The following is a 115,343-nucleotide window of genomic DNA, read 5'->3' as shown; positions in this document are numbered from 1 at the left end:
ATCGGCAAGGCGACGACGGAGATCCACGACAAACTGGAAGGGGAAGACGGCGAGACGGAGGCCCAGGCCGAGGTGACCTTCACGAGCGTCATCGCCCAAATCTTTCTGCTCGACCTCGTCTTCTCCCTCGACTCCGTGATCACGGCGGTGGGGATGGCCGAGCACGTCGAGGTTATGATCACCGCCGTGACCATTGCCATCTTCATTATGATGGCCTCGGCGGAGACGATCTCGTCCTTCATCCAGGCGCACCCCACTCTGAAGATGTTGGCGCTGAGCTTCCTGCTGCTGATCGGGGTCACGCTCGTGGCGGAGGGGCTGGGGCAGCACATTCCGAAGGGCTACATCTACTCGGCGATGGCCTTCTCGGTGCTGGTGGAGGTGCTCAACCTGAGCGCCGTCCGGGAGGGTGATGAGAAAGAAAAGGTGGACGAGCCCGTCCGCCTCCACCGGCCCCGGCTGCGGCGGGCGGTGGAGCGTGCGGTGGAGAGAGAGGGCTCCTCGTAGGGGGGCGGAGAGGCTACGGCGTCACGACCCAGTCGCCGTGGGCGTCGAGCCGGCTCCGGACGCGGTCGGGCCGCTCCTGGCCGGGCGTTCCGTCGGTCTCGTACGCGTCGAGAACGGCACCGGGATCGACAGGGCCCGGCTCCGCATCCGCGGCCTGCTGGTAGGCAGAGCGGAAGGGCACGCCCTCGGCAACCCGCTCCAGCGCCCGCTGGGTAGCGAGAATGTCAGGGGCACACGCGGCCCGCGTCCGTTCGGGATTGAACGTGACGCCCCGCACCACTTCGGCGAGCGCGGTGAGGACGTCGGATGTCATCTCCACGCTGCGCAGGACCGCCGCTTTCGTGAGCTGGAGGTCACGGTGGTAGCCGCCCGGCAGGTTCGACGGGCCGGTGGCGAGGGATTGCATCTGGGCGGCGAGGCGGTGGTGGTAGGCCCGCGCCAGCTCCAGCACGTCCGGGTTCTGCTTCTGCGGCATGATGCTGCTGCCGGTGCAGTGCTCCGGCGGCAGGTCCACGAAGTCGAACTCGGCGGTGGCGAAGAGGACGAGGTCGGACGCCAGGCGGTTGCAGGTGGCACCGACCTGCGTGCAGGCGTGGCCCACGGCGAGTGCGTGCTTGCCCCGGCTCAGCTGCACGGCCGTGGCGTGGGTCTGCACGGCGCGGAAGCCGAGGCGGTCGGCCACGGCCTCGCGCGGCAGGTCGATCACGGGCACGCCGTAGCCCGCGGCGCTGCCGAGGGGGGACACGTTAATCCGGCGGCGGGCATGGCGGAGGGCATCGAGGTCGCCCGCCAGCGTCTCCGCGTACCCCAGGGTCCAGAGGGCGGCGGTGGACGGCATGGCCCGCTGCAGGTGGGTGTAGCCCGGCATGAGAACGTCCGGGTGTCGGGTCGCGAGCTCGCACAGCGCGTCGGCGAGGGCGGCGGCCCGGCCCCCGATCGCGGCGAGGGCGTCGCGGAGGTAGAGCCGGAGCGCCGCGAGCACCTGGTCGTTGCGGGAGCGCCCCGTGTGCAGCTTTTCGCCGGCCGCCCCGGCGCGCTCGGTCACGAACCGCTCGATCACGGTGTGGCAGTCCTCGTCCTCGGGCGTCACGGTCACGTCGCCCGCCTCAAACGCGTCGAGCAGGGCGTCTAGGGCGTCGCCGATCCGCGTCCACTCCGTTTCCGAAAGCACGTCGATCTGGCGGAGGCCCCAGGCGTGGGCGCGGCTCGCCCGCACGTCGTAGGGCAGCAGCAGGCGGTCCCATTCGTAGTCGTCCCCGACCGTGAAGCGGTGGGCCCAGTCGTCGGTCGCGGGCGTGGCGTCTTTTTGCCAGAGAGGGGCAGTCATTTGGGGTGTGGGGGTGTGAGAGTGGAGAGGGTGGGGGACTGTGTTTCCGGGGGCCTCCCGTTCGGCCCTACGCGGCCCGCGAAAAGTAGGCCCGGATTAGGTCCCGATAGACGGTGACGGCCCGTTTCACCTCGTTCACGTCGATCCGCTCTTCGGCGGTGTGGGAGCGGTTGCTGGGGCCCGGTCCCATCTTGACGGTGGGCACATCGTGGAGGAAGACCCAATCCGAGGAGGTCGGGGAGCCGAAGGGCTCGGCGTCGGGGCAGGCGGCCCGGGCGGCCCGGACGATCCGCGCGTCCTCGGGTGTGGCGCAGGGCACGAGGCGGTCGCTGTAGACCTCCACGTCCGCGTCTACCGCTTCGGATACCAGCCCCGCAATCTCGTCGTGCGTGTAGGCGGGCGTGGTGCGGAGGTCAACGGTGAAGACGCAGTGCTCGGGCACCACGTTGTGCGCCTCGCCGCCCTCGATGGTGGTGACGGTTGCGGTCGGCGCACCGAGGTGCGGGTCCGCCCGGTCGAGGGAAAGATCCTCGAGCTGTCGAATCGCCGTCATCGCCGCGGGGATCGCATTGTCGCCGAGGTGCGACCGTCCGGCGTGTGCGGCCGTCCCCCGGGCGTGGATCTTCAGGATGAGAAGGCCCTTCTGGGCGACGCAGGGGCGGAGCGTGGTGGGCTCCCCGACAACGGCGGCGGACAGGGACGGAAGGTTGGGACGCAGGTCCTGCAGCCCGTTCTTCGTGCCCCCGGACTCCTCGTGGGTCGTGAGGCCGACCAGGAGCCGGCCATTGGTCGGGGCCCAGCCGTCCGCCGCCAGGGAGAGCAGCGCCGTCGTCATCGCGGCGCCGCTGGCCTTCGCGTCCACGGCGCCCCGGCCGTAGAGGACGCCGTCTGTCTCGACCGGCTCGAACGGGTCGTACGGATGGTCGTCGGAGGGCGGCACGACGTCGAGGTGCGAGTTGAGGAGCAGCGTGTCGTCGCCCTCGCCGATCCCAAACGCCACGTTGTCCTCGTGCCGGAGCACATCGACCCCGGCGCGGCGGACGTGCTGCTCTACGAAGCCGGCGATCGCCGCCTCCTCGCCCGTGAGGGAGGGGATGCGAACGAGGGCCTTGAGGAAGTCGACGGCGGCTGTGTTCGTCGAAGGGAGTGCCATTGCATCCGGGAAGTCGGTTGATGTATCACGTCGTTGCCCGATTCTCGCCTCTCGAAACGTGAAACGCATGTCGTGGGGAGCAGAGACACCGGGCACGATTCACGCATCACAATTCACGCATCACAATTCACGCATCACGCCTCCAGTACGACCTCCGTGGCCTGCGACCGAGCCAGGAGGTCGCCCGGGCCGCAGATATACACTGCGCCAACGGAACCGTCGAGGGCGTCGAGCGCCGTTTCGACCTTGACGCGCATGCCGCCTGCGATCCACCCCTCCGCGATTCCCTGCCGGGCGGTGCCCGGGGGACAGGTGGCCAGGCGAGACGCGGGATTCTCGGCGTCCCGGCGCACGGCCCCCGCCTCGGTGACGTAGAGCAACGGGTCGGCCGCGAGGGCCTCGGCCAGCGCACGGGCAACCGTGTCGGCGTTCACGTTGTAGACCTGCCCCTCGTCGTCAATGCCGAGGGGGGCCACGACGGGCACCAGCGACCGGGCCATCAATCCCTCCAGAAGGGAGGGGTCGACGTGCTCGATGTCGCCGACCCATCCGAAGTCGACGGTCCGCCCGTCGACGTCCCACGCCGGGCGTTTGGACACCTGGACCAGGGTGGCGTCGGCCCCCGACACCCCTACCGCGGTGAGGTCGTGCTGCTGGGCCTCCGACACGAGGGTCGTGTTGAGCGAGCCCCGAATGGCCCACTGCGCGATCTTGAGGTCGAGGTCGGTCGTGATGCGACGGCCCTGGACCCGCTCCGGCGTGTGGCCGAGCCGGTCCGCGAGGGCCGTCATCTGCGTGCCGCCGCCGTGGACGAGCACCACCGGGGCGTCCTCGTGCAGCGCCTGGACACTGGGCCAGAGGTCGGCCAGTGCGTTCGGCTCGTCGAGGAGCGATCCGCTGATCTTGATTACCGTCGGCGCTTTCGTCTTACTGGTCATCAGGATTGATACTGCTTCGCGTCGTTTAAGTAGCAAGAAGAGAGCACGGAAGCGTGGGGGCGCGGGGGATTGGGGTCTTTTCCAAGAGTGTAGAGGAGTACGCCCATGCTCCCGCGCTCTCATTCCCCCGCGCTCAGAGGCTCCACACGTACTGGAGAAGCGCCTTCTGCGCGTGGAGGCGGTATTCGGCCTGATCGAGGTGGGCGGCGTGCGGCCCATCGAGCACCGCGTCGTCCACCACCACGTTGCGGCGGACGGGGAGGCAGTGCAGGAACGCGCCGTTTCGGGTGCGTGCCATCAGGTCCGCGGTGATGCGCCAGTCGGAACGGGCCGCCCGGGCCTCGGACTCGGCCTTCGGGTTCTCGTACACGAGCGGGCCGCCCCACGACTTGGCGTAGACCACGTCGGCCCCCTCCGCCGCGGCCGCCTGGTCGCTCGTCGCCGAGACCGATCCGCCCTGCGTCTCGGCCAGCGCCTCCGCCTCGGCCATCACCCCCGGGTCGAGGGCATGCGTGTCGGGGCGGGCCACGGTCACGTCCATCCCGCAGCGGGCCGCCGTGCGGAGCGCCGTGTTCGGCACGGCCATCGGCAGGGGCTTCGGGTGCGGCGCCCACGAGAGGACGAAGGTTTTGTCCGCAAGGGCGTCCCCGTACCGCTCGGTGAGCAGGGCCGCGTCGGCGAGGCCCTGACACGGATGCGCCCAGGCGGACTCCAGGTTGATGACCGGCACCGTCGCGTGCTCGGCGACAGTGCGGATGAGCGTGTCCTGTGCGTCGGCGCCGTAATCGGTGCCGGACGCGAAGACGCGGACGCCCAGGGCGTCGTGGTAGCGCGACAGCACGCCGATTGCCTCCCGCACGTGCTCGGCCGCCTCGCCGTCCATCACGGCGCCCAGCTCCCATTCGAGGGCCCAGCTCCCGTTGCCCGGCACCAGGGTCGTGTGGCGGGCCCCCAGGTGCGCGGCGGCGCCCTCCATCGAGGTGCGGGTGCGGAGCGAGGGGTTCATGAAGACGAGCCCGAGGGACGAGCCCGAAGCGGCCCCGGCGTGCAGGGTGCCGTCGTGTCGATGCTGCACGGCGGTGTGACGGAGCGCGTCCCAGGTGGCGTCCGAAACCGCGTCGACGCGGAGGATGTGCTGCAGGTCGTCCGTGCTGGAGGAGGACGAGGTTGTGGGGGACGGAGACGTTGGCATTGTTGTGGAGGAGATCAATCGCAGGGAGAAAGGGGAAATCGGCGGGTTTCCACGCGTCGGAGTCGTCACGTCAGTGTGCTCTGGCAGGGGCCGAGGTGGCGTCGAGGGCGGCGTGGAGCGCCTCCGCGAAGGCGGTCACGTCGTCGTCCGAGACGACGAGCGGGGGCATCAGGCGCATCACGTAGGGGTCCGACGAGCCGCCGACGAGCACATTCTGGTCGCGAAGCGCATCGATCACGGGCTCGGCCGGCCGGTTCAGCTTGAGCCCCATCAGGCAGCCGCGCCCGCGCACTTCCTCGACGACCGGCCCCACGGCCTCGGCCACCTGTGTGTGGATGTCGGTCGCCCGGCCCATCAGGTCGTCCTCCACCAGCGTCCGGAGGGTGGCCTCCACGGCCGCCATCGCGAGCATCCCCCCGCCGAACGTGGAGCCCTGGTCGCCGGGGTCCACGGCTGCGGCCACGGCGTCGTCCACGAGCACGGCACTCACCGGCACCCCGGCCCCGAGGCTCTTGGCGAGGGCAATGAGATCCGGCGTGGCGCCGAGGGGGGCGCTCATGGAAAACGTGCCGGTCCGCCCCACGCCCGTCTGCACCTCGTCGAAAATCAGAAGCGTGCCGGTCGCGTCGCAGAGGGCACGGAGGCCCTGCACGTAGTCGGCGGGCATCGCCCGCATGCCGGCGATGCTCTGGATCGGCTCCAGGAGGACGGCCGCAATCTCCTCAGAGGACAGCACCGCCTCCGCGGCGTCGAGGTCGCCCACCGGGACCCAGGTCGTCTCCGGAAGCACGTCCGTGTAGGGGGCGCGGTACGTCTCGTCGTGCGTGGTGGCGAGGCTGCCGAGGGTGCGTCCGTGCCAGCCCTGCTCCATCGCCACGACGCCGGACCGTCCCGTGTACGTCCGGGCCAGCTTCAGGGCCGTCTCGTTGGCCTCCGAGCCGGAGTTGGCGAAGAAGACGTTGCCGAGGCCGTCGGGGGCCAGGTCCGCCAGCCGCCGGGCGGCCCGGGCGCGGACCGGGCTGTGCGCGACGTTCGAGTAGAAGATGAGCTGCTCGGCCTGGGCCTGCACGGCCGCCACGACGTTCGGGTGGCAGTGGCCGAGCAGCGACACGCAGTGCCCCCCGTAGAAGTCGAGGTACCGGGTGCCCTCGGCGTCCCACACGTAGGGCCCCTCCCCCCGCACGAGCGCCATCGGCATCTTGTCGTACGTCGGGATCTCGAGTTGCTGCTCGATGTCGATAGTCTCGGCGGTGGTCATTTGGCGTGCTAGTTACGGGTGGAAGAGATATGAGACCGCGGACCGCCGTCGGCCGTCCGCGGTCGTTCTGTCAAGTGGAGACTGACACGGGCGAAGTAAGCAGTCCCGCCGTCTCCGGCAGTCCCAGCATGCGATTGAGGTTCTGGACGGCCTGGCTCGCGGCGCCCTTCAGCAGGTTGTCGAGGGCAAAGCCGACGACGAGGGTCGAGCCGTCCGTTTTCCACCCGAGGTCGCAGAACGGGGTGCCCACTGCGGGCTGGAGCGAAGGCAGTCTGTCTGACGAGCAGCGGACGCACGGCGCGCCGGCGTACGCCTCTTCGTACCACGAAGATACCGTGTTCGGATCGGTCGCCTTCGGCCACTCGATCTGCGCCGTGCCCCAGATGCCGCGCGTCCACGGGCCGGAAGCGGGCACGAAATCGAGCGACACGTGGGTGCCGAGCGTCTGCCGGATTTCGGGGCGGTGCTGGTGGCCCAGCACCTTGTAGGGCCGCACGTTGCCGTCGCGGTCGGGGAAGTGGGTGGCCGACGAGGGCGTGGCGCCCGACCCGGACGCGCCGGTGAGCGCCGTGACGTGGGCGGTGAAGGGGACGTCCTGCTGCGCGAGCGGCGCCAGCGTCAGTGTGATGCCGGTGGCGTAGCAGCCGGGCGTGGCCACGAGCGACGCCCCCCCGATCTCGTCGCTCCACTCCGGCAGGCCGTACACGGCGTCGGCCAGCAGGCCGGGGGCCGGGTGCGCTGTGTCGAACCACTCGGGGTAGACCGCCGGGTCCCGGAACCGAAAGTCGGCGCTCAGGTCGATGATGGGACCGTCGAAGCCGTCTTCCAGGATGCCGGGCACCACCTGCATGCTCCGGCCGTGCTCCGCCGCCACGAGAAGGGCGTCGAGCGAACCGAAGGCAATCTCGTCCGGAGCGGTGAACGTATGATCGACCTGCCCGCGGAGGGACGGATGCGCTGCGCCGACGGGCTGATCGGCGAACGTCCGGCTGGTTACCGTGTGGAGGGCGGCGGCGGGGTGCGCGGCGAGCAGGCGAATCAGTGCGCCGCCCACGTAGCCGGCCCCGTGGAGAACTCCGATGTGGGAAACCGCTGTTGGGGACGCCGAAAACGAGTGCGCAGGTTGTGGCATGGGATGCAGTAAAATTGAGGAGGGGGGAGGCGTGAAATGTGAGGCGTGGAACGTGAGGCGTGGAACGTGAGGCGAGAGCTCAGCTGCCAGTGCATCACTCTTCACGCACCACTCTTCACGCACCACTCTTCACGCACCACGAATCGCGCGTCATTCCGCCGCGACTGCGAGTTGTTCGTCGGACGACGGCGGTGCTGCGGGGGCCGTCGCTTCGATTTCCTCCGGAAAAGCCGACGCCGGGAGCGCGTCCACGACCTCGTCCACGAGCGCGGTGCCCTGCCGGAGGGCGTTGAGAGCGGTGACGCCGAGCCGCTGTGTGATGTAGCGGCGCCCCACGTCGTTGTCGGTGACGGGGCCGGTGAGTGCGGTGATGTCGGCGTGGTACCGCTCGCGGAAGGTGCGCTCGGCGGCCCACGCCCCGGCCAGGTCGGTGGCCGCCACCACGTGCGCCTCGATGAAGGACTGCAGTTCCATGTCCGTCAAGAGGTCGTCGACGCCGTAGTAGCCGACGAATCCGTCGCCCATCTCCGCCACGATCACGTCCAGGTCCTCCGTCTCATTGAGGTGATGGATCACGCCCTTCGCGATGGGGGTGATCGCGTCCTCCACGGTGCAGGCAATCCCCGCGTCGGTGAAGGTGGAGACGGCCGTGGCCCCGTGCGCCTGCATCCGGCGCACGTCGCGCATGAGCGACGCCCCCGTCAGCTTGGCGGCGCCCACCCGAAGCCCGCGCGCCGACAGCCCCTCCACGATCCGGCAGGCGGCTTCGGTCTTGCCCGTCTCCATGGCCGTGCCGCTGACCGTGACGAGCGGGACCGACGTCGCCAGGCGGTGCCGCATCTCCAGGGCGTCCTCCTGGATCCGGGCGTGCGTCCACTGGTCGTTCCGCTTGACCATCACGGCGCCGAGCACCTCCACCGGCAGGGCCGGCCCAAGGTTGGGGTGGGCTGCGGTGCACTCGCCGATGAGCCCGCCCAGGTTGAGCACGTGCAGCGTATCGCCGGGGGCAATGTGGCGGGGGACCCGTCCGCTATACCCTTTGAGCGCCTGCCGCCCGCCGAGCGTCCCCACGAGCACGTCGCCCTCCCGGATGTGGCGGAAGGCGCCGTCGCTGCACTCGACCTCGTCGTACTGGTCCTTCTCGTCGAGCGCGCGCACCACGACCACGTAGCCGTGCTGGGCCACGACATAAGGGGAGAGCGTGATCGGCGACTCGATGTCGCAGTGTGCGGTGCTAGAGGCAATCTTGTCGACGGGACCCGTCTGGAAGGCGTCGTCGGTCATGGGCGTGGGGGATGGGAGTGGAGAGGGCGGGGGCAGAGGGGACGGGAGATGTGCTATCCCGTGGTCGATTCGGCGATCATCGGCTCGGAGCCCGGGGGATCCGTGTCGGCGCGGGCCTTTTTGGCGAGGAGGGAGGGAATGGCAGCGAGCGTGGTGTAGCCCTCCGCGTCCCGACCGTCCCACAGCGCATTTTCCTCGCCGTAGGTGGCCGTACCGGCGTCGAACAGGGAGTGGGGGCTGTCGACGCCCTGCACCGTGGCGCGGCCCTTGAAGAGCTTCACCGTGACGGTGCCGGCGACGACGTCCTGACTGTGGTCGAGGAACGCCTCCACGTCCCGCATCACCGGATCGAAATACTGTCCCTCGTGAAGCAGGCGGCCGTACACGTCGCCGAGGGTGTGCTTCTGCACCTGCTGCTGCTCCGAGAGCACGACCTTTTCGAGCTCGCGGTGGGTCGTAATCAGGATCTGGGCCGCGGGCGCCTCGACCCCAATCCGCCCCTTGATGCCGAGGATGGTGTCCCCCACGTGGACATCCCGCCCCACGCCATGCCGTCCGCCGACCTCGTTGAGCGTCTCGACGACCTCGACCCCCGAGAGGGACGCGTCGTCGACGGCCACGGGGAGCCCGTTCGCAAACGTGATCGTGAGGGTGCGCGGCGCGTCCGGCGCGTCGGCGGGGGCCGTCGTGTCCGGGTAGGCGTCCGTCGGCAGCGAAGCCTTCGCCGTGAGCGTCTCCTTGCCGCCGATCGTGGTGCCCCAGAGGCCCCGGTTGATGGAGTAGTCGGTCGTGTCGTCCGGCACCGAAAAGCCGCGCGCCTCGAGGTAGGCCGTCGAGGCATCCCGGCTTAGGCCGAGCTCGCGAATCGGGGCAATCACGTCGAGGTCGTCGCCCACCAGCTGCAGGGCCACGTCGAACCGCACCTGGTCGTTGCCGGCCCCGGTGGAGCCGTGGGCGACCGTAGAGGCCCCGACCGCCTGTGCCACCTCCGCCACGGCCCGCGCCTGCACGATGCGCTCCGGCCCCACGCACAGCGGGTAGACGCCGCCCTTCAGGACATTCCCCTTGATCAGGTAGCTCAGGTGATCCTCGTAGAGCGGCGCCCGCCCGTCGATGAGGTGGTGCCGGTCCGCACCGAGGTGCCGGGCTCGGGCCTCGATCGCCGTGCGGTCGTCGTCGGTGAGGCCGCCGGTGTCGACCGTGACGGTGTGAACCGGGGCGTCGTGGGTCGCTTGCAGGTACGGAACGCAGAAGGAGGTGTCGAGGCCTCCACTGAAGGCGAGAACGATGGCCATGGGAAGACAAAAATCGGGGGGAAACACAAAAAAGGCGCTGGCTCGTGAGAACCAGCGCCTTTGCAGAGAAGGCGGCGATGCCGCGTCAAATGGGGGGCTAAGCCTTACTCATCTGACGCCTGGGACGCCGGTCGAGCCGTAGAAGCGATGTGCAGTCGTCGCACACGTCGGGCTCGACGTCGGGTCGTCGGCGCAATGAGGGTCGGCTGGCGTGTCATAATGGTTTTCACGATAGCGGGCGCCTCCGGAACGATCAAGTCGATTGGCGGCGGATTCGGTGATGAACGTGTGAAGGGAAGCGCTTCCGGGCCTCCGGGAAGGGGGCTTGGTCCCTGGAGGAGCCGTTGTCCCTCCCCGCATGTGCCGGCATGAGAGGGTCTATCCCCGCGGGTGCGGGGTCACCCCTAGTATAGTTTGTCAGGAGCCGGGCGCTACGGGCCCGTCGCTCCGTATATCGCCCCGAAAGAGCGACAGTCTGTTGCAGGGCAAGTCATGGTGCATCAACTCGAGGACACATCCTTCCAATTGCAACCCGTCCAGCTGGGCCGTGTGCCTCCCTGAACACAGCGGGTTGAGCTGAACTGATCGCGGCTTCCCCTCGTTGCAGCACGTCCTGTTCCGAACTGTGCCTACAGGACACCGCTCCCATGACTGAACTCGCTTCTCCCGCGGCGACCGACGTTCAGCCGCGTCGGTTCACGTCCGACGAAGTGCAGGCTATGCTCCACGCCGGCATTCTGCACGAGGACGACCCGCTCGAACTCATCGATGGTCAGCTCGTCGTGATGTCTCCGATCAACGATCCGCACATCGTCTGTGTCAATCACCTGAACCGCCTCTTTGTGGAGCGGACCACCCCGGACGTAGTGGTGAGCGTGCAGAATCCCGTTCGGATCGACGAGCACAACGAGCCGGAGCCGGACGTCGTGCTGTCCACGGCGCTCGACGGCGCGCCGCGTCCCGACAACGTGCTGTTGCTGGTCGAGGTGTCCGATACCACACTGACATACGATCGCGACGTGAAGCGACCCCTCTATGCCCGTGCCGGCATTCCGGAAGTGTGGATTGTGGACCTGGACGCCCGGCAGATTGAAGTGCATCGGGAGCCGGATGACGACGTGTACCGCACTCGGCATCTCGCGGGCCTGGACGACACGGTGACCCCGGAGCGCCCGACATCGGTCGGCGACATTCCGGTACGCGACATTCTCGGCGATCTGCCGGAGCCTGAGAGCGACGAAAGTGAGGCGTGACGGGAGGCTATGGCTGTTTCGTCTCCGAGCGCTTCCGGATCGACAAGCAGTAGATCGTCCCTGTCGATCGTCGGAGCCTCCCCCCGGCTGCTCCAGTAGCTCCTCCACGTCATGCGATTCTGTGAGGCCGCGGTGCGTCCGGGTCTATCCCCGCGTGTGCGGAGAAATGCAATCATCAGCGTCGGTCGAGCCGTCCAGTGGCGTGTTTGCGGCGCCGGAGACTGGGTCAGGGCCGCCTCGCCCGGAGCGACCCCGTCACCCGTATCGTCCGCGAAGTCGGGAGGGCGGGGGCCTGCTCGGTCATTTCGAGGGTGAACGTCCCGCCCACGGCCCCACGCCCGGCCCGGGTGATCGAAACGTGGCCCTCCGTGGCCTCGAAGCGCGCATCGGGCAGCGACAGGAACGCGACGAGCCCCGGCAGGCTGTCGGTTCGAGGCGCATTGAGCAGGGCGGCCCGCACCACGTCGTAGCGGCCCGTTGCCGCATCGGGGGCCCCGCCCGTGCCGCGCGGCGTGAACGCCATCGAAAGGCCGGGCCCGTCGCGGGTGCCCAGCTCAAGTCCGACACGGGCGTCGCGTGCCGACCGGAGGACAGCGGGGCCCGCGAGCGTGTCGGTGACGGCCCCCTGGATCTGGAGGCGGTACCGCCCCGCAGCCACACCGAGATCGGAGGCGTCCCCGCAGCCGGACAGCAGGAGGACGAGGCAAAGACCGGCGAGGGAGAGCGGCAGGGCGAGGCAGCGAGGCATGGGGCGGTACAGGCAGCGGAATGGGGCTGGGGCGAAGAGCGACGCCTCCGCCCCAGCGTCGACCCCCCTGCAAACGGACGACTACGGCTGGGGTCCCACCGTCTGGGGGCGTTCCGTGACCTGCTCGCCCTCCGCTTCCCCCTCCATGGGCCCGTCGTCGGAGAGGGGCACCGCGTCGAGGATGAGGCGCGCGCTGCGGTTGTACGTGAAGTAGTTGTAGGCCCAGTTGACGAGGGCGCTGAGGCGGTTGCGGAAGCCCACCAGCTTGGCAATGTGGATGACGACCCAGAGGAACCAGGCCATGAAGCCCCGAAACGCGATGCCCCCGGCAAACTCGGCCACCGCCGCGTTCCGGCCGATCGTGGCCATCTGGCCGAGGTCCCAGTACTCGAACCGCTCCGTGGTGGCGTCGCGGAGGCGGCGCTGAATCTGGTCCGCGGCGTGCCGGCCGCTCTGGATGGCCACCTGCGCGAGCTGGGGCTCGTATCCGTCCTCGCCCTCGATGGCAGCCATGTCACCCACGACGTACACGTCCGGGTGCTCGGGGACCGTCAGGTCCGGGCTCACGACGACCCGATCGGCCCGGTCCTGCTCGGCGTCGAGCAGGTTGGCCACCGGGCTCGCCTTCACGCCGGCCGCCCAGACCAGCGTCTGCGTCGGGAGGACCCGCCCGTCGGCGAGGTGGACCCGGTCGGGGGCGACGCGCTCGACGGCCGTGTTGGTCTGGACGTCCACGCCGCGCGCCTCAAGAACCTGTCGGGTGTAGGCCCGCTGCGGCGCCTTGTAGGGGGGCAGAAGGTCGTCTTCCATCTCCAGAAGAAGGCAGCGGGCCTCCTCGCGCGTATCAAATTGGGCAAAGTCGTCGTTGAGCGTGTCGAAGAGCTCCACGAACGCGCCCGCCATCTCGACGCCCGTTGGGCCTCCGCCCACCACGACAAAGGTAAGGGCGCCCTCTCCGGCGGCCGCCCGCTGCCGGTCGTACCGCTCGAACTGCCGCAGCACGCGGTTGCGCAGGTTGACGGCGTCGGGCACGTTCTTGAGGGGGTAGGCGTGCTCCTCCACGCCGGGAATCCCGAAGTCGGTCGAGACGGCACCCGCCGCCAGGATGAGGTGGTCGTAGGAGAGCGACTGACTGCCGTGCAGGTGCACCTGCTGGCGGGCAGGGTCGATGTCGACCACGGTGCCGAGGCGAAAGTTCACCGTCTCGTTGCCCTGAAAGATGTTGCGCACATTGTGCGCGATGTCGTCCGGCTCCAGCCCCGCCATGGCCACCTCGTAGAGCAGCGGCTGAAACTTGTGGTAGTTGTTGCGGTCGACGAGCGTGACGCGGACCGGGGCGTCGCGCAGCGTTTTGGCGGCCTCCAGGCCCGCAAACCCGGCCCCGACGATGACGACGTGGGGGCGGTCGGACGTGGACGACGGTGTGTCAAACGGCATGGGGAGGGGAGGAGGCGTGGAATGAGGTGCTTGCGCGTAACAACGCTGAACAAATTAGACGCCACGCGGTCGTCGCCTTTCCGTAATATCGCCGCCCAGCGTAAGTTTCTCAGCATCGTCACACCCGGCAGGGGGCAGAAACGGCCGGCCGGCGTGCCGCCGCAGGGACGAGGGGCGATCCTTCCATATGAGGGATTGATTCTTCCATACACCGCGTCTCCCCAAGAAGGGGACAGAACGGGGCGTTTCCTTCGTCTCACCCCCCTCGGTCCCATGGGGCAGGGGCGTCACGTCACGGAGCGCGGAAGGAGAGCGTCCGGGTGTAACAAAATTGTTGGGAACTCCCAGGGCCCACGGAGGCGGCCGTGGACCTCCCCCGTCTCTTCGCTTATACTGTATGCAGTCAAGTTTTTCTACGAAGCCGTCCTGTTTCCACCATGCACAACCCGGTTACCCTTCGCTCGCCGCGCATCTACGGGAGCGTGCTGGCCCTGACGCTACTGGCCGTCGCGGTGGGGGCGTGGGGCAGCGTCTCCCTTGGGCCCTGGGCGCTGGGGGTCCTGTTCGTGGCCGTCGTGCTGACGGGGATGCCGCACGGGGCCATCGATCACCTCGTGGCGGCCCGGCTGTGGGGCCTCGACCCGACGTGGGCCGACCAGGCGAAGTTCTACGGCGGCTACCTCGTCCTGATGGCGCTCTACGGGGCGCTCTGGATTGTGGCCCCGGCCTGGAGCCTCGGTCTCTTTCTGGTCATGACCATGTATCACTTCGGGCAGGCCGACTTGGCCTACTGGCGGCTCCCGCCCCTGTCCGCCCGTCTCCTCTACCTGTCGCGCGGCCTCTTTCTCCTCGGCCTGCCCATCGTGGCCTTTCCGGAGGTCGTCGCGCCCATCTTCGAGGCGATGGGGGGCGTTCAACTGCTCGAGTGGCCGGGGGTGACGACGGCGCCGGGCGCCCTGTTCGCGGGCCTCGTCGCGCAGCACCTGGGGGCGCTCGGAATCGGCAGGCTGGGGGCGGATCCGAGTGTAGACTGGGCCCTCGGGCGGGAGGCGACCAACGTCGCGGTGCTCGCGGCGCTGTTTGGGCTCGTCCACCCGCTCGTGGCCTTTGCGGTCTTCTTCGGGGGGTGGCACGCGCTGGGGCACATCCTGGAGCTCCTCCGCTTCTTCCGGCGGCAGGGGGACGCCATGTCGATGGCCCAGTTCTACCGGGAGGCGTTCCTGTTCACGGCGATTCCCTTCGTCGGACTGGCGGGCCTCTACGCCGCCACCCAGTCGTTCGGGCTGGAGGACCAGATGGTCGCGCTTCTCTTCATCCTGATCGCCATCATGACCCTTCCCCACATGGTGATCGTCGAGAAGATGTACCGGGAGCGGGAGAAGGGCGCCCCCCAGGCCGTCTCCTGATTCCGATCACCGACACCCGATCCCGACAAACAAAAAAGGGCGTGGCACCCGGCCACGCCCTTGGGGACGAGAGAAGAAGGAGGGGACTACATGCCTCCGTCGCTGGCCTCCGGGGGAAGCAGAACGCTATCGATGACGTGGATGACCCCGTTTGACGCTTCGAGGTCGGTCTGCACAACAGTGGCGGTGTTCTGGCCCATCAGGCGGACGGTGCCGTCGTCGACCTGCACCTGAATGGAGCGCCCTTCAAAGGTCGGGACGGCGTCCGCGCCGGTGACGTCCGACGCCATGACCGCGCCACTCACGACGTGGTATCGCAGGATGGCCTGGAGCTGCTCCTTGTTTTCGGGCTGCAGGAGGGACTCAAGCTGCCCGTCGGGCAGCGCCTCAAACGCGGCGTCGGTCGGGGCGAAGACGGTGAACGGCCCCTCGCCCTTCAGGTCCTCCACGAGGTCTGCCGCCTTCAGGGCCTGGGCCAGGGTGTTGAAGCCATCGGCCTGGACGGCCGTATCAACGACGTCCGGCTGGTCGGCGCCCGTGTCGTCCTGCTGGGCGACGGCCGGGCCGGCAAGGAGGGCGAGGCCGAGGCCGAGAAGAAAGACAAAGCGCGATGCGTAGGTGGTCATTGGCTATTTGGAGTAGTTGAAAAGACTTACGGACCAGCCTCAATCCCTAACCCGTGGGAATATTCCCTGGACCGACGGGCCGCCGTCATCCCTTACGAGTTCGTCGCACCTCGGAGACGGGCCGAATTGCGGGCGCTACCGCGCAGGCATGGGCAGGTAAAGAACGCGCGATCTGCCGGGATTCCCGAACACTGGTTTGCACGACGCGTTACACCGTCGTGATTGCTATTACTCATACCCATCGCAACAGACCGATATAGCGTCGTGGCACAAGCGAATACAGGAGACGAGGTCCAGGTCCACTACACCGGAAAACTGGAAGACGGCACGAAGTTCGACGAGTCCGAGGAGGAGCCCCTGAGCTTTACCATTGGGGAGAATCGTGTCATTCCGGGGTTTGAGGAGGCCGTAACGGGCATGGAGCCGGGCGACGAGAAGACCGTAGAGGTGGAGCCGGAACAGGCCTACGGGGAGCACCGCGAAGACATGGTCATGGAGATGGACCACGACCAGATTCCCGACGAGGTGGAGCCGGAGGTTGGTCAGCAGCTTCAGCTGCGACTGGAGAACGGCCAGACCGTCCCGGTGCTCATCACGGCCCTTGGGGAAGACTCGGTGACCATCGACGCGAATCACCCGCTGGCGGGACGCACGCTGATCTTCGACATCGAAGTGATCGACGTTGCCGAAGGCAGTGGCTCGCCCGACGGCGGAGGCGGCGGCGAAGGTGGAAACATCGTCACGCCGTAGTGCGGACGGACCGTCCGGACGCCGCGGACATCGTCCCATTTTCGGATTTTCCGTGCCCCTGCATGGTCGATCTGTGCAGGGGCATTGCTGTGGGAGGCAGCCGGACGGGCGGCGTGAGCCCGGCGCAATGTTCGTGTAACGGCAAGCAGGGTGGGGAGGGCGCAGGTGTCTTTCCCGCGCGCACGTTGCTATCTTAAGTGGACGATATGGAAAAGCCCGACACACCCTGTGCGGGGGATGCTTTGTTGCGCGGCGCCGCCGCATTGTGTGCGTTGCCACTTTGCGTTGCCTCGGGGCGGTAGGGGGCCCTGTCGCCGACCCATTGTGCTTCTCTCCTACTGAATCAACCGTTCGCTCATGTCTACTTCCGACGCTGCGGGGCCCGCCGACCGCAGCCAGCGCCAGTACAACTTTTCGGCCGGGCCGGCCACGCTTCCCGTGGAGGCGTTGCGTGAGGTGAAGGACGAACTGCCCGTGTACGACCACGTGGGGGCCTCGGTGATGGAGATTAGCCACCGATCGCCGGCGTACGACGAGATCGAAGCGTCGGCCCGGGAGCATCTTCGTGCCCTGCTCGACCTGGATGACGACTGGCACATTCTGTTTCTGCAGGGCGGGGCCCGGATGCAATTCTACCAGGTGCCGCTCAACTTTCTGCCCGAGGACGGCGTGGCCGACTACGTCGTGTCGGGGCGGTGGGGCGTGAAGGCCGTCGCCGAGGCCGAACGGGTGGGCGGCGTGAACGTCGCGGCCTCCAGCGAAGACGCGGACTTTTCGTACGTGCCGGACGTGGCGGAATGGGACCTCACCCCGGACGCGTCGTACGTCCACATCACGACCAACGAAACGGTCAATGGCAACCAGATGACCGACGACCCGGTGCTCGACGTGCCCGTCGTCACCGACGCGTCGAGCGAGTTTCTGAGCCGCCCGATGGACCTGGAGGGCTACGGGCTCATCTATGCCGGGGCCCAGAAGAACGTCGGGCCGGCGGGCGTCACCGTCGTCCTCGTGCACGACGACTTTCTGCAGCGTCGCACGCAGCCGCTCCCGACGATGCTCGACTACGGCACCCACGCGGAGCGTCGCTACAACACGCCGCCGGTCTTTGCCATCTACATGGTGGAAAAGGTCTGCCGTTGGCTCCGCAACCAGGGGGGCATCGACGCCATCCACGCCATCAACCGGCGGAAGGCGCGCATGCTCTACGACGCGATCGACGCGACCGACTTCTACCGGGGCACCGTCGACCCGGAGGACCGGTCCACCATGAACGCCACGTTTCGGCTCCATGACTCGGACCTGGAGCCGGTCTTCCTCCAGAAGGCCGAGCAGGAGGGGCTGCTCGGCCTGTCCGGGCACCGCTCCGTGGGCGGGGTGCGCGCGTCCATGTACAACGCCATGCCCGAGGCGGGCGTCCGGCGGCTCGTGCAGTTCATGGAAGAGTTCGAACGGACGCACGGGTAGGGCCGGAACGTTCGGGGCGGGAGAAACAGGACGAGCCCCAGGGACTTGGGGAGAGAACGGTACGAGACGGTCTTTGAATCAACGACCACGGCGCAATGGCTCTCACGATTGGCGTCCCACGCGAAACCGAACCGGGCGAGACCCGCGTCGCCCTGGTCCCCGACGTGGCCGATCGCCTGTTGGCGACGGTGGACGATCTAGACATCCGCGTCGAGGAGGGCGCCGGGCAGGGAGCGTACCACACCGATGCCGACTACGACGCGGCGGGGTGTTTGGTCGTGGGGCGGGACGCGACGTTCGACGCCGACATCATCGCGAAGGTGGCCCCCCCGTCCGACGACGAGGTGGACCGGCTCGGCGAGGGGCAGGTCCTCGTCGGGTTTCTCAGCCCGCTCGAACGCCCGGAGACCGCACAGGCGCTGGCGGACCGGGGCGTGACGGCGCTGGCGATGGAGCTCGTGCCGCGCATCTCGCGGGCGCAGAAGCTCGACGCGCTCTCCGCGATGAGCTCGATCGGGGGGTACCGGGCGGCGATCGGGGCGGCCGAGCGACTGCCCGCGTTCTTCCCGCTGCTCACCACCGCCGCCGGCACGGTGCGCCCGGCCCGGGTGCTCGTGCTTGGGGCCGGCGTGGCGGGCCTGCAGGCGATCGCCACCGCCAAGCGCCTGGGGGCGAAGGTGTTCGGGTACGACATCCGCGAGCCGACCCGGGAGGAGGTCGAAAGCCTCGGCGCGTCCTTCGTGGAGCTGGAGGTGGACATCGAGGCCGACCAGGACGAGAGCGGGTACGCGGAGCAGGTGGAGAAGGAGAAGCAGGAGCGACAGCCCGAGCTCCTGCAGCCCCACCTCGCCGAGGCCGACGTGGTGATCTCCACGGCCCTCATTCCCGGCCAGCCTGCCCCCCTGCTCATCAACGAGGAGGCCGTGGCGGCCATGGATCCCGGGTCGGTGATCGTCGATCTCGCCGCGCCAAACGGGGGGAACTGTGCCCTCACGGAGACCGGAGAAGAGATCGTAGCGCACAACGTCCAGATCTTAGGGCCCACCAACCTGCCCGCCGAAATGCCGGTCCACGCGAGTGAGCTCTACGCCAAGACCGTGGCGGCGATGATTGAGGAGGGGCTGGAGGCGGACGCGTTCGCGCCGGACTTCGACGACGAGATCTTTGCGGAGTCGTGCCTCACGCGCGACGGAACGGTGCAGAACGACCGCGTCCGGGGGCTCCTGGGGACGGCGGAAGAGGCGAAGGCGTGACTCGTGATCCGTGACACGTGGAGAGTGACCCGTGAAGGCGGACGCGTGATGCCTGAGGGCGCCCGCCATGGCGGTCACGCACCACGACTCCCGCACCCCGCGGTGTTCGGACGCACGGCCGGGTCGTATCAAAGCTCTTTCTTCGAGGTCTACACTCCTCCCATCCGATAGACCGCCATGCTCAACAACCTGATTATTTTCGTCCTCGCAGCGTTCCTCGGCACGGAGGTGCTAACCAAGGTGCCGCAAACCCTGCACACCCCGCTCATGTCGGGCGCCAACGCCATCAGCGGCATCACGGTCGTGGGGGCGCTCGTGGCGGCGGGCATGACGACCGGGCCGTGGTCGACCTGGATCGGCTTTGGGGCGCTCGTGGTGGCCACCATCAACGTCGTCGGCGGCTTCCTGGTGACCGACCGCATGCTGAAGATGTTTGGCAAGAAGGAGGCAGCCCCCGCGTCGGTCGGGGCCGGACAGACGAACGGCTCAGCAGACTGAGTGTGTATTGCGTAGTGCGTATTGCGTAGTGCGTATTGCATAGTGCGTAGTTGTACGCTGGAAGCCAAGTGACGAAATACGCAACACGAAATACGAGGGAAAAGTCACCTCTCCCGATAGACTCTCCTCCGTACGGTTTTGCCTATGAAAACTGCGATCATCGACCTCGCGTACCTGCTCTCGGCGGTGCTCTTCGTGTTCGGGCTCAAGCGCATGCAGTCGCCCGTCACCGCCCGCACCGGCAACGCGCTGGCCTCCCTGGGCATGCTCGTCGCCGTCGTCGCGACCCTTTTCCTGCAGGACATTCTGTCGTGGCCCCTGATTCTGGGCGGGCTCGCGCTGGGCGGGCTGATCGGCGTGGCGCTGGCGCGGACGGTCGAAATGACGGCCATGCCGGAGCTGGTGGCTGTGTTCAACGGGTTTGGGGGGCTCGCCTCCGCGCTCGTATCGGGGGCGGAGCTGGCCCAGTATGCGAGCGGGGACGTGTACGGGTTCGGGGCCGTCACGGCGGTGACCATCGCGCTCTCGATCCTCATTGGGACCGTCACCTTTTCGGGAAGCATCATCGCCAACGGCAAGCTGAGCGGCTGGATTACGGGCAGCCCCATCTCCTTTCCCGGCCTGCGGGTGCTGACGGGCCTTCTGCTCGTGGGGGCGGGCGTGGCGTTCGGCGTGATGGTGGCGTACGCGGAGGCCTTTCCCACGCTCGCCCGCCCGATGATCCTCGCGGCCCTCGGCCTCGGGGCGACGGCCCTCTTGCTCGGCGTCCTGCTGGTCATCCCCATCGGGGGGGCCGACATGCCGGTGGTCGTGTCGCTCCTGAACTCGTATTCCGGCCTCGCGGCCGCCGCGGCCGGATTCGTGCTCGACAACACGGCCCTCATCGTGAGCGGGACGCTCGTTGGGGCGGCGGGCATGATCCTGACCGTCCTCATGTGCGAGGCGATGAACCGGTCCCTGGCGAACGTCATGCTCGGCGGCTTCGGCGGGGGCGACGGGCCCGCGGCGGGGCTCGACGTGCCGGAGGGCAAGACGGTAAACGAAACGTCGCCGGACGACACGGCCATCCTCGCCCGCTACGCCGACAGGGTGGTCATCGCGCCGGGCTACGGGCTGGCCGTGGCGCAGGCCCAGCACGAGGTGCGCGAGCTGGCCGACCGGCTGGAGGCGCAGGGCATCGAGGTGAGCTACGCGATTCACCCGGTGGCGGGGCGCATGCCGGGGCACATGAACGTGCTTCTCGCCGAGGCCGACGTCTCCTACGAGAAGCTCTACGAACTGGAGGACATCAACCCCGAGTTCTCGACGACGGACCTCGCCATCGTCGTGGGGGCGAACGACGTCGTCAACCCTGCGGCCCGGGACGACGAAGGCAGCCCGATCTACGGCATGCCGATCCTGAACGTCGACGACGCGGACACGGTCGTCATGATCAAGCGCAGCCTCAGCCCCGGCTACTCCGGCGTGCCCAACGAGCTGTTCTACGCGGAAAACACGAAGATGCTCTTCAGCGACGCGAAGGAGGCGGTCGCCGAAATCACCGACGCGGTGAAGGAGATGGAGGAGGCCTAAGCGTTGAACATTCAACGTGTAACGTTCCATCGGCCCCTCTCACGCTGGGTCCTGGGGGCGCCTCTCTTCCAGGAGGGGCCGGAGGTCGGTCCAGATCTCGTTTGCGATGAGGCGGTGGCCGGCCGCGGTGGGATGGATGCCGTCGTCCTGCATTAGGGAATCGGACCCCGCGATGTCATTGAGGAGGAACGGAATCAGCGTGACGCGGTCGTACGCCTCGGCGACCGCCGGGTAGACCTGGCGGAACTGCCGGGCGTACTCCGGCCCGAGGTTCGGGGGCACCTGCATCCCCGTCAGGAGGACGCGGGCCTCCGGGTACGTGCTCAGGGTCGTGTCGATAATGCCGCGCAGGTTCTTGCGGGTGACGCCCGGGTCGATGCCCCGCAGGCCGTCGTTCCCCCCCAGCTCCAGCACGAGCACGTCCACCGGCCTCTGCAACACCCACCCGATGCGCTGCAGGCCCCCGGCCGTGGTCTCCCCGCTCACCCCCGCGTTTTGAACCTGTACGTCCCACCCGAGGGAGTCGACCTTCTGCTGGAGACGGGCGGGAAACGCCTCCCGGGACGACACGCCGGACCCGGCGGCGATGCTGTTGCCGAGGACCAGCACGCGCGCCTCCGCGTCGGTCGTGTCCGCCGCGCCCGACGCCGGCGGGGACTGGGTCGTGTCGGCCGACGAGGCGGCGGGCGCCGAAGTGGAACGATCTTGCCCGCAGCCCACCAGGCCCAGAACCCCTACGAGCAGAAACAGGTATAGACGGATGGTCGACATACACGCGGCGGGGCAGCGTCGGAAAGAGCGGGGAATCGCTTCGGCTCGCCGAACCGAAACCGACGCAGCAGGGTTTCCGGGGCATCGTCGTCCGACACTGCACCCTCTCTCATTTCGCAACGATTCTTCTTCGCGCCCATGAGCGAGACCTCCGTTCTCCAGGTCGAGTCCCTGACGAAGACGTTTCCCAGCGGGGGGCGCACCCTGACGGTGATTGACGACGTGAGCTTTTCGGTGAACGAGGGCGACACCTGCTCCATCGTCGGCCCGTCGGGCAGTGGCAAGACGACCCTGCTGGGGCTGTGCGCCGGCCTCGACCAGCCGACGAGCGGGCGCGTGGAGCTTTGTGGCGTCGACCTCACGCCCCTCGACGAAGACGAGCGTGCCGAGGTGCGCAACCGAAACGTCGGGTTCGTCTTCCAGACCTTCCGCCTGCTCCCGACGCTGACGGCCCTGGAGAACGTGATGGTGCCGGCCGAGCTGCGGGGCGATGCCGACCCGCGCACCCGGGCCGCCGATTTGCTCGACGAGGTGGGGCTGGGCGACCGGCTCGACCACTACCCCACGCAGCTCTCGGGGGGCGAGCGCCAGCGGGTGGCCATGGCGCGGGCCTTCATCAACCGCCCCCGCGTGCTCTTCGCCGACGAGCCGACCGGCAACCTCGACGCCGAGACGGCCGGTCGGATCGAGGATCTTCTCTTCGAGCTGAACGAGACCGCCGGCACGACGCTCGTCCTGGTGTCGCACGACCAGGAGCTGGCCGCCCGCACGGAACGCATCCTCCACCTCCGTGGCGGGCAGGTCGTCGACGACGAACAGGTGTCGGAACCGGCCGGCGTCGCCTAGCGGGCTGTCTGCCGGCCGGGCGCCGGTCTCCGACGCCCGGAAACGGACACGCAGGGCGCCTGGGGCACCGGGGGCAATGCGGACGCCCCGTCTCGTTTTCCGCGGGGAACAGAGGGCTCGACGGAAAGAACCGGTCTCTGGATGCCCCACAAGGGGCGGCCCCCCAAGTCCGTAGGGAAGCCGCCCCTGCTGACTGTGTGTGGCAATGGGGCAACGGGGCCCTTGGAAGAGAATCCCTCAGAGGGCCGGAGAGGGGCATCAGTTGAGCCCCAGCTGCGCCGACGCGTCCTTCACCAGTGCCTCGGCGGCTTCCGGCGATTCGGCCTCGGAGTAGACGCGCAGCACCGGCTCGGTGCCGGACGGGCGGATGAGCAGCCAGCCGTGGTCCGTGACGTGCTTGAAGCCGTCGAGCGTCCGCACCTCCTCAACGGCGTGGCCGTTCACCGACTCCAGGCCACCCTGGTTGTCGAGCCGGTCCAGCACGTCCGCCTTCTGGTCCTCGCGGATGTGGATGTCGTCGCGGTAGTTGTAGTGCGGCCCGAACTCCTCCAGTAGCTCGTCCACGAGGGCGGAGAGCGTCATGCCGCGCTCTACCATCATTTCCACGATCAGGAGGCCGATGTAGACGCCGTCGCGCTCCGGGATGTGCCCGGCCGCCGCGATGCCGCCCGACTCCTCGCCGCCCACCAGCACGTTGCCCTCGGCCATCTTCGGGGCGATGTGCTTGAACCCGATCGGAGTCGTCTCCACGTCCAGCCCGTAGCGGGCGCCCATCTTGTCGAGCAGGTGGGTGGTGGAAAAGGTCTTCACGATGGAGCCGGTGAGGCCGCGCTCCTCGTAGAGGTACTTCACGAGCAGGGCGAGGATGCGGTGGGAACTCACGAAGGTGCCGTCCTCGTCGACCATCCCGATGCGGTCGCCGTCGCCGTCGTTGGCGAGGCCAACCGCGGCGTCGCTTTGGGCAACGGTGTCGGACAGCTCGCCCAGCCGGTCCGCGATCGGCTCCGGGGCCACGCCGTGAAAGCCGGGGTTGAGGTCGTGGCGGAGGGACACCACGCCGTCCCCAAGGAGCGCCTCCACGAGCCCCTGCGCCGCGCCGAACATGGCGTCGTGAGCAATCGTGAGGTCGGCGTTCTGGATCGCCGAGATGTTGAGCGCGTCCCGGAGGGCGTCGAGGTACCCGCCCCGGACGCCGTCGGTCTGAACCGCGCCGTCGGCGGCGAGGGTGCCGAACGGGGCAAGGGAGGTGCCGTCCAGATTGTGGTCCGGCACGGCCCCCTCGACGGACGCGATCATGTCCGGGGGCGCGGGGCCGCCGAAGTGTGCCTTGATCTTGTAGCCGTTGTACGAGGGGGGGTTGTGGCTGGCCGTAATCACCACGCCGGCGTCGTGCCCGGCCGCCTGGGTGGCCCAGCTGACCGCCGGGGTGGGCACGATCGAGTCGGCCAGGGTGACCGACACGCCCGCATCCGCGAGCACCCGGGCGGCCCGTTCGGCGAACTCCGCCCCGAGGAACCGGGTGTCGTGGCCGAGGACGATCGACGGCGTGTCGCCGTAGTCGTCGTGCAGCCAGTTCGCGGTGGCCTGGGCCACGCGTTCGAGGTTGGCGAAGGTATAGTCGTCGGCGATGACGGCCCGCCAGCCGTCGGTCCCAAATTCGATCGGCGTGTTGGCCATGTTGGAAGAGCGGTCGGTGGAAGGAAGGGCGATTGGCAACACCTCCGGTGCGAAGGCAACACCTCAAAGAAAAGAAGCCGTCGGGGGAAAAGCCACCCCCCGCGTTCGCCCCTGAGGCGGGGGTGAGACGCAGAGGCGAACGGACGAACAGACGTCGAAGGAAAAGCAAATTCCAGGAGAACGAGCCGGAAGCGTCTGCGTTGGGGTCGGCAGTATGGACTCGACATCCTGTTCTGCAACCGCCCAATCCCCTCCATGCACGTCCGTTCGTCCGCCGCAGTGTCCCTGTTGGTTCTCCTGATTGTGCTGCTCGGGGGCGGGCGGGCCGAGGCGCAGGCCGTACGGGTGGAGGCCGGGGGCGGGTGGGCGATCCCGTCCACGGAGGTTGACGTGTCCGTTGAAGGGCGGGACCGCCCCGCAGAAATCAATCCCGGATCGGGGCCGAGCGGGTACGTCGCGGTGGGCCTGATGCGGAGGCTCACGGACAATCTGTCGTTGGGGGTGCGGGTCCGTGCCCAGCAGTTGCAACTGCGCGTGGGAAGCGATGATGTTTCCCCTTCGATCGACCGTTGCGTGAACTCGTGCCCGGGGGGACGCCTGCGGGCTCTGTCGTTGGAGGGGCAACTGCACCTCACGTCGGTCGGGCGCATCGCCCCATACTTCCTGGTCGGCCTCGGCGTGGCGCAGACCACCATCGACGGCACCCGCATCGACGCGGGGGGCACCGCATTTCAGCTCTCGGAGACCGACGTGACGGACGCGGGGGGGAACGTGGGCTTTGGGGCGGCCCTGCGGCTCGTGAGGGGCCTTTCGCTCACGGCGGAGACGCGCGTGACCGGCAGCCTGCCGGGCGCGAAGGCCAATGCCGTCACGACGTTTCCGTTTACGCTGGGGCTTGCCTATCACTTTGGGGGAATGTAGGTCTTGGTTGCTGCTCTGTCAGAGAACTGGACTCCATGCAGTGCCGGGGGCGAATACACATTTACGCTTGTTTCTTTCCTTGTCTATCTTTCTGGTGCCCGTGAAGTCACTCACATGAATGAGAATCGTCGGGGCTGAATATGGGCTGCCGACCGACGAACAGTTCTTTCATGGGCGCCAGACCGACTCATGGAATAGTAGCCAACCATTGAACAAAGGGTGGGGGCGCTTCTGCTAGATTTTCAGATTGAATCACCGCTTCAATGTACCGAGTCTGTTTGACTGCCTTTGTGCTCTTGGGGATCGCTCTTTTCGGGACGGTCCCGGCTGCCGGACAGGACGATCCCGAAAACCCTCGTGCTGTGGGCATGCTCGATACAGAAGGAATATCTACTTCTGTCATGCGGGCGGCCCGGAGGGGGATCACTGGACCAGACGGGACTGGTAAGAATGGGCCCCTGGTGAAGATCGGGTCGGAGTTGGCTTTGCTGTACGAGCAGCAGCAAGCCGCCGGAGCAGCCGGAGTGCGGTCGATTCGAGAACAATCCGTGCAGCCGATCGCGAAAAGGCAAGAGGACGTGGGGCAGATTCGGAGCCGAGTGCAATCGCCCATTTCTCCGGACGGTGAGTCCGTGTCCGTTAACGCCATTGCCGTAGGCGAAACGGACCGGCTGTATGCTGAGCTTCGTCGACTGGGGTTGGAGAACGGGGCATCGGCAGGAGATGTGGTATCGGGAAAACTTCCGATTGGGGCGCTCGGAGACGCGGCGCAGTTGGACGCCCTTCAGGGCATGCTCCCAGCTCACGTGCGGACGCACACTGGAAGCGTCGGCTCGGAGGCAGACACGTCCCATGCTACCGTAGCGGTACGAGAAACGAGAAACCTCGACGGAAGCGGGCAGAAGATCTGCGCCCTGTCCGACAGCTACGATGCCCGCGGGCAGGCGAGCCGAGACATCCAGTCAGGAGATCTCCCGGGACCGGGCAACCCAGAGGGAAATACGTCTCCGGTCGACGTGGTGCAAGAAGGAGGGGCGGATGGAAGTGACGAGGGGCGGGCAATGCTGCAACTGATCCACGACATCGCGCCTGGGGCGGAGCTGGGCTTCCATACGGCCTTCGGAGGAATTGGAATCTTCGCCCAAGGGATCCGGGACCTGGCCGATGCCGGTTGCACCGTGATCGTTGATGACGTAGGGTACAACCTCGAGCCGTTTTACCAGGACGGTCCCGTCTCAAATGCGGTTGACGACGTAGTGCAGAATGAGGGTATTCCCTACTTCTCCTCCGCCGGGAACGATGGGCAGAACTCCTATGAGGCACCGTTCCGAGATTCCGGGGAGCCGGGCGTCATCAACAGTTCGTCCGATGCCCACGACTTCGACCCTTCGAGTGGGACGGACACCCGCCAGGAGATTACCCTTGAGGCGGGTGGCAACTTTCGCATCTTTTCCTTTCAGTGGACCGACCCTTCATCTATCGTCGATGGATCGGACGGGGCCGATACGGACATTGACGTGGCGCTGGTCGACGAGACCGGCACCATCGTTGCGGAGTCGATTGGCAATAACATCGAGACTGGTGTTCCACTCGAGAGCATTGACTACACCAACGAGACGGGCAGTGCCCAGACGCTCGACTTGGTGATTGAGAAAGCTGGCGGGCCCGACCCGGAGGAAGTCAAGTACGTGTACAGTGGCAGCGGCTATGCCATTCAGGAGTACGACACGCTTGGCCCGACGGTGTACGGTCACCCGATGGCGGAAGGGGCCATGGCAGTCGCCGCCGCCCCCTTCTTCTTCACGTCCGCTTACGACTCGGACGCCGATCCAGCGATTCTGGAGTCGTTCTCCTCGAAGGGCGGCATTCCGCTGCTCTTCAACCAAGACGGGAGCCGCCGGGCCACCCCGAAGGTTCGGCAAAAGCCAGACGTGACGGGCACCGATGGAATCGACAACACGTTCTTCGGGAGCGACATCTCGGACACGGCCCTTGGAGGAGTCGACCCGGATCCACATCCGAATTTCTTTGGCACCTCGGCGGCGGCGCCGAACGTAGCGGCCATCGGGGCACTGATTCGGCAGGCGCGTCCCGGCCTGGCCCCGGCCGGCGTGTACGACCGCCTGGAGTCGACCGCGGCGGACGTGACAGAGCGCGCTGACCGCACCAACACGCTTCAGCAGATCGGATCGGGGCGTGACCCGTGGAGCGGAGCGGGCTTTGTGCAGGGACCAGACGCAGTACCGGATCCTGTACTGACAGGGCTGCAGGCGACCGCTGAGAATTCAAGGAGTGGAGCGGTGACGCTTTCCTGGGAGGTGGATCCCGATGTCAGCATCCAGAACTACAAAGTGCAGCGGCGTTACTTCAATGGGCAGTTTGAAGCGGTGAAATCGGTCGATGCTCCTCCGGTGCGGCTTGAGGGACTCGGTCTTGGTGCTTTTTCCTTCCGGGTGCGATGGACGCGTGCCGACGGCACGCAAGGCACTTCGGTTATCGCAACCGACACGCTCAACGTGCAGGAGCTCAGTGCCACAGAAGGCATGAAAGACGAATCGGGACGTCGTCCGGTTGAGCTTTCGTGGAGCACGCCGCAGGGAACGAAAGGCTTCACATACCGGATAGAGCGGCAGAAGGGTCGGCAAGGACCCTTTGAATCTGTGGGGACAACAGATCGGACCAGCTTTCGGGCCGAGCGGCAAGTCCCTGGCAAATACAACTACCGCGTGGTGTCGATCGACGAACAGGGCAACAGCCTCACGAGCCAAGCTGAGTCCAAGCAGATTGAGTTGGAGGAGTCGGCCTTTGCTCTGGGTCCGTATCCGAATCCCGTTCGGAGCACCGCAACGCTCGACGTGACGGCACAGACTGGTCAGTCTGTGACGATAGAAGTCTACGACGCTCTCGGAAGACGTTTGTACCAAGATCGTCGAGACCTAGAGGCCCTCACGCCTGCTACTTTGACCGTGGACGCAAGCCGCTGGAGCAGTGGCACGTACTTCCTTCGCGTGAGCGGGAACGAGTTCACGAAGACCCGCAAGATGGTTGTCGTGAGGTAATAGACGTAGGAAGTAGGGGCGCGCATCAGACTTCCGGTGGGGAGCCAGATCATGTGCCACTTGTGTCTTCGACGGCGTCGCTGGCCGCGTCGTCGTCCATCTCCCCGTTCGCGGCGGCCGCGGCGTCGGCGTCGGGGGCCTCGTCGTCGGCCGTCCCGTCGTCGGCCTCCGGCTCGTCGGTGTCGGCCACGCGGGTGACGTCGGCAATCGCGTCCCCGTCCTTTAGGTCGATGACCTGCACGCCCTGCGTGTTGCGGCCCATCGTGCTGATCTCCCCGACCCGGGTGCGGATCATGATGCCGCCCTCGGTGATGACCATCAGGTCCTCGTCGCCGAGCACGCCCTTGATGGAGACGAGGGCGCCTGTGCGGTCGGTGCGGTTGAGGGTGATGAGGCCCTTGCCGCCCCGGCCCTGCACCCGGTAGTCGGAGAGGGCCGTGCGCTTGCCGTAGCCGTGCTCCGCGATTGCGAGCACGTCGAGGTCATCGTGCATCGCCGGGGGCACCGAGATCATGCCCACCAGCTCCTGGTCGCCGGGCAGCTCCATGCCCCGCACGCCCCGCGTGTTGCGGCCCATCGGGCGCGCGTCGCCCTCGTCGAAGTGGACGGCCCGGCCGCCGGAGGAGGCCACCACGACCGTGTTGTCGCCGCCGGTGAGGGACGCCTCGATGAGCTGGTCGCCCTCGTCGATCTTGATGCCGATGATGCCGTTGGAACGCGGGCGGCTGTACGCTTCGAGCGCGGTCTTTTTGACCTGGCCCTGCCGCGTGGCCGCGAGGACGTAGTGGCTGTTGAGGAAGGCCTCGTCCTCAAAGTTCTCCTTGCTTACGCTGATGACGGCCCGCACGCGGTCATCCGGGTCGATGTCGATGAGCTGCCGGATCGACCGGCCCTTCGCCGTCCGGCCGCCCTCCGGAATTTCGAAGGGGCGGAGCCAGAAGCACTGGCCCTTGTCGGTAAAGAGGAGCAGCACGTCGTGGGAGTGGCACACGTAGAGGTGCTCGATGAAGTCGTCCTCCCGCTTGCCCGTGCCCCGCATGCCGACGCCGCCCCGGCCCTGTGTGCGGTACGTATCGATGGGGGTGCGCTTCGTGAGGCCCTGGTTTGTGATCGTGACGACGACGTGTTGGCGCTCGATCAGGTCCTCGATGATGATGTCGTCGCCGCCGGTGTAGTCGATCTCGGTGCGGCGCTCATCGTCGAACCGCTCCTTGACCGTTAGCAGCTCCTCCTTGATGAGCGCCATCCGGCGGTCGCGGCTGTTCAGGATGCGCTGGTACTCTCGAATTTGCTCGATGATGTCCTCGTACTCGCCGATAATCTTCTCGCGCTCCAGCCCCGTCAGGCGGCTCAGGCGCAGGCGCAGGATGGCGTTGGCCTGGGCCTCGGTCAGCCAGTCGCCCTCGTCCGGCTGCTGCACGAGCTCCTCGTACTCGTCGCCCAGGAGGGCCTGGACGGTGTCCTGCTCCTCGTCGGCCTCCCCCGGCGGGGTGAGAGGCACGTTGATCGTACGGAGGTCGTCGTCCGACAGGGCGTCCGGATAGCGGCCCGCGCGGAGGTTCTGGCGGGCCGTCCCGGTGTCGGGGGAGTGGCGGATGATGGCGATGACGGCGTCGAGGTGATCGAGCGCCAGGGTGAGCCCCTCCAGGATGTGGGCGCGGTCCTGGGCCTGCGCCAGGTCGTACTCCGTGCGGCGGACGACGATCTCGTGCCGGTGGTCCACGTAGTGCCGGATCGCGTCCTTTAGGGTGACCACCTGGGGGCGCCCGCCCACCAGCGCCACCATGTTGACGCCGAACGTGTCCTGCAGGCGCGAGTGCTTGTAGACCTGATTTTTGACGATCTCGGCGTTGGCCCCCTGCTTTAGCTCAATCACGATGCGGAGGCCGTCTCGGTCGCTCTCGTCGCGCAGGTCGGCGATGCCCTCGATGCGCTCCTGGCGCACGCGGTCGGCGATCCGCTCCACCTCGCGGCTCTTGTTCACCTGGTACGGCAGCTCGGTCACCACGAGCGCGTCGCGCCCGCTGCGCACCTCCTCCTCGTGCATCTTGGCGCGCATGACGACCCGGCCCCGGCCCGTGTGGTAGGCCTCGTAGACCCCCGCGTAGCCGTAGATGATGCCGCCGGTCGGAAAATCCGGCGCCGGGAGGTGGTCCATCAGGTTGTCGATCTCGATGTCCGGATCGTCGATGTAGGCGACCGTCGCGTCGATCGTCTCACCCAGGTTGTGGGGCGGGATTTTCGTGGCCATCCCCACGGCGATGCCGTCGGCCCCGTTCACGAGCATGTTGGGGAACGCGGCGGGGAGCACCGTCGGCTCCTCCATCGTCCCGTCGAAGTTTTCCTGCGTGTCGACCGTCTCCTTGCCGATGTCGGTCAGCATCTGCTCGGCGATCCGCGTCATGCGGGCCTCCGTGTACCGCATCGCCGCCGCCGAGTCGCCGTCGACGGAGCCGAAGTTGCCCTGCCCGTCGGCCAGCGGGTACCGCATCGAGAAGTGCTGGGCCATGCGCACGAGCGTGTCGTAGACCGACGAGTCGCCGTGCGGGTGGTACTTTCCGAGCACCTCCCCCACGATGCGGGCGCTCTTCTTGTAGTTGGCGCCCTGGGTGAGGCCGAGCTCGTGCATGCCGTACAGGACGCGGCGGTGCACCGGCTTGAGGCCGTCGCGCACGTCCGGAAGCGCGCGGCTCACGATCACCGACATCGAGTAGTCGATGTAGGAGGACTTCATCTCCTCCTCGATGTTAATCGGGATCACGCGGCTGTCGTCGGCTTCCATGGTGTGGGTGGACGGCTGGTACGAAGGCGGTAACGAAAAAGCGGCCTGGGCCGACGGCCCAGACAACAGAGCTTCAACTTGTAAAACATACGCAATCAGGGGCAGAAGTGCCACCAAAATGCCCGTCAGAACCCACTTCCACCGGCTTTTGACAAGGCGGGCGGGGCCGTTGACGGACGGGGACTGAGATCGTACCTTGGGGCAAATCGCACTTCCTCACGACGCCCCGTTTCCGCATGACGCCTCATCTGCTCCTCCGCGGCGGCACGCTGCTCCGGCCCGAGCCGAAAACGACCCAGGACGCCGACCTGCTCATCCGGGACGGCACGATTGCCACGATCGGAACCGACCTGGACGTGGGGGACGACGTGCCGGCGTACGACGCGTCGGGCCTGTTCATCTCGCCGGGGTGGATGGACATGCACGTCCACCTGCGGGAGCCCGGCTACGAGCACAAAGAAACCGTCGCGACCGGCAGCCGCGCGGCCCTCGCGGGCGGGTTCACGGACGTGGCCTGCATGCCCAATACCGATCCGCCCCTCCACACGCGCGACGTGGTCGAGTTTGTGCGGGAGCGGGCCGAGGACACGCCGGTGGGCGTCCACCCCATCGCGTGCGTCTCCAAAGAGCGGGCCGGTGACGAGATTGCCGAGATGGCCGACCTGGAGGCCGGCGGGGCCGTCGCCTTCAGCGACGACGGGGCGCCGGTGCCGACGGCAGGGCTGATGCGGCGGGCCCTGGAGTACAGCAGCATGCTCGACCGCCCCATCATCAACCACATGGAGGAGGAGACGCTCAATCCGAGCGGACAGATGCACGAGGGCGAGGTGTCGGCGCGGCTCGGGCTCGACGGCATTCCGGCGGCGTCCGAGGACGTGATGATTGCCCGCGACATTGAACTGGCGGCCCGCACCGGGGGCGCCCTCCACGTGGCGCACATCTCCACCGCCCGGGGCGTGGAGCTCGTGCGGCGGGCCAAGGCCCACGGCGTGCCCGTCACGGCGGAGGTGTGCACCCACCACCTGACGCTCACGGACGCGGCGGTGGAGGCGTCCCAGTTCGACACGAATACAAAAATGCACCCGCCCCTCCGCTCGCCGGCCGACGTGGCGGCCCTGAAGGAGGGCCTGGCCGACGGCACCATCGACGCGATCTGTACCGACCACGCCCCCCACGCGTCCTACGAAAAGCAGGTCGAGTTCGCCCATGCCCCCTTCGGCATCCTCGGCCTCGAAACCGCCTGGGGGCTCATCGGGCGCGAGCTGATCGAGCCGGGCGTGCTCTCTGTGGAAGAGGCGGTGCGGACGCTGACCGTCGCCCCGCGCCGCATCCTGCACCTCGACGAACCGGGTCTCACAGAGGGCACGCCGGCGCGGCTGACGGTCTTCGACGCGTCGACCGAGTGGACCTTCACAAAAGACGACATCCGGTCGAAGAGCGAAAACACCCCGTTCACGGACGCCGAGATGGTGGGGCGGCCCCGGGCGGTCTACAGCGACGGGCAGTTCGTGGAGTGCGGGGCGGCGTAGCGGCCCGCTCGCGCCGAGCAGGAGCGGGACGCCGCCTCCGGGGGATCGTCCGGGCGCTCGTCTCCGTACCGGATGCCTCCCTCCGCATCGTTCTGTTTCTCGTCCGTCCCCGGCCCCACTGTGTCCTCCGAGCCCCTACAGGTTGGCATCGTCCTCGGCGGGGTGGCCCCCGAGCACGAGGTGTCGGTCATCACGGCGCTGCAGGCCGCCGCGGCGCTCGACCGCGACCGGTACACGCCCGTGCCCATCTACGTCGCGAAGGACGGCACGTGGTACACGGGGGACGCCCTGCTGGAGGTGGAGGCGTACCGCGACCTGGACGCCCTCCGCGAGGACGCGCTGCCCGTGGCCCTCGCGCCGACGCCGTACGGGCACCTCGAGCTGCTCGAAGACCGCGCGCCGGGCATCCTGAAGCGCCTCCAGCGCCCCGCACTGCGGCGCCGGATCGACGTCATGCTGCTGGGATTGCACGGCGGCCCCGGCGAGAACGGGGGCGTGCAGGGCCTCTGCGAGACGTTCAACGTGCCCTACACCAGCGCCGGCGTGTTCGGCTCCGCCCTCGGCATGGACAAGGTCATGTCGAAGCGGGTGTGCCGGCAGGCCGGGATTCCCGTGGTCGACTTCGTGGCCCTCCGCGAGGGGGAATGGGCCGGCCGGGAGGCGGCGGCCCTGGACGAGTGCGAGGCCACCCTCGACTACCCGCTCGTCGTGAAGCCGGCCCGCTGCGGGTCGTCCATCGGCATCGCGCAGGTGAACACCCGGGCGGAACTCGACGCGGCCATCGAGGACGCGCTTCGGTACGACGACAAGGTGGTCGTGGAGAAGGCGGTGGAGGCGCTGCGCGAGATCAACTGCTCGGTGCTGGGCGACGGCCACGAGGCCACGCCCAGCGTGCTGGAGGAGCCGGTGCCGTCGGACGACGACGCGGTGCTCACCTTTCAGGACAAGTACATGCGGGAGGACGGAGAGGCGGCGAAGGCGGAGGGCGGCACCAAAAGTGCCGAGTCGAGCCCGGAAGGCATGGCCGCCCAGGACCGCATCGTGCCGGCGAACCTCTCCGACGAGCGCACCGAAACGATTCAGGACCTGGCCGTCCGCATCTTCCACCAGTTCGAGTGCGCCGGGGTCGTCCGCATCGACTTCATGATCGACGAGTCGACCGGGCGGGTCTATTTCAACGAAATAAACACCATCCCGGGCTCGTTCTCGTTCTACCTGTGGGAGCCGTCCGGCGTGTCGTTCGACGCGCTGGTGGACCGGCTGGTGACCATCGCCCGCCGCCGCCACCGCGACCGGAACGGACGGGTCCAGACCTACGACGTGAACCTGCTCGCCGAGAAGAACCTGCAGGGCGTCAAGGCGGACGAGGCGCCCTAGAACCTCCATCAACATTGGTCGCGACGATGGGAAGCCCCCTGCCTCGTCGCCCCGAACATCAACGAGAGTCAAGGGCACGCGCTGACTTGGGGGCCCATCCGACCGAGTGGCGAGCCCCACTTACTTGCCCTTCGCCAACATGACCCGTATGCCGTTTGGTAGCGTATTGCCGGTCCGGATGGCCGTCGCCGTGCTCGCGGCCCTGCTCCTAACGGGGGCAGACCGCGCCCGCGGCCAGCCCCATTCGGCCCCGGCGGCCGCCGAGACCACCGCCGTGGCGCAGACCTCCTCCGTGCTCACCGACGAGTTTGTCCGGACGACGGGCACCGAGGGGCTCGATCGGCTCTACGGCATGCAGTTCGAGGCGGCGAAGGCCCGCTTCGAAAAAATCGATGCGCGCTACCCCGATCATCCCATCGGGCCGTTCCTGCAGGGGCTCAACCTGTGGTGGACCATCATGCTCGACCTGACGGACACCTCCCACGACGAGGCGTTCGCCGAACAGATGAACACCGTGATCGACCGGTGCGACGCGCTGCTGGCGGAGGACCCGGACCATTTCGACGCGGCCCTCTTCAAGGCGGCGGCCCACGGCTTTCTGTCCCGTCTCCACTCCAACCGGTATCACTGGTGGAAGACCCTCCGGAACGCCCAGAAGGCCATTAGCTACGTCCAGACGGTCGAGGAGGTGGCGCCGGAGCGGGGCGACTACGTCTTCGGCTCGGGCATGTACGACTACTACGCGGCCATCCTGCCGGAGGAATATTCGCTGTCGAAGGCCCTCATGTGGATGCTGCCCGACGGCAACAAGGAGCGGGGGCTCACGCTGCTTCGCGAGACGGCCACGAATGGGCACTACGTGCAGACGGAGGCGATCTACTTCCTCGCGAAGGTCCACTACCTGTACGAGGATGATTTCCGAGAGACCCGGAAGTGGACCGAGCGGCTCCGCGAGCGGCATCCGAACAACCCCTTCTTCCACACCTTCGAGGGGCGGGTCTACGCCCGGTGGGGACGCTGGGGAGAGGCGCGCCGCATCTTCGAGGCGGTCGTAGAGCGCGCAGAGGCCGGGCAGGCGGGCTACAACACCCACATGGAGGAAATCGCACAGCTGTACCTGGCCCGCGACCGGCTCTACCGGGACGCCTACCGGGAGGCCCTGCAGCACCTGGCGGAGCTGGAGCAACTGACCGCCCGGGAGACCATCGAGGACACGCGCTACCGGGTGCTCGGCTATCTGTACCAGGGCATGGTGTACGACGCCCTCGGCCGCCGCGAGATGGCCGTCAACCGCTACCGGACGGTGCTCAACATGGAAGACGCGTCCGGGGCCCACGAGCGCGCGGAGCGGTACCTCGAGGAGGCCTACTCGGGCTGAGCGCAGGCCCACAGGCGGGAGGCGAATGTCCCATCCGTGTAAGGATGCGTGGGGCGCGTCCGTGAAGAACAAACAAACAGCAGGATCCCGGCGTATCTCTCGTGTAGTATTTTTCTCAGACCCCCCACTCCGCCATGCGTTTTCGGTATACCGACTGGGACCCCGTCCGCCACGGCAGTCAGCAGCCGCTCTTTGAGGAGCTCCTCGACCTCTTCCAGGAACTGCTCGAACACACGGCGGGGGACGCGGAGGAGGCCCTCGACTGGATGGAACAGCTCGACGACAAGTACGGCCTGACTGAGGGCTCGGACAAGGACCTCGACGACTTCATCGAGGAGCTAAAGAAGCGCGGCTACCTCGAAGACGGCGAGGACGGCGAGACGGTCGAGATTACGGCCCGCACCGAGCGCTCGCTCCGGCAGTCGGCCCTGGAGGAAATCTTCAACGACCTCAAGAAGGGCGGCATGGGCGGCCACCGCACCTCCTATACCGGACAGGGCGACGAGCGGCTGCCCGAGACAAAGGACTGGCAGTTCGGGGACGACCTGTCGAATCTCGACGTGACCGGCACCCTCTCCAACTCGTTCAAGCGCTCCGGCGTGGGGGACGACTGGAACCTCGCGGAGGACGACTTTCAGGTCCACAAGACGGACCACCACGCCTCCATGGCGACGGTGCTCATGATCGACCTCTCCCACTCGATGGTGCTCTACGGGGAGGATCGAATCACGCCGGCCCGGCGGGTGGCGCTGGCCCTCTCGGAGCTGATCATGACCCAGTACCCGAAGGACTCCCTCGACATCGTGGCCTTCGGCAACGACGCCTGGGAGGTGGACGTGGAGGAGCTGCCGTACCTCGACGTGGGCCCGTATTACACGAACACGCGGGCCGGGCTGCGGCGGGCGCGCGACATTCTGCACCGCCGCAACAACCGCAACAAGCAGATCTTCATGATCACCGACGGCAAGCCCAGCTGCCACATCGAGGACGGGGAGATGTACCGCAACGCCTACGGGCTGGACCGCAAGGTCGTCAACAAGGTGCTCGACGAGGCCACGGTCTGTCGGCGCGAGGACATCACGATCACGACCTTCATGATCGCCCGCGATCCGGGCCTGCGCGACTTCGTCCGCGAGCTGACGGAGGCCAACCAGGGCCGCGCCTACTACTCGGAACTCGACGACCTCGGCTCCTTCCTGTTCGAAGACTACGTCCGAAACCGGCGAAAGCACATGGGTTGAACGGTTTCGCGTTGAACGTTGGAACGTTCGCACGTGGGCCGTGATTGCGGTAGTCGCTCCTCCCCGAGAGCGTTCAGCGTTCCAACGTCCAACGTTCCAATGAAGATGAGCATTCCGTTTCGCCCGAAGCAGAGCCTCGGCCAAAATTTTCTGCACGACCCCAACATGGCCGAAAAGATCGTGGGGACGCTGACGGCCCCGCCGGAGGCCCACGTCGTGGAGGTGGGGGCCGGCACCGGCGTGCTTACCGAACGGCTGGCCGAGCGGCACGACCGGCTCACGGCCCTGGAGATTGACGAGCGGGCCGTGGAGGTCCTCCGCGAGCGCGTCCCCGAGGCGGACGTGCGGGAGACGGACGTGCGGGAGACGGACTGGGCCGCCCTCGCCGACGAGAAGGGCGGGCCGCTCCGCGTCATCAGCAACACGCCGTACTACCTCACGAGCCCGATCCTCTTCGCCCTGCTGGGGCAGCGAGACTGCCTCGCCGAGGCGGTGCTCACGATGCAGAAAGAGGTGGCCGAGCGGATCGTCGCGGAGCCGAGCACCAAGGCGTACGGCATTCTCAGTGTCCTGCTGCAGCTCTTCGCCGAGCCGACCCTCTGCTTTACGGTGCCGCCGCAGGTCTTCTCCCCCCAGCCCGACGTCACGAGCGCGGTGGTCCGTATTCGATTCGGCCCCGACACGGAGCCCGAGGATCTTCACTTCGACGACGCGCGCCGCTACGTGCGGGCGGCCTTCAACCAGCGCCGCAAGATGCTCCGCAACAGCCTGAGCGCCTGGACGAAGGAGCAGGACGTCGGCTTCCCGAACGACTGGGGCCGGAAGCGGGCCGAGGCGCTCACGCCCGACGAGTTCGCGACGCTCGCTCGTCACCTGGACGCCCACGCCGACCCGGTCCCCGACGCCTAACGCACACCTCTGGGGTCGACCCGTTTGCGGAACGGACCGGATTTGAATCCTGCCCAGTCGCCGTCGCGCCATGCCCGCCTCCGACCCGTCTCCCTCGTCGTCCTCGCGATCGCCGGCCGCCTCCGACGGGCCGCCGTACAGCGGCCTGCTGGAGGTCGACGAGTCGGTCGTGGACGACATCGCCACCCTGCTGACGGAGCAGCAGCGCGGGATGGTGCTCAACCTGGTCGCCGACCTCTATCCGGCCGACGTGGCCCTGCTGCTTCGCCGCCTGCCGGACGCGGAGGCCGGCCGCCTCTTTCGGTGGCTCCCGCCGGAGATGGGCGCCGACGTGCTCGCGGAGATGGAGGATGCAGTGCGGGCGGCGCTGCTGGACGACCTGCGGCCGGACACCCTCATCGACCTGATCGACGCGCTCGACACCGACGACGCGGCGGACGTGCTCGCCGACCTGCCGGACCGGGTGGCCCTGGAGGTGCTGCCCGACCTGGAGGACGCGGCGGACCTGACCGAGCTGCTGGAGTACGGCGAGGAGACGGCCGGCGGCATCATGGCCCGCGAGTACGTGGCCCTTGCTCCGGACCAGACCCTGCAGGAGGCCACCGAGGCGGTCCGGCGCAGCGCCGCCGACGTGGACGATGTGTATACGGCCTACGTCGTGGACGAGGCGGGGACGCTCCTCGGCACCCTCTCGCTCAAGCAACTGCTGCTCTCTGCGGGGGCGGTGAAGGTCCGCGACGTCATGGACGCCGACTTTATCTCGGTTGCGCCCCGGGTGGACCAGGAGGAGGTGGGCCGCGTCGTGCAGCGGTACGACCTCGTGTCCGTGCCGGTGGTCAACGACACGGGCCGGATGATGGGCCGCATCACCATTGACGACGTGGTGGACGTCATCCGCGACGAGGCGGAGGAGGACATGCAGCTCATGAGCGGCCTCACCGGGGAGGAGGAGACCGTCGACTCGGCGGTCCAGGTGAGCCGGGGGCGCCTGCCGTGGCTGATCGTGGGGCTCGTGGGGTCGGGGCTGTCCGGCACCGTCATCGGGGCCTTCGAAGCCACGCTTCAACAGGCCGTGGTCCTCGCCACGTTCATTCCCGTCGTGACGGCCATGGGGGGGAACGCCGCGGTCCAGAGCGCGGCCATCGCCGTGCAGGGCCTCGGGGCGGGGGAGCTCTGGCTGTCCGACGCCTTCAAGCGCATCGGGAAGGAGATGCTCGTGGCCCTGCTCAACGGCATCGTCGTGGCGGGGCTGCTCTGCGGAACGGTGGCCCTGCTCGGCATGGGGGACGTGACGATGCTCGTGGCGACCCTCAGCCTGACGATGCTGTCCGTGAGCCTGGTGGCGACCACCAACGGCGCGCTGATTCCCTTTCTGCTGACGTGGCTGGGGGTGGACCCGGCCAGCGCGATGGGGCCGTTCGTCACGACCCTCAACGACATCATGGGGCTGGCCATCTACTTCCTCATCGCCACGGCGCTCTACCTGTAGGCCGCCCCGGCCGTGGCGGTTGTACGCGCCATGGCGGTCGTACGCTACGACGTGGACGACGCGTCGCGGAGGGCGGCCCCGACCGCCTCCAGGAATCGGTCGACGCGGCGCCGGTTGACGCCGAGGTCGCTGTGCCCCACCCGGCTTGCGCTGCGGACGTACAGGGCGCTGCCGCCGCCGTCCCGGGCCCGGACGGCCACGGCCACGTCGTCCTTAAAAATTAGGGCCACCCGGTACACCGCCTCCAGCCGACGGGCGGCAGACGAATCGGGCCGACGGAGCGTGACGGGGCCCAGTGATTCGAGGGCCCGCTCGGCGGCCGCGTACAGCGTGTCCGGCGAAGCCTCGTATCCGCGCGCCACACGCTCGCAATTGGGCGTGTCGGGGCAGTCGGAAAGGGGATTGTCGGGCAGCGACTGGGCCTCGGCCACGATCGGAAGCGTCAGGGCGAGCAGGACAGCGCCGAGTCTGAACGGGGGCACAGGGGAAGGGCTACTGCGGCGTAGAAGACGTAGGGGGCGTCTCTTGGGACGACCGGCTTGCCTTCTGCTTCAGGCCCTGCGCGTCGTTGTACTTCGAAGGGCATTTCACGAGGATGTTTTCGGCCACGAACGTGCCGTCCTGGTTTCGCCCCTCCACGACCACCTGCTCGGCCTCCTCAAAGTTGGCCGGCTTCGGGTTGTTGTACCGCACCTTTCGGACCGTCCCGTCCTCGTCGCGCATGTAAAAGGTGAAGACGTTCTGCATGCGGTCGTAGCTCGTGGGACGGTCCTCCGCCCACGTGCCGACCACGTGGGCCGTGGCCCCGGTGCGGGCGGCCTGCTCAAAGTTCATGTACCCGCCCACCTGGCTGCCAAAGTTGACGAACAGGAGGGTGCCGAAGCCAATCATGCCGGCCAGGCCGAGGATGGTCTTCCACTTCATGGGGACACAGGGAATGAGGGTGCAAAACTACTCGTCTTCTGAAATGGACCGGTCGATGCGCCGTTCCAGGCGCTCAATCCGACGGTCGGTCCGGAAGAGGAGCGCCACCACCCCGATCCAGATCAGCAGCACGACGGCGAGCACGACGTAAATCTTGCCGTCCTGGCCCATGATGCGGTCCAGCCCGTCCGGGGCGGCGGCGTCGGGCTGTTCCGTCCATGTGCTATCGTAGACCGCGGTCGTGTCCGGGCGCTCCTGCTCCGGCCGGAGGGCGGGCGGATCGGAGGGCCGGAGGGGATGAATCGTCATGACGCAGCGGAGACGGCGGGGTGGATCGAAGAACAGAACCGGACTGGGGCCGCGGGCGTCAGCGGCCGGCGCCCTCATCGTCGTGGGCCGCCCCGAGGGCCTTTTGCCGCAGGACCTCCTGGAGCCAGGCCAGGCGCACCCGCTGCGTGTACAGGAGCCAGCAGAGCCCCAAAAAGGCCAGGACGGAGGGGTAGAAGACCCAGCGCATGGCCGGGGCGAGGTCCGTCTGGCTGAAGGCCGGGCTGCCCTCCCCGCCGGGGTGGAGGCTCGGCATCTGACGGGGCAGGATGTAGAGCAGGAAGGGCATCGTCACGACTGCGAACAGGTTGTAGACCGCCGCGATGCGCCCTCGCGTCCGCGGGGCGTCGATGGCGTCGCGCAGGACGAAGTACCCGGCGTAGATGAGCAGGAGGACCGCCGCCATCGACTGCTTCGGGTCAAAATTCCACCAGACCCCGGTGCCTTCGTACCAGGTGAAGCGGGCCCACACCATGCCCGTTATGATGCCGAGCCCACCGAAAATGAGGCCCAGCCGGGCCGCCTCCCGGGCGCGGAGGTCGCGAATGCGGTCGCCGCTCCGAAGGTACTGGGCCGAGTGATACGCCGAGACGATCGTCGCCGCCATGAGCGTAAACCACATCGGCACGTGGAAATACAGGTTGCGCGCCGACTGTTCGAGGATGTCCAACTGCGGAATCTCGCCCAGGAAGCCGGCGGCAAGGATGCCGGTCAGCGTCACCACCACGACGCCTCGCACGACGCGGTACAGGCGACGGCCAACCGGAAACGGGGGCTGTGCGGGGGACGACATGACGCAGCGAGGGAACGTGAGTAAGGATGTCATCGCCTGATACGTCCCCCAAAGTGGGGACTTCCGGAGGCGCCTCTGAATTCGCTCAACGTTCAAAGCGGCGGGTTACTCGGCCCATACGTAGTCGAACAGCACCACGGCCGCGGAGAGGGTGGCCCCGGCAAACCCCACGAGCGTGAGGAGCTCGTCCTGCGCCGCGACCCACCGCTGGCCGAGGAGCGCCTTGCGCGTGGCCCCCACCCCCGACACCAGCACCGGCACCAGCACCGGCAGCAGAAGCACCGGCAGGAGCGGGCCGCCGCGGGAGGCGCGGGCCACGAGGGCCGACAGCAGTGTCGTCGCGCCGGTCAGGCCGAGGGCGCCGATCGCAAGCGTGCCCGCAAACAGGCTCGGCGTCCCGACGGAGACGCCGAGCAGCAGCAGGAAGACGCCGGTGGCGACGAGGGTCAGAAGTGCCACCAGGCCAAAGTTGAACAGCAGCTTGCCGGCGAACACCATGCTGGCCCGCGTGTGGAGCCGGAGCAGGAGCGCGGTGCCGCCCTCGTGCTCCGCCACGAACGACCGCCCCAGCCCAATCGAGGCCGCGAAGAGGAGGACGATCCACAAGAGCGCGGCCCGCACCCGGGCGCTCAGGGGCTGCGGCCCCACGGCGAACGCCACGAGGAGGAGGGCCGCAAGGGCGAACAGGAGAAGCGTATTCGCCGCGTACCGGCTGCGCAGCTCGGTGCGCAGGTCCTTCCGAAACACCGACCAGGCGCCGGCGAGCCAATCCATGGGACGCAAAGACGACGAGAAGTGGAACGCGACCGTGTCCCTTCGTTTCGAAGGGAGCGACCAAAATAGCGATGCGGGCACGGAAAATCGACTGCCCCTCCGCTCCCCTCCGTCTCCTGTTCGGCCCTGTTCACGGATTGCGCCGCCCGCCTCATGAGCACCACGCCTCCCCCTTCCGATTCCATTGCCGGGGCGCTTCTCGGCACCGCCGTCGGCGACGCGCTGGGCATGCCCGTCGAGGGCCTCAGCCACGCCAACGTGCGCACCTACTACAAGGGCATCAAAGAGTACCGGGACGACGACCAGCGGGGGGATCTAGGCGCCGGGCAGTGGACCGACGACACGCAGATGACGTTCGCACTTGTGCGGGCCCTCACCGACCACCCCGCGTCGCCGGACGCGTGGCCGGCCGCCGTCGCGGACGAGTACGTTGCCCTCCGGCCCGAGGCCCGGCGCTGGGGCGAGACCACCACCACCGCCGTCGACCGGCTGGCCGACGGCACGCCGCCCGCCGAGGCGGGCGTGCCCGACCGGCCGACCGACGGCGCCGCGATGCGGGCGGCCCCGCTCGGCGTGTGGTGGGCGGCCCGGGACCTTGATCGCGAGGCGGCCTTCGAGGCCATTCGTCCGGTGCTGGCCGTCACCCACCGGCATCCGGCGGCCCTGGCGGCCGGGTGGGGGCAGGCAGTGGCCGTCCACACGCTGCTGGGCTGGACGCCCGATGCGTTCGACCGCGCGGCCTTCTGGGAGCGGCTGGTCGACGCGACGGCGTGGGCGGAGGGGCGGCTCGACGGCGACGATCGCGTATCGGGCCGCCTGGAGGCCCTCGCGGACCACCTCGACGCCTTTCCACTCAACCTCGGGGACGCGTGCGACGGGGTGGGGATTCGTGCGGACGAGGCCTGGCCGTTCGCGTGTGCGATGGTTGCGCGCCGCGCCCACCTCCTGGAAAACACACTGCTCTCCGGCATCAACGTCGGGGGCGACGCCGACACCACCGGGGCGATGATGGGGGCCATGCTGGGCGCGCTGCACGGCTGGTCGGCCTTTCCCGACGAGTGGGGGGAGGGCCTGGAGGCGTTTGACCGTCTCGAAGCGGAGGCCCGGGCGCTTGCCGGTGCTCTCTCGTAAGGGTGGAGGGGGGATGTATGAAAGTGTGAAGGCGTCTTCCCTCATCTATGCTTCCAGCCTTCCATCCTTTCAGAACGCCCGCGCCTCAATTGTCGGATAGGGTTGGTCGTCGAAATGCTGGGCTTCACTCTGAACTCCTACTGCAGCCGGGACAGCACTCGGTCATACTCATCGTGATCGCCAATCCAGAACCATTCGATGTGATCCTCCTCTCGGATCCCGAGAGCGCGGTACGAGCGATTGATCCGTACTGATCACACCGGTTCGTTCGGTGAGACCTTCTTGAAGTGAAGACTGGGATGATGGGGATTGTCCAGCCACATCGAGAATTTCGATCGTGCTTGCTTCTGCACGTCGGCTGGGAGATCAGTGAACAGTGTTCGGAACTGCTCGGTCGTGGATGAGGTCACGATTCGTTGCTCCCCAGAAACTCCTCAAGCGGAACCGACTCTTCTTTCCTCGCCTCCGTTCGAGCCTTCGAGGCGATTTTCTGCCACTCTTCGTCGGTGGTCTGGGCAAAGAGCTCTTCCCATCGCTGATCGTCGTCCAGCTCCGCAAGGTACGCGGCGGCATATCGATCTTGCTGCGTCTCGGGAAGGCGTTTCAGTCGGCCAATGAGCCGCTCCATCAGTTTCGTCATGGTCTCGGTCCAGTTGTTCAAATCGACCTGTCAACTCGTCTGCCAGTGGGGCCCAAAAAGAAAGCGGAGGCTTACGCCCGTCGGCGCATGTACCCTCGGCCTAATTGGTCTTGACTGGCTACCGGACAGCTTCAGAAATAGGGCCGGATTCCGATTCGGAGAGGAATCTGATTGGTCAAACACCGCTGAAGCCACCGCCGCCCGAGCTCCACGTAGCTTCGATCTCGACGACCAGTTCTGTCGACCTTTGACCGAAAGCCCCGCTTGACCATCCATGCACCGACATGCAGGAGCCAGACGTACGTCCACGAAAGAGCCATCACCAGCCGCGAGAGCCGCTCTGGTGGATAGATCCGGCTCCGGTTCAAATGGAAGCCTCCGTCTTCCAAATCCGCAAACAACTGTTCGATCCACATCCGGCGGCTGTAAGTGCGGATCGTTGCGTAGCTGGCTTCCCGGTCGGTACAGATCAGTCACGGATCGTCCTCATCTTCGGCTTGGCAAAGGGCGAGACCCACGGGGCCGTATTCGTTGTCTTTCGTCACGATGACGTCTTGCAGGTATCGTCGTTCTCCTTCCTCCGGAACCAGATCTCGAAGCTGTTTCCAGGTCCCTTCCTTGGGAAAGCCTTTGGAGGAATCTTTGAAGGAGCGGATGTAGGTGTCTGCGTGGAGCCGCAGGCAAAAATGCCATCCCTGATCCTCTATAAAGTCCATCAGATCAGTGGAATGAAACGCCCCGTCGCCTACGACCACAACCTCTGCTTCGTCGGGAAACCGGCCCACAAGCGCTTTGAGCAGGGATATCTGCTGCTCAGCGTTCGTGACTCCTTCCCGTCGGTACGTTTCCCAGCAGATCGGAAGGGCTCTTCGGCGATAAGCAATCCCAGCCATAAGCACCTGCCGCTCTCCGGAAAGCTCCACCGTGTCGACCAGAAGTCGAATCGGGCCGCTCCCCTGCGTTTCTGCTCCCTGGGCCGCCCACTCAATCAGGCGGTCTCGAACCGGGCTGTAGAATCGCTCAGGATCAACGTTTTCGTTTCCAAGAAATCGCCGCAAGTGGCGCGTCTTGCTTTCCAGTTGGGCCGTCCCAGCAATCCGACCGGCCACCTTCGAAAGATGAACATGCTCGGCCAGATGCAATCCGGTGATCATCTGTGCCAGAGCGCGGCGCCGGGTAGCCAGCGCCTCGGGAAGCAGTTGGGAAAGCGTCGACTCCATTTTACGTTGGATGAGAAGGCTGTTGCTCATTGGCGGGCTGGAACGGGAGGTTCGGTGATTGGCTCACCACAACCTCAACGGTCTGTCCGCCGAGGGCAACGGCCTTCTTCTACTTTAGCAGGGATTCGAAAAACTGTCCGGTAGCCAGTGGTCTTGAATTGTAACGGGAGCATTCCAAGAGAGTTCGTTTGTCGAGAAGGAATTTTCCGGTCTAGACAACCTCCCACCATTACGCGCGTGCCCGATCAGCCGCCGTCACGAGGTCGGGGTCCTTCGGGACGAACGTCGGCTCCGCGTCGGTCGGCGGGGCAAACTCGCCGATGAAGTCGATCTCCGTCTCCAGGCGGTAGCCGGTCTCCTGCTCTACGGTGTCGCGGGCCAGGTCGATCAGGGCGCACACGTCCGCCGCTCGCGCGCCGTCCACGTTCACGAAAATGTTGGCGTGGCGGTGGGTGATCATCGCCCCCCCAATCCGCGCGCCCTTCAGCCCGCACTCGTCGATGAGGCGCCCGGCGCCGACCCCCTCGATTTTCTTGAAAATCGACCCCACGCTCGGCTCGGTGTCCAGGGGCGGGTGCCGCTCGGCGCGCCACTGCAGGTTGGCGTCCATGATCTCGCGCATCCGCTCCGGATCGCCCGGTTCGAGTTGGGAGGTGGTCGCCAGCACCACGTCGTCCCGGTCGTGGAGAATCGAGTAGTCGTAGTCGAAGTCGAAATAGTCGGCGCTCACCGTTTTGCGCTCCCCCTCTTCGGTGAGAATGTCGGCGGAGTGGACGACCTCGTCCCAGAACACCGTTCGGGCCCGGTCGGGGGGCGGCGAGAGAAAGTGCAGGTTCTGCCAGAGCGCCCCGCCCACGGTCGACGGAATGCCCACGTAGTGCTCCAACCCCGAGAGGCCGGCCGAGACGGCGCGTTCGATGAGGTCGGGGTACACGACGGCCCCGCTCTCGGCCCAAACGCGATTCGTGTCGCGATCGACCTGGAGGGCGCGGGCCCGGTTGTGGATGACGAGGCCCCGGTACCCGCGATCGCCGACGATCACGTTGGCCCCGGTGCCGAGCAGAAAGTAGGGGACGTCGTGCGTCCGGGCCGTCCGCGTGACTGCGGCCAGCTCGTCGGCCGAGCGCACGTCGGCGTACCAGTCGGCCGTCCCGCCGAGTTGGAAGGTGGTGAACGGGGCCAGGGGGACGTCCCGGCGCAGCCGATCGGGGCCGAGCGTCGCACGAAGCGCGTTTGCCGGCGGGGAGGAAGGGGTCACGAGGGGGTGAAGGGCGAAAACGAGAGAATATGACTTTTTTGCATTTGGGCCATAGTACGTGGGAGATCGACAATAAATCCACTCTCGGGACCCGGCATCCAAGAAATTTCCCAAACGTCCGGCCAACACTGGTTTCTTGTTGGTTTATCGACGGGGCGCCCAAGCCCCCAGCCCGGCCCTCGGGGCCGCCGATCGGAAGGACCGCGACGAGGGCGCGTACAAATCACCAGGGCCTGACGAAAGATGTCGGTGTCCGGCCCGTGCTTGTCGTGTGATACACCCGGCTGTACGATGCAGGCGCATTCCGATTCGGACGAGTCGTTTTTCGAGCGGGCCTGGGCCGTCGTCGCGCAGATTCCGGTGGGCCGCGTCACCACCTACGGCGACATCGCCGCGCACCTGGGGCGGCGGGGGGCGGCCCGGATCGTGGGCTGGGCGCTGAAGGACGCGGTGGGGGGCGACCTGCCCTGCCACCGCGTGGTGAACCGCAACGGGGTGTTGACGGGCCGGCGCCACTTCGAAACGCCCCATGTGATGGCGGAGCGGCTGCGCAGCGAAGGGGTCACGTTCGTGGCCGAAGACCAGGTGGACCTCGATGCGCACCGCTGGCGGCCGGGGGAGGCGGAGTAGGCCGGGGGCGGCCGCTCAACGCGTCGATGGGCCAAGAGCGCCGTGAAGGGCCCACTTCCCTGCATCCCTCGGGGATCCGGCACGAGAAGGGCGGGCCCAGACCGGCCACCCCTGTCGTGAAGCCGACAGGCTGAACGCTATTGTATCTATTAAATTAATAAATAGTTAATTAAAGTGACCTCCACTCCGGTTCGGAACTGGAGTCTGATGGCGGAGGGCGGGCGTGAGGCGGGGATTTGGAGGGGAAAGCCCCGCAATGGGCGTGCCGGGGCGTCCTCAGGGCTGCGGCCCGTCTCTTGACATTGTCTCCACGGCGATTAACATTGGATTATCGCTAGACAAGAACCGCTAGAAGTTCTGCCTGAAGCAGTGTTAAGTGGTGTGCACAGAGACAGCGGAACCACTCAGGCGCACCGCCGCTGCCTTTCGGCGCTTTCCGTTGAGCGGCCACCTGGAGTGCGGCAGGGCGAGACGCCCTGCGCCCCAGCTTTCTTGCTTGAGACCCTCAGATAGATTACTCACAGAGACAGTCCAAACCGATGAAGCGACTGATACCAAGCGTTGTTTTCGGACTCGCCCTTCTGCTCCTTCCGGGGCTGGCGTGGGCCCAGCAGGGAACCGTGACCGGCACGGTGACGGAGGCGGAGACCGGCAACCCGTTGCCGGGGGCTACCGTTCAAATTGTGGACGAGGGGAGTGGTGCGGCCTCCGACGCCGAGGGCCAGTACCGCATTGCCGGAGTCCCCACGGGCGAACAAACCCTCCGAGTATCATTTGTCGGATACCAAGCACAGGAGCGAACCGTCAATGTACCGGAAGGGGGCACGGTTCGGGTAAATTTCCAGCTTCAAACGGGTGAGGCCCAGCTGGAAGAGGTGACTGTCTCGGCCTATCGACCAGAAACAGATAGGGTGGCGACGGGGGCTGATGCTACAGTCAGCGGTGAAAGCATCGAGACGGCTGATTTGACGAGTGCGGAGGGGGCACTTCAGGGGCGCGCTTCTGGCGTTCGGGTAACCAGCCTCGGTGGGCAGCCGGGATCCGGATTCAGCATTCAGGTGCGAGGAGCACTCTCGGTTAACGCAGGAAGCGATCCACTCTACATCGTTGATGGCGTGCAAATCAATAAGGAAAACAACCTGGATTTGGCTAATGGAAACCCCCTTTCTACAATCAACCCGGGCAACATTGAGTCGATCCAGGTTCTCAAGGACGCGGCTGCTGCATCGATTTACGGTGCGCAGGCTGCTAACGGAGTAGTCGTCATTGAGACGAAGGAGGGAAGGTCCGGCGATACACAGATTAATTTCAGTACCAAGCTTGGAAGTGTAAGCAACATCGAGCCGTATGGGGTGATGGACTCCGAGCAGTACTTAAACTTTCGGGCTGAGGCGCTTGATAATGCCTCACGTGAAAATTTTGGACTCCCTGCCTCCGTGGCTTTCGGTAGTGATCCGCAGACTATCGTTAACGGCGCCTTCGGACCCGACAGCATTAACACCGACTGGACGGACCAGGTCTTCCGGGAAGGTTTCACTCAATCATATAACCTCTCTCTGCGTGGAGGCAGTGACGACACACAGTTTTACATCTCTGGGAACTTCACCAGAGATGAGGGGCAGGTCATTGACTCGAATTTTCGCCGGGGGGGACTCCGCCTGAATTTGAATCACCAGCCGGCGGACTTCTTGAATCTTTCCGCTAAAACGAACCTGTCGACAACCCGATATCAAGGAACGATCTCGGACGGTGCGTTCATCAACAGTCCGTTCTGGGCGGCCTACAACATTCCTCCGACATCTCCAGTCTACACCACCCCAGGGGATCCGAGCACTGCCTTAAACCTAACGCCGAACTCGACATTTAGCTACAATCCAGTAGCCCAAGAGAAATTTAATACCCGAGAGTCCTCGGCGAATACCATTACCTCGAATGTAACAGCCAACTGGGATCTCCCTGCTGAATTTGCAGCACGGACGTACGCCGGAGTTCAGTACGTCGATACGAAAGAATTTGATTACGGGGACCCACGACTTCCGCCGAACGCTGGCTTTGGAGGTGAGGGTTTTAACAGTACACAGCGAGACATCACCTTCAACGTCTCACAGACGCTTAGCTACGAAAATACATTTGCGAGTGTGAACACCATATCCGCACTGGCAGGAGCTGAGATAAAGCGGAATCGTGAGCAGTTTACTTCGGGGAGCGGCGAGGGCTTTCCCAACGAGCTTTTCCGGACGCTTGCCTCGGCGGCCAATCCGACGGATGTGTCCAGTTTCTCAACTCAGTACCGTCAGATCAGCTACTTTGGGAACGCCACATACACCTTCGATAATACTTATCAGATCGGAGGGACGCTGCGCCGAGACGCTAACTCCCGCTTTGGAGTTGATAATCAGTCTGGGATTTTTGGAACTGTGAGTGGGTTCTGGCGCATTTCCAATGAGTCTTTTCTCGAAGATACCGACGTGATCTCGAACCTGAAGCTGCGTGCCAGCTACGGAGTTACAGGAAATAGTGACATCGACAACTTCCAATCACGTCAGCAATTCAGCGGGTCAGGCGAGTACAACGGAACGCCCGGAATCCGCCCCACTGCGCTAGGAAACCCTTCGTTGACGTGGGAGGAGAAGGTTTCTACAAACGTCGGGCTTGACTACGGCTTCTTCGGGGGACGAATCACTGGTTCAGTTGATGTCTTCCGCGATGATCGGGAAGAGCTCCTTCTCTTCCGTGATCTATCGCTGGACAGTGGTTTCGGAAGCTACCTTGACAATGTTGGAGAAATCCGTGTCGAGGGGCTTGACTTCTCCGTGTCAACCATCAACCTGAACGACTGGAACGGCCTTACCTGGGAGACCAACTTCAATATCTCGTTCCAGCGCACGGAGGTTCGAAGTCTCTTGCCGGGCGACGACGAGGTTACATCTGGAGGAGACGTGTATCGCGTGGGAGAACCGGCCGCGCAGTTGCGATACACACGCTACGCAGGGGCAAACCCGGCGAATGGTCGGCCCATGTACCTGGATGCGAACGGCGATCTGACATACGTGGGGAATGATACCAATAACGAGAAGCTGATTGGGAACCTGCAGCCAGATTTCTATGGGGGGTTCGGCAACACGATCTCCTACAAGGGACTCCAGGTTTCTGCGTTCTTCCAGTACGACTACGGTCGAAAAACCCTCAACAACGACCGGTTTTTTGCGGACGTGGGCTACTTCCCGTACAACAAGGCAGAGCGTCTCGTTGAAAACCGGTGGAAAGAGCCGGGAGACGTGACGGAGAGTCCAGCAGCGTTTGGCTCCCTTCTGGCGAGTGGGTTGGACACATATGCCGATGGAACTGATCCTGGCATCTTCACCACGCGATTTGTGGAGAACGCGTCCTACATCCGTCTGAAGGAGGTGAAGGTGAGTTACACCCTGCCGAAGTCACTAACCGAGACGGTCGGATCTCTCCGAAATGTCACGGTCTTCGTGCAGGGGTCGAACCTCGCGACCTGGACCAACTACACCGGTCCGGACCCGGAGCTGGTCGGCACAGGATTGGGGAACTACCCACAGGCTCGTACACTGACTGCTGGTCTCGATCTCGGTCTCTGATCGCGACCAACTGCTCGCGGGCACTCAGGCTGGTCCCACGTCTGGATGTGGGGCCAGTCTCATCCCCCCTCCTCTATTCCCTGCGTAACAACTGGACAGCACGACGTATTATGCAACTCCTTAACTCTCACGGCCCAACGATTCGAAAATTCATGCACGATTTCTTTCTTAAACGCTTCATAGGGGTATTGTCAGTAGCGATACTGGCTTTTGGCTTGTCCGCCTGCGATCAGGCGGATCTCGACGAAGCCCAGCCGACCAACAGTATTTCTTTGCAGCAGACTATAGAGTCGAAAGCTGGGTTTGAGGGACTTGTCACCAGCATGTATGACCGTCTTCAGAGCTTCGGTCTGTACGGTCAGCAGTATATGCTCGTCCCGGATGCGCTGGCAGACAATGTGAAGCTCCGACCTGGAGCCACCTCGAATCGGTATCCCGGATTTGTATCAAACGGACGGTTTGAGCACCTTGGGGGGTACGGAGCGTACTTCTCGACGATTAATGAGGCCAACAACATCATTGAGGATATTGGAAGCCTCTCTCTTGATCGTGATCCGTCAGTCGCGCAAGACATTCGGGATCGGATCCGAGGTGAAGCCTTGTTCCTCCGTGGAATGGCGTACTTCGACCTCGCCCGCGTTTACGGCTATACACCAGGGCAGGAGGTAGGCGGCTTTTCTCTCGGGGTTCCTCTTCGAACGGAACCGACCCGCTCACCGGGCGCTGCTGACGAAAAGCCTCGTGCTCCAAACACTGCGGTTTTCTCAAGGGCTGCCGCGGACATTCGTTCTTCGGGGTATCTTCTGGAAGGAAATTCAAATGCGAAATCTCCCCCGCAGCGAGCCACTGCTGCCGCCGCGTTCGGTCTGCTCTCCCGTGTGGAATTGTATCGACAGAATTGGGAGAAGGCCGACTCAGCTGCTACTGCGGCTCTTGGTCTCACTAGCGCCGAAGTTGTGGATGCAACAAGCACTAGCTTTCAGGATGCATGGGAGGCGTCCTCCTATCCGGGGTCTGTATTTGAGCTGTCCATGACGACGGGAACCGACGGAGATGCCACGAACTCCAACCAGGCCCTTCAATCGCTCACGGATGGAGGACGCAGTGATGGCACGGGTGCTTTCGCCTATGAAGTACTGCCGTCAGACGACGTGAAGTCAATCTTCACATCGGACGATGCGCGAACCGATCTGTTTGCACCCGATAGTCTTGGAAATACATATCTTGAAAAGTACACCGGTACAATTGGGAACTTCACCGACCGGATTCCTCTCTTGAGGGTCGCAGAATTGTATTTGAACCGTGCGGAGGCCCGATATCATCAAGGCGAGCCGGATGAAGCAAGGTCGGATCTAAACTACATTCGCGTCCGACGGGGACTGAGTCCACTCACTGGAATCACAGGCCAATCATTGCTTGATTCTATCCTTGAAGAGCGCCGCCGTGAGTTTCTCTTTGAAGGAAAACGGTTCTTTACCCTCAAGCGATACGGAATGGATATCCCGAAGCCACAGAGGACCGATACTGTCCTTGAGTACAGCGGTGACCGTGAGTCATTCAAGATCCTTGCTCCGATCCCGACTGGAGAGGTGCAGTCCAACACGGCCATTGAGCAAAACCCAGGCTATTAGCTCACTGCGATATCGGTCTCGTTGGGAGAGGGCAGGACTCTCCCAGTGGGCACCGTTCGAGATTTGTCTCACCCTTTCCTCTATCAACACTAGATATTGGACTCATGAAGAAAATATACTACACGCCGCTCGCACTGACAGTCGCTTCCGTGCTCATACTGACGGGATGTTTTGAGGAGGTCTCAGGTCCTTACGATGGTCCTGATCGTGTGGGATTCAGTCAGTACCAACAGACCGGTGAGTTCGGTGCAACCGTCTCAGATGGACCGAATTCGAGCGTCTCAGTTCCTGTTCAGCTTATCGGCCTCCAGCGCGGCGAAAGCTTTTCGGTTGGTGTGAGTGTTCAGACAGATACTGCTTTTCGCGAGCGGCAGGTGCCGCAAGGAGACGGGACCGACACGACCGTTGTCGATGTTCGGGCAGACCCGACTACTGCTGAGTCCGGCGAATACACTGTTCCGAGTGAGGTTTCATTTCCGCAGGACACTAGCAATGTCACCTTTGAGGTTGAAATTGGAGATGCCCTTCCCAATTCAGACCCCGACACCACTGAGCGGGTAACACTGCGTCTGGAGCCGAATCCTGACTCTGATATTGAGGTCGCGGAGAACTTCCGATATTTCGAGGTCACTGTCACAAACTAGCAGCTCCTGCCTCACAAGATAGGCGTATTTCAAGGCAGAGATGTGACCGCAGTTGATTTAACAACTGCGGTCATATCTGCTTTTAATATGAAAACCAGTTTGATAGATAGGTGCATAAAAACAAAAATTCAAGAGTTAATGCGAACTGAAAGTTATTTGAAAATGCATTGTGCTAAATAGTATACACAATAAAAAATTAATTTTCATACCAATACTTTTAATAAAATAAGACGGGCAGGGTACTCACTACTCAGGTACTGCTGAACTTAAGTGCGAGTCGCTCGACGAGTGTTCTCCTATATCCATCTCACAGACGGCTTGGCTCTTTTCTGTCTGTCTTACGTTCTGACTGTATTCTCCCCGTTGGTTCTATCTGCACCTGATGACTCCCTAAAGAAACAGTACAGAGAGGGTATCGCTGCGTATCACAGGGGAGAATACGCGCGAGCTCAAGGCCAATTAAGAAGAACTTTCACGGCTGATCGCTCACTTACGGGAAAGCAAGGAAGCGTTGCGTATTGGTTGGCCTTGTCGTACCAGAAAACTGGTCATACAGATTCTTCGAACTGGGCTGCGAGGACGGGCACACGGGCTATTCTGAAGCACGATAACTTTGATGCCCGGTTATTCGACTTCTATCTGTCCCAGATGGTGAGTCCGCATAGCGAATCCTCACTAGAGGCGACCGAACTTTATTTCCGCCTTCTCCGCCGTGTGGGCCCGGATCTTCCATCCAAAACACAAGCAGTACTACGGGAGGTCGTAGCTCAGCTCAGGCCTCTCGTGGGCGACGAAACGCTTGGAAAGCACGTAGTGCGTGGTAGCAGCTCATCTCCTGAGGGTTGGGCTTTTCGAAAAGGTGCCGGCCTTTGGCTTTTGACCTGGTGGCGTCGACAAGACCCTGTCCCAAAAACGGAGAAGAACGAGCGTGCGGAAGAACATTTGCGTAGGGTAGACAGAGCCGTCGAAAAATTTGCTTCGCAGCGGCGGATTGCAGGATGGGATGATCGGGGAGACGTGTACGTGCGATACGGTCGGCCCGATCAGAAGTACAGCATCAAGTTCGACGACATGGGGTTTCTCTCAGAGGTGGTCCGCTCCGGAGTCCCGGTAAGTCGATCGGATTTTCCTAGAAATGTGATCTGGAAGTACCCGGCACTCAGCTCCTCTGGAAAGTACCTCTTCGTTAGAAATGAGAAACGGGATGAGTTTGAGCTCTCGACAGCCCTGGAACTTCTTCCGGCTCCCCTCCAAGGACCCTTCGGGCCAGGGAATCGGCAGCAAAACGTAGCCTACTCCTCCATGGCGGCGCTCCGGTACGTGTACAGTCAGCTTTCATTGCAGTATCATGACCGAGGAAACACGCTGTCGAAGTTAAACGGATGGTTTTCTTACCAGGCATCCCGTCGTAGAATCAGCGATCTGTCTGGTAAACAGGGGGGGCGTGAAATTGGATTTGGACCAGGGGCTCGGCGTGTGTTCGGGGGAAGCGGACCTGAAAAGGGATACCCATCCTCCGCTGCGACTGCCAGTATAAGTAATGTTAGAAATCAGGAACGCCAGTTCTCCCGTCGGCGCACCCGCGAAATGCCCCGGACACATTCGCCGGCTGGCGAGGTGGGCCAGCGTCTGCCGGTCGAATACCGCGTTGCACGGTTTTTGGGCCGGGAAGGGACCACGCGGACCGAGGTGTACTGGGGAGGCCGCACTGGGCCCTTTGCGGATGCGGACTCCTCCACCGGAGTGGAGATGACGATCGTTCGGCACGGCTCCCAGTATCGTCGGCTGGGTCAGGTTTCACGAGGGTACAGTGGAGATCAGATTATAGGTGATGGGTGGGAGGGAACGGCGCCCCAGCGTACGGTCGTGAATGGAGGGAGAGATACACATCATCTTTCTCTTCAGTGGGACTGGCGCTCCAGGGAAGAGCCCCGGAGGCCAGCAGGCCAGCGTCTGGGCATGTTTGCAGCACGGGTGGATACGCTGCAGCCCCTTCGAGCGGACGCCTCTGAGCTGGAGATGAGCGATCTCCGCCTGATGTCGGTCCCACCGTCGGTACGGGACGAGGGGGGCTCGATCCTTCAGAAGACGGTACCGTACCCGTACGACACCGTCCCCCCCCAAACGCCGCTCTTCTTATATTTTGAGATCTATCACTTGGGCCAATCGGCGCAGGGACAGACGCGCTATACTGTTACCTACGAGGCACGTCGGCAAACCCGAAAAGGATTTTTGGGACGCCTCTTCGGGGACGATACGAATACGGAAGTCACGAGCACGACTGCCGAGTATACTGGTCGGAAACGTCGAACTGAAGAGTATCTTCAGCTGGACCTGGACCTGGAGGCAGATCCAAAGCGGCCGCAGTCGACGCAGGTGACCGTCCGGGTCACCGACAACGTGACGGGCAATGAGATTGAGCGCTCCATTTCACTCACGCTGACACCTTCTGAGGGTGGCCGCTAAAGCCGAAGGTCCGGAGAAATTTGTCCCAAATACCGATGGGGAGTATCAACCCGCCGTCTTCGTTCTATGATTCCGTCTGGCGTGTCGTCGCGCAGATTCCGGTGGGCCGCGTCACCACCTACGGCGACATCGCCGCGCACCTGGGGCGGCGGGGGGCGGCCCGGATCGTGGGCTGGGCGCTGAAGGACGCGGTGGGGGGCGACCTGCCCTGCCACCGCGTGGTGAACCGCAACGGGGTGTTGACGGGCCGGCGCCACTTCGAAACGCCCCATGTGATGGCGGAGCGGCTGCGCAGCGAAGGGGTCACGTTCGTGGCCGAAGACCAGGTGGACCTCGACGCGCACCGCTGGCGGCCCGGGAAGAGGTAGGTGAGTGATGACAGTAAGCGAACCTCCAACATTAGTGCCCTTCATTGCTTTGCCGCATGGACCGGTCCGTCTGAATCATGTGCTGAATACTGAGGACACACAGCATGAGACAATCCACAGTATGAGCCAATCCGCACGGTTGTCGGCGGGAAGGTATAACCGGAGCCCCACGAGTGCACACCGGCTGTGTTGGGCCCCACGCCCCAAGAACCACTGACGCAACTGGGGGAATGCGGCACCAGAATAAAGTTTTGTGCGGTAAAGAACCCACTGTTGAGGAATGGGAAATTACTTCACGTGTCGGGCGCGCCCCGAGTGTTACGGTATGCTTTGCAAATTGGGAATCTCTTGACATTCCGGGCCGAGAGGCCCACATTGGGAAGCGTAATGTTAAGGTCACACGCTCTACAGCAAACCTTCGTCTGAAGGCGGCGGACGTTGTTGGGAGAGGCCGGCCCAGACAAGGCCGGTTCGAGAGCGTTCAGGAGAAGCCCTCCCTCTCCCTGCCGCCTCCGATCGACCTACGTGCACTCCGTTGTTCATCCATCCCCGAGCCGACTTATGTTTCGAAAGCTACTATCTGTGCTTGCAGGTCTGTTGCTGTTGCTCCCGGCAACTGTACTGGCCCAAGACACCGGTACCGTTTCGGGCACCGTCATCGATAGCACCACCTCCCAGACCCTCCCGGGCGTCAACGTGACGGTCCAGGGCCTCAACATTGGGGCCGCGACCGGGCCGAACGGACAGTTCGAAATCTCCGGCGTGCCGGCCGGGGAGCAGGTCCTCCAGGCGTCTTTCGTCGGGTACACCCGGAAGAACATCCCGGTGGAGGTGGAGGCCGGCGAAACGACGACTGTGAACGTGCGCCTGGCGCCTCAGGCAGTCGGCCTTGAGGACGTTGTGGTGACGGCCTTGGGCGTGGAGCGCGAGGAGCGCGCCGTCTCGTCGTCGGTGCAGCAGGTGTCCGGGGCGGACCTCGACGCCACGGACAACGCCAATTTCGTCAACTCCCTGCGCGGGAAGGTGTCCGGGGCGAACATCCGATCATCCAGCACGATGGGCGGGTCCTCGAACATCGTCCTGCGCGGCTACAGCTCGATCAGTGGCGACAACCAGCCGCTCATCGTGGTCGACGGCATTGTGGTCTCCAACCGCTCGCGCCAGAGCGGCGGGGGCACCGTGGAGGGAAACGGTGGGTTTGACTTCGGAAACGCCGCCTCGTCCCTCAACCCGAGCAACATCAAATCGGTCTCGGTCCTGAAGGGCCCGTCGGCCGCGGCGCTGTATGGATCCCGGGGCGCGAACGGGGTGATTCAGATTACCACCAAGGACGGATCGAATCTCGACGATGAGATCGGGGTCTCGTTTTCCTCCAGCGTCAGCATGAGCCAGGCGTACGAGTTCATGGACTACCAGAACAGGTACGGTGGCGGCGCGCCGAGCTCCACGTTCTCGACCCTGGACGGGGACTTCAAGAAGCCGGACGGGGATCAGTACGTCGTGCAGTACGCCGTGGACGAGTCCTGGGGGCCGCGCCTGGACGGGCGCCCGGTCCGGCAGTGGTACAGTTGGGACGACGTGAACGGGCTTGAAGGAGAGGCGACCCCCTGGGAGGCTCACCCGGACGCCATCGAGAACTTTATGGATACGGGGGCAGTGTTTACCAACAACGTCGCCTTGTCGCAGCAGACCGAGTCGCTGAACTACCGGTTGGGGCTCACCAGCCGCAACCAGGGCAGCGTGATGCCGAACGGCTCGATGGACCGCTACCAGGTGAACTTTAACGGGTCGGTCGACCTGAGCGACGACCTCCGGGCGACGACCTTCGCGAAGTATAGCTACCAGGACGTGAAGGCGCGGTCCGGAATGGGCTATGGGTTTGAGGAAAATCCCTTCGCTGCGTTCAACACCTTCACCCAACGACAGCTCGACTACGGGCCGGACAGTTACATGCGCGACTACCAGCGCGCGAACGGCCAGCAGCGCGGTTGGAACTACGCCGGCGTCTCGGGGGCACAGGGACCGGCGACACAGTTCCAGTACACCGACAACCCCTACGTGAACCGGTACGCGAACTTCCAGCAGGACGACGAGCAGCGCCTGCTCGGAAAGGCCGAGGTGGCCTACGACATCGTGCCGAACCTGACCGGAACGGCTACGGTCACCACCGACTTCCGGACGCACCGGTTTAGCGACCGCCGCTCCGACATCTCCACGGGAGCCCCTGGATCCTTCAGCGAGGACGTGATCGAAGAGCAGGAGACAAGCTCCTCGCTCCGGTTTGACTACTCGCGGTCGCTGACGGATCAGGTGGACCTGACCTCCTTCGTGGCCGGGAAAGTGCGGTACGAGACCTACGAGCAAAACCTGGGCTCGACTCAGAACGGTCTTGCTTCACCAAACGTGTTCACGCTCCAGAATTCTGTCGGCCGACCCGCCGTGGAGGAGACGTTCCAGGAAAGCATGGTCTACAGCACGTACGGGCTTGTGAGTCTGGGCTACCAGGACATCGTGTTCCTGGAGGGGACGCTCCGAAACGACTGGTCGTCCACGCTCCCGGCCGACAACAACTCGTACCTGTACCCGTCAATCTCGGGGAATCTGATCTTCACGGGCTTGGATGCGCTTCAGGACCAGGACATCCTGTCGTTCGGAAAGGTGCGGGCAAGTTGGGCCCGCGTCGGGCAGGACACTGATCCGTATCGTCTCGGCGTAACGTACCCGGGCAGTACTCCCTTCCAGGGGCAAGCCCTTCAGAACGTGCAGCGGTCGGCCAACAATCCGGACCTGAAGCCGGAGCGGACGACGGGCATCGAATTCGGTGCGGACCTGCGCTTCTTCAACGAGCGGGTGAACCTGAGCACGACGTACTACCGCGACGTGACGAAGGACCAGATCCTCGCGGTGGATGTCTCGGGCGCCTCCGGCATCGAATCGTCCCTTATCAACGCCGGGGAGGTGTCGAACCGAGGGCTGGAGGCCAGCCTGACGGTGACGCCGGTTCTGCAAGAGGATCTGCAGTGGGACGTGACGGCCAACTTCAACAAAAACGTGAACAAGGTCGTTGACTTGGCCGAGGGGCTGGACACCTACAACCTGACTGCGGGAGGAGTGATCTTCGGGCCCACGATTCAGGCCCGAGAAGGAAAGGCCTACGGGGCGATGGTGCAGCCGTCCCTGCGCCGCGACGCGAGCGGCGACGTGGTCTTCCAGCGAAACGGCGTTCCACAGACGACGAACAGTCCGCAGGTCGTGGGGAACTTCCAGCCGGACTGGACCGGGGGGCTGTCGACCACGGTGTCCTACAAGGGCGTCACGCTCAGTGCCGTCGTCGACGGGCAGGTGGGCGGAGACGTCTACTCCCTCTCCAACAAGTTCGGGACCTACAGTGGGCTTGTGGAGTCGACGGTCGCCGACAATCAGCGTGAAACCGGGGTCATCCCGGAAGGCGTTGTGGTGGATGATGCCACCCCAAACGAAAATGGCAACTACGATGTCGAGGGCACAGACTTCGGCGAGGCCGTGGGGCGCATTCCGGCGGCGAGTTACTGGAAGAACTGGTTCTCCGCGGGCGGAGGCGATCAGTTCATCTACGACGCGACGCACGCCAAGCTGCAGGAGCTGGCGATCACCTATAGCCTCCCGCAGCGCTGGTTTAACGACTTTGCCCTCCGGCGGGCCAGTGTGTCCCTTACTGGCAGCAACCTGATGTTCCTCTACAAAGAGGCCCCCAACATCGACCCTTCGGTCACGCTCGGGGCCGGGAATGTTCAGGGTGTCGAGTCGGCCCAGATTCCGCCTCAGCGCCAGTATACCTTCCGCGTGAACCTGAGCTTCTAAGCGCCAGACCGCTGTTCCTCGCCCCCGGTGCGGTCCGCCGGGGGCGAGAACGGCCCTCAGGACCTGCAATCATTTCCCCAACAGTTGATTGACTCTCTACCATGAGACGCCACGTTACACTCACACTACTCGTTGCCAGCGGGCTTTCGCTCCTCCTGGCCCTGGGGGGCTGTGATAGCCTCACGAGCTACAATGAAAATCCCAACCAGGCCACGTCGGCAAACCCCAATAACCTCCTCGCCAACGCCCAGCGCTACATGTCGGGCGAGGTGTACGCCGGGACCAACATGATGCGCCGCTCCAACGTGTGGGCGCAGTACACCACCCAAAACTTTTACCCGTCGGAGAGTCGATACTCCCCGGTAGACTACCCGTGGGAAGGCTTTTACACCCGGCTGACTGACCTCAAGACGGCCAAGCAGATTGCGAAGGAGCGGCCGGGTACGGTCCAGAATCAGGGCAATTTCCAGGCGGTTGCTACAATCATGCAGACGTGGGCCTTTCAAATCCTGACCGACGCGTACGGGGATATCCCCTTTAACGAGGCCCTCCAGCAGCGCGGGAATCAGTCCCCCGCCTACACGGCCCAGGCGGACATTTACCCGGCCCTCGTGGACAGTCTGAACACGGCGCTGGGCAAGATCAACACAGGAGCCGCCGGCCCGTCCGGCGATCTGGTGAACGGGGGCAACATGGAAATGTGGCAGAAATTCGCCAACGGGCTGAAGATGCGGATTGCCCTGCGCGGCTATGAGCTTGACGCGAACTGGGGAGATCTGGGAGGGCCGGGCGAAATTATCTCGAACGCCGTGGACCCGAACGTGAATGGGGAGCCACTGACGAGCAACGCCGACAATGTGTACTTCCAGTTCGGCACGAGTGCCGTCCACCGAAACAGCTACTACGAGAACCGAGAGGTTGACTTCCGAGACGACTTTGACGGGTCGGCACGTTTCATTGGCTTCATGGAGACGAATTACGGTGCGGCCGATCCCCGCCTGGACGCGTACTTTGAACAGACGTCGAACTCCGGACGTCCCTGTGCGGACGGAAGCGGTGAGTACGAAGGGTTTCCCTTTGCTCTCAAGCAGGGAGATGCGCAGGCAACGTACAGCGGAAATCCACCCTGTGCGTTCTCCCGGCCGGAGGCCTGGTTCCCAAACGGGCCCAGCGGCGAGGGTGACTCATTCAGCCCGATGATGTACTACGATGAGGTCCTCCTGACCAAAGCGTGGGCTGCCAACGAAGGCCTGATTTCTGGCACTCCGGAAGACCTTGTTGGGGACGCGATCGAGGCGTCTGTCAATTTCTACGGGAATCAGACCGACGCCGACATCTCGGGCTCGAGCAGCGCGACACAGAACTACATCTCACAGGTGCAGAATGACTTCGACTCGGATCCCGAACAAGTGATCGGGGAGCAGCGCTACATCTCCTTCTACATGCACAACATCCAGGGCTGGTCGACCTGGCGGCGGTTTGACTTCGAGGGCGTGCTCGGCGCCCCCGAAGGCGGTGTGGCCGGCGGGTTCGACTCGTACGCGCCGCTCCGCGTGCCATACCCGTCGTCGGAGGCCAACCTGAACGGAGAAAACTACACCGAAGCCGCCAATAAGTGTAGTGGGAACTTTCAGGGGTCGGGCAGTTCCGAAGGAGGCGCGCAGAACGAGGATGAAGACTGCCGGGTCGCCTGGGACGTGGACGGTCCCCCGTCGGCCAACGCGTACAGTGCCGATTAGGTAGCCCTGCCCACCACACGTCCCTCCGGATTCCTGTCCGAAGGGGCATTTTCCTGTAGTCCTGCTACGTCATCCGTATCGCGAGACACTCCGAATCAGTCACAGGACCTATGAGACATCGATATCACACACTTCTTTTGCTCTGTGCAGCTGCCGCACTGGTGCTTGCGGGCTGCGATCAAAGCTCGCAGAAGGCGAGCCCGGAGAATGTAAATCGATACATCATCACTCAGAACAGCTCGGCCTCCGGGGACGCGGCCACCGGGTCCTTCTCCGACGCAAATACGGTGAACGTGCCCGACACGGTGGACTACTACATGCAGGGATACACCGTTAACAAGGACTATACCTGGACCGTGAATGGATCGTCGGATTTCCCTGTTGCGGCGAGTTCCGATCAGACCTACGAGTGGCAGAGCCGTGGTGGCGAATTCATCACGGTCGTGTACGGGCCGGGTGACCCGATCGCGACCACATCGGGCATGAGCGCGAGTACGAACTCGATCAAGGTGAACGCGAGCAACGATAACATCAACGCCGAGACGATTGATGTTTCGGCAGCGGTGACCGATAACCTCAGCGGCCAAATCGGTCGCTTCGGGGCCTTCTCAACCCTTACGAGTCTGGCCGCGTCCTCCGGAATTGCGGACGTACTCAGTCAGGAGGGGCCCTCCTTCACATTGTTCGCGCCCTCTGAGGCAGCGTTTGCGGCGCTCGAAAACGTGCCGACACAAGCTACAGACGGCGATGAGGATGCTACTACGAGTGTCCGTGCCGATATTCTGAAGTACCACGCCATTCAGGGCGATAGCCTTACCGCGAGCGACCTGCCGGCAAACGGTGTGGAAACGCTGCTCGGCAGTGAGACCGTTTCTGTGACCGCCGAGATGGTTTCGCAGGCCAACATTCCGGCCACGAATGGTGTGATTCACAAGCTGGACGGTGCGCCTCTTCTTCCGCCCACCGCATCGGTGGACTTCACGGATCGGACGGTGGCGGATACGACCGTCACACAAGACGCACCGGATGACAGCCTCACGGTTGACGGATCCTACTTTCCTGAGGAAGGCGGTTACATTCTCCTTTATGACGACTCAGGTTCTGTTGTAGGTGAATCAAAGTACATCTCAGGACCGGGGGTCAGTAACGAAGTAAAGGTCGGCTTGGAAGAAAACTTTAGCAGTGGGACGGGGCCGATCACTCTGGTTGCAATACCGCACAGAGAAAACAGCGGGAATGAGAGTTTTGATGGTGACAGTTCTGATCCTCCCTACCAGCTTGACGGCAGTGATGTGATGGACGAGGCCGTGATTGACGTGGAGTCCACCGACTGACCAGCGACCTGAACGACGGTCGCCTGCTCTGGCCTCTGCACGTGGGAAGCCGATTGTCCCGATCGGGGCAGTCGGCTTCTCTGTTTGGGGAGCGGGAGCACGACCGCCCATCCTCGCGAGAACGTGCAAATCAGCGCCTCTGCACCCGGGAGGCGCTTTGAGAGGTCCGACACCGCACTATCGTCACGAAGCTGCAGGTCGCAGGAAGAACCCTTTGAGGATCGGTTTTCCGTTGTAATCACAATGCCACTGGCTGCCATGAACGTTTACGTCCCAAAAGGCTGGCTCGTCCTTGCGCTTGTGTTTTTGATCGCTGGGTGTGGCAGCTCCTCCCCGCCCGTCCAGATTACACAGGACGCGTCGTCCGGCCAGACCACCTACAAAACCCGACAAATGCGGTTATCCGGGATCGAGATGACGCAGGGACTTGAGACGGGGAATCGGTTTTACATGCAGGTTGTGGGGACGTGCACCAGCCAGGACTGTGTGCCCCGATCCTACGACCTACACTTCGTCAAGGAGGGCATGCAGTCCGTTCAGATTGAGGGGCGGGGGGTGAGTTTAACCATTGGAACGGAAACCCTCTCTTGGAAAGACCCTCAGAACCGCTCGGTGAACCGGGCCTCGACCATCCGGAGCGGTACGTTCGCACGCGTCGAGGTGACGAGTGAGCAATTGTCCACCATCGGAGGCGTAGACGAAGTTAGCGGAACGGTCGGGGGGGAAGGGTTCTCCATCTCCCACGAGGCACGTGCCCCCATCCGCCAGTTGTTGAGGCGGTTGGAGGAAGGCCCCGACGAGTCTTCTCAGGCGTCGTCTTCGCAAGGGGACTAGCGGCTGCTCGCGCTGATGCCGGGAAGCGAGACACGCGAAATGGAGGGCAAAAATGCCTGCCTGCCGGCGGTCCGTCGGCACGTGCAGGGCGACCGATGGGCCTTAAGGAAGGACACTGCACGGCAGAGACGGGCGCCCTCCCGCTCGGCCTGGACGCACCACACCTCCATAGAGTCGGATGTTGCGGATGCACACGTGCACGCGCCCTCACCATCGACACTCGTTCTCCGAGCGCTGGGGGTTGTGGGGGTGGGGCCTTCTGATGCTCGTGTATTTCGGTTCGGTGGGGCCGGCGCCCGCGTTGGCGCAGCCCGATGCGGAGGAGGCCGTCCTCCGTGGATTCGTGCGGAACGAGGCCGGGGGACGGCCCCTGGAAGGGGCAAACGTAGTCGTGCGTCGAATGTCGGGGGCGATTGAGGCGGCCGGGGCCGCCGCCGGTCGCGGGTTTTACCAGCTTTCGCGGATCCCCCCGGGCCGCTATCGCCTCCAGATTAGTTTTGTCGGCTACCGGTCCTACCGCGATACGCTTCGGCTTGCTCCGGGGGCCCGTCGGACGCTCTCGGTGGAGCTGGCGGTGGCGCCCCGCCAGATGGAAGAGGTGACGGTTGAAGGGGGACAAGGGGTTGAGGACGCCGAGGCAGGGCTCCGCAAGATCCAGCCCGCCGACGTGGAGAACATTCCCACTCCGGGGCCGGGAAGCGATCTTGCCTCTTACTTGCGGTCTCTCCCTGAGGTGGCGACGACCGGGGATCGGGGCGGGCGCCTGTACATTCGGGGCGGGACCCCGTCTCAGAATCTCGTCCTGGTGGACGGCACGCCGATCTACAAGCCGTTTCACATCATTGGATTCTACTCGGCCTTTCCGGGCCGGCTCGTGTCGAGCACCAACTTTCATGCGGGGGGGTTTGGGGCGGAGCACACCGGGCGCATCTCGTCCGTTATGGACGTGCAACTCCGTCCGGGAAACACGAAGCAGTATCAGGGCAGTGTGGGCACCGGTCCGTTTTTGGCCTCGGCGCACGTGGAGGGCCCCCTGCAACGCGGTCGAAAGTCTTTCCTGGTGCACGCCCGGCATTCCCTCATCGAGCAGGCGGGGCCTTCCCTCCTGGGCCAGGACGCGCCCTACAAGTTCTACGACGTAACCGCAAAGGTGCACACCCAGGGCGCCTCCAGCCAGTGCTCGTTTACCGGCGTGCGCACCTACGACCGAGGACGCATTGATCCCGACACGGACGCCTCCTTCCGTTGGGACAATACCTCCGTTGGGGGCGAATGCCTCCTGTTTAGTGCCCAGTCGGCCCAGACGCTGCACCTGAGTTTTGGCACGACGCACTTCAACAATCGCGTGCGATCGCCCGACGGGACGGTTCGGACCGCGGGGACGTGGAAGGTCCGGACGAAATTTGACCTCACGCAACCGGCCCCCTGGGACGGTGAACTGCGGTGGGGCGGGACGGTGCAGGTGGACGACTACGGGTTCGGATTGGACGAGCCGTTCTTGGGGTTCACCAGCGAGGACGAATTTCTGCTCAGTGCATCCTTGTATGGGGACCTTGAATGGAAGGTCGACGAGTCGCTCATGGTCAACCCGAGTGTCGGGGCCCAGTCGCTTTTCGAGTGGGGAAGCGTGTCCGTTGACCCCCGCGTGCAGGTGGCGTACCAACCGTGGACGGAGCGGTCGGCGACGCTCACCGCGGCCCTTGGGGTCTATCAGCAGATCCCGACCACCGTGACCGACGAGCGAGATGTGGGCTCCACGTTTCGCGCCTGGACCCCCAGCCCGTTCGAGAATCGTCCCCTCCGGGCCGACCATGCCCTCCTCGGATGGGAGCAGCAGCTCCTGTCCGACGTCCGCCTCTCGGTCGAAGGGTGGTACCGGCGATTCCAGGATCTCCCCGTGCCGCGGTGGACGCCCCTCGTCCGATTCAACACCAACCTGGTCCGGGCGGACGGCACCGGGTACGGGGTGGATCTGTCCCTGCGGTACGACCGGGACCCGCTCCGGATCGACGTGACATACGGGTACGGGCAGGTCGAGTACCGGGCCTCCCGGGACCAGCTCGGGGCATGGGTCGGCGACTCCGTGCTGGAATACTCGCCCCCGCACGACCGGCGGCACAAGGTGAGCATTGTCACGTCCCTGGATGCGGGCTGGGGCACGGCCTCCGTGCGGTGGCAGTACGGGTCCGGACGCCCGTTCACGCAGGTGTACGGATACGACACGCTGCTCGAAGTGCGGGGGCTTCGGGATACGCCTTCCGACGCTGTGGGGGTGCCCCGGGCCCTCTTCGATCGGCCGTACCGGGCACGCCTGCCAAGCTACCACCGGCTCGACGTCTCGCTGGGGCGCTCGTTCGACCTGGGCCCGGACTTGGGCCTGTCGGCCGAAGCAGGGGCCATGAACGCGTACAACCGGTCCAACGTGTTCTACATTGACCTCTTTACGCTCGACCGAGTCGACCAGCTTCCCATTATCCCGTACCTGTCCCTCCAGGTCGACATCCAGTAAAGCCGGGGAGTGCCGGTGTCCCCCCAGTTGTTTTCCGATTGCCCGTCTCGTTCGATGCGACAGCTCGTCCCTTCATTCCGGCCGTTTTGTGCACCCGGGGCCGCGGCCATCCTCGCGGCCATCCTCATACTGGGAGGGTGCGATCCCTCCGTGTCGGTTCTGAACCCCTCCGATCAGTATCGGTTCTCGCTGTTCGGCACCCTGAATGTGGCGGCCGACACGCAGGTGATTCGCGTAGACCCGCTGGGGGACACGAGCCGGGTGGGCAGCCAGAAAGCCCTCGCCGCAACCGTCCGCCTTGAGAATGTGGAGACCGGAACGCAGGTGACGCTCGCCGACTCCTTCGAGACCATCGGCGAAGGATCCGCCCGCTTTCACAACCTCAAGACGACTCATCCCATCCGCCCCGATACGCGATACCGCGTGTCGGTACGTGTGGAGGGGACGCCCGTAACGACGGCGACCACGACGACGCCGGCCCGCCCGCCCACCCTCCGGCACGAGCCCACTTCGACGGACGACAAGCCGTTTCTCCTCCCGTGCCTCACGAGAGACCGCGAGCTCGTGGAGTCGGCGAATACGTTCACGCTTCGGGCCAGCGCCGTTGAGTCGCTTGCGGCCGTCCAGGTGCTCTACCCGATTGAGGGAGCATTCAGCCTGGTGGACCACTACAACGATGCCGAGTACAGAGAAACCGATGACCTGTACCGGATCTCCGTGTATTACGGGGCGGACATCCGGGTCGGAACGCCTGGAGGAGACAGGTGCACTTTTCGGTCTCAGTTTGTCCGGCCGCACGCGCGGGTGGCCGTAACTGCGGGCGGGCCGGACTGGCCGGATTGGCGGGGCGTGTCGATCAACGACATTGCCCGTCCGGACACCTTTACGAACGTGGAGGGGGGGCACGGCTTCGTGGGCGGGGTCTACTCGGATACGATTCAGATCCCGATCCGGCAGCGGGAGTAGCTGTTCGGTTGAGGGGGGGGGGCGCCGGCTCGGTCCCGCAACGACGAGGGCGATACAGAAACGGCGAGGACGGTTCGTCTTTGCCCTTGGGGGCACGGATCCATCCAGGGGACCCTCCGGATCCGGCCCCGCAAAATCCCCGTGGATTCATGAAATGGGACGGGCGGGGGGCGCGTCGCCACAGACCATCCGCCGCGGCTCCCCGTTGGGCATCGCCTCGTTGTCTCGCGGAAACAGACGCGCCCCATGTCGTTCGTCCCGTCCCTCCCCAATCTGGGCCGCTTCTGGACCGCCGCCAACGCGTTGAGCCTGTGCCGGCTGGCGTTGGTGGTGCCCATTACGGTCTTTTTGTGGCGGGACGGGCCCCTGGGCTGGCTGCTCGGGCTCGTCATCCTGGTGATCCTCACTGACTGGTTTGACGGGCGCATCGCGCGGTGGACCCACTCCGTATCGGACTGGGGGAAGGTGATCGATCCGGTGGCCGACAAGTTTGCGGCCATCATGACCGTGACGGCCCTCACGTTTCGCCCGGCGGATCCCCACCTGCCGCTCTGGTTCTTCGGCCTCGTGGTGGGGCGGGACGTTGCCATCCTGCTCGGCGGGATGGCGATCGCGCGGCGCTCGGGGCAGATCGTGATGAGCGCCTGGGCGGGGAAGGCCGCCTCGCTCTGGCTGGCCCTGACGATCCTGAGCGTGATCCTGAGGGCCGATCCGCCGGTCTTCCGCGTCTGCCTCTGGATGGCAACCGGCCTGTTTGTGTTTTCCTTTCTCCTGTACGTGGTCCGCTACCTGCAGGCCACACGGAACGCCGAGGGGGCGACGCCCGATTCTGTTCCCCAAGGCCCCTAACGGCCGCCGGACCGCAGTGCTTTTTTGGATTTGTCTTATGCGCTATGGGCTTTCTCGACACGTTTACGAACTGGAACGACGACGATGAGCAGGAGAAGCTCGAAGAGGGGCTCGACAAGACCCGCGACAGCTTCTTCGGCAAGCTCGACCGCATGGTGCGGGGCAAGGACACGGTCGACGCCGAGGTCCTCGACGAGCTCGAAGAGATCCTGATCACCAGCGACGTGGGCGTGGACACCACGCTCGACATCATCGACCACGTGGAGGCCCGCGTGGCGCAGGACCAGTACGTGTCGGCCCAGGAGCTGAACGGGCTGATCCGGGACGAAATTGCGAGGCTGATGCTGGAGGGCTCCGAGGAGCGCCCGGCCGACTTCGACGCGCCGCTTCCCAATCAGCCCCACGTCATCATGGTGGTGGGCGTGAATGGGGTCGGCAAGACGACCACCATCGGCAAGATGGCCCACAAGTACCGCCAGGCGGGCAAGAGCGTGCTGATGGGGGCGGGCGACACCTTCCGGGCCGCCGCCATCGAGCAGCTTGAGATCTGGGCCGACCGGGCGGGCGTGCCCCTCATCAAGCAAAAACACGGCGCGGACCCGGCGGCGGTGGCCTACGACACCATCGAGGCCGCCGAGGCGCGGGACGCGGACGTGGCGATCGTCGACACGGCGGGGCGGCTCCACACGAAGGGCGGCCTCATGGACGAGCTTGCCAAGATGAAGCGGGTGATGGGGCGCAAGATCCCGGATGCGCCCCACGAGGTGCTGCTCGTGCTCGACGCCTCGACCGGGCAAAACGCCCTCCGACAGGCCGAGGAGTTCATCGACAGCGTGGACGTGACCGGCCTGGCGCTGACCAAGCTCGACGGGACGGCGAAGGGGGGCGTCGTGATCGGGGTCTCGCACCAGTTCCAGGTGCCGGTCAAGTACATCGGGGTGGGGGAAGCGGTGGAGGACCTGCAGGTCTTCGACCGCAAGGGCTTCGTGCAGGGACTGTTTAAAGGGGTTGAGAGTTAGTGGGTTGAGGGGGCCTCTCGTGTTTCTGTCGATACCAACCCAATACACTCCAACACTCAACTCCCAACCCGATCATGAGAGTCGTTTTTATGGGCACGCCGGAGTTTGCGGTGCCCTCGCTCACTGCCCTCGTCGACGCCGGGTACCCCCCTGTGGCCGTCGCCACCGGGCCGGATCGTCCGCGGGGGCGCGGGCAGGAGGTCACGCCGACCCCCGTCAAGGAGACGGCGCAGGCGGCGGGCATCGACCGCATCCTCCAGCCGGAGGACGTGACGGACCCGTCGTTCGCCGCGGCCGTGGCGGAGCTGGAGCCCGACGTCATCGCGGTGGTGGCCTACAAGATCCTCCCGCCCGAGGTCTTTGCGGCTGCGAGCGAGGGGGCCTTCAACCTGCACGGGGCGCTGTTGCCCAAGTATCGCGGGGCCGCGCCCATCAACCACGCCGTCATGGCGGGCGAGAGCACGACGGGCGTCACCACGTTCTTCCTGGAGCCGTCCGTCGACACCGGCGACATCATCCTGCAGAAGGAGATGTCGATCGGCCCTAACGAGACGGCCGGCGAGGTGCACGACCGGATGGCCGAGCTCGGGGCCGAGGCGGTGGTGGAGACGGTCCGGCAGATCGACGCCGGCACCGTCGAGACGCGCCCCCAGGACGACGAGAAAGCGACCCCGGCCCCTAAGATCCACGATGAAGACGGCGAGATCCCGTGGGACGCGTCGGCCGAGGCGGTGCACAACCACGTCCGCGGGTTGTCGCCCTATCCCGGGGCGTGGACGCTGCACGACGACACGCGCCTGAAGATATACCGCACGCGGCGGGCGGAGGGCACGGGGGCGCCCGGCACGGTGCTCGACGCCGATGGGCGCCTGCTCGTGGCCTGCGGCACCGGGGCCGTGGAGGTAGTCGTCCTGCAGCAGCCCGGGCGACAGCGCCTCGACGCCGCCGACTTCCTCAACGGCTACGCCCTTTCCGAGGGCGACCGCCTCGGCGAGTAGGGCCCGCTCGCCGTCCGCACGCTCTCTTCCGACCCGCCCGCCCCCATGTCCGAGCACAACCTCGCTGAGCTTGAAGACCGCATCGCGTCCGAGAGCGCGTTCGTGGATGACCTGCTGGACGAGATCGGCCGGGTGGTCGTGGGGCAGCGGTACATGATCGAACGCCTCCTGATTGGCCTCCTGGCCGACGGGCACGTGCTGCTGGAGGGCGTCCCCGGCCTCGCGAAGACCCTTACCGTGCGCACCCTCTCCGACGCCATCGGGACGGACTTTCAGCGCATCCAGTTTACGCCGGACCTGCTCCCCGCCGACCTCCTCGGCACGCAGATCTACAACCAGAAGACCGGCGCCTTCTCCATCAAAAAGGGGCCGATTTTTACCAACGTCATCCTGGCCGACGAGATCAACCGCTCGCCCGCCAAGGTGCAGAGCGCGCTTCTGGAAAGCATGCAGGAGCGCCAGGTGACGATCGGCGAGGAGACGTTTCCGCTCGACGACCTCTTTCTGGTGCTGGCCACCCAGAACCCGATCGAGCAGGAGGGCACCTACCCGCTGCCCGAGGCGCAGGTGGACCGGTTCATGCTCAAGATCGACGTGACGTACCCGACGGGCGACGAAGAGCTGGAAATCATGCGGCGCATGGCGCGGACCGACGAGTCCGCCTCCGTGGACGCCGTCGCCAGTCCGGGGCAGATCCTGCAGGCCCGCACGGTGATCAACGACCTCTACATCGACGAACGGGTGGAGCAGTACATCGTCAACCTCGTGCTGGCGTCCCGTGACCCGGGGGCGTACGGCCTCGGGGAGCTGGAGCCCCTGCTGGAGTACGGCGCGTCGCCGCGGGCCAGCATCAACCTGAACCTGGCCGCGCGGGCCCACGCGTTCCTGCGCCACCGGGCCTACGTGACGCCCGAAGATGTGCGGGCGGTGGCGCAGGACGTGATGCAGCACCGGCTCGTGATTACGTACGAGGCGGAGGCCGAGCAGGTCGCGGCCGCGGACCTCGTCGATCGCATCCTGAGCAGCGTGGAAGTGCCCTAGCGCGGCTCTCTCTAGCGCAGCCCTCTCCAGCGCGGCCCTCTTTTTCGACTGGCCTGTCTGTCCTGCCATGGACCGCCCCGAGACCTTTCAGAAAGAGTCGATCTCCGTGGCCTTCATGGTCCGCCAGCTGCGCGAGACCGTGGGCGTGGAGGTGACGCCGGTCAACGACGCGGTGGACGCAGCCGAGCGGTCGGTGACCGAGAGCACGCTCCATCGCCCCGGCCTCGCCCTCGCGGGATACGTCGACCTGTTCACCCACCAGCGCGTCCAGATTCTCGGCAACACCGAGACGCGGTACCTGCACCAGCTCGACGCCGCCGACCGGCGGAACGCGTTCGGGCACCTGGCGCAGTTCGACGTGCCCTGCATCGTGCTCACGGACGAGAATGAACTCGACGCGTCGCTCGTGGACAGGGCGACAGACGCTGGGATTCCGGTGTACCGCACGCCGCTGCCCACGGTGCAGTTCATGTCCTCGCTCCGCAACTTCTTGGCCGACCAGTTTGCGCTCCAGCGGGCTGTCCACGGCTCCCTCGTCGACGTCTACGGCATCGGGCTTCTGCTGATTGGCAAGCCCGGCATCGGAAAGAGCGAGGTGGCCCTGGACCTGGTGGAGCGGGGCCACCGGCTCGTGGCGGACGACGTGGTCATCGCCACCCAACGGGACGAGTCGATCCTGATGGGGGCGGGGACCGACCTGGTGCAGCACTTCATGGAGGTGCGGGGGCTCGGCCTCGTCGACATTCGCTCCATGTTTGGCATCCGGGCGATCCGCTTCCAGAAGCGCATCGAGATTGTCGTCAACATGGAGCTCTGGGACGAAGACAAGGAGTACACCCGAATTAACATGGTAAAAGATACCCACGACGTGTTGGGAATTGACCTGCCGATGGTGCGGGTGCCCATCACCCCCGGCAAGAACATTACGGTGATCTGCGAGGTGATCGCCATGAACTACCTGCTTCGCCACTACGGGCACGACCCGGCGGAGGTCTTCACCGAGCGGCTCCGAACCCGCATTCAGCAGGACGGCCCGCCCGCGCCGCGGCGCGGCATTGAGTACTTCGAACAGGACTACGAATAGAGGGGGGAGGACAGCACAGGGCCCTCCGGGGCGGGAAATCGGCATGACCATTGCGCCGAAATGATCCCCCGGCGTTATCGCGGGAAAACCGATCCATTTTTACAGCACCGGCACGATGTCCCGACGAGAACGGGGCATTGAGCGGGCCGCGTCAAAATCCGATGGGCCCGCCCATCTCGGTTGACAGGCACACTCCATCCCACTATTTTTGCCGATGGTTCTGTCAAAATCAACCCAGAACTCTTTCTACTCTAGACGTGCCCGCGCCCCGGCGATGCGCTCGGGCCGGACGCCTCGTTGCCGTCCTGGCACACGCTTCCCCACCGGACTCGAATGAGCGCCCCTGCCATGGACCGAGACCAGACGTACGTATACGATCCCGAGACCTGCTCCTTTAAGGAGGTCGAAACGACCTGGACCGACTGGGCGGCCCGTGCCGGACAGATCGCGGGACTCGCCGTCATCCTCACGGGGCTTCTCTTCTGGGGGATTGATCAGCAGTGGATCGCCTCGCCCAGTGAGAAGACCCTGCGGGTCGAGAATACGGCCCTTGAGCAGCAGCTCGACCGCGTCAACTCCCGAATGACGACCCTGTCAGCCCGGCTCGACACGCTGGCGAAAAAGGACCGCACGCTCTACCGGCGGCTGTTTCAGATGAAGCCGATCTCCGAGGACGTGCGGCAGGTGGGGGTCGGAGGGGCCGACCCGTACCGACAGTTCGACGAATTGGGGGCGGATACCGAAGCGCTCCTGAAGAACACGGCTCAGCAGCTCGACAAACTGGAGCGTCAGATGAGCCTGCAGAAGTCGAGCTACAAGGAGCTCTACAGCGTGGCGAAGCAGCGTCAGGATCGGCTCCGCCAGCTTCCGGCCATCCGCCCGGCCAACGGACGCGTGGTGTCGAACTACGGAATGCGGGACCATCCCATCCTAAAGGTCCGGAAAATGCACGAAGGAATTGACTTCTTGCTGAAGCGGGGAACGCCCGTCATGGCGACGGCCGAGGGGGTGGTGCAACGGGCCGAGCACAATCCGGGCTACGGGAAGGTGATTGAGGTCAAACACCCGGAATCGGAGTACATGACCCGGTACGCGCACCTCTCCGAGATTCCAGATAAGATCTATCGCGGGGCCGAGGTGCAACGGGGCGACACCATCGGGTACAGTGGCAACTCGGGGCTGTCGACCGGTCCTCACCTCCACTACGAAGTGCGCCGCCTCGATGGGTCGGCCCTCAACCCCATGCGGTTCCTGATGCCGGACATGAGTCCGGAGAGCTACCGTACGCTCGAGCGTCGGACCCAGCAGTACCGGGCGAGCGCGGGCGGGAGCGCGTCCCCCGCATCGGCACGCTGATCCGGATCCGGAAGGGATGACGTTGGGACGAGACGCCGTGTGCGTGATGAGAAAATGCCCGTCCCGTGCACACTCGCTTCGACTCGAACAGCGGCGGGACGCAGGGGGACAATCCCATCCGGCACCGTCTGGACACTGAGGCGTTAGCCCCGATCCACACGCGGGCCCTCTTCCGGATCTGCCGACCGCCGCGCTTCATGCCGACCCATCTCTCCTCGACTGTTCGGGCCATCGTCCGGCCGAACGCGATCCCCGTGACGGGACTGTTGATCGGGGTGGTGCTTCTGATCGGGGGGCGCCGGCCCGCGCAGGCGTCTCGCCTGGCCAGTGGGGCACGGGCGGCGGCCGACACCACCGCTCCGATTGTCCACGAGGTCGACATTCGGGGCAATCGTCAGTTCGCGTCGGGGACGCTCAAGGAGAACATCCGTACCCGCCCCAACCGGCGTGTCCTCGGCATCCCGGGCCTCACGTGGTGGCGCTGGGTGCACCAGTTGGGGAGCGCCGACTGGATGTGGGAGCGCCTGGGGAGGGCCCTCCGGTCCGGGGGCGAGCCGCCCGCCTACATCGACTCGACCACGGTTGGGGGCGACGCCGAACGGCTGGAACTGTTCTACCGCCAGCGCGGGTTTCGGGACGCGTCGGTGTCGTACCGGGTTGAGCCGCGCGAGGAGGACGATCGGGTGCGGGTGGTCTTTGAAATCGAACCGGGATCGGCCACCCATCTTCGGCGCGTGACGTACGCGGGGCTCGATGCGTTGCGGACCGGACAGAAGCAGCGCCTCGTGGACGGGACGGTCTTTGAGACGGCGTCCGTTTCGATGGGGGATACGCTGAGCGTGCGGGTGCAGGGACAGCGCTACCGGGAGCCGATGCTGCTCGAAGAGCGCCGGCGCATCCTGACGTTTCTGCAGAACGAGGGATACGCTGCGGTGAGCCGCGACTCGGTCCGGGCGGTGGTATATCGGGCGACGCCCGACTCGTTTGACGTGACGCTCCGCGTGCAGACGGGGCCGCGGTATCGGTTCGGGGACGTGCGCTTCGAGGCGACGGGACCGGAGGACGCGCCGCCCCGCTCCGACACGGTCGACGTGGCCGTGGACACGACCGGAGGGGGGCGGCCGCAGGTGACCGCCCGATTTGTGGACGAGCGTCGCCTCGACCCCGCCATTGTGCGTCGCAGTCTCCGGTTTACGCCGGGGGCGTATTACGACCAGTCGGCCGTCCAGGCCACGAAGCGGCGCCTCGACGGCACGGGCGTGTTCGCCTTCACCAATTTGTCGCCGCAGTACGAGGATGCCGTGCGGCGTGACACGACGGGGGCGCCCTACCTGCCCCTTCAGATCAACGCGCAGACCCGGCAGCGCCATCGGCTGCAGGCGGAGACCTTTGCGCTGCAGCGCGAGTCGGTGGGGGCGCGCGAAGCGGGGGTGCGGCTCAACGAGTTTGGGGTCGGCCTGAGCGGCACGTACGAGAACGTGAACGCCTTCGGGGGCGGCGAGACGTTTCGGCTCCGCACGTCGGCCTCGGTCGCCACGGGCCTCGACTCCCTGCTCGTGAGCTCGAATCAGTTTGAGGGCAGTGCCTCCCTCGTGCTCCCGTACCTCATTCGCCCGTTTCAGTCCCTCGACCGGACGTTCGACCTGTCGAGCGCCCGCACCCGCCTGTCGCTCACGGGCCTGACGGCCCTGCGGACCGACCTCGGGCTGCGGATTCGGAGTCGCGTAAACGCACAGTTGCGCCTGGAGATGGACCACACGCCGACCCAGTCCTCCCTGGTCGACGTCGTGGACCTGAGCCTGAGCAACCCGGACACCCTCGATCAGTTCAGCAAGAAGTTCCTCCGGCGCGTGTTCGGGCGTGGGGGGGACAACCTGCAGGACCCGGTGCAGCGGCAGCAGATTCTGGAGGACTACACGCAGCCGCAGGTGAATACGGCCGTCCGGTACACGTTTCGGGACGCCACGGCGGGGCCGATGCGGCGGCGGAGCGGACACATCTACGAGGCATCCGGGGAGGTGGGGAATACGCTTCCCCTCCTGCTGGATCGGTTCGTGTTTACGCCCGGCCGCCCGGACTACTCGTTGCCCAGTCTCTTTGGGGGCGCCGGCGGGCTCACCGGGCAGCTCATTTACCGTCCGTACGTCCGGGCGTCGGTGGACCTGCGGCGGTACGTGCCCCTGGGGAGTGGCACCACGCTCGGGCTTAAGTTCTTTGGCGGGTGGGCGCATCCCACCGCGGGGCCGACCGTGGTGCCGTTCGACCGCCGCTTCTTCAGTGGGGGGGCGAACAGCGTCCGCGGGTGGCGCCTGCGGGAGCTGGGGCCTGGGGAGGGCCTCCCGGCAGACACCACGACGGCGGTGCCGGAGAGCCCCTCGAACATCTTGGGCGGCGACGTAAAGCTCGAGTCGAGCATCGAGCTGCGGACGACGCTCTTTCCGAGCGTGCTGGCGGCCCGATGGATCGGGGCCACCTTCCTGGACGTGGGCAACGTGTGGTTTGGCCCGCGCAACCGCGGCTTTGGGCAGGCAGACGACAACCGCGACGGGCCGGGGGCCGCACGCGACGGCCGGGACGGGCGGTTTGCGGGACCGGAGGCGCTGCTCGACGTTGGGGTGGGGGGCGGGGCCGGGCTGCGCCTGGAGTGGCCGTACCTGATCGTCCGGCTCGATCTGGCGTACCGGCTGCACGACCCCTCGCCCCGAAACGACGACGTGTTTGGGGACAACTTCAGCGGCCCACTTCTTCACTTTGGCATCGGCCACTCCTTCTGAGCCCGTCGCGTCGGCGTGTTTGGGGGGGAGCGCCCCGCCGACGGGGCACGCGACGCCGCCCCTCCGCCTGTTCATTCCGCTTCTCGCTCGATTCGTACGTTGCCGGTCATGTCCATCTTTCGTCCGCTTTTTCGGGCCGTCACGCGACTGTACCGCCGGGTCTTCCGGCGCCGGCTGGACTCCCGCACCCGCGAGATTGCGGAGCGCCTCCGGAACGTGCCGGCCTTTGCCCACCTCTCGTCGAGCGCCCTGTACGCCATGGCCGACGTGACGCACCGGCGCATGTACCGCCGCGGGGAGTCGCTGTACTACGAGGGCGACCCCGGGCTCGGGCTGTACGTCGTGGAGTCGGGGCGGGTGCGCCTCGTGACGGACCGGGTGCCGGAGGCACCCCACGAACTCCGAACGATCGACACGGGCGGCATGATTGGGGGGCTGTCTCTGCTCGGCGACTTCCGACGGCTCGAAACGGCCGAAACCGCCGCGGAGACGCAGGTGCTGGGGTTCTTCCGGCCCGACCTCAAGAACGTCATGCGCCGCAATCCGAAGGCCGGAATGGAGATCACGATGGCACTGGCCCGGCACCTGGCGGCCCAACATGTGGAGCTCATCCGACGGTACGAGGAGCAGGCAGACGCCCGGGCGGCGCTCCGGGCCTACACCGAGGCGGCCGAGACGATCGGGGACGAGGTGCCGGCGGAGATGTAGCCTATTCTGGCGGAGATGCCGCCCATTCTGTATTGCACAGTGCGCGTCTTGCGCGGGCGTGCGCCCTCCGGTTTAAGATCTGCCGCGCAAGATACGCACTCCGAAATACGCCAAAGGCCTTGTGGAGGAAGGGGGACGGGGCCGGCGGCGACCGATTCGGGAGCGAATCCACCTGTCTCGTCACAGTGTGCCCGGATCAGCCTCTTTTCGATCCTCGTTGGCACATCCTGTCTCTCAGACACAGTTTCCGCCCGCCATGGGCCCACTTGGCCGCCTCAACCACTTCTTCTGGCAATACAAGTACCTGTTCGTGCCGGGGCTTCTCTTCACGATGATCTCGGCCGGCTTTCAGATCACGGTGCCGATGGTGGTGCGACAGGCCGTGGACAGCATTCCCCGGTTCGTGCGGCTGTACACGCTGTACGGCGGCACGCCGGCGCAGGCGGAGCTCTACGCCTACTTCTTCGGCGCGCTGGTGCTGTTCGCGCTCGTGATCATTGCCCTGTCCGGGACGAGCGGCCTCTTCATGTTTCTGATGCGGCAGACCGTCGTGGTTGCCTCCCGCCACATCGAGTACGACCTGCGTAACGACCTCTACAATCACCTGCAGCGGCTCTCCTCCACGTTTTACCAGGAATACTCGACCGGGGACGTGATTACGCGGGCGACCGACGACATCGAGAAGGTGCGGCGCTACATCGGCCCGGCGATCATGTACGTGACCCGCTCCCTCGTGATGGTGCTGGTGGCGGCGTCGGTCATGTTCGTCATCTCGCCCACCCTCACGCTCTACGCGCTCACGCCGCTGCCGGTGCTGGCGGTGGCGGTGTTTTTCATGGCCCGCATGGTGCACCACCGCAGCGACCAGTTGCAGCAGCAATACTCGGCCCTGACCAGTCGCGTGCAGGAGGCGCTGTCGGGCATTCGGGTGCTGAAGGCCTACACGCGAGAGGCCGCGGAGGCGGAGGCCTTCGACGACGAAAGCCAGGAGTACCGGGCGCGCAACCTGAACCTCGCGCTGGTGGAGTCGGCGTGGCGGCCCTCCTTTCTGCTGCTCGTGGGCGTGTCGACGGTGATCGTGGTGTGGATGGGCGGGCAGCTCGTGGCGGAGGGGGCCATCACCATCGGGAATATCGCCGAGTACATCATCTATATCAACATGATGACGTGGCCGGTCGCCTCGCTCGGCTTCGTGATTACGATGATTCAGCGGGCCTCCGCGTCGGTCCTGCGGCTGCAGAAGATTCTGGACCGGGAGCCGGACATCGACGACGGGCCGCAGACCAACCCGGCGATCCAGAGCCTGGAGGGGCGCATCACGTTCCGTGACGTGTGGTACCAGTACGAGGACGAAGACGAGCCGGCCCTGCGCGGGGTAAGCTTCGACCTTCCGGCCGACCAGACCCTCGCCATCGTCGGGCGCACCGGGTCCGGCAAAAGCACCCTCGTCCGCATGATTCCGCGCCTTCTGGAGCCGGACGCCGGCACCGTTGCCGTCGACGGGTACGAGATTGAGACCATCCCGCTGCGGACGCTGCGCGAGCACATGGGGTACGTGCCGCAGGACGTGTTTCTGTTTAGCGACACGGTCGCCAACAACATTGCGTTTGGGGACCTCGATGCCGGGCGCGACGAGATCCGGGCGGCGGCCGCGGAGGCGGATCTCGTGGAGAACGTGGAGAACTTCGCGGACGGGTTCGATACGTACGTGGGCGAACGGGGCATCACGCTGTCGGGGGGGCAGAAGCAGCGGACCTCGATCGCCCGGGCGCTGATCCGCGACCCCCGCGTGCTCGTGTTCGACGACGCGCTCTCGGCCGTCGACACCGCCACGGAGCGCAACATCCTGCGGTCATTGCGGGCGCGCCAGGGCAGCCACACGCTCGTCATCGTGAGCCACCGCCTTAGTGCCGTGCAGGAGGCCGACCTCATTCTCGTGATGGAGCAGGGGAAGGTGGTGCAGCGCGGAACCCACGAGGCGCTCGTGGGCGAGGAGGGCCTCTACGCGGATCTGTACGAGAAGCAGCTTCTCGAGGAAGAAATCCAGGCACTGTAGTTCGTATTGCGTGGTTCGTACTGCGTGTCTTTTGCCTGGACAAGACGCGATACGAAATACGCAGTACGTTCCCCCCGTCGAAGCGTACTCCTGCCCGACACGAGGCATTCTGCATAGATGAAAATTGACGTCATCCCCCTCGGAACGGCCTCGGCGGTGCCGACGGACGAGCGGCACCTCTCGGCCCTGGCGGTGGAACGGAAGGGGCAGGTGCTGCTCTTCGACTGCGGGGAGGGGACGCAGTACCGCCTGCGGGAGGCCGGGCTCAGCTGGGCACGCATCGAGGCCATCTTCGTGACGCACCTGCATGGGGACCACTGCTACGGGCTGCCGGGCCTGCTCTCGACGATGGAACTGCAGCAGCGGGCCGATCCCGTGACGCTCGTGCTGCCCCCCGGCGGCCCGGCCATGCTGCGCGCCGTGCCCGGCGCCACGCCGGCGCGCCTGTCCTTCCCGGTGCACGTGGTGGAGGCGGACGCCGCGGGGACCCTCGGCACGGTGTACGAGACCGACGAGATTGCCGTTGAGGCCCGGCGCCTGGATCACCGCGAGGTGTTTGCAATGGGCTTCCGGGTGGCGGAGCGGACGCGGCCCGGTCGGTTTGATCCCGAGCGGGCCCGAGCGCTGGGCGTGCCGGAGGGGCCGGCGTTCGGGCGGCTTCAAAACGGGTGCCCGGTGACGACCCCGGACGGCACGACGGTGCGTCCGGGGCAGGTGCTGGGCCCACCGCGCCCCGGCGTCGTGGCGGCCTACGTGACCGACACCCGCCCCTGTGCGGGCGGACGCGCCCTCGCCGAGGAGGCCGACCTGCTCTACCACGACGCCACCTTCGCGGACGACCACGCAGCGCGGGCCGACGAGACGGGGCACTCGACGGCCCGGCAGGCGGCGACGGTCGCCCGCGAGGCGGGGGCCACGCGCCTGCTTCTGGGGCACCTCAGCGCCCGCTATCCGGATCCCGCGCCACAGGAGCGGGAGGCGCGCTCGGTCTTTCCCGCGGCAGAGGTTGCCGAAGAGCTCCGACGCTACGAGCTGGACCCCCGCGAAAAAGAGCCCGATCCGGTGGGCCCGGCGGACGAATCGTAACACACCGGCGACCAATGCCACATCCCCGTTCTGGAGGACGCAACACTGCGCGTGTCCTCCAAGTTGCTTGACTGTTGTCTTGTTGATTTCTCTCACCCACCCGCTCCCCCGCACTTGGCTGACGACGCGTCCGACGATCACTTCGAACCCGAAGACACGGTCGATGAGGTCAACACCTTCGACGGGCGCCTCATCCGTCGCCTGGGCCAGTACCTGACCCCCTACGCCGGGTACATCGTCCTGGCGCTGGCCATCACGCTCGGGGCGTCTTTCCTCGGCCCGCTGCGCCCATGGCTCGTGCAGAAGGGCATCGACAACTACATCGTGGTGGGGGACCTGGAGGGCCTGCAGTACATCATCCTGTACCTGGTGCTCGCGCTGGTGGGGGAGGGCATTCTCTCCTTCGGCGAAAACTACCTCACGCAGTGGATCGGGCAGCAGGCCATCTACGACCTCCGCACCACCCTCTTCCGGCACGTCGAGGGGCAGTCCCTCGCGTACTTCGACCGGACGCCCGTCGGGCGCGTCATCACCCGCACCACCAGCGACGTGGAGGCCCTCAGCGACGCCCTCTCCTCGGGCCTCGTGTCGGTGCTGGGGGACCTGTTCAAGCTGGTGTTCATCGCCTACTTCATGTTCACCCTCAACTGGATGCTGGCGGTGGTGACGCTCCTGGTGATGCCGCTGATGGTGTGGGTGACGTTCTGGTTTCGGCGCAACGTGCGGGAGCAGTACCGCGAGACGCGCAAGCAGATGGCCCGGATCAACTCCTTCATTCAGGAGCACGTGACGGGGATGCACATCGTCCAGCTCTTTAATCGGGAGGACGAAGAGGAGGACCGGTTTGAGGGCATCAACGACAAGCATCGGGCGGCGCACCTCCACACCATCTTCTACTACGCCATCTTCTGGCCGTCCATCGAGTTTATCTCGAACCTGGCCCTGGCGGCGGTGCTCTGGTTCGGCGGCTTTCGGGCCCTGGGCGGCTCGGCCCTCACGCTCGGCGTCCTCGTGGCGTTCATCCAGTACGCGCGGCAGTTCTTCCGGCCCATCCGCGACCTGTCCAACCAGTACGACACCCTGCAGAAGGCGATGGCGGGGGCCGAGCGGGTCTTCAGTCTGCTCGACACCGACGAGAGCATCGAGGCGCCCAGCGCGCCGGTCGAGCTCGACGCGGTCGAGGGGACCATCGAGTTCAAGAACGTGTGGTTCGCCTACGAGGAGGACGACGCGGGAACCCCCGACTGGGTGCTGGAGGACGTGTCGTTCAGGGTGGAGCCCGGCGAGATGGCGGCGCTGGTGGGGGCGACCGGCGCGGGCAAGTCCACGGTGATGAACCTGTTGCTGCGCTTCTACGAGATCCAGCGCGGCCAAATTCGGGTGGACGGGCACGACATCCGCGACCTGCGGCTCCGCGACCTGCGCGAGCACATCGGCCTCATCCCGCAGGACGTGTTCCTGTTCAGCGGGTCGGTGCGGCGCAACCTGACGCTCGACGACCCGAGCATCGACGAGGCGACGATGCGACGCGCCGCCGAGACGGTGCAGGCCGATCAGCTCATCGAGCGGCTGCCGGACGGGTACGACCAGGACGTGAAGGAGCGGGGCTCGTCGCTCTCGCGCGGCCAGCGGCAGCTCCTTGCGTTCGTGCGGGCGCTCCTGTACGACCCGGACGTGATGGTGCTCGACGAGGCCACCTCCAGCGTCGATACGGAGACGGAGGCCCTCATCCAGCGGGCCCTGGAGCGGGTGACGGAAGGGCGCACCACGCTCGCCATCGCGCACCGCCTCTCCACCATCCAGGACGCGGACAAGATTCTGGTGATGCACAAGGGGGAGATCCGGGAGCGGGGCACGCACCAGGAGCTGCTGGCGGCGGACGGCCTCTACCGAAAGCTGTACGACCTGCAGTACGCCGATCAGGTGGCACCGCGGGGGGACGGGGCGCGGACAGACCAGCGCGTACAGACGTAGGGCAACGCGGAGACCGGGGAGGGGGCGAGACGGTTTGCGAAATGGTCATACTTGAGCACGTAACGGCACCGTCCCCGAACATACCCCACATGGACAGAGGGGAATCACCGACAGCAAGCATCGGTCCCTTTCGTTCCTGCACTAAATCCGGCCCACGCGACGAATTGCCATCGGCACCCCTGACGCAGACACCGCCATTCTGTTCTTCAGCCGCCGCCCGGAACGGGAGGGGCTGAACAAACAGCTCGTGGGGCAGGACTACGCCCAAAGTCGACGGGTGGCCGCGGCGTTTTACGACCATGCCCGACGGGCGGTGGCGGACAGCGGGCTGCCCGCGATCGAGGTCAACGGTGCGCAGCAGCGCGGGCGCAATTTCGGCGCGCGCCTCGCCAACGCCGTCGCCGACGCGTTTGCGGCGGGGTACGAGCACGTCATTGCCGTGGGCAACGACTGCCCGGCCCTGCACGAGGTCGACTGGGCGGCAGTCACCGAGCAGTTGAAAGCGGGGCGACCCGTGCTCGGGCCCACGTCGGGCCAGGACGGGGCCTACCTGATTGGGCTCTCCCGCGATCAGTTTGAGCACGCGGCGTTTGCGGCGCTTCCGTGGACGACCGACAGGCTGTTTCCGGCCCTACACCGCCACCTCGTGGCCGCGTCCGGGGTCGCGCCCGTCCGTCTCGCCGTGCGCGACGATGTAAATGAGCCCGCGGAGCTCCGTGCGCTGCTGCGTCGAAATCGAGCTGGGGCCCTCGCGGCGCGTCTTCGTCGAGTGCTTGGAAGCACCCACTGCACCTCTCACGTCCCGGCTCGAAGCACGACGCGTCCGGTCCTGGAGCGTCGGTCCCGGGCACCCCCCTACAGTTCTCTCCTGAGCCGCCGCTGAAGGGCCTGACGGCTCCTCCCGTCGCATGGCGGCTCATCAAAGATGGGCGGTTCTCATCTGCCCGTGTCTATCCAGGGCGCACTGCGGATTCTGTGCGGGAGGCGTATGCCTCCCCCGAACGGCCGATGTCTCACCCGACTCGTGCGCCCGCGCTGGACGTTGTCCGTGAACTGTAGGTTTTTCGTATCGAGCGTCAATGTGTCCCATGACTTCACGTACCACCCCTACTCTGTCTCCACGACGCCACCGTGCGCTGTGGACGGCATGTCTGTTCCTTCTGCTTGTCGGCTTCACCGCCCCGAATGCCCACGGCCAGGCGGCCCTGGAGGTGCACGCGTTCGACGTCGAAGCAAACGAGTCGGTGTCCGGCGCGGTCGTCCACCTCGTAAATGAGGGCATCGGCTTCGAGTCGAACCGCCGAACCGACGACCAGGGCACCGCGCAGTGGGGCGGACTCTCCACGGCAGGGGCCTATTCGGTGTTCATCGAAGAAAACGATCAGTTCTACGAGGCGCGCGTGTCCGACGTCGAGCTGCGGGCGGACGCGACCCGGAGCGTGACCCTCGTCCTCCGCCCCGTGGCCGCGTACGAGCTCGACGAGGTCGTGGTGGAAGGGGGGCGAAGCGTGGCGGACGTGAATCGGGTGAACGCGGAGGTGTCCTCGAGCCTATCGGCCGCCACCCTGGAGGATCTGCCCGTGGAGGGCCGCAACTTCACACAGAGCCTCTACCGCCTGCCCAACGTCACGCCGTCGACGGGCTTCTTTGCCGAGGCCCCCAACGTCACCATCAACGGGACGAACGGCCTCTATACCCAGTACCTGATCGACGGCATGGACAACAACGAACAGTTCCTGGGCGGGCCGCAGTTCGACGTGCCGACGGGCATCGTGAAAGACGTAACCGTGCTGACCAGCACCTACTCCGCCGAGTACGGGCGCACCGGGAACGGCATTTTCAACGTCACCACGAAGTCCGGCAGCAACCAGTGGACGGGCGAGGCCTTCTACCTGACCCGCCCCGGCCAGCCGCTCGACGGAGAATTCGGCGCCGACACGCCGACGCAACGCGACCTGTCGGGCAACACGGTCAAGAGCGGCTTCCAGCGCCAGCAGGGCGGCTTCGCGCTCGGCGGGCCCATCGTGGAGGACCAGACGTTCTTCCACGTAAACGTGGAGCATACGACCGACTTCAAGGACAACCGGCTGGACGCGCCGGGCGTGCGGCAGACCATCGACGGTCGGAACCACCTCACGTACGCCTCGGCCCGGGTGGACCACCGCTGGAATGACCGGTGGCGCTCCACGGCACGGCTCAACGCCAACCGCGTCCAAATCGAAAATCAGGGCGGTGGGCTTACCGGCGGCGTCACGTTCGCCAGTGCGGCCAGCACAGAGGAGCGCGACGGTGTCCACGCGGCCCTCCAAAACACCTACGTGGGCGACAAGCTCGTGTACGAGAGCAATTTTCAGTACAGCTGGTTCAACTGGGACGCCGGCAACCCGCGCAACCCGAGCAGCCCGCAGGTGGACGTGGAAGGGCCGGGCGGCACCCTTCGGGCGAGGCTTGGCCATCCCGGGTTCACGTTCGACAGCGTGGAAAACACGTTTCAGCTGCAGCAGAAGGTGTCGTACTCCCTCGGCGACCACAACCTGAAAGCGGGAGCCGACCTCCTGTTGTCCGACCACAGCCTCGCGGGCGGCGGCAACCCGAACGGCAACTACACGGTGCAGCTCACCCAGTCGCAGTTCGACCGCTTCCGGAGCGCCAACCTCGACCCGTCGCTGACGCCCGCCGAGCTGCACGGGGCGCTGGGCGTGGACGCGCAGGCCCTCGATGTCACTAGGTATCGCGTGGAGCTGCGACCGTCTTCGTTTGGCACACGCCAGGACCTCATCGGGCTCTATGTAGAAGATGAGTTCTCGCCGCTCTCGGATCTGACCATCACGGCGGGCCTGCGCTGGGACTACGATAGCCTCTCGGAGGCGACCCTCGGGCGTGAGCACGGAGACTGGAACAACATCGCCCCGCGCCTAGGGCTCAACTACTCGCTCGATGAGCGCACGACCCTGCGCGGCGGCTACGGCATCTTCTACGACAAGATCGTCTACTCCGTCGTCAGCGACGCACTCCAGGTCAACACCAACACGGACGGGTTCCGGGCGCAGATCGCTGAGCTCGTCGACCAGGGCCGCCTGCCGTCCGGCACCAACGTGGAGGAGGTCACCTTCAACGGAAATCGGACGCTCGGGGCGACGCCACCGCCCGACTACCTGGAGGGCCCGACGGCCTCGACTGTGGAGGCAACGCCCACGGACGTCCTGAGCCAGGCCCAGATCCTGAACCCGAACGGGTACGAGAACCCCGAGACGCACCAGTTTTCGCTGGGCGTGCAGCGCCAGTTCGGCGACGACCTGCTGGCGTACGTGGACCTCACCCACACCCGCACCTACAACCTCTACCGCATCCGTGACCTGAACGCGCCGGCCCCCTTCGAGATCACTGAGGACGACCTCGAAGATGTCCTGAACGATCCGGAACGGGATCCCTCCGACCTGGTGCGGAGCGTGGCGGAAGCCAACGAGGCGCGACCGGTCGCCCCACGGCCGGGAGGCGCGCGGCGCATCACCATGACGGAAACGAAAGGCGAGGCGCGCTACTGGGCGGCCAATGTCAACCTAGTCAAGGATCGGGCCGACGATCTCTACTCGTACCGCGTCAGCTACACGCTGTCCAGCCGGCGCAACAACACCGACGACATTAATTTCCGGGCCGAAGACGCCAACGACTTCGAAGACGAGTGGGGCCCCTCGGTCAACGACCGTCGGCACGTCATCAGTGCCGTCGGGACGGTCTACCCGACCGATCGGCTCCGCGTGACGCTCGCGAGCCTCCTCCAGAGCGGCCAGCCCATCAACCGGGTGCCGAACGCGTGCGATCCCGGCAAGGGAAGCGAAGGGGAAATCTGCTTCGGAACCCGTGACCTGAACGGGGACGGGACGTACCGGGGGGGGCAGTACGTCGGGGACAGCGACCGCTTTCCGGGGGCCGAGCGCAACACCGATCGACTGCCGTGGTCCACACGGTTCGATCTCAGCCTGCAGTACGGCTGGTCCATCGGCGCGGGGCGTGTGGTGGCCCGGGCCGACGTGTTCAACGTGCTCAACACGAAAAACCTGAGCGGCTTTGCCAACAATGCCACGCAGAGCAATCAGATCCAGGTGGGGCCGCCGGGGGCGGACATTGAGGAGAAGAATGCCGGGCCGCCGCGCCAATTCCAGTTTGGCCTGCGGTACGAATTTTAGCGTTGGAGGTTACGCGTTGGGCGTTGAGGGTTTTGCGTTATAATTTTGGGCTGAGGTGGGAAATTCGGACGCAAGCTCGACGCTCATGATGTCCCTTGACAGCACCGATCCAGAACGCTCAACCCTCAACCCAGAACGCTCACCCCGATATGCCCGCCGTTGCCGCCATCCTCGGAAGTGCTTTTGCCGATGCCTTTCCGGACGAGCTTGACCTGGAGCCGGAGCCAGTGGAGACGGAGTGGGGGACGCAGACGCTTCATCGGGTTCGCGGCCTCGACCGCCCGGCCTACGTGCTGTTCCGGCACGGCCTGCCCCACCGCCTGCTCCCCAACCAGATCAACTACCGCGCCCAGGCCGCGGCGCTGCGGGCCGTGGGCTGCGGGGCGCTGCTCGTGACCAGCTCGGTCGGCGTGCTGGATCCCGACGTGCCGCTCTACCGGCCGCTCCTGGTGGACGATCTGCTCATGCCCGACAACCGCCTCCCGGACGGAAGCGCCTGCACCATGTTCACGGAGCCGTCGGAGGCCCACGGGCACCTCGTCCTCAACGACGGCCTCTTCGCGACGGGGCTCTCCGCACAGGTGCGCACCCTGGCGGAGGGGGCGGACGCGCCGATCGCGGACACGGTTGCGTTCGCCTACGTGCAGGGGCCCCGCTCCAAGACCGCGGCGGAGAACCGCATGTGGCCCCGAATGGGGGCCCAGGTCAATTCCATGACCTTGGGGCCCGAGGTGGTGCTGGCCAACGAGCTGGAGATTCCGTGTGCGGGGCTGGTGGTGGGGCACAAGTACTCGATTCCCGACCGCGACCCGCCGGAGCAAGAGGCGCTCTCCGCCACGCTCGACCGCTCGCGCGACGAGCAGGAACGGGTCGTGCGGGCGTTTTTGCGGGCGGCCGAGCCGGTCGACTTTCCGAATACCATCTACCGATTTGAAGAGTGACCCATGAGACGAAACTCGGATGAGGGGCGGCACCGCGGTCCGGTCTCGGATGCGGGGCACGAGCCCATGAAGGACGCCCATGTGGTGCCGTACCTGCGGGAGCGACTGCCGGCCTTCTCGCCAACGGGGGAGCCGCGGCGGGTGCCGGGGGGCAACCTGAACGTCGTCTGGCGGGTGCCCGGGGCAGAGCGGTCGCTGATCGTCAAGTACGCGCCGCCGTACATCGCGGCCGACCCGGACACCCCGCTCGACCCGTCTCGTCTGCTGATCGAGGCGCGGTGCCTGCGCGCACTGGGACAGGGGGAGCGCCTGAACGATCTGACCGGGGCCGCGGTGCGGCCCCCCAAGGCGATCGACCTGAACCCCGACGTGCCCATGGTCGTCATGGAGGACATCGGCCCCGTGCCGTCGTTCGGGCGGTGGCTCCGCGAGGCGGACGCGAAGGCACTGGAAAAGAGGGCTGCGGCGCAGGGACGGCGGCTGGGGGCATTCTTGGGGCGCCTCCACGCGGCGACGTGCGACGACGACCGTTGTGCGGACGCCTTCAACAACCGCCCCATGCAGGAAACCCGCCACGCGGTGCAGTACCAGGGGGTGGCCGACATGCTGCGGAAAGCGGGCGTCGGCGATGCGGACGTCCTCGGACGACGGGCCGAGACGCTGGGGCGGAGCCTGCTGGGGCCGGGTCGCTGCCTCACGATGGGGGACCTCTGGCCGCCCTCGGTCTTGATTGCGTCCAGCACCCGCCTGCGGATCATTGACTGGGAGCTGGCCCACTACGGGCGCCCGCTCCAGGACGTGGCGCACTGGTGTGCGCACCTGTGGATGCAGAGGCAACGTGCCCCGTCCGAGGCCGTCGCCCGGGCCGTTGCGGCGCACCGGAACGCGTTTCTGGAGGCCTACGAGGAGGCCCTGGGCGACACGAAGGATTCGCTTTGGGACCCGGCGGAGCGGCGCGACGCCGCGATTCACGTCGGGGCCGAACTCCTCGTCCGGGCGGTCGGGCCGTTTCAGGCCGGCTACGTCTACGCCGGCCTCGACGTGGAGCACTCGGCGGTGCGGACCGCGGTGGCGACGGCGGTGGAGCACCTCCGTGCCCCGGCCGCCGCCGACGTGCTCGGGCGATAGCTCACTCCAGGCCCAGGTCGGGCATTGGCACCGGGTCGCCGCTCTCTGCACTCACCCACACGAGAACGGCGGTCCCGAAGGCCGCCGCGTCGCCGGACCCATCGAGGCGGGCGGCGTAGTGGGTCGTAAGGCTCGACCGCCCCGGGGGCTCGGCGTACACGTCGAGGTGAAGGGTCGCAGGGTGGTGCACCGGGCGCTCGAAGTCGCACGACGCATGGGCCAGCACCGGGCCGCTCTCCGCGAACGTCGCCGCGTCGAGCGTGGCCTTGAGCCACTCCACCCGCGCCTCCTCGAAGTAGGAGAAGAAGCGGCTGTTGTTGACGTGGCCGACGGCGTCCATGTCGCCCCACCGGACCGCAAGGTCGGTCGTGTGTACGTGCTGGGCGCCGTCGGGAAGCGCATCCGGAACGTCGTCGGGCATTGAAGGGGAGGGCAATTGGGAAACGGCCACGGCTAGTACAGCGCCATGTCGAACGTGCGGCGGTGCTCCTGGGTGACGGGGTGCTGTTCCCCGAGCAGGGTAAAGAGGGCGACGCACGCCTTGCGCGCGCCATCGTCGTCGTAGTTGCGATCGGTGCGCACGACGTCGATGAACTGGTCCAGCGCCGCGTCGAAGTCCTGATCGGCGAGCGCGTCGAGGGCCGCGACGTACGTGTCCTTCACGCCATTTTCGGGGAGGGCGGACGGGTCCTCGGCGAGCTCCAGGAGACGGGCAATGGTCTCCACGCCGTCGCGCATCTGACGAAGGGTGGGATCGGCCACCTCGGCCTCCTGGGCCAGCACCTGTGCCCGGTTTGGGTCTTTAAACGCCAGGGCGCGCGCCATGAGCACCTGGGCCTCGTCGTGGTCGGGGTTGTCCTCCAACACGGGCCAGAGAAGGTGTTCGGCCTCCTGATGGCTGCCTGCCTCAAGGGCCTCTTTTGCCTCCTCAATCCGGCTTTTTTCTTCGCTCGGAAGATGCTCGTCGAGCCAGCTCTCGAGCTGGGGCTTGGGCTTGACGCCGGCAAACTCGGCTTCAATGTCCCCCTCCACGAACAGCTTCACCGCCGGAATGCCGCGCACGCCGTACTCTTGGGCCGCGGACGGATGGTCGTCCACGTTCACCTTGACCAGCGTCCAGTCGTCGGTTGCTTCCGCGAGCGACTCAAGCACCGGGCTGAGCTGCTGACACGGGCCGCACCACGGGGCCCAGAAGTCGACGAGGACGGGCGTGTCCGCACTCGCGTCGAGTACGTCGGTCTCGAAGTCGTTGACCTCGTAGGACATGGGAGGAAGGCGACTGTGTAGGAGAATACATAAACCAGTGCTTTTCACGAGCAACGCCGGGAAATGCTTCCTGCCTCCACGAGAGTTTCGAACACCGAGCGCCCATAACACCCCGGACGGACATCCGTAAGGCCTTCTCCCAAAATCCCGAAGCTCCGTTTTCCCAAGCAGGCCCGACCATAGCAGATCCCGTGTTTTCCCCCGACGACGTGGACCGCATCGTAGAACACATGAACGACGCCCACTCCGAGGACCTGATCCGGTACGCAGAGGCGTATGGGGACGTGATAGAGGCGAAAGGGGCGCGCATGACGGGCATCGATGCGGAGGGCTTCGACCTCGAGGTGGAGCAGGAGAAGGCCACGGTGCCGGTACGCATTGATTTCGACGCGCCCCTCGACACGGTAGACGAGGCCCGGGCTGTGCTCGTGGAGATGGCGATGGCGGCCCGGGACGCCGCGGAACGATAACGTGATCTCCCCACCGGTGTCACGCCAGAGGGGATCCCCGTGGTCGGGGACTGGTACGCTTTTGCGACCGTTGTTCTGCAGTCCCAACACATCCCGACTGCCATGTACGCACTCCTCGAGCGACTCCGAAATTGGTGGCAGGCCCGTCGCACCCGACGCATCACGGAGGAACGGGTGCAGGAGCGGGTAGAGCGAGGGGCGGCGTATCTCGACGAGGTGGATCCAGGGTGGCATCGCCGGGTCAACGCCGAAGCGCTGGAACTGGAGGACGGGGAGCAGTGCGTGCTCGGCCAGTTGCACGGCGGGTTCCGGCTCGGCCTCGGCCGCTCGCAGGTACTGAGCCTGTCAAGCGCTCCGCGAGCGAGCCTCTCGCCGGTGGCCTACGGATTCAAGTGTGTGGAAGGAGTGTCCGAGGCGTGGCAGGCACGGGATTATGAGCTGCTAACGGCGGCCTGGCGCGAGGCCGTCCGGACGCGGACCGTCGCGGACCACCGCGGCGACGGCCACATGAGCGCGTCCGTTCCCGAATTGGCCGTCGGGGGGGCGGATGAGGCCGCCGACCCCGTGTCGGCGTAGCATCACCCCGAGGCCGCGGGATCCGGGGCCGGCCCGGCAGTCGGAGTGGGGGCCGCGTGGAAGAGGGCGTACCGCATGCCGTCGGCCAGGGCCTGCCAGCTCGCGTCGAGGATGTTCTCGGAGACCCCCACGGTATTCCAGGTGCGCGCGCCGTCGCCGTGCTCGATGAGCACGCGGACCGTGGCGGCCGTGCCGTCCTGCGGCGTAAGCACCCGGACCTTGTAGTCGGAGAGGCGCACGCCATCGAGCGAGGGGTAGAACGAGAGAAGGCCCTCCCGCATGGCGTTTGAGAGGGCATCGACAGGCCCGTTTCCCTCCGCCACGGCCAGGGTGCGCTCGTCTTGTACGGTGAGGGCGAGGGAGGCCTCAACGGTCTGCGCCTCGTCGTCCTGCCCGCTCCACACGCGCATCCGGTCGAGGCCAAAAAAGTCCGGCACCTCGTCCTGAAGCGTGCGCAGAAGAAGTTCAAACGAGGCCTCGGCCCCCTGAAATTCGTAGCCGAGATGCTCCAGCTCCTTGATGCGCTCGACGGCCTGCGCGGCGGCGTCCGAGCCGAGGTCGATGCCCATCTCTTTGGCCTTGTACTGGATGTTGCTGCGCCCCGAGAGGTCGGAGACGAGGGCCCGTCGGCGGTTCCCTACGACGTTCGGCTCCACGTGCTCGTAGGTGCTCGGGGCCTCCATCACGGCCGAAACGTGCACGCCGCCCTTGTGGGTGAAGGCGCTGCGGCCGACGTACGGCGCGCCGTCGTCCGGGTCGAGATTGGCCACCTCGTTGGTAAAGCGGGCGAGGTCGACCAGGTCGTCGAGCCGGTCCGGATCGACGCACTCAAAGTCCATCTTGAGTTGCAGGTCGGGAATGACGGCGCAGAGGTCGGCGTTGCCGCAGCGCTCGCCGAGGCCATTGATGGTGCCCTGCATGTGCCGCGCCCCGGCCCGCACGGCCGCGAGGCTGTTGGCCACCGCGCACCCGCCGTTGTTGTGGGCGTGGATGCCGAGGGTGGTGTCGAAGTCTTCGTAGACGGCAGCGGTGACGTCGTAGATGTCGTGCGGCAGGGAGCCGCCGTTCGTGTCACAGAGGACCAGCGTGTCGGCCCCGGCCTCGGCGGCGGCCCGGAGCGTCCGGAGGGCGTACGCGGGATGGTCGGCGAAGCCGTCGAAGAAGTGCTCGGCGTCGTAGATGACCCGCTTCCCGTGCTCGCGGAGAAACGCTACCGACGAGCGAATGAGGTCCAGATTCGTCTCTCGCGACACCCCGAGCGCCTGCTCCACGTGCAGGGTCCACGACTTGCCGAAGATGGACACCACGTCGGTGTCGGCCTCGATCAGGGCCTGCAGGTTGGCGTCCTCCGACGGGGCATTGGACGCGTGCCGGGTGGAGCCGAACGCGCAGATCGACGTGTGCGCCCAGGTCTCCCCGCTGGCCGCCTCAAAGAAGGCCTGATCCGTGGGGTTGGAGCCGGGCCAGCCCCCTTCGATCACGTCAATGCCGAACGCTTCCAGGCGACGGGCAATCCGCATTTTGTCGCGGGCCGAGAGGGTGACGTGCTCGCCCTGCGTGCCGTCGCGGAGCGTGGTGTCGAATACCTCGATCGTGTCCGGCATCGTCTGGGTGTGTGCGTGTGGGCGATTGGGAATGGGGGAGTGGGGGAATGGGGCCACTTCACAGTTGCGCCCACTCACCCTTTCACCCATTCGCGCAGATCCGTCTCATTCATTTGAAGCCGTGGAGGGGGATGTCGACTCGCGAAGATCCGAAAAGACACTCGTCACTGCCCCCTCCGCGGCGGAGCCGAAGAGGGCGGCGTACTTGGCGAGAACGCCGGTCGTGTACTGGGGCTCCGGGGGCGACCGGTCGTCGAGTCGGCGCTCCAGCTCGGCGTCGGACAGGTCGACCGCCAGGTGACGCTCCGCCACGTCGATGATGATCGGGTCTCCGTCCTGGATGGCGGCGATGGGCCCGCCGGCCGCGGCCTCGGGGGCGACGTGGCCGATGGAGAGGCCGCGGGTGGCCCCGGAGAAGCGCCCGTCGGTGATGAGGGCCACGTCGTCGGCGTGCCCCTGTCCGTCCCGGGCGGCGGTCACGCCAAGCATTTCGGGCATGCCGGGGGCGCCCTTGGGCCCGAGATTCCGAATGATAATGACGTCGCCCGAGTCGAGCTGGCCGGCCTGCACGTAGTCCATTGCGTCCTCCTCGCTCTCGAAGACGCGGGCCGTGCCCTCAAAGCGGGGGGCATCAGCGGCTGTAACTTTGAGCACAGCGCCGTCGGGGGCGAGGTTGCCGGTGAGGATGCGGATGGCGCCCTCCTCATTCTTCGGTTCGTCCACCGTGTAGAGGTAGTCCACGTCGAGGTCCGCGATGGCGGGCGGGTCGACGCGGTCGAGGGCCTCGGCGAGGGGCTCCCCCGTCACGGTCTGGGCGTCGCCGTGCAGCAGGCCCGCATCGAGAAGCGCCTTCAGCACCACCGGCACGCCGCCGACCTCGTGCAGGTCGTTCATCACGCGGGAGCCGCCGGGCTGGAAGTCGCCGATCTTGGGCGTCCGCCGGCTGATTGCGTCGAACGCCTCAATCGAGAGGTCGATGCCCGCCTCCGCCGCCATCGCGAGCAGGTGGAGTACGCCGTTCGTGGAGCCGCCCACGGCCACCTGGAGGGCAATGGCGTTCTCGAACGACTTCTTGCTGAGGAAGTCGGAGGGCCGCCGCCGTTCCTCGATCGCCTCGACGGTCCGCCGCCCGGCCGCGCGGGCCACCACCTCTCGTTCTTCTGTCACCGCCGGGGGGCTCGCGCTCCCCAGCGGCGCAAAGCCGATCGCCTCGCTGATGGACGCCATTGTGTTAGCGGTGAACATGCCGCCGCAGGCGCCGGCGCCGGGACAGGCGTGGCGCTCCATCTCGTCGAGCTCCTCTTCGCTCATCTGGCCGGTGGCGACCGCCCCGCACGCCTCGAACACGTTCTGGATCGTGATCTCCTGCCCCCGGTGGTGGCCCGGCATGATGGACCCGCCGTAGAGGAAGACGCTCGGGAGGTCGGCCCGGATCGCCGCCATCATCATGCCCGGCATGTTTTTGTCGCAGCCGCCCATGATGACGAGCCCGTCGAGCCGCTCGGCAAAGGCCACCAGTTCCACCGAGTCGGCGATCACCTCGCGGGAGATGAGGGACCCCTTCATGCCCTCCGTGCCCATCGAGATCCCGTCGCTAACCGTGATGGTGCCAAACTCGATGGGCGTCCCGCCGGCCTCAGTGACGCCTTCGCGTGCGGCGTCGGCAAGGCCGTCGAGGTGCACATTGCAGGGCGTCACGTCCGCCGCCGGGTTGGCGATGCCGATGAGGGGCTGGTCGAGGTCGGCGTCGTCGTAGCCCATCGCCCGAAACATCGCGCGGGCCGGCGCCTGGTCAAGGCCCTCGGTGACGTCTTGGCTCTGGATTTTGGAGGAGTGGCCGTTGGCGGAGGAGGGGGGCATTGGGCAAAAGGGAAAAGTGGAAGGGAAAGAAGGTGCTGTTTTCGTGATGCGTGAAACGTGAAGCGTGAAAGACGGCAGCCTCACGCATCACGCTTCACTGATCACTCAGCAATCGGCAAACTCGTTCAGGTAGGGCAGCCGATCCGCGGTCTGCTCCACCTCGTCCATGTAGCTCTTCATGAGGGCGGTGGTGTCCCAGACGCCCTGCAGGAGCGCCTCGCGCTGCGCATCGCTGATGGTCACGTCGACGGGCTCGTCGCTGACGGTGACCGTCTCCGCCTCCACGTCGATGGTGAGTTCGAGCGCCGGGTCGGCCGTCACCTGCGCCATGATCCACTCCACAGTCTCGTGGTCCGCGGTGGCGGTGGGCAGGCCGAGGGCCTGGCAGTTGCCGGCAAAGATCTCGGCGAAGGACTCGCCGATGAGGCCGTCGATGCCCCAGCGCATGAGGGCCTGGGGGGCGTGCTCCCGCGAGGAGCCACAGCCAAAGTTCTCGTTCACCACCAGGATGGTGGCGTTCGGGTAGCGGTTGAAGGGATGGTCGTTCAGGCTGCCGTCGTCGTCCCGTCGCACGTCGTAGAAGGCGTACTCGCCCATGTTGTCGAACGTGACCTCCTTGAGGAAGCGGGCGGGGACAATCTGGTCGGTGTCGATGTCGTTGCCGCGGACGGAGACGGCGGGGCCGGTGACGGTGGTTACGGTGTTGTCCGTTGCGGTGGGCATATTGAGGGGCGTGATGCGTGAGGCGTGATTCGTGAGGCTGTTTTGTTCTGACCGATGAACTTTTCCGGCTGGCAGGATCAGGTTCCGTCGTCAATTCGAGAAGATACCCTGTGGGACGTTGAGGCGTATCGACTGAGCCTGTTTGCGTCCGACGTGTGCTGGCAGGACATCCGCAAACTCCATGAGAACGCGCACACACGGTCGCTCGCAGATCAACTCTATCGTGCGGTTGGCTCAATCAGTTCGAACATTGCGGAAGGGTACTCGCGCGGGACGGGGAAAGACCGCGCCCGGTTCTACGAGTATGCCCTCGGCTCCGCACGGGAAAGCCGAGACTGGTACTACAAAAGTCGGTTCGTCATCGGTGAAGACGTGGTTGCGCATCGTCTCGATTTTATGACGCAGATCATTCGGCTTTTGCTCGTAATGGTGTCCGACCAGCGCGGAGGCGAAATCCGCGAGCCTGACTCGAAGTATCGTGCTTCTGAGTACAGTGAGACAGATCTTTTCGAAGAAATTCCCTTCGCCTCGAAATAGTCACGCATCACGTTTCACGCATCAATCGGCGAACGTCCGTCACCTCCCCCTCCACCGCCGCCGCCACCACCATCGCCGGGCTCATCAGCACCGTCCGCCCGTCCTTGCTCCCCTGGCGGCCGATGAAGTTGCGGTTGGAGGAGGAGGCGCACAGCTCGCGGCCCTCCAGCTGGTCCTGGTTCATGCCGAGGCACATCGAGCACCCGGCGCCGCGCCAGTCGAATCCGGCCTCGCGGAAGGTGTCGGCCAGGCCCTCGTCCTCCGCCTGCTGCTTCACGCCCTGCGAGCCGGGGACGACCATCGCCCGCACGTCGTCGGCCACGGGGCGGCCCAGTCGCTCCAGCAGCGAGGCGGCCTCGCGGAGGTCGGTGATGCGGGCGTTGGTGCAGGAGCCGAGGAACGCGACGTCCACGTTGACCCCCTCCATCGTCCGGCCGGGCCGCAGGTCCATGTGGTCGAGGGCCTTTTCGGCCGTGGCCCGGTCGCCGGAGTCCATCCGGGCCGGGTCCGGAATCGGCTCCGAGATGCCGAGGGCCTGGCCCGGCGTGATGCCCCACGTCACCATCGGCTCGATGGCCGAGCCGTCGAACGTCACGGTGTCGTCGTAGGTGGCGTCCGGGTCGGACTGAATCTGCTGCCAGCAGTCGACGGCCCGCTCCCAGGCCGCCCCGCTCGGGGCGTGCGGCCGGCCCTTCATGTACTCGAAGGTCGTGAGGTCGGGGTTGACGTAGCCGGCCCGGGCCCCGCCCTCCACGCTCATGTTGCAGATGGACATCCGGCCCTCCATGCTGAGCCCTTTGATGGCGGGGCCGCCGTACTCGTAGACGTACCCGATGCCGCCCTCCACGCCCAGCTCGCCAATAATTTTGAGAATAATGTCCTTCGCGTAGACCCCCTCGCCGAGCGCGCCGTCCACCTGAATCCGCCGCACGTCCTGCTTCTCCATCGCGATGCACTGGGTCGCCAGCACGTCGCGGATCTGGCTCGTGCCGATGCCAAACCCAAGGGTGCCGAAGGCCCCGTGCGTGCTCGTGTGCGAGTCGCCGCAGACGATGGTCATTCCGGGCTGGGTGAGCCCCTGCTCCGGCCCCACGACGTGCACAATGCCCTGCGCGCCGGAGCTGGGGTCGAAGAACGTGATGTCGTACGCCTCGGTGTTTCTCTCCAGCACCTGCAGCATCGTCTCGGCCTGGTCGTCGCCGAAGGGGCGCTCCAGGTCGGCGGTGGGGATGATGTGGTCGGTGGTGGCGAAGGTGCGGGCGGGGAATGCCACCGACAGGTCGCGCTCCTCGAGCATGCCGAACGCCTGCGGGCTCGTCACCTCGTGGATCAGGTGCAGGCCCACGAACAGCTGGGTCTCGCCGGTGGGCAGCTCGCGGACGGCATGGCGGTTCCAGACCTTGTCGTAGAGGGTGCCGGTGGACATTGACGAAGTCGGCGTATTTCAAGGAGGAAAGTCTCAAGAGACGGCGTGCTCAGGACCGGTAGTGCGTATTTCGTATTGCATATTTCGTAGGGACTAGCACGAACGGAGAGTCCAATACGCACTACGCAATACTTACTCCCCGTACGTGTGCATGATGCCGTTCTGCACGAACTCGACGGACTCAGCGTGCTCCTGGGCGGCGACGAGGCGGTTCAGGGCGTCGACGTACGCCTCGGCGGAGGCCCGAATGACGTCCGTATTGCGGGCCGTGCCGGCGAACTGATTCTCGCCGTAGCGGATGGTGACCTCCACCTCGCCCTGCGCGTCGGCCCCCTCGCTGATGGAGCGGATCGAGTAGTCGACCAGTGTATGGGGGGCGTCCACGGCGTGATCGAGGGCGCGGTAGAGGGCGTCCACGGGGCCCTCGCCCGTGGCCTGCTCCTCGCGGGCCGAGCCGTCGTCGCGCTGGAGGCGCACCGAGACCTTCGCCTCGTCGTCCGAACTGAGGTGCACAGAGAACTGGTCGAGCCGGTAGGCGGGCGTGCCGCCGTTGAGGGCGACGCCGTTGTCGGGAAGGCCCGTCGCCGCCGCGACCGCGTCGCCGCCGAAGTCGTTCATCATCTGCTCGAGGTCTTCCTCGAACACCTCCTTCTTGCGGTCGGCCAGGTCGAGGAACCGATCGTAGAGTGCGTCGCGGTGGCCCTCGGGGACCGCGTACCCCATGGCCTCCAGGCGGTTGAAGAGGCCGTGGCGCCCGGAGTGGCGGCCCAGACGGATCTGCTCGGCGTCCTGGCCCACGTCCGTGGCGGACATGATTTCGTAGGTCGTTCGCTCCTCGAGCACACCGTGCTGATGAATGCCGGCCTCGTGGCTGAACGCGTTGCTGCCCACGATCGCCTTGTTGGGCTGCACCGGGAAGCCCGTGGCTGCCGAGACCGTCTGGCTGGTCGGCGTCAGGTGCTCGGTGTGGACGTCCGCGGTCACGTCGAACGCGTCCGCCCGCACGGTCAGTGCCATGACGATCTCCTCCAGCGCGGCGTTGCCGGCGCGCTCGCCGATGCCGTTGATCGTGCACTCCACCTGCCGGGCGCCCGCCCGGATGCCCGCCAGCGTATTCGCCGTCGCGAGGCCGAGGTCGTCGTGGCAGTGGGTGGAAAGGGTGACCGCGTCGGGATCGGGAAGACAGTCGACCACCGTCTCCAGAAGGTCCGTGTACTCCGACGGAGCACAGTAGCCGGTCGTATCGGGAATGTTGATGGTCGTCGCCCCGGCCTCGGCCGCCGCCTGGACGACCTCGCAGAGAAATTCCGGATCGGTGCGCCCGGCGTCCTCGGCGCTGAACTCCACGTTGTCCGTGTAGGTGAGGGCCTGCTCGATGGCACGGACCGCGCGCTGGATGATCGCCTCCCGCTTCTCGGCCATCGTGTTGCCGAGCTTGTCGAACTTCGCCTCGATGTGAACGTCGCTCGTGGCGATGAAGGTGTGGAGGCGCGTGTCGGTCCCGTCCGCCAGGGCCTCGCCGGCGGCGTCGATGTCGTCCTCCTTGGTGCGGGCGAGGGCACAGGTCACGGGGCCGTCCACCTCCGTCGCGATGCGGGTCACCGCCTCGGTCTGGGCGGGCGACGAGATGGGGAAGCCGGCCTCAATCACGTCCACATTCAAGTCCGCGAGCTTATGGGCAATGTGGACCTTTTCGGGGACAGTCATAGACGCGCCGGGCGCCTGCTCGCCGTCGCGCAGGGTGGTGTCGAAAATCGTGATGGAGTCGCTCATCGGTTGGGTCGTGTGTTGAATGTGGGGCGTCGGAAGGCAGTTTGGGAGTCAGAAGGGCGCCCGGACGCCGCATCGGTCGTCGCGTCCGGACGCTCGATAAGGCGCAGGGTGATCCGCCCGCGAATCCTAAGGGTATTCGGAGCCGGCGGCGGATCAGCAAGTGGCAACGCGAAGGTCACGGTGTTGGGGCGTTTTGGGGAACGGAGTCGGCGGCGCGGGTGGCGACCTCGCGGCCAAACGCAGAGGTCGATGCGTCCTCCTCGTTGTCCGCCGCGAGGTCAGCGGTGCGGAAGCCGGCGTCCAGGGCCGCGTCGACGCCGTGCCGGACCGCGTCGGCGGCCGCTGTTTCGCCGACTTCGTCGAGCAGAAGGGCGGCGCTCAGAATGGCCGCGGTGGGGTTCGCAACGTCCTGCCCGGCAATGTCGGGCGCACTGCCGTGCACCGGTTCGAAGAGGCCCACCGTGCCCCCGACGCTGGCGGAGGGCAGAAGCCCCAGCGAGCCGGGGAGGGCCGCCGCGAGGTCCGAGAGAATGTCGCCGAAGAGGTTGCCGGTGAGCACCACGTCGAACTGCCGCGGGTCGCGGACCACCTGCATCGCGGCGTTGTCGACGTACAGGTGACGAAGCGTCACGTCGGGGCAGTCGTCGTGGACCTCGGTCACGACCTCGCGCCACAGCTCCGACACCTCCAGCACGTTCGCCTTGTCGACGGACGTCACGTTTCCGTCGCGCCGCCGGGCACGCTGGAAGGCGACGTGGGCGATGCGCTCGATCTCATCGTCCGAGTACGCCATCGTGCTCCGGGCGCCGTCGTCGGTGCGGCCCTCGGGTGTGCCGAAGTAGATGCCGCCGGTCAGCTCGCGGACGAACAGAATGTCCGTACCGCCGACGCGATCGGGACGGAGGGGAGAAGCGTCGGCCAGTGCCGCCGGCACGCGGACCGGGCGCAGATTGGCGTAGACGCCGAGCGCCTTCCGGAGGGCAAGAAGACCGCTTTCGGGACGCTGGTCGCCGGTGTTGTCGGCCCACTTCGGCCCGCCGACCGCGCCGAGCAGGACGGCGTCACTCTCCAGGCATGCGTCGCGGGTGGAGTCAGGGAGCGGCATTCCCGTCTCGTCGAGTGCGACGCCTCCCATCCGGTGCTCCGTGGCCGTCACGGAAAATCCGTGGGCCGAGCCCACCGCCTCCAGCACGCGGAGCGCCTCCCGCGTTACCTCCGGGCCGATGCCGTCGCCGGGAAGCCAGGCAATGTCGTACGATCGTGTATCGTCCATGCTAAACTGTGTGCGTCCGGGTGAATTGCGTTGAAGACGCGCGGTCGACGGGGCCTTTTCGCGCCCGCTCAACCCCTCAACTCGACGAGGCAGGGGCCGTGTCCGCCGCGTCGGGGGCATCTTCGTCCGCCGACGTCTCATCGCCGTTCAGCCAGGGCATCATGCCGCGGAGTGTCTGGCCAACCTGCTCGATCGGGTGCTCTGTCAGTGCCGCGCGTTCCTCCTGGAGCTGCGGGGCCCCCTGTTCGTATTCCTCAATCCACTCGTCGGCAAATTCGCCGGACTGCACCTCCTCGAGGATCTCCTGCATTTGCTCCCGCACAGCGTCGTCAATGACCCGAGGGCCGCGCGTGTAGCCGCCATACTCGGCGGTATCACTTACCGAATGGTTCATGTACTCGAGGCCACCTTCGTAGTAGAGGTCCACGATCAGCTTCAGCTCGTGGAGGCACTCAAAGTAGGCCAGTTCTTCGGGGTAGCCCGCGTCGACGAGCGTTTCGAAGCCCGCCTGAATGAGCGCCTGCGAGCCGCCGCAGAGCACGGCCTGCTCGCCGAACAGGTCGGTCTCGGTCTCGTCCTTGAAGGTTGTCTCGATGACGCCCGCGTGGGTGCCACCAATCGCGTCGGCGTAGCTGATGGCAAGGGCCATTGCGCCGCCGGAGGGATCCTGGTCGACCGCCGCGAGGCACGGCACGCCGCTGCCGTCCGTGTAGGTACGGCGGACAAGGTGGCCGGGCGATTTGGGCGCGACCATGAAAACATCGACCGCCTCGGGCGGCTCGATGCGGTCGTAGTGAATGTTGAAGCCGTGGCCGAAGCCGAGGGCCGTGCCGGGCGTCATGTGCTCCGCAATCTTCGCCTCGTAGACGTCCTTCTGGTGCTGATCGGGGATGAGGAGCATCACCACGTCGCCCCACGCGGCCGCCTCGCCGATATCCATCACCGTGAGGCCCTGCTGTTCGGCCTTCGGACGAGAGGAGGAGCCGGGGCGCAGGCCAACGGCCACGTCCACCCCGCTGTCGTGTAGATTCAAGGCGTGGGCGTGGCCCTGGCTGCCGTAGCCGATGACGGCGACCTGCTTGTCGTGGATGAGAGCGGGATCCGCGTCGTAGTGGACGTCCATGTCGGAAGGGGATGGATTGGGAGAAAAGGAAGAAAATGGATGTGTGGGGCGGCGCTCACCGACGGGGGGCGCCGCGAGGGGAGCTAGTCGTTGTCCGAAGAGGCACCGTTGGCGGACGGCTCGGCGTCGGCGGAGGCAAGGGGATTGGGCGCCTCGTACTCCAGGGCGCGGTGCATCGCCACCTGTCCGCTGCGCGCGACCTCTTCAATCCCGTGCTCCTCCATCATGCCGACTAAGGCGTTGATCTTCTTCGTGGGGCCGGTGACCTCCAAAATCATGGTTTCCGGCGTGACGTTGACGACCCGCCCCCGGAAGATGTCCTTGATGTCGAGCACTTCCGACCGGGTCTCGGTCGTGTACTGGACCTTGAGCAGGCAAAGCTCGCGCTCCACGTGCTCCGCGTCGGTCAGATCGGTGACGTCGTAGGTGTTGACGAGGTTATCGAGCTGGCGCGTAATCTGGGCCACGATGCGGTCGTTGCCCACCGTAACGAGCGTGAGGCGGGCGACGGAGGGCTCGTCGGTCTCGCCCACGGCGACGCTCTCCAGGTTGAAGCCCCGGGCCGAAAAGAGATTTGTCACGCGGTTGAGCGCCCCGATCGTATTTTCGAGCGTGACGGCGATGATGTGCCGGTGCTCCTGTTCGGTCTCGTCCTCCTCTTCCGGCAGGAGGGGCTCGCCAAACTTTTGCTTTCGGCGGATTTGTTGTCGGGTCAGGGGTTCTTCGTTGGACATGAGGCTGCTGGGGTGTGGAGTAGAAGCTGTTCTGCGTGCGGAGTATTCCGGAGTGCGTGTTGCGTGTCGCAATCGGCTGTCCTACGAAATACGCGTTAGCTCTCCGCCATCGCCTCCTTGTCGAACATCTCCGTGAGCATGTCGTCGCTGGCGGCGCCGGCGGGCACCATGGGGAAAACCATCTCCTCTTTTGGCACCTGGAATTCCATCACGACGGGCCGATCGTCGACCGTCCAGGCCTCGTCGATTACGTCGCTCACCTCGTCGGGCGAACGTGCGCGCAGGCCAACGCAGTGGTGCGCCTCCGCGAGCCTCACGAAGTCGGGGTTCGTGGGTTTGAGGTCCGTGTGGCTGAAGCGGTCCTCGTGGAAGAGGGACTGCCACTGCCGCACCATGCCGAGGTAGTTGTTGTTGATCACAGCGATCTTGAGGGGCAGGCCGTGCCGGGCCGCCACGCTCAGCTCCTGCGCGTTCATCACGAAGCCGCCGTCGCCGCTCACGCAGACGATGTCCAGGTTGCGCCCCTCGCGCATGCCGAAGGCCGCGCCCATCGCGGCGGGCAGGCCGAAGCCCATGGTGCCGAGGCCGCCGGAGCTGATGTGGGAGCGGGTTCGGCCGAACTTGTAGTACTGGCAGACCCACATCTGATGCTGTCCCACGTCCGTCACCATCACCGCGTCGCCCTGCGTCTTCTCGTACAGGGCCCCCACGACGGACTCCGGCGCGATCCCGTCCTCCTCGGGGGACTCGTACTCGTAGGGTGGGCACTCGCCCCGCCATTCGTCGATCTGCGCGAGCCAGTCCGACGTGTCTTTCGGCTCCACCTTGGGCCGGAGCTGCTGCAAGACCGTCTGCGCGTCGCCGATGAGCGCGCAGTCGGCGTACACGTTCTTCGAGATGCACGACGGGTCGATGTCGACGTGGATGATCTTCGCGTTGGGGGCCCATTCTTCCACGTCGCCGGTGACGCGGTCGTCGAATCGGGCGCCGACGGCCATGATGAGGTCGGCGTTCTGCACGGCCATGTTCGTGTGGTAGAAGCCGTGCATGCCGAGCCAGCCGAGCGCGAGGTCGTCCGTCTCGGGGAAGGCGCCCAGGCCATGCAGGGTGGTGGTGACTGGGAGGTTGGCCGCGCGGGCGAACGCGGTCAGGACCTCGGGGGCGTCGGCGTTGATCGTCCCGCCCCCCACGTACAGGAGCGGCTTTTCGGCCTCCTCAATCATCGCCGCCGCCCGGTCCACCTGCGTCGGTGCCGCGGCGCCGGGGACGGAGTACCCGTCCAGCCCCGGCTCCTCCGGGTAGGCGAACGGCGCCTCGTCCATCTGCACGTCCTTCGGAAGGTCCACGACGACGGGGCCCGGACGGCCCGTGCGGGCGATGTGGTAGGCCTGCCTGATGGTCGAGGCCAGCTCGTTCACGTCCCGCACCAGGAAGTTGTGCTTCGTGATGCTGCGGGTGACGCCGGTCGTGTCGGTCTCCTGAAAGCTGTCGTTGCCGATCAGGTGGGTGGGCACCTGGCCGGTGAACACGACGATGGGGACCGAGTCGAGGTACGCGTCCGCGATGCCCGTTACGGTGTTGGTGGCCCCGGGTCCGCTCGTGGCGAGCATGGTGCCCACCCGCCCGGTGGCCTTGGCGTAGCCCTCGGCGGCGTGGGTGCCGCCCTGCTCGTGCCGGACGAGGACGTGGTCGTACGACGGCTGGATGCGCTCCATCGCGTCGTAGATCTTGATGACGGCCCCGCCCGGATGGCCGAAGACGCGGTCCACGCCTTCTTCCTCAAGGGCACGGACGAAAATTTCGGAGCCTTTCAGAATGGGCGCGTCCGACGCGCCGTTTGAGGGGGGAGCGGCTGCATCGGAAGACGGCATGGTGTCGGTCGGCATCGGTCGGTCTGGGTCGGCCTAGTCTTGAGGACACGTCGCGGGGAGGGACGGCGCGCGCGAATCCCTTGTCCCCCCTGCCAAACGCCCCGATGCCGTGTAGGCCGCCGAGACGCTAGACGGGTACACGGCGGGCCCGACGGAGGCGCACAAGCTGAATGCGATGACGCTGGACAAGGGCACAGGCATCGGGGAGTGGGGGGCGAGGGGCCAATCCCCTCGGCGCCGCACGATACCTGATGTCATCGCTGGGAAGGGATTGGCGGTCGGTTGTTAGTCCGCAAGAATCGCAATAAGAAGAAGGACACGCACCGAACGCCGAAGCACGGTCGGCACGCGTCCCGTCACGGCAATCCCTTCGTGCATGATCGAACGACCCACGGGGGCCCGGTCTCCCTGAACAGAGGAAGGGCCCAGACCGGATCCCAAGAGGACGGAGTATGGGGAAGACGTCATCATTGCGGATGGGTCGTCCGTTGAGGGTGAACCCCAATTAGGGGGACATGGAATGCGGTGTCAAGGATAGAAGAGAAGCGGGGCGGTATGTTCGAGACGGAAGATCCTCTGATACGAAGCGCTTCCGATACGAAGAAAATCGAACAAAACGGACTGTAGGGCAAACGTATTTATTCTTTTCTCCAATGGGACTCAGAAATTTGTTTGCCCGAGGTGCAAGAAAAATTTAAGTTCATTGCGTATTCACACTGGGGGAGTACCGGAGGGGGCTTGAGCACAGGTGCCCAGGAGAAGAGGCAGTACCTGGGGGTTACGACGTGACCTGCGCCTCCAGATTGTGCAGAAGGGACTGAACTTCGCGTTCGTTGTAGCGCCGGATGAGCGGCCGGGCCAGTGGGTGCAGCAGGGTCGGCCCCGGAACCTGATACGTCGCTGCGTAGGTGAAGTGGCACCCGCCGTCGATGGGCTCAAAGTACCATCGAAGGGTGCCTTGAAGGTCGCCCGTCATGCTCCAGACGATGCGCTCGTTCGGCACGTAGTCGGTCGCGCGGACCTCGCCGGAAAACGACAATCCGAGGATCCGGTAGACGTAGTGGGCCCGAGAGCCGCCGTTTGGCAGTCGCTCGAGGAGCGTGGAGTCCGACAGACTTGGGGTGATCCAGGCCTGGTGGGCGGGGGCATCCATGAAGTCAAACACCCGGTCCACCGGCGGGGAGAGGTCGATGTGCTCGCGAACGGTTACCATTGAGTCATGGGTGACGAGTCATGAGTTGATGAGTCATGAGTTGGTCCGCTATATATTTTCCGAACTGCCGACCATGCGACGGAGGCGTACTCGTGATACGTGACTCATGACGCATGACTCACGACACTGCGAAATCGATATAGACGGCCTCCAGCGGTGCGTCATGCCTACGGGTCTCAGACAGGAGCCGGTCATCGCCGGAACCGGATGTCCTGCACACGGCGCCCGATGGAGACGACGAAGCCAATCGTGAGAATGATAATGCCGCCCCAGAGGACGCTGATGAGGGGCTTCGTGTAGGCCTGCACCACCACCCAGTTCTCGGGCATCACGTCGACGCCCTCCACGGCGAAGGTCGCCTCGCCGTTGTTCGCGTCCATCTCGGTAAAGCTCATTCGGAGGTCCCAGTCCGCGATTCGGTTCTCGATGTACTGCTGCGAGTTGTCGTTCATCACAAGGTAGATGGGCATGAGCGACCGGGTCTCTCGGGTATCGAGGTTGGTGACCCGAAGGCGAGCCCCCACGGCCATCTGCGCGTCGTCCGGCACGCGGGCGTCGGTCGCCGTCGTCTCCATCGCCCCCTCCGGGCCCTTTAGGACCTCGAATCCGTGGAAGGCGACCGCGTACTCGCGGTCCCCAAGGGTGGTCGAGTCGCCGTCTGCGAGCTGAAACTCGCCCCCGGGCGGCCCGTCGTCCTGTGCGACGCCCGTTGCCTCCTTCGGCGTGGCGGCGACGAAGAGGTCCTTCTCCAGGAAGGCCTTCACGTCCGGGTGCTTGAACCACTGGTCGTTGCTGCCCTGATAGGCCACAGGGGTGAACGTATGGGTGCGGCCCTGCGGGTCGCGCACGTCCAAGATGTACTGGCCGCGGCCCCGGTCGGTCGTCGTCTTGCCTTCGTAGGTGACCCGGTACCCGTTCACGACGCGCGTCTGGCCCTTGGCCACCACAAAGTTCTCGCGCGGCATCTTGTCCTCGTCCGCCGCCGTGGGCTCGCCGATGCGGGGGAGGGCCTGGTCAAAGCCGTTGGACGCGATGATGCCGAGGATGATGAGGGCGAAGCCAACGTGCGAGAGCGCCCCGCCGGCCATCCGGGGGTTGCCCCGAAGAATGCGCCAGAGCACGGCCCCGTTGCCGAAGAGCGAAAAGAAGCCCACGAAGAGCAGGAGCAGCATCTGCAGGGCCTGTCCGTACGCTGCCCAGAAGTCGGCGAGGCTTCCCGTGAGGCTGGCCGAGGCCGTCTGGGGGGCGGCTCCGGTTCCCGCCGGGATGACGAGCGCCTGCTCCGCAAACGGCGTCAGAATGAGCACGGCGATGGTGCTCGCGGTGGCCAGGGCGAGCGGCTTCAGCAGAACCCGGTTCACCGTCGCCACGTCCATCTTCTTCCACCAGAAGAGCTGGCCGAGCCCGGCGAGAAACACGAAGCCGAGCGCCAGGGGGAGGGTCCACTGGTTGTAAAACGACTGCGGCACGGCCGACGGGTTGTCCCGGAAGATCTGGCCGAAGATGGGCGCGCTGGTGCCGAGAATGATGACGGCGGCCGTGGCCGTGAGCAGGACCGAGCCGCACAGGATCATGAACTCGCGGGAGAGGGTGCGCGGCTCCTCGTCGGGCACGGGCAGCTCGCCGTACCGGTACGTGAACAGCCCGATGCCCAGGACGCCGAGGGTGGCGATCCAGAGCAGCAGCTGGTTGTAGAGGCCGAGGCTCACGAACGAGTGCACCGACACGTCCCCCAAAATCCCGCTTCGCGTGAGGAACGTGGAGTAAATGACGAACAGGTACGCCGCGATGGAGAGAAGGAGCGAGGCCTTTTGGCTCGACCCACTCTTCTTCTGCACCAGCATCGTGTGGAAGGCGGCCACGCCCAGCAGCCAGGGGACGAGGGACGAATTTTCCACCGGGTCCCACGCCCAGTACCCGCCGAAGGAGAGCGTGACGTACGCCCAGTATCCGCCCATCGCGATGGCCACGCCCAGCGCCATGACGGCGAAGAGCGTCCACGGCAGGGCCGGGCGCACCCACTGCGTGTAGCGCTTCTTCCACAGCGCCGCCAGGGCAAAGGCAAACGGCACGACCATCGCCGAGAAGCCGAGGAAGAGGATCGGCGGGTGGATCGTCATCCAGGGGTTCTGGAGCAGGTCGTTGAGCCCCTGCCCGTCCGCCGGCACGAAGCCGGGGTTTTGCTGAAAGATGGGCGCGTCGGCAAACTTCTCCGGCAGCGTCATGAACGGGGAGGAGCCGATCTCAACGGGGCCGAACTGCAGCCCCACAATCATCGACAGCAGGAAGAGCTGGCAGAGGCCCACGACGGCCATCACCGGCGTCTCGTACTCCCGCTGGACGTAGGCAATGAGGAGCCCCCCCACGACGCACATCATGAGGGCCCAGAAGAGGAACGAGCCTTCCTGCCCGGCCCAAAACGTGGAAAAGAGGTAGTGCCCCGGCAGGTCGTTCGACGATTGCTGGTAGACGTAGGCGTACTGGTACTGGTGGCTCAGAATCATGTACCAGAGCACCCCGGACGCGGCGCCCACGGCCGTGCTCATGGTGCCCCAGGCCCAGCGGCCCGCCTGCTTCCAGGTGCTTGCCGTGCGCATGTCCTCGTCGGTCCGGGCGGCCCAGAAGAAGGCGACGGCCGACACGCCACACGCCACAAAGGCGCTTAGAAGAAGAAGCTCACCGATCGTACCGAGCATGTGGGAGAGCGATTAAACCAGGCCAACAAGCGGAAATTTTTGAAAATACGGCGCCGGACTCGGTTCCGTCTCACACGGGGTATGGGAAGGCATTTCGGATTAGTACGCGAACGTTTCAACGAACGAGGGCGCGGCACCGACGGTGCGGGCGCCGGGCATCCGCTGTGTCGAGCTCAGGGCGTCCTGGGCCGGGGAGAGACCGGGCGGGGTGGGGAACCTTGGATCCGGCACTGCTTTTCGACGAACAGCAATCGCCCTTCAGGTAGCGGGTCGATGTTAAGTGATGGCTTCGTTGTACCACTCCACGAACAGTTTTGTCGTCAGATGGAGCATTCGTTCTGACTGGGAGGCCGCTCGCGTCCGACGGACGTACCGTGCCAGCTTTTGCCGCAGTCGCCCAAAAAACCGTTCCACATGTGCCAACTCGCCACTGGACTTTCCGACCTGCCGATGGCTGGAATCGTCTTCAAAAACTGGGCGATAGGACTTCCAGAAGTCGCTGAAACTTCGGCCTTTCCGGTAGCCCTCCGGAATCCGGCTCCAGAGCCGTGCGCAGGTTTTTGCCGAGCGGTCTCCGATCACAAATGCTACGACCTGTCGAGTTCGACGGCATAGAGCGACCCAGAGCCACCGTTTGTTCGACCGTTTTCGGACGTATGTCCAGCATTCGTCGAGTTCAAGGGTGTCGTTGTCCCTGGCTGGCCGGAGGCCCTCAGCTACTGAGTCGGCTTCGTGTCCCTTTTTTCAAGCCACCGGTTCAGAGTATTGCGACTGATCCCAAAAATGCGACTGATTGCTCGTTTTGACCCGCGTTCACGGTAAGCCCGGAGAATCTTCTCTTTCTCCTCCTCGGAATAGCCCCGCGGCTCCGGATCGAGCACCTTATGGGCCCCACAATCCTTGCAGTGGTATTGCTGAGAGCCGCTCGCGCTGTGGCCGTTTTTGATAATGTTCGAGGAGCCGCACTCCCTACACTCATGGGTCTCTTTGATCATCGGACTGGATGGACTGGTGAGCCAAGAGCGACATCATTAAAACAGAGAGCTCCACTACGTGTTGAGCCGCTACCGCCCTTCAAAATTCCGCCCTGCGCACAGCCTATGGGGATTCGATCGCATCCGGCCGTGAGGGACGCATGGGCTGGGCCCCGCTGGGCCTTGCTTCTGCTGTGCGGGGTGCTGGCAGGGTGTGGCTCAACGCAGCACGTGGGGGAGCAGGGGCTTCCCGACGCGCAGGGAATTGCCAGCTACTACGCAGATAAGTTCGTGGGCCGAACGACGGCCAACGGAGAGATTTACGACCACCAAGGGCTTACGGCCGCCCACCGCAGCCTGCCGTTCGGGACGCGGGTCCGCACCACCCGCATTGACGCGCCTGCGCAGCCGTCCGTGGTCGTGCGCATCAACGACCGGGGGCCGTTCAAAGACGGGCGCATCATCGACCTTTCGAAGGCGGCCGCCGGGCGCCTCAACATGCTTCGCGACGGGCTCGCGGAGGTGCGGCTGGAGATCGTCTCGTACCCGTCAGGTCCCGCCTCCACGACCGCCGGGCCGTCAGGGGAGGAGCCGTCGGGGCCGGAATCGTCAAGCGCCGGGTGGTAGCGCTGGGCCGGCGGGAACGGCGCCCAACGGGCAAAATGACGCCCCGACACCGATAAAAAAGGAGGTCGACCCGGCGAACGGGCGCGACCTCCTCGCTGAACACAGAGCACGGCGGTTGAAGGCGGCGGGGGACTACGGCTTCTCCGTGGCCACGAAGTCGGCCCGCTCGCCGGACGGGGTGCTCACCACATCCGTAATCTCAACCGAAAAGCTCTTCTCGCGCTCGCGGCTTCGGTCGTAGAGGATGCCTTCGAAGTTGGCATCGTCCTCCTCGTCGGCGAGGTCCTCGATTTGCTCTTCGTCCTCCCCGAAGAAGACGCCCTTGTAGGCCTTGCCGTAAACGGTCTTTTCCGAGTAGGCGAACCCCTCCCCTTCCATGTCGTTAAGCGTTGCGTCGTGCAGGTCGTACAGGCTCATGGTCGTGCAGAGAATTTAGATGGGACAGCGTGTGCGAGGCGGGCGATGTGGGCGTGTACTGCCCGGGCGCGAGCGGCCTCCAGGTGAGAGCGAAACGGAGGACACGGCCGGGCGAGCAGCATTGCACAAACGTCGAGGCATGTACTTCAGAACGAAGATGCCCGTGACCCCGATAGAACCATTGCCTATACGACGCGAAAGCCCATCGGTTCGCCGGGACGTGTCCGGACCCGTCTCGGGCGGAGAACGGAGCATGCCTGGCCGTCATTCCTGCCCGTCTGCCGTGTTGTCCGTCGGTTATGCCTGAGTCCGCGTTCGATCCGGATCGTGTTCGAGACGCCCAGAACGGGGACGAACAGGCCCGGAATGGGCTCCTCCGCCGCCTAGAGCCCATTCTGCGGGGCTACTTCATCAAGCGCATCGGGGCCGAGACCGACGTTGATGATCTGGTGCAGAATACGCTGGTGCGCATCCACGAAAGCCTCGACGACCTTGAGAAGCCGGGCAGCCTGAAGTCGTTCGCCATGAAGGCGGCCCTGTTCGAACTGCAGGACTACTACCGTGGGCGCTACGACATGAAGGAGCACCTGCGCGACCCGGACCTTCCCCTGGGACAGTCGACGGACCCGGAGGACCGGAGTGCCCAGGTGGACGTGGAGAAGGCCCTCGACGCCCTCACGCCGAAGGCACAGCGCATCATGGAGCTGCGGGAGTACGGGTACCTCTACCGAGAGATTGCCCAGATGCTCGACACGACGGAGGCGGCGGTCAAGATGCAGGTAAAGCGTGCCTTCGAAACCATGAAGGATGCACTGACGGCCCTGCTCCTTCTCGCCTGGTTCTTTGGGCTGTAATCATATTTCCGGAACTGTTACTTTCCCGGCGTCGGGAGCGGCTACCCCTTTGGTCGGGTCCGTTCGGGGCGGGAAGGGCCCCCTCGGCCCCCGGCCTCGGAGTCGGTTCTTTTCCTGACGGATACGATTACTCGGACCATGGACGACGCGTACGGTCCTCTTCTGTTTGAGGACGCCCTTTCTTCCGAGCAGCGGGCGAAGCTGCGGGCACGACTCGCTGAAGACCCGGCGCTGGCCGACGGCTGGGCGCGCTGGCAGCAGGTGCGCGCCCGGCTGCGGGAGCGCCTCCAAGAGCATGTCCCCGACCGGCGCCTTCTCGTCCTGTATGCGCTGTCCGAAGAGGGCCGGGAGGACCTTCTGACGCCCGAGGAGGCCGAGGCCCTCGACGCGGCACGCCCCGCCATTGCCGACGCCCTCGACGCGGTTCCGGCCCTCCAGCAGGTGGTGAAACGAGTGCAGGACGAACGGGCCGACTTCGAAACGGTGTGGGCACAGCACCGCGAAGAGATTTGGGCCGCGGAAGACAAGACAGACCGCCGCTCGCAGACGGACCGAAACGAGCGCGCCCCGCGGCGCCCCGGACGTGCTCGCAGGGAGGGGGCTGGGCGCCAGTGGGCGTGGCGCCTCACCGTTGCGGCGCTCCTGCTCGGCGCCGCCGTCCTGGCTGTGGTGTACGGGCCGCAAGGGGCGGAGCGGACGACCGTGACCGCGGAGGCGGGGGAGCAGCGGCAGGTGGAGTTTGAGGACGGCTCGACGGTTCGGCTCGTGGGGGCGTCCACGCTGTCCTACACGCCCGGGATGGACGCGGCCGAAGAGCGACGCGTCACGCTGGCGCGTGGCCGCGCTTATTTCGATGTGACCGCCCGGGAGGACGTGCCATTCGTGGTGACCACGCCCGCAGCCCGAACCGAAGTGCTCGGAACGAAATTCGGGGTCGCGGCCGGAAACGACACCACGGAGGTTGTGCTCGTGGACGGGCGGGTGCGTGTGGGGCCGGGCGGAAACAATGAGGCCGAGCCGGTGGTGCTGGCCCCGGGCGAGCGCAGCACGGTCCGAAGTGGAGACGCCCCCACCTCTCCTGCGCCCGTGGACCTTACCGCGACGCTGGACTGGACCGGACTTTTCGTCTTCCGGGCCGCGCCCACGCGTGTCATTGCGGAGCGGTTGCGCAACCACTATGGCGTGTCCATCTCCGTCGCGCCGGCCCTTGCCGAGGAGCCCGTGACGGGAACCTTTGAGCGGAATCGGTCGGTGGGGCAAGTGCTCAACACGATCGCCCGCGCGCTGGGGGCGGATGTGCGGAAGGAAGGGGAGGCCTACCGACTCGAACCCGGCTCTTGAGGGGCGTTCGGGCAGGAGTGCACGTAGGTCCATCCCTTATAGAACGTTCAGGGAGTTTGACGCTCGCTGAACGAAGGCCCATGCCGAGAGTAGAATGATGTTCATTCGCTCTCCGGGTCCACACCAGCGAGGACCGTGCCGCGCCTTCTCTGTGTCGTTGTTGTCCTGATGGGGGCCGTCGGAGGGGGCATGGAGGCCCGCGCGCAGGCGCCCATTGTCATTCGTGTTGACGAGGCCCCACTGACGGCAGCGCTCGAAGAGGTGCGCGCCCAGACGGACCTTGATCTCGTCTACGCCGAGCGGCTCGTGGAAGACCGCACGGCGAGCTGCTCGTACACGGGAGCGGATCGGGGGGCCGCACTCGCATGTGTGCTCGACGGCACGGACGTCCGGGCCGAGCGGGTGCGCCGGGGGCAATACGTGCTCGTGGCCCGGCCCGACGACGAGCGCAACGCAGAGGCCACGCCGCGCGCCTCGCTCAAAGGGTACGTGCTGGACGCAGAGACGGGTGAGCGCCTGCCGGGCGCGCACGTTTACCTAACCCAACTGAAGGCCGGCGCGACGACGAACCAGGACGGCTACTTCGTGATGTCCGGCCTGCCTCCCAAAGACTACAGGGTGCGCATTTCGTACCTGGGGTACCAGTCCATAGACACCACGCTCACGGCCGGGGCCGGGCCCGCCCGCATCTCGTTGGCCGGCACGTCCATCCAGTCGGAAGGCGTCGTCGTGGAGGCGGGGTCCACGAGTGTCGACGACAATGAGCGTCTCCCGGGCATGCGGTCCGTCGCCTTGAATCGGCTCGATCAACTGCCCTCGTTCGGGGAGCCGGACCTCTTCCGTGCCCTTCAGTGGACGCCCGGCATCCGAAAATCGGGCGTGACGAGCGGGGGGCTCAGTGTGCGGGGGGGCAACCCTGACCAAAACCTCTATCTCCTCGACGGCGCCCCGGTCTACCACCCGTGGCACGCCTTCAGCCTGATTTCGACGTTTCAAACCCAGACGCTCCGCTCCACTGAGCTCTACCGCGGGACCTTTCCCGTAGAGCACGGGGGGCGCCTGTCGGCCGTGCTCGACGCCCAGATGAAGGACGGAAGCCGACGCGCCCCGAAGGCCGTGGCGGGGCTCAGCGTGTTCAGCGGACGGTTTCGCGTCGAATCGCCCCTCACGGAGTCGACCTCGTTCATGGTGTCGGGGCGGCGCTCGTATCTCGACAAGCTCATCGGGCGGCGCCATCCGGTGACGGGGGACAGTGGGCGCCGCGACACCCTCCGCACGGGCTACTACTTCTTCGACACCAGCGCAAAGCTCACGCACCGCTTTGGGCCGAACCACCGGCTTTCGTTTAGCTACTACCACGGGGGGGATGACCTGGATCTTCGCCTCCCGTTTGATCTGTCCCTGGATTTTTCGTCCTGGCTGCGCCCGCCCGATCTCCTGTTTGAGGTGGCCCAGAATTGGGACAATCGGGTCGTCAGCGCACAGCACCGCTATCTCGCCGGCGATGACCTGTTTCTTACCACGACAGGGTATTACTCCGGGTATCGGGCCCAGGAGGCGTCGTTCGTGCAACCGACCACGACCGCGTCGCTCACGTCCGACTACCGGGTCCGGCTCTCCGACGCAGGGGTGAAGGTGCGGGCCGACTATCACCACTCGGTGAGCCACGAGTGGACCGGGGGGCTAGAAGTCTCTACACTGCAATTCGAGAGCACGCTCAACAGCACCCTGCAGCGGTCGAGCGGAACGTCCAGCCGCCGCGTCCAGGACAGCCGCGTCGCCGCCGCGAAAGTGGTGGGGTATCTGCAGGACACCTGGACCCCGACGCCCCAATGGACCGTGGAGTCGGGGGTGCGGGCGGGTTATTTCAGCGGGGGGGATTACGTGCACCTCGCGCCCCGGCTCAGTGCGCAGCACGTGGTGCATCCGCGGTGGCTCGTCGTGGAGGGCAGCGTGGGCCTGCACGTGCAGCACCTGCAGCGCCTCCGAGATCGGTACTCGCTGGCGTACGACCTGGTATCGAGTCGATGGATCCCGGCGAGTGACCGCGTCCGGCCTGCAACCGGGGGGCAGTTGGGACTCGGGACGTACACGCAGCTGCGGCCCGGATGGAGCCTGGAGCTGGACGCCTACGCCCGAGAAACCCGCGACATCCTCGTGCCGGCCGACGTGTTTCAGGAGAAAGAGGGCATCGAGGGCCCGGGAATTGAGATTGGGGCACTGCTCGGCCAGTACGTGACCGGCACCGAGCGGGCCTTTGGCCTCGAATTCAGCACGCGCTACGAGCAGGGCCCGTGGCGGGCACGGCTGGGACTGAGCATGGGTCGGACGTTTATCCAAGCCCCGGCCCGATCGGGCCTTCGGTGGCGGCCGTCGGGCCTGGACGTGCCGGTATCGGTCCGCAGCACGCTTGGGTGGGAGGGGGCACACTGGCAGGCGACCGTGGCTGCGGAGCTGCGCAGCGGATATCCCATCACGGTGCCGGAGGCGCGTTACAAGTTGGGCGACCCCACGGCCTCCACACCGACGTCGTACCTGTACCGCCCGCAGGTGCACAACGGGCGGCTTCCCCCGTACCTCCGGGTGGACCTAACTGTGGGCTATCAGTTCCAACTGCTTTCCGCGGACTGGACGGCCACGGTGGACGTCTCCAACGTCACCAACCGCGACAACGTCCTGGATCGGACGTACCGGCCCACCGAGACGGGTGTTGACGTCAACCGTCAGCGGGGGCTGCCGATTCTTCCCCTGGTGGAGCTGGAGATGCGACTGTAGGCCCCCGTGCACCAGAAGACCGAGCGCAGAACGAGTCGACCGTTCGCTTGCCGACACGACCCGAATGCACCGAGAGACGAAACGACACACGCTACGGGCCCTTGGGGGGGTGCTCCTGATGGCTGGGCTCATTCTGGTGCTGGGTCGATGCGACCTGGCGAACCCCACGGAGCCGCAGTCGCTCGTGGTGGAGGCGTTTTTTACGACCGACCGCCCGCTCCCCTCGATCACCCTTCGACGGACGCGCCCGCTCGACGCGCCCGGCAGTCGGGACGACAATGCGGCGGCCGGGGCGGCCATCGAGGTCGTCCTGGATGGGGAGTCCGTCTCGTACGAGGAGCACGATGCACGGCCGGGGCTGTACGTGCCGGAGGCGACCCTCGGGACGGTGCCGGCGGACGTCCCGTGGGCCCTCACGGTGGAGTGGCGGGACGAGGTCGCGCGGGCGCAGGGCCGAACCCCACCCCCTATCGACCTGGGCGAGGTCTGTGTCGAGGTGCCGGACGCTCCGGTACAGGCCATCCGTGTGGACTCGTTGCGTCGCGACTCGCTCGACATTCCCGCGGAGCAAGGATACCTTTACCCGATCAATGTATCGGTAAGGTGGCCGGCGGGGACGCTCCCCCCGGGTGCGGACACGACCCACTGGGTGCGGCCGCAGCTCCGCCCCGACACCGCTGAGTTCTCGTCCCGCGTGGTCAACTTCTTCTTGGAGCCGGTGGACGTACGGCGTGAAGACCAGTTTCGGACCCGGAACGGGCAACGAGCGTGGCGGGGCGTCTACGCGGTGCCCGTCGCGGGCCGCACCTCGGCGCTTCCCGGACACGACCTCACCGTGACGATTGCTCGCGGCGACACTGCATTCGCGGCGTTTGCTCGAAGCCGTGACGACCCGGAGCGGCGCGAACCGGTGTCGAACGTGGAGGGCGGGCTCGGCATCGCCACGGCGGTCGCGATCGACTCGTTGCGTCGCACGGTGGAGGGGACGGGGAAACAGTGCTACGTTCCTTGAAGGCCCGGGTCCCCGGAGAATCCAGCCCGGAGATCAGGTGTACAACGACCTGAAACCACAGGCGAGGGCAGTCGCCACTCGACGTGCACACTCCATCGCAAATCCACCGATTCACATGTCCGAGGGGACGCCGGCAGGAACGATTACGCGCCTTGACCCTCAGGTCAACAACGAGAACCGGGTGTCGGTCTTCATCGACGACGAGTTTGCATTCGGGGTGCATGAGGACCTCGTGGTCAGGCACGGCCTGACGGTCGGGACGGCCCTCACGGCGGAGGACGTGCGCGAG

The 115,343-nt window shown here is 65.7% G+C and carries 92 protein-coding genes and 1 pseudogene (2 of these 93 cut by a window edge); 55 read left to right on the top strand and 38 right to left on the bottom strand.

The features are described 5' to 3' along the window. Window positions 1-507, top strand: the 3' portion of a protein-coding gene (locus tag SRU_RS11710; protein ID WP_011404948.1) for a TerC family protein. It extends 291 nt beyond the left edge of the window; the window shows 507 of its 798 coding nt (coding positions 292-798); the start codon falls outside the window, past its left edge; the stop codon is at window positions 505-507. A 13-nt stretch (window positions 508-520) separates the two neighbouring features. Here the strand turns inward: SRU_RS11710 and argH are convergent, their stop codons facing one another. From argH to argG, 8 genes are all read right to left on the bottom strand, one after another. Then, window positions 521-1,834, bottom strand: coding sequence for an argininosuccinate lyase (argH, locus tag SRU_RS11705; protein ID WP_011404947.1), 1,314 nt, complete (start codon window positions 1,832-1,834; stop codon window positions 521-523). Between the two features lie 67 nt (window positions 1,835-1,901). After that, window positions 1,902-2,987 (bottom strand): M20/M25/M40 family metallo-hydrolase, encoded by a 1,086-nt coding sequence (locus SRU_RS11700; protein WP_011404946.1) that lies wholly within the window; start codon window positions 2,985-2,987, stop codon window positions 1,902-1,904. A 134-nt stretch (window positions 2,988-3,121) separates the two neighbouring features. Next, a complete protein-coding gene (argB, locus tag SRU_RS11695) occupies window positions 3,122-3,925 on the bottom strand; it encodes an acetylglutamate kinase (RefSeq protein ID WP_011404945.1) in 804 nt (267 codons plus the stop codon). A 133-nt stretch (window positions 3,926-4,058) separates the two neighbouring features. Continuing rightward, window positions 4,059-5,117, bottom strand: coding sequence for an N-acetylornithine carbamoyltransferase (locus SRU_RS11690; RefSeq protein ID WP_011404944.1), 1,059 nt, complete (start codon window positions 5,115-5,117; stop codon window positions 4,059-4,061). Between the two features lie 70 nt (window positions 5,118-5,187). Continuing rightward, window positions 5,188-6,375: an aspartate aminotransferase family protein gene (locus tag SRU_RS11685; protein ID WP_011404943.1), complete on the bottom strand. Its 1,188-nt coding sequence runs from the start codon at window positions 6,373-6,375 to the stop codon at window positions 5,188-5,190. Window positions 6,376-6,445: 70 nt separating this feature from the next. Next, window positions 6,446-7,507, bottom strand: coding sequence for an N-acetyl-gamma-glutamyl-phosphate reductase (argC, locus tag SRU_RS11680; RefSeq protein ID WP_011404942.1), 1,062 nt, complete (start codon window positions 7,505-7,507; stop codon window positions 6,446-6,448). 150 nt (window positions 7,508-7,657) lie between these two features. Further along, a complete protein-coding gene (locus tag SRU_RS11675; protein WP_011404941.1) occupies window positions 7,658-8,791 on the bottom strand; it encodes a hypothetical protein in 1,134 nt (377 codons plus the stop codon). A 53-nt stretch (window positions 8,792-8,844) separates the two neighbouring features. After that, the gene (gene argG / locus SRU_RS11670) at window positions 8,845-10,086 is read right to left on the bottom strand and encodes an argininosuccinate synthase (protein WP_011404940.1); all 1,242 of its coding nucleotides are present in this window, start codon (window positions 10,084-10,086) and stop codon (window positions 8,845-8,847) included. Window positions 10,087-10,733: 647 nt separating this feature from the next. Between argG and SRU_RS11665 the strand changes: the two genes are divergently transcribed. Further along, window positions 10,734-11,339: a Uma2 family endonuclease gene (locus SRU_RS11665; RefSeq protein ID WP_013062485.1), complete on the top strand. Its 606-nt coding sequence runs from the start codon at window positions 10,734-10,736 to the stop codon at window positions 11,337-11,339. A 226-nt stretch (window positions 11,340-11,565) separates the two neighbouring features. Here the strand turns inward: SRU_RS11665 and SRU_RS11660 are convergent, their stop codons facing one another. Together SRU_RS11660 and SRU_RS11655 are read right to left on the bottom strand one after the other, a co-directional pair. Then, window positions 11,566-12,087, bottom strand: coding sequence for a hypothetical protein (locus SRU_RS11660; RefSeq protein WP_011404938.1), 522 nt, complete (start codon window positions 12,085-12,087; stop codon window positions 11,566-11,568). Between the two features lie 81 nt (window positions 12,088-12,168). Then, entirely contained in the window at window positions 12,169-13,524 is a 1,356-nt protein-coding gene (locus SRU_RS11655; RefSeq protein ID WP_011404937.1) for an NAD(P)/FAD-dependent oxidoreductase, read from the bottom strand. 437 nt (window positions 13,525-13,961) lie between these two features. Between SRU_RS11655 and SRU_RS11650 the strand changes: the two genes are divergently transcribed. Then, window positions 13,962-14,930 carry a Brp/Blh family beta-carotene 15,15'-dioxygenase gene (locus SRU_RS11650; protein ID WP_011404936.1) on the top strand — a complete coding sequence of 323 codons (969 nt, stop codon included), beginning with the start codon at window positions 13,962-13,964 and terminating at the stop codon, window positions 14,928-14,930. An 86-nt stretch (window positions 14,931-15,016) separates the two neighbouring features. On the opposite strand, the gene SRU_RS11645 is transcribed toward SRU_RS11650, so the two are convergent. Next, complete coding sequence (locus SRU_RS11645; RefSeq protein WP_011404935.1) at window positions 15,017-15,556, bottom strand: fasciclin domain-containing protein; 540 nt, start codon at window positions 15,554-15,556, stop codon at window positions 15,017-15,019. A gap of 264 nt (window positions 15,557-15,820) precedes the next feature. Here SRU_RS11645 and SRU_RS11640 point away from each other — a divergent pair, with 264 nt between their 5' ends. The 5 genes from SRU_RS11640 (at window position 15,821) to SRU_RS11620 (ending at window position 21,096) form a co-directional block, all read left to right on the top strand. Continuing rightward, a complete protein-coding gene (locus SRU_RS11640; RefSeq protein WP_011404934.1) occupies window positions 15,821-16,306 on the top strand; it encodes an FKBP-type peptidyl-prolyl cis-trans isomerase in 486 nt (161 codons plus the stop codon). Between the two features lie 357 nt (window positions 16,307-16,663). Continuing rightward, window positions 16,664-17,773, top strand: a complete 1,110-nt coding sequence (gene serC / locus SRU_RS11635; RefSeq protein WP_011404933.1) for a 3-phosphoserine/phosphohydroxythreonine transaminase — start codon at window positions 16,664-16,666, stop codon at window positions 17,771-17,773. Between the two features lie 95 nt (window positions 17,774-17,868). Beyond that, complete coding sequence (locus SRU_RS11630; RefSeq protein WP_011404932.1) at window positions 17,869-19,026, top strand: Re/Si-specific NAD(P)(+) transhydrogenase subunit alpha; 1,158 nt, start codon at window positions 17,869-17,871, stop codon at window positions 19,024-19,026. 177 nt (window positions 19,027-19,203) lie between these two features. Continuing rightward, window positions 19,204-19,524: an NAD(P) transhydrogenase subunit alpha gene (locus tag SRU_RS11625; protein ID WP_011404931.1), complete on the top strand. Its 321-nt coding sequence runs from the start codon at window positions 19,204-19,206 to the stop codon at window positions 19,522-19,524. Between the two features lie 144 nt (window positions 19,525-19,668). Continuing rightward, complete coding sequence (locus SRU_RS11620; protein WP_011404930.1) at window positions 19,669-21,096, top strand: NAD(P)(+) transhydrogenase (Re/Si-specific) subunit beta; 1,428 nt, start codon at window positions 19,669-19,671, stop codon at window positions 21,094-21,096. A gap of 39 nt (window positions 21,097-21,135) precedes the next feature. Here SRU_RS11620 and SRU_RS11615 read toward each other — a convergent pair whose 3' ends face one another. Beyond that, window positions 21,136-21,867, bottom strand: a complete 732-nt coding sequence (locus SRU_RS11615; protein WP_043552520.1) for an arylesterase — start codon at window positions 21,865-21,867, stop codon at window positions 21,136-21,138. Between the two features lie 138 nt (window positions 21,868-22,005). On the opposite strand from SRU_RS11615, the gene SRU_RS11610 reads away from it, so the two are divergent. Beyond that, window positions 22,006-22,713 carry an ABC transporter ATP-binding protein gene (locus SRU_RS11610; RefSeq protein WP_013062482.1) on the top strand — a complete coding sequence of 236 codons (708 nt, stop codon included), beginning with the start codon at window positions 22,006-22,008 and terminating at the stop codon, window positions 22,711-22,713. 258 nt (window positions 22,714-22,971) lie between these two features. On the opposite strand, the gene SRU_RS11605 is transcribed toward SRU_RS11610, so the two are convergent. Further along, window positions 22,972-24,390, bottom strand: coding sequence for a phosphoglucomutase/phosphomannomutase family protein (locus SRU_RS11605; protein WP_011404928.1), 1,419 nt, complete (start codon window positions 24,388-24,390; stop codon window positions 22,972-22,974). A 255-nt stretch (window positions 24,391-24,645) separates the two neighbouring features. On the opposite strand from SRU_RS11605, the gene SRU_RS11600 reads away from it, so the two are divergent. Together SRU_RS11600 and SRU_RS11595 are read left to right on the top strand one after the other, a co-directional pair. Then, window positions 24,646-25,311, top strand: a complete 666-nt coding sequence (locus SRU_RS11600; protein ID WP_011404927.1) for an outer membrane beta-barrel protein — start codon at window positions 24,646-24,648, stop codon at window positions 25,309-25,311. A gap of 1,061 nt (window positions 25,312-26,372) precedes the next feature. Then, window positions 26,373-28,370, top strand: a complete 1,998-nt coding sequence (locus tag SRU_RS11595; RefSeq protein WP_237701723.1) for a T9SS type A sorting domain-containing protein — start codon at window positions 26,373-26,375, stop codon at window positions 28,368-28,370. A 49-nt stretch (window positions 28,371-28,419) separates the two neighbouring features. On the opposite strand, the gene gyrA is transcribed toward SRU_RS11595, so the two are convergent. Then, window positions 28,420-31,152, bottom strand: coding sequence for a DNA gyrase subunit A (gene gyrA / locus SRU_RS11590; RefSeq protein ID WP_011404925.1), 2,733 nt, complete (start codon window positions 31,150-31,152; stop codon window positions 28,420-28,422). A 236-nt stretch (window positions 31,153-31,388) separates the two neighbouring features. Between gyrA and SRU_RS11585 the strand changes: the two genes are divergently transcribed. The 6 genes from SRU_RS11585 (at window position 31,389) to mgtE (ending at window position 39,075) form a co-directional block, all read left to right on the top strand. Continuing rightward, a complete protein-coding gene (locus SRU_RS11585; protein ID WP_011404924.1) occupies window positions 31,389-32,681 on the top strand; it encodes a dihydroorotase in 1,293 nt (430 codons plus the stop codon). A 120-nt stretch (window positions 32,682-32,801) separates the two neighbouring features. Further along, entirely contained in the window at window positions 32,802-34,058 is a 1,257-nt protein-coding gene (locus SRU_RS11580) for a D-alanine--D-alanine ligase family protein (protein WP_231847135.1), read from the top strand. A 148-nt stretch (window positions 34,059-34,206) separates the two neighbouring features. Continuing rightward, window positions 34,207-35,436: a tetratricopeptide repeat protein gene (locus tag SRU_RS11575; protein WP_011404922.1), complete on the top strand. Its 1,230-nt coding sequence runs from the start codon at window positions 34,207-34,209 to the stop codon at window positions 35,434-35,436. A gap of 134 nt (window positions 35,437-35,570) precedes the next feature. Beyond that, complete coding sequence (locus tag SRU_RS11570; RefSeq protein WP_011404921.1) at window positions 35,571-36,677, top strand: vWA domain-containing protein; 1,107 nt, start codon at window positions 35,571-35,573, stop codon at window positions 36,675-36,677. A 105-nt stretch (window positions 36,678-36,782) separates the two neighbouring features. Then, window positions 36,783-37,586 (top strand): 16S rRNA (adenine(1518)-N(6)/adenine(1519)-N(6))-dimethyltransferase RsmA, encoded by an 804-nt coding sequence (gene rsmA, locus SRU_RS11565; protein ID WP_043553388.1) that lies wholly within the window; start codon window positions 36,783-36,785, stop codon window positions 37,584-37,586. Between the two features lie 70 nt (window positions 37,587-37,656). Further along, the gene (mgtE, locus tag SRU_RS11560) at window positions 37,657-39,075 is read left to right on the top strand and encodes a magnesium transporter (RefSeq protein WP_011404919.1); all 1,419 of its coding nucleotides are present in this window, start codon (window positions 37,657-37,659) and stop codon (window positions 39,073-39,075) included. 44 nt (window positions 39,076-39,119) lie between these two features. Here the strand turns inward: mgtE and SRU_RS11555 are convergent, their stop codons facing one another. From SRU_RS11555 to SRU_RS11535, 5 genes are all read right to left on the bottom strand, one after another. Further along, complete coding sequence (locus SRU_RS11555) at window positions 39,120-39,557, bottom strand: DUF1499 domain-containing protein (RefSeq protein WP_011404918.1); 438 nt, start codon at window positions 39,555-39,557, stop codon at window positions 39,120-39,122. A 10-nt stretch (window positions 39,558-39,567) separates the two neighbouring features. Then, window positions 39,568-39,999 (bottom strand): cytochrome c maturation protein CcmE, encoded by a 432-nt coding sequence (locus SRU_RS11550; protein ID WP_011404917.1) that lies wholly within the window; start codon window positions 39,997-39,999, stop codon window positions 39,568-39,570. Between the two features lie 27 nt (window positions 40,000-40,026). Then, entirely contained in the window at window positions 40,027-40,308 is a 282-nt protein-coding gene (locus tag SRU_RS11545; protein ID WP_231847134.1) for a CcmD family protein, read from the bottom strand. Between the two features lie 58 nt (window positions 40,309-40,366). Next, entirely contained in the window at window positions 40,367-41,119 is a 753-nt protein-coding gene (locus tag SRU_RS11540; protein ID WP_011404915.1) for a cytochrome c biogenesis protein, read from the bottom strand. A 105-nt stretch (window positions 41,120-41,224) separates the two neighbouring features. Beyond that, window positions 41,225-41,893, bottom strand: a complete 669-nt coding sequence (locus SRU_RS11535) for a heme exporter protein CcmB (RefSeq protein ID WP_043552516.1) — start codon at window positions 41,891-41,893, stop codon at window positions 41,225-41,227. A gap of 153 nt (window positions 41,894-42,046) precedes the next feature. Here SRU_RS11535 and SRU_RS11530 point away from each other — a divergent pair, with 153 nt between their 5' ends. Continuing rightward, entirely contained in the window at window positions 42,047-43,024 is a 978-nt protein-coding gene (locus tag SRU_RS11530) for an ADP-ribosylglycohydrolase family protein (protein WP_011404913.1), read from the top strand. Between the two features lie 137 nt (window positions 43,025-43,161). Here the strand turns inward: SRU_RS11530 and SRU_RS16050 are convergent, their stop codons facing one another. The 4 genes from SRU_RS16050 to murB form a co-directional block, all read right to left on the bottom strand. Continuing rightward, window positions 43,162-43,269, bottom strand: a complete 108-nt coding sequence (locus SRU_RS16050; RefSeq protein ID WP_419559585.1) for a hypothetical protein — start codon at window positions 43,267-43,269, stop codon at window positions 43,162-43,164. A 161-nt stretch (window positions 43,270-43,430) separates the two neighbouring features. Then, window positions 43,431-43,664 (bottom strand): hypothetical protein, encoded by a 234-nt coding sequence (locus SRU_RS11525; protein ID WP_043553384.1) that lies wholly within the window; start codon window positions 43,662-43,664, stop codon window positions 43,431-43,433. Between the two features lie 473 nt (window positions 43,665-44,137). Continuing rightward, entirely contained in the window at window positions 44,138-44,884 is a 747-nt protein-coding gene (locus SRU_RS11520) for a transposase (protein WP_011404911.1), read from the bottom strand. Window positions 44,885-45,113: 229 nt separating this feature from the next. Further along, a complete protein-coding gene (gene murB, locus SRU_RS11515; protein ID WP_011404910.1) occupies window positions 45,114-46,271 on the bottom strand; it encodes a UDP-N-acetylmuramate dehydrogenase in 1,158 nt (385 codons plus the stop codon). A 162-nt stretch (window positions 46,272-46,433) separates the two neighbouring features. On the opposite strand from murB, the gene SRU_RS11510 reads away from it, so the two are divergent. The 28 genes and pseudogenes from SRU_RS11510 to SRU_RS11380 all read left to right on the top strand — a co-directional run bounded on the left by SRU_RS11510 (window position 46,434) and on the right by SRU_RS11380 (window position 87,909). Continuing rightward, a complete protein-coding gene (locus SRU_RS11510; protein WP_173387049.1) occupies window positions 46,434-46,772 on the top strand; it encodes an MGMT family protein in 339 nt (112 codons plus the stop codon). 539 nt (window positions 46,773-47,311) lie between these two features. Next, window positions 47,312-50,377 (top strand): SusC/RagA family TonB-linked outer membrane protein, encoded by a 3,066-nt coding sequence (locus SRU_RS11505; protein ID WP_011404908.1) that lies wholly within the window; start codon window positions 47,312-47,314, stop codon window positions 50,375-50,377. Window positions 50,378-50,529: 152 nt separating this feature from the next. Continuing rightward, window positions 50,530-52,008 (top strand): RagB/SusD family nutrient uptake outer membrane protein, encoded by a 1,479-nt coding sequence (locus tag SRU_RS11500; protein ID WP_231847132.1) that lies wholly within the window; start codon window positions 50,530-50,532, stop codon window positions 52,006-52,008. Window positions 52,009-52,112: 104 nt separating this feature from the next. Continuing rightward, window positions 52,113-52,652, top strand: coding sequence for a hypothetical protein (locus SRU_RS11495; RefSeq protein WP_013062472.1), 540 nt, complete (start codon window positions 52,113-52,115; stop codon window positions 52,650-52,652). Between the two features lie 648 nt (window positions 52,653-53,300). Then, window positions 53,301-53,792, top strand: a pseudogene (locus SRU_RS15845) (GWxTD domain-containing protein); the annotation flags it as partial. 819 nt (window positions 53,793-54,611) lie between these two features. Next, window positions 54,612-55,118: a hypothetical protein gene (locus SRU_RS15540; RefSeq protein ID WP_231847452.1), complete on the top strand. Its 507-nt coding sequence runs from the start codon at window positions 54,612-54,614 to the stop codon at window positions 55,116-55,118. Window positions 55,119-55,153: 35 nt separating this feature from the next. Next, window positions 55,154-55,486 carry an MGMT family protein gene (locus tag SRU_RS11485; RefSeq protein ID WP_011404905.1) on the top strand — a complete coding sequence of 111 codons (333 nt, stop codon included), beginning with the start codon at window positions 55,154-55,156 and terminating at the stop codon, window positions 55,484-55,486. A 561-nt stretch (window positions 55,487-56,047) separates the two neighbouring features. Beyond that, window positions 56,048-59,326: a SusC/RagA family TonB-linked outer membrane protein gene (locus SRU_RS11480; protein WP_112904433.1), complete on the top strand. Its 3,279-nt coding sequence runs from the start codon at window positions 56,048-56,050 to the stop codon at window positions 59,324-59,326. Window positions 59,327-59,427: 101 nt separating this feature from the next. Further along, window positions 59,428-61,065 (top strand): SusD/RagB family nutrient-binding outer membrane lipoprotein, encoded by a 1,638-nt coding sequence (locus SRU_RS11475; protein ID WP_011404903.1) that lies wholly within the window; start codon window positions 59,428-59,430, stop codon window positions 61,063-61,065. Window positions 61,066-61,202: 137 nt separating this feature from the next. After that, a complete protein-coding gene (locus SRU_RS11470; RefSeq protein WP_237701721.1) occupies window positions 61,203-62,399 on the top strand; it encodes a fasciclin domain-containing protein in 1,197 nt (398 codons plus the stop codon). A 258-nt stretch (window positions 62,400-62,657) separates the two neighbouring features. Next, window positions 62,658-63,233, top strand: a complete 576-nt coding sequence (locus tag SRU_RS11465; protein ID WP_043552513.1) for a hypothetical protein — start codon at window positions 62,658-62,660, stop codon at window positions 63,231-63,233. Between the two features lie 262 nt (window positions 63,234-63,495). Continuing rightward, entirely contained in the window at window positions 63,496-65,742 is a 2,247-nt protein-coding gene (locus SRU_RS11460; RefSeq protein WP_231847448.1) for a TonB-dependent receptor, read from the top strand. A 54-nt stretch (window positions 65,743-65,796) separates the two neighbouring features. After that, a complete protein-coding gene (locus SRU_RS11455) occupies window positions 65,797-66,708 on the top strand; it encodes a DUF4249 family protein (RefSeq protein ID WP_011404900.1) in 912 nt (303 codons plus the stop codon). A gap of 246 nt (window positions 66,709-66,954) precedes the next feature. Next, window positions 66,955-67,557, top strand: a complete 603-nt coding sequence (locus SRU_RS11450) for a CDP-alcohol phosphatidyltransferase family protein (RefSeq protein WP_011404899.1) — start codon at window positions 66,955-66,957, stop codon at window positions 67,555-67,557. Between the two features lie 44 nt (window positions 67,558-67,601). Further along, window positions 67,602-68,576, top strand: coding sequence for a signal recognition particle-docking protein FtsY (ftsY, locus tag SRU_RS11445; protein WP_011404898.1), 975 nt, complete (start codon window positions 67,602-67,604; stop codon window positions 68,574-68,576). 74 nt (window positions 68,577-68,650) lie between these two features. Continuing rightward, a complete protein-coding gene (fmt, locus tag SRU_RS11440; RefSeq protein WP_011404897.1) occupies window positions 68,651-69,574 on the top strand; it encodes a methionyl-tRNA formyltransferase in 924 nt (307 codons plus the stop codon). 45 nt (window positions 69,575-69,619) lie between these two features. Continuing rightward, window positions 69,620-70,615 (top strand): AAA family ATPase, encoded by a 996-nt coding sequence (locus tag SRU_RS11435; protein WP_011404896.1) that lies wholly within the window; start codon window positions 69,620-69,622, stop codon window positions 70,613-70,615. Window positions 70,616-70,682: 67 nt separating this feature from the next. Next, window positions 70,683-71,699: an HPr(Ser) kinase/phosphatase gene (hprK, locus tag SRU_RS11430; protein ID WP_013062468.1), complete on the top strand. Its 1,017-nt coding sequence runs from the start codon at window positions 70,683-70,685 to the stop codon at window positions 71,697-71,699. Window positions 71,700-72,047: 348 nt separating this feature from the next. Continuing rightward, window positions 72,048-73,055 (top strand): M23 family metallopeptidase, encoded by a 1,008-nt coding sequence (locus SRU_RS11425; protein WP_237701720.1) that lies wholly within the window; start codon window positions 72,048-72,050, stop codon window positions 73,053-73,055. Window positions 73,056-73,120: 65 nt separating this feature from the next. Beyond that, entirely contained in the window at window positions 73,121-75,829 is a 2,709-nt protein-coding gene (locus SRU_RS11420) for a BamA/TamA family outer membrane protein (RefSeq protein ID WP_011404893.1), read from the top strand. 108 nt (window positions 75,830-75,937) lie between these two features. Continuing rightward, complete coding sequence (locus SRU_RS11415; protein WP_013062466.1) at window positions 75,938-76,537, top strand: Crp/Fnr family transcriptional regulator; 600 nt, start codon at window positions 75,938-75,940, stop codon at window positions 76,535-76,537. 256 nt (window positions 76,538-76,793) lie between these two features. Continuing rightward, a complete protein-coding gene (locus SRU_RS11410) occupies window positions 76,794-78,593 on the top strand; it encodes an ABC transporter ATP-binding protein (protein ID WP_043552510.1) in 1,800 nt (599 codons plus the stop codon). A 117-nt stretch (window positions 78,594-78,710) separates the two neighbouring features. After that, window positions 78,711-79,679, top strand: coding sequence for a ribonuclease Z (gene rnz, locus SRU_RS11405; protein WP_011404890.1), 969 nt, complete (start codon window positions 78,711-78,713; stop codon window positions 79,677-79,679). Window positions 79,680-79,793: 114 nt separating this feature from the next. Beyond that, on the top strand, window positions 79,794-81,653 hold the full coding sequence (locus tag SRU_RS11400; RefSeq protein ID WP_112904431.1) for an ABC transporter ATP-binding protein: 1,860 nt from the start codon (window positions 79,794-79,796) through the stop codon (window positions 81,651-81,653). Window positions 81,654-81,900: 247 nt separating this feature from the next. Further along, on the top strand, window positions 81,901-82,536 hold the full coding sequence (locus tag SRU_RS11395; RefSeq protein ID WP_013062463.1) for a DUF2064 domain-containing protein: 636 nt from the start codon (window positions 81,901-81,903) through the stop codon (window positions 82,534-82,536). 205 nt (window positions 82,537-82,741) lie between these two features. Next, on the top strand, window positions 82,742-85,840 hold the full coding sequence (locus SRU_RS11390; protein WP_148278438.1) for a TonB-dependent receptor: 3,099 nt from the start codon (window positions 82,742-82,744) through the stop codon (window positions 85,838-85,840). A gap of 149 nt (window positions 85,841-85,989) precedes the next feature. After that, window positions 85,990-86,781, top strand: a complete 792-nt coding sequence (locus tag SRU_RS11385) for a 5'-methylthioadenosine phosphorylase (RefSeq protein ID WP_011404886.1) — start codon at window positions 85,990-85,992, stop codon at window positions 86,779-86,781. 3 nt (window positions 86,782-86,784) lie between these two features. Beyond that, window positions 86,785-87,909, top strand: coding sequence for a phosphotransferase family protein (locus SRU_RS11380; RefSeq protein ID WP_011404885.1), 1,125 nt, complete (start codon window positions 86,785-86,787; stop codon window positions 87,907-87,909). A gap of 1 nt (window position 87,910) precedes the next feature. Here the strand turns inward: SRU_RS11380 and SRU_RS11375 are convergent, their stop codons facing one another. Continuing rightward, a complete protein-coding gene (locus tag SRU_RS11375; protein ID WP_013062460.1) occupies window positions 87,911-88,330 on the bottom strand; it encodes an acyl-CoA thioesterase in 420 nt (139 codons plus the stop codon). 32 nt (window positions 88,331-88,362) lie between these two features. Then, the gene (locus SRU_RS11370) at window positions 88,363-89,175 is read right to left on the bottom strand and encodes a tetratricopeptide repeat protein (protein ID WP_013062459.1); all 813 of its coding nucleotides are present in this window, start codon (window positions 89,173-89,175) and stop codon (window positions 88,363-88,365) included. Between the two features lie 191 nt (window positions 89,176-89,366). Here SRU_RS11370 and SRU_RS11365 point away from each other — a divergent pair, with 191 nt between their 5' ends. Both SRU_RS11365 and SRU_RS11360 read left to right on the top strand, forming a co-directional pair. Then, window positions 89,367-89,645, top strand: a complete 279-nt coding sequence (locus SRU_RS11365) for a DUF2470 domain-containing protein (RefSeq protein WP_011404882.1) — start codon at window positions 89,367-89,369, stop codon at window positions 89,643-89,645. A 102-nt stretch (window positions 89,646-89,747) separates the two neighbouring features. Next, window positions 89,748-90,221 carry a hypothetical protein gene (locus SRU_RS11360; protein WP_231847128.1) on the top strand — a complete coding sequence of 158 codons (474 nt, stop codon included), beginning with the start codon at window positions 89,748-89,750 and terminating at the stop codon, window positions 90,219-90,221. A gap of 2 nt (window positions 90,222-90,223) precedes the next feature. On the opposite strand, the gene cimA is transcribed toward SRU_RS11360, so the two are convergent. From cimA to leuD, 3 genes are all read right to left on the bottom strand, one after another. Further along, window positions 90,224-91,825: a citramalate synthase gene (gene cimA / locus SRU_RS11355; RefSeq protein ID WP_051010848.1), complete on the bottom strand. Its 1,602-nt coding sequence runs from the start codon at window positions 91,823-91,825 to the stop codon at window positions 90,224-90,226. Between the two features lie 105 nt (window positions 91,826-91,930). Next, the gene (ilvD, locus tag SRU_RS11350) at window positions 91,931-93,685 is read right to left on the bottom strand and encodes a dihydroxy-acid dehydratase (protein ID WP_013062457.1); all 1,755 of its coding nucleotides are present in this window, start codon (window positions 93,683-93,685) and stop codon (window positions 91,931-91,933) included. 105 nt (window positions 93,686-93,790) lie between these two features. Next, the gene (gene leuD / locus SRU_RS11345) at window positions 93,791-94,408 is read right to left on the bottom strand and encodes a 3-isopropylmalate dehydratase small subunit (RefSeq protein ID WP_011404878.1); all 618 of its coding nucleotides are present in this window, start codon (window positions 94,406-94,408) and stop codon (window positions 93,791-93,793) included. A gap of 54 nt (window positions 94,409-94,462) precedes the next feature. Here leuD and SRU_RS11340 point away from each other — a divergent pair, with 54 nt between their 5' ends. After that, complete coding sequence (locus SRU_RS11340) at window positions 94,463-94,945, top strand: four helix bundle protein (protein WP_011404877.1); 483 nt, start codon at window positions 94,463-94,465, stop codon at window positions 94,943-94,945. Between the two features lie 7 nt (window positions 94,946-94,952). Here SRU_RS11340 and leuC read toward each other — a convergent pair whose 3' ends face one another. From leuC to SRU_RS11295, 9 genes are all read right to left on the bottom strand, one after another. Continuing rightward, the gene (gene leuC / locus SRU_RS11335; protein ID WP_011404876.1) at window positions 94,953-96,371 is read right to left on the bottom strand and encodes a 3-isopropylmalate dehydratase large subunit; all 1,419 of its coding nucleotides are present in this window, start codon (window positions 96,369-96,371) and stop codon (window positions 94,953-94,955) included. 132 nt (window positions 96,372-96,503) lie between these two features. Beyond that, the gene (locus SRU_RS11330; RefSeq protein WP_011404875.1) at window positions 96,504-98,144 is read right to left on the bottom strand and encodes a 2-isopropylmalate synthase; all 1,641 of its coding nucleotides are present in this window, start codon (window positions 98,142-98,144) and stop codon (window positions 96,504-96,506) included. A 175-nt stretch (window positions 98,145-98,319) separates the two neighbouring features. After that, window positions 98,320-99,417 carry a 3-isopropylmalate dehydrogenase gene (gene leuB, locus SRU_RS11325; protein ID WP_204359775.1) on the bottom strand — a complete coding sequence of 366 codons (1,098 nt, stop codon included), beginning with the start codon at window positions 99,415-99,417 and terminating at the stop codon, window positions 98,320-98,322. A gap of 76 nt (window positions 99,418-99,493) precedes the next feature. Next, window positions 99,494-100,540: a ketol-acid reductoisomerase gene (ilvC, locus tag SRU_RS11320; RefSeq protein ID WP_011404873.1), complete on the bottom strand. Its 1,047-nt coding sequence runs from the start codon at window positions 100,538-100,540 to the stop codon at window positions 99,494-99,496. An 83-nt stretch (window positions 100,541-100,623) separates the two neighbouring features. Beyond that, window positions 100,624-101,274, bottom strand: coding sequence for an acetolactate synthase small subunit (gene ilvN, locus SRU_RS11315; protein WP_231847127.1), 651 nt, complete (start codon window positions 101,272-101,274; stop codon window positions 100,624-100,626). Between the two features lie 95 nt (window positions 101,275-101,369). After that, entirely contained in the window at window positions 101,370-103,160 is a 1,791-nt protein-coding gene (ilvB, locus tag SRU_RS11310) for a biosynthetic-type acetolactate synthase large subunit (RefSeq protein ID WP_011404871.1), read from the bottom strand. A 763-nt stretch (window positions 103,161-103,923) separates the two neighbouring features. After that, entirely contained in the window at window positions 103,924-104,358 is a 435-nt protein-coding gene (locus SRU_RS11305) for an SRPBCC family protein (protein WP_011404870.1), read from the bottom strand. Window positions 104,359-104,549: 191 nt separating this feature from the next. Continuing rightward, complete coding sequence (locus SRU_RS11300; RefSeq protein ID WP_011404869.1) at window positions 104,550-107,054, bottom strand: heme lyase CcmF/NrfE family subunit; 2,505 nt, start codon at window positions 107,052-107,054, stop codon at window positions 104,550-104,552. Between the two features lie 276 nt (window positions 107,055-107,330). Continuing rightward, window positions 107,331-108,049 (bottom strand): IS1-like element ISSru2 family transposase gene (locus SRU_RS11295; protein WP_118841017.1). Its coding sequence is split into 2 segments (ribosomal slippage): window positions 107,331-107,800 and window positions 107,800-108,049, totalling 720 coding nucleotides; the frame shifts between segments, so codons are not numbered across the junction. Window positions 108,050-108,178: 129 nt separating this feature from the next. Here SRU_RS11295 and SRU_RS11290 point away from each other — a divergent pair. Further along, window positions 108,179-108,655: a septal ring lytic transglycosylase RlpA family protein gene (locus SRU_RS11290; protein WP_197537011.1), complete on the top strand. Its 477-nt coding sequence runs from the start codon at window positions 108,179-108,181 to the stop codon at window positions 108,653-108,655. A gap of 132 nt (window positions 108,656-108,787) precedes the next feature. Here the strand turns inward: SRU_RS11290 and SRU_RS11285 are convergent, their stop codons facing one another. After that, window positions 108,788-109,072 (bottom strand): hypothetical protein, encoded by a 285-nt coding sequence (locus tag SRU_RS11285; protein ID WP_011404867.1) that lies wholly within the window; start codon window positions 109,070-109,072, stop codon window positions 108,788-108,790. 299 nt (window positions 109,073-109,371) lie between these two features. Here SRU_RS11285 and SRU_RS11280 point away from each other — a divergent pair, with 299 nt between their 5' ends. From SRU_RS11280 to SRU_RS11260, 5 genes are all read left to right on the top strand, one after another. After that, a complete protein-coding gene (locus tag SRU_RS11280) occupies window positions 109,372-109,926 on the top strand; it encodes an RNA polymerase sigma factor (RefSeq protein ID WP_011404866.1) in 555 nt (184 codons plus the stop codon). A 138-nt stretch (window positions 109,927-110,064) separates the two neighbouring features. After that, window positions 110,065-111,267, top strand: a complete 1,203-nt coding sequence (locus SRU_RS11275; RefSeq protein WP_011404865.1) for a FecR domain-containing protein — start codon at window positions 110,065-110,067, stop codon at window positions 111,265-111,267. 135 nt (window positions 111,268-111,402) lie between these two features. After that, window positions 111,403-114,042: a TonB-dependent receptor gene (locus SRU_RS11270; protein WP_013062455.1), complete on the top strand. Its 2,640-nt coding sequence runs from the start codon at window positions 111,403-111,405 to the stop codon at window positions 114,040-114,042. 64 nt (window positions 114,043-114,106) lie between these two features. Beyond that, window positions 114,107-115,054, top strand: coding sequence for a hypothetical protein (locus SRU_RS11265; protein ID WP_013062454.1), 948 nt, complete (start codon window positions 114,107-114,109; stop codon window positions 115,052-115,054). 115 nt (window positions 115,055-115,169) lie between these two features. After that, a protein-coding gene (locus SRU_RS11260) for a RecX family transcriptional regulator (RefSeq protein WP_011404862.1) crosses the window boundary here: on the top strand, window positions 115,170-115,343 show its start. 495 nt of this gene lie beyond the right edge of the window; 174 of the gene's 669 nt are visible here — the first part of the coding sequence; the start codon lies at window positions 115,170-115,172; the stop codon falls past the right edge of the window.

This window comes from Salinibacter ruber DSM 13855 (genome assembly GCF_000013045.1).
In the GTDB taxonomy this organism is placed as follows: Bacteria; Bacteroidota; Rhodothermia; order Rhodothermales; family Salinibacteraceae; genus Salinibacter; species Salinibacter ruber.
Note: the sequence above shows the minus strand (reverse complement) of the source record. Positions and strands in the feature narration are given on the sequence as shown.

What these genes read in the sequence shown, in the direction of transcription:
- SRU_RS11455 (WP_011404900.1), top strand. Translation starts at nt 65,797, where the DNA reads ATGCGACAGCTCGTCCCTTCATTCCGGCCGTTTTGTGCACCCGGGGCC.
- SRU_RS11700 (WP_011404946.1), bottom strand. Translation starts at nt 2,987, where the DNA reads ATGGCACTCCCTTCGACGAACACAGCCGCCGTCGACTTCCTCAAGGCC.
- ftsY (WP_011404898.1), top strand. Translation starts at nt 67,602, where the DNA reads ATGGGCTTTCTCGACACGTTTACGAACTGGAACGACGACGATGAGCAG.
- SRU_RS11535 (WP_043552516.1), bottom strand. Translation starts at nt 41,893, where the DNA reads ATGGATTGGCTCGCCGGCGCCTGGTCGGTGTTTCGGAAGGACCTGCGC.
- SRU_RS11655 (WP_011404937.1), bottom strand. Translation starts at nt 13,524, where the DNA reads ATGCCGTTTGACACACCGTCGTCCACGTCCGACCGCCCCCACGTCGTC.
- SRU_RS11330 (WP_011404875.1), bottom strand. Translation starts at nt 98,144, where the DNA reads ATGAGCGACTCCATCACGATTTTCGACACCACCCTGCGCGACGGCGAG.
- SRU_RS11660 (WP_011404938.1), bottom strand. Translation starts at nt 12,087, where the DNA reads ATGCCTCGCTGCCTCGCCCTGCCGCTCTCCCTCGCCGGTCTTTGCCTC.
- ilvB (WP_011404871.1), bottom strand. Translation starts at nt 103,160, where the DNA reads ATGCCGACCGACACCATGCCGTCTTCCGATGCAGCCGCTCCCCCCTCA.
- leuD (WP_011404878.1), bottom strand. Translation starts at nt 94,408, where the DNA reads ATGCCCACCGCAACGGACAACACCGTAACCACCGTCACCGGCCCCGCC.
- SRU_RS11280 (WP_011404866.1), top strand. Translation starts at nt 109,372, where the DNA reads ATGCCTGAGTCCGCGTTCGATCCGGATCGTGTTCGAGACGCCCAGAAC.
- argG (WP_011404940.1), bottom strand. Translation starts at nt 10,086, where the DNA reads ATGGCCATCGTTCTCGCCTTCAGTGGAGGCCTCGACACCTCCTTCTGC.
- SRU_RS11520 (WP_011404911.1), bottom strand. Translation starts at nt 44,884, where the DNA reads ATGGAGTCGACGCTTTCCCAACTGCTTCCCGAGGCGCTGGCTACCCGG.
- SRU_RS11505 (WP_011404908.1), top strand. Translation starts at nt 47,312, where the DNA reads ATGAAGCGACTGATACCAAGCGTTGTTTTCGGACTCGCCCTTCTGCTC.
- SRU_RS11585 (WP_011404924.1), top strand. Translation starts at nt 31,389, where the DNA reads ATGACGCCTCATCTGCTCCTCCGCGGCGGCACGCTGCTCCGGCCCGAG.
- SRU_RS11425 (WP_237701720.1), top strand. Translation starts at nt 72,048, where the DNA reads ATGGACCGAGACCAGACGTACGTATACGATCCCGAGACCTGCTCCTTT.
- gyrA (WP_011404925.1), bottom strand. Translation starts at nt 31,152, where the DNA reads ATGGAAGCCGACGACAGCCGCGTGATCCCGATTAACATCGAGGAGGAG.
- SRU_RS15540 (WP_231847452.1), top strand. Translation starts at nt 54,612, where the DNA reads ATGTTTGCAGCACGGGTGGATACGCTGCAGCCCCTTCGAGCGGACGCC.
- argH (WP_011404947.1), bottom strand. Translation starts at nt 1,834, where the DNA reads ATGACTGCCCCTCTCTGGCAAAAAGACGCCACGCCCGCGACCGACGAC.
- cimA (WP_051010848.1), bottom strand. Translation starts at nt 91,825, where the DNA reads ATGCCGGACACGATCGAGGTATTCGACACCACGCTCCGCGACGGCACG.
- SRU_RS11305 (WP_011404870.1), bottom strand. Translation starts at nt 104,358, where the DNA reads ATGGTAACCGTTCGCGAGCACATCGACCTCTCCCCGCCGGTGGACCGG.
- ilvN (WP_231847127.1), bottom strand. Translation starts at nt 101,274, where the DNA reads ATGTCCAACGAAGAACCCCTGACCCGACAACAAATCCGCCGAAAGCAA.
- SRU_RS11615 (WP_043552520.1), bottom strand. Translation starts at nt 21,867, where the DNA reads ATGTCGACCATCCGTCTATACCTGTTTCTGCTCGTAGGGGTTCTGGGC.
- SRU_RS11285 (WP_011404867.1), bottom strand. Translation starts at nt 109,072, where the DNA reads ATGAGCCTGTACGACCTGCACGACGCAACGCTTAACGACATGGAAGGG.
- hprK (WP_013062468.1), top strand. Translation starts at nt 70,683, where the DNA reads ATGGACCGCCCCGAGACCTTTCAGAAAGAGTCGATCTCCGTGGCCTTC.
- SRU_RS11450 (WP_011404899.1), top strand. Translation starts at nt 66,955, where the DNA reads ATGTCGTTCGTCCCGTCCCTCCCCAATCTGGGCCGCTTCTGGACCGCC.
- ilvD (WP_013062457.1), bottom strand. Translation starts at nt 93,685, where the DNA reads ATGCCCCCCTCCTCCGCCAACGGCCACTCCTCCAAAATCCAGAGCCAA.
- SRU_RS11275 (WP_011404865.1), top strand. Translation starts at nt 110,065, where the DNA reads ATGGACGACGCGTACGGTCCTCTTCTGTTTGAGGACGCCCTTTCTTCC.
- SRU_RS11690 (WP_011404944.1), bottom strand. Translation starts at nt 5,117, where the DNA reads ATGCCAACGTCTCCGTCCCCCACAACCTCGTCCTCCTCCAGCACGGAC.
- ilvC (WP_011404873.1), bottom strand. Translation starts at nt 100,540, where the DNA reads ATGGACGTCCACTACGACGCGGATCCCGCTCTCATCCACGACAAGCAG.
- argC (WP_011404942.1), bottom strand. Translation starts at nt 7,507, where the DNA reads ATGCCACAACCTGCGCACTCGTTTTCGGCGTCCCCAACAGCGGTTTCC.
- SRU_RS11570 (WP_011404921.1), top strand. Translation starts at nt 35,571, where the DNA reads ATGCGTTTTCGGTATACCGACTGGGACCCCGTCCGCCACGGCAGTCAG.
- SRU_RS11530 (WP_011404913.1), top strand. Translation starts at nt 42,047, where the DNA reads ATGAGCACCACGCCTCCCCCTTCCGATTCCATTGCCGGGGCGCTTCTC.
- SRU_RS11620 (WP_011404930.1), top strand. Translation starts at nt 19,669, where the DNA reads ATGAAAACTGCGATCATCGACCTCGCGTACCTGCTCTCGGCGGTGCTC.
- serC (WP_011404933.1), top strand. Translation starts at nt 16,664, where the DNA reads ATGTCTACTTCCGACGCTGCGGGGCCCGCCGACCGCAGCCAGCGCCAG.
- SRU_RS11575 (WP_011404922.1), top strand. Translation starts at nt 34,207, where the DNA reads ATGCCGTTTGGTAGCGTATTGCCGGTCCGGATGGCCGTCGCCGTGCTC.
- SRU_RS11370 (WP_013062459.1), bottom strand. Translation starts at nt 89,175, where the DNA reads ATGTCCTACGAGGTCAACGACTTCGAGACCGACGTACTCGACGCGAGT.
- SRU_RS11600 (WP_011404927.1), top strand. Translation starts at nt 24,646, where the DNA reads ATGCACGTCCGTTCGTCCGCCGCAGTGTCCCTGTTGGTTCTCCTGATT.
- fmt (WP_011404897.1), top strand. Translation starts at nt 68,651, where the DNA reads ATGAGAGTCGTTTTTATGGGCACGCCGGAGTTTGCGGTGCCCTCGCTC.
- SRU_RS11410 (WP_043552510.1), top strand. Translation starts at nt 76,794, where the DNA reads ATGGGCCCACTTGGCCGCCTCAACCACTTCTTCTGGCAATACAAGTAC.
- SRU_RS11610 (WP_013062482.1), top strand. Translation starts at nt 22,006, where the DNA reads ATGAGCGAGACCTCCGTTCTCCAGGTCGAGTCCCTGACGAAGACGTTT.
- leuC (WP_011404876.1), bottom strand. Translation starts at nt 96,371, where the DNA reads ATGTCCACCGGCACCCTCTACGACAAGGTCTGGAACCGCCATGCCGTC.
- SRU_RS11265 (WP_013062454.1), top strand. Translation starts at nt 114,107, where the DNA reads ATGCACCGAGAGACGAAACGACACACGCTACGGGCCCTTGGGGGGGTG.
- leuB (WP_204359775.1), bottom strand. Translation starts at nt 99,417, where the DNA reads ATGGACGATACACGATCGTACGACATTGCCTGGCTTCCCGGCGACGGC.
- SRU_RS11525 (WP_043553384.1), bottom strand. Translation starts at nt 43,664, where the DNA reads ATGACGAAACTGATGGAGCGGCTCATTGGCCGACTGAAACGCCTTCCC.
- SRU_RS11595 (WP_237701723.1), top strand. Translation starts at nt 26,373, where the DNA reads ATGCTGCAACTGATCCACGACATCGCGCCTGGGGCGGAGCTGGGCTTC.
- SRU_RS11545 (WP_231847134.1), bottom strand. Translation starts at nt 40,308, where the DNA reads ATGACGATTCATCCCCTCCGGCCCTCCGATCCGCCCGCCCTCCGGCCG.
- SRU_RS11550 (WP_011404917.1), bottom strand. Translation starts at nt 39,999, where the DNA reads ATGAAGTGGAAGACCATCCTCGGCCTGGCCGGCATGATTGGCTTCGGC.
- SRU_RS11340 (WP_011404877.1), top strand. Translation starts at nt 94,463, where the DNA reads ATGAACTTTTCCGGCTGGCAGGATCAGGTTCCGTCGTCAATTCGAGAA.
- rnz (WP_011404890.1), top strand. Translation starts at nt 78,711, where the DNA reads ATGAAAATTGACGTCATCCCCCTCGGAACGGCCTCGGCGGTGCCGACG.
- SRU_RS11390 (WP_148278438.1), top strand. Translation starts at nt 82,742, where the DNA reads ATGACTTCACGTACCACCCCTACTCTGTCTCCACGACGCCACCGTGCG.
- SRU_RS11465 (WP_043552513.1), top strand. Translation starts at nt 62,658, where the DNA reads ATGAACGTTTACGTCCCAAAAGGCTGGCTCGTCCTTGCGCTTGTGTTT.
- rsmA (WP_043553388.1), top strand. Translation starts at nt 36,783, where the DNA reads ATGAGCATTCCGTTTCGCCCGAAGCAGAGCCTCGGCCAAAATTTTCTG.
- argB (WP_011404945.1), bottom strand. Translation starts at nt 3,925, where the DNA reads ATGACCAGTAAGACGAAAGCGCCGACGGTAATCAAGATCAGCGGATCG.
- SRU_RS11665 (WP_013062485.1), top strand. Translation starts at nt 10,734, where the DNA reads ATGACTGAACTCGCTTCTCCCGCGGCGACCGACGTTCAGCCGCGTCGG.
- SRU_RS11630 (WP_011404932.1), top strand. Translation starts at nt 17,869, where the DNA reads ATGGCTCTCACGATTGGCGTCCCACGCGAAACCGAACCGGGCGAGACC.
- SRU_RS11485 (WP_011404905.1), top strand. Translation starts at nt 55,154, where the DNA reads ATGGGGAGTATCAACCCGCCGTCTTCGTTCTATGATTCCGTCTGGCGT.
- SRU_RS11495 (WP_013062472.1), top strand. Translation starts at nt 52,113, where the DNA reads ATGAAGAAAATATACTACACGCCGCTCGCACTGACAGTCGCTTCCGTG.
- SRU_RS11685 (WP_011404943.1), bottom strand. Translation starts at nt 6,375, where the DNA reads ATGACCACCGCCGAGACTATCGACATCGAGCAGCAACTCGAGATCCCG.
- SRU_RS11650 (WP_011404936.1), top strand. Translation starts at nt 13,962, where the DNA reads ATGCACAACCCGGTTACCCTTCGCTCGCCGCGCATCTACGGGAGCGTG.
- SRU_RS11475 (WP_011404903.1), top strand. Translation starts at nt 59,428, where the DNA reads ATGAGACGCCACGTTACACTCACACTACTCGTTGCCAGCGGGCTTTCG.
- SRU_RS11625 (WP_011404931.1), top strand. Translation starts at nt 19,204, where the DNA reads ATGCTCAACAACCTGATTATTTTCGTCCTCGCAGCGTTCCTCGGCACG.
- SRU_RS11460 (WP_231847448.1), top strand. Translation starts at nt 63,496, where the DNA reads ATGCTCGTGTATTTCGGTTCGGTGGGGCCGGCGCCCGCGTTGGCGCAG.
- SRU_RS11675 (WP_011404941.1), bottom strand. Translation starts at nt 8,791, where the DNA reads ATGACCGACGACGCCTTCCAGACGGGTCCCGTCGACAAGATTGCCTCT.
- SRU_RS11300 (WP_011404869.1), bottom strand. Translation starts at nt 107,054, where the DNA reads ATGCTCGGTACGATCGGTGAGCTTCTTCTTCTAAGCGCCTTTGTGGCG.
- SRU_RS11510 (WP_173387049.1), top strand. Translation starts at nt 46,434, where the DNA reads ATGCAGGCGCATTCCGATTCGGACGAGTCGTTTTTCGAGCGGGCCTGG.
- SRU_RS11435 (WP_011404896.1), top strand. Translation starts at nt 69,620, where the DNA reads ATGTCCGAGCACAACCTCGCTGAGCTTGAAGACCGCATCGCGTCCGAG.
- SRU_RS11375 (WP_013062460.1), bottom strand. Translation starts at nt 88,330, where the DNA reads ATGCCCGACGACGTTCCGGATGCGCTTCCCGACGGCGCCCAGCACGTA.
- SRU_RS11605 (WP_011404928.1), bottom strand. Translation starts at nt 24,390, where the DNA reads ATGGCCAACACGCCGATCGAATTTGGGACCGACGGCTGGCGGGCCGTC.
- mgtE (WP_011404919.1), top strand. Translation starts at nt 37,657, where the DNA reads ATGCCCGCCTCCGACCCGTCTCCCTCGTCGTCCTCGCGATCGCCGGCC.
- SRU_RS11380 (WP_011404885.1), top strand. Translation starts at nt 86,785, where the DNA reads ATGAGACGAAACTCGGATGAGGGGCGGCACCGCGGTCCGGTCTCGGAT.
- SRU_RS11500 (WP_231847132.1), top strand. Translation starts at nt 50,530, where the DNA reads ATGCACGATTTCTTTCTTAAACGCTTCATAGGGGTATTGTCAGTAGCG.
- SRU_RS11645 (WP_011404935.1), bottom strand. Translation starts at nt 15,556, where the DNA reads ATGACCACCTACGCATCGCGCTTTGTCTTTCTTCTCGGCCTCGGCCTC.
- SRU_RS11385 (WP_011404886.1), top strand. Translation starts at nt 85,990, where the DNA reads ATGCCCGCCGTTGCCGCCATCCTCGGAAGTGCTTTTGCCGATGCCTTT.
- SRU_RS11540 (WP_011404915.1), bottom strand. Translation starts at nt 41,119, where the DNA reads ATGTCGTCCCCCGCACAGCCCCCGTTTCCGGTTGGCCGTCGCCTGTAC.
- SRU_RS11360 (WP_231847128.1), top strand. Translation starts at nt 89,748, where the DNA reads ATGTACGCACTCCTCGAGCGACTCCGAAATTGGTGGCAGGCCCGTCGC.
- SRU_RS11415 (WP_013062466.1), top strand. Translation starts at nt 75,938, where the DNA reads ATGTCCATCTTTCGTCCGCTTTTTCGGGCCGTCACGCGACTGTACCGC.
- SRU_RS11480 (WP_112904433.1), top strand. Translation starts at nt 56,048, where the DNA reads ATGTTTCGAAAGCTACTATCTGTGCTTGCAGGTCTGTTGCTGTTGCTC.